Origin of the sequence: Bosea sp. F3-2, from assembly GCF_008253865.1 — a bacterium.
Lineage (GTDB): Bacteria > Pseudomonadota > Alphaproteobacteria > Rhizobiales > Beijerinckiaceae > Allobosea.
In genome coordinates, this window is the sequence record NZ_CP042331.1 from 4,479,179 (window position 1) to 4,592,497 (window position 113,319).

Below are 113,319 nucleotides of genomic sequence, written 5' to 3' on the forward strand. Positions count from 1 at the left end.
GCGCATGCCGCCGGAGAACTGGTGCGGATAGGCGGCGAGCGCCCCTTCCGGATCGCGCAGCCCGACGCGCTTGAGCATGTCGAGGATCAGCGCGCGGCGCGCGGGAGCGTCGAGCTTGCGATGCAGCGCCAGGCCCTCGTCGAGCTGGCGGCCGATCAGCATCGACGGGTTGAGCGAGGTCATCGGCTCCTGGAAGACCATGCCGACTTTGGCGCCGCGCATGGCGCGAAGGTCTTTGCCGCTCATCGCCATCACATCCTGCCCGTCGAAGCGGATCGTGCCGGAGGTGAGCGCGACGGCGGGCGGGATGAAGCCCATCACGGCGCGGGCGGCGAGGGTTTTGCCCGAGCCGGATTCGCCGACGATGCCGACGATCTCGCCGGGGAAGACCTGGAAGGAGACGTCGTGGACGACGCTGCGGCCGGTCGTGCCGATCCTGAGCGTCAGCCCGGCGACGTCGAGGAGAGGGGCGGCGCTCTTATTCGCCGCGTTTTCTTGACGCGAACCGGAGCCCACTTCGCTTGAAAACGCTTGGGTCATCGCGAACCCCTCATCCGCGGGTCGAGCTTGTCGCGCACGGCGTCGCCGAGCAGGTTGATGCCGAGCAGGGTCAGCGAGATGCACAAGCCCGGGAAGATGCCGAGCCAAACGGCCTGGCCGATATAGGGCCGGGAACCCGCGAGCATGTTGCCCCAGGTCGGGGCCGGCGGCGGCACGCCCAAGCCCAGGAAGGAGAGCGCGCTCTCGGCCAGCAGCACATAGCCGAACATCGAGGTCGCCAGCACGGTCAGCGGCGCGATGCAGTTCGGCAGGATGTGGCGGGCCATGGTGAAGCCCTCGGAGTTGCCCATCACGCGCGAGGCGGCAATGAACTCGCGCTCGCGCAGTGACAGCACCGTGCCGCGCACGACGCGGGCGACGGAGGGCGTATAGGCAATGCCGAGCGCGACGATGATGCCGTATTTGTTGGCGCCGACCACCGCGAGCAGGCCGAGCGCCAGCAGGATGCCGGGGAAGGCGAGCAGCGCGTCGTTGAAGGCCATGATGATGCGGTCGGTCCAGCCGCGCATATAGCCGGAGAACAGGCCGATCAGCGTGCCCAGCACCACCGCGAGCGTCACGGTCAGGATACTGATCCAGACCGAGGTCGCCGCGCCCGCCATCAGGCGCGAGAGCACGTCGCGGCCGAACTCGTCGGTGCCGAGCCAGTGGATGGCGCTGGGTGCGACGAGCTTTTCGCGGAAGGAGAGCTTGAGCGGATCGTAGGGCGTCCAGAGCGCGCCCGTGCCGGCGGCTGCGAGCAGGATACCGATCAGCGTGCCGCCGACGATCGCATTGGGGGCGGGGAGTTTCATGCGGCCGGCCCCCGTCATTGTGCGGTCACCCTTGGATCGAAGACCGGGTAGCAGAGGTCGATGACGAGGTTCACCAGCACATAGGTGAAGGCGACGAAGAGCATGCAGCCCTGGATCACGGGGTAGTCGCGCGCGAAGATCGCATCGACGAGCAGCCGCCCGAGGCCGGGGATGGTGAACACCGTCTCGACCACCGCGATGCCGCCGAGCAGGTTGCCGAGCACGAGGCCGATCAGCGTCCAGGTCGGGCCGAAGGCGTTCTTGAAGGCGTGGCGCCAGAGCACCGCCATCTCCGAGAGGCCCTTGGCGCGGGCATGGGTGATGTAGTCGAGCCGGAGCACCTCCAGCGTCGAGGCGCGCGCCATGCGCAGGATCACGCCGATCTCATGCAGGAACAGCGTCATGATCGGCATGACCAGATAGAGGATGCCGGCCCAGGGGTTCTCGGCGATCGAGACATAGCCGACGACCGGCAGCCATTCGAGCTTGAGGCCGAAGAACAGCAGGAGCAGCAGGCCGAGCCAGAAGGTCGGAATCGAGAGCAAGAGCGTCGCCGTGGCGACGAGGCCGAGATCGACCGGCGAATCCTGCTTCCAGGCGGCGATCACGCCGGCCGGCACCGCGACGAGGCTCGCCAGCAGCACCGCGACGAGCACGATCTGCGCGCTGATCCAGAAGCGTTGCAGAATGAGCGGCAGCACCGCCTGCTGCGACGAGATCGACTGGCCGAAATCGCCATGCAGCACATTGCTGAACCAGATGCCGAACTGCACCGGCAGGCTCTGGTCGAGACCGAGCCGGGCACGCAGGTCGGCGAGGCTCGCCGGCGTCGCCAGATCGCCCAGCATCAGCTGGGCCGGGTCGCCGGGAATCAGGCGGATCAGGACGAAGACCGAGATCGCCACGATCAGCAGCGTCGGCAACGCCATCGCGATCCGCGTCAGCGCAAAGCGAAACATCAAAGGCCCTCCCAAGCCTCGTTTCCGACCCCGCTCAGCGCGGGGCCGGGTGCGTCGCCTTACTTGGCGACGCTGACCTCCCAAAGCCGCAGCTGCGACGCCCACGGCGCCACGCCGGTCACGCGCTTGGAATGGGCGATGATGTCGAGATCGTTATGGGTGAAGATGGTCGGCACCTGCTCGATGAAGCGCTTGTGCAGTTCGTCGAAGATCTTCTGGCGCTCGGCGGTATCGGTCACCACCATCGACTTCTGGATCAGGGCGAGCGCCTCCGGGTCCTCCCAGATCTTGCGCGGCTGCTTGTCCTTCGGGCCGGCGATCTGCTCGAATCCGAGCGCAGGGTCGAAGCGGCTCGAATAGGAGAAGGCCTGCATCTGGTAGTTGCCCTTGTTGTAGCGGTCGAGCTGCGTCGCCCACTCCAGCACCTCGATCTCGGCATTGATGCCGGCCGCCTGCATCATCGCCTGGGCGATGACGGCGGTGTTGAAGCTCGGCACCGAAGAGCGCTTGTTGGCGAGGATCACGATCTTCTCGCCCTTGTAGCCGGCCTTCTGCAGCAGGGCCTTGGCGGCGGCGGGATCGTATTTGAAGCCCTGCTTCTCGAGATCGCCATAGTATTTCGAGGTCGTATAGACCGGCGAGTTGTTGGGCTTGCCCAGGCCGTTGCTGACATTGGCGACGAGCTCGGGGAAGTCGATCGCGGCGGCGATCGCCTGGCGCAGGGCCTGGTTCTTCATCACCGGGTCGCGCGTCTGGATGATCAGGCTGTGACGGACCGGGTTCGGGGCGATCGCGAGCGCGACATTGGGCGCGCTCTTGAGGTCGGGCACGTCCGATTCCGGCATCAACGCCATGTCGAGCGAGCCTGCGAGCAGGCCGGCCTTCACCGTCGCCGCGTCGGGGATGACCATGAAACGCGCTTCCTTCACCAGCGGCCGCTTCGAACCGATATAGCCGTCGCGCTTGTCGCCCTTCGGCGAGACGTACTGGTTGAAGGCGAGCAGCTGGACCGATTGGCTGCGCTTCCAGTCGCCGAGCATGAACGGCCCGGTGCCGATCGGCTTGTCCCAGCTGCCGTCGGCCTTCACCGAATCCTTGTGGATCACGGCCGTGCCGCCGCAATCCGCGCGGGCGAGAGAGTCGAGGAACAGGCCGTTCGCCTCGTTGATCTCCATGACGAAGGTGTCGGCATCGGGAGCCGTCGCCGAGACCACCTTGAGGCCGTTGCGGCCGTCGAAATCCGACAGGCAGCGCCAGTCGGTCTTCGGATCCGTGTAGCGGTTCCAGCTCCACAGCACGTCCGCCGAGGTCATCGTGGCGCCGTTGTGGAACTTCACACCCTTGCGCAGGCGGAAGGTGTAGGTCTTGCCGTCGGGTGAGATCTCGACCTTCTCGGCCAGCAGTGGGCCGACCGAGCCGTCCTCGGCATAGCCGACGAGACCCTCGACGAAGTGCAGCACGACGGCGTCGGTGTTGCCGTCCCGATTCACGCCGGGGTTGGTCGAGCGGATATCGGCGTTGAGCACGGCCGTCAGCGTCTGGGCCTGCAGGGCGCCGGCCGAGAGCGCCAGCGCGGCGGCGTAGACAAGGAGGCGCTTCATGATGGTTCCCCTGTTGTCGTTATGATCGTTCAGCCGGCCTTGCGGACGGCGCGGATCCGGCGGAGCTCGCCGGCGAAGAAGTCCTCGACGACCGGCACGACCTTCTGCCCGTCATGCGGGGTGTTCGGCACCAGATCGAAGCGCGCCGCGATGCCGTTCTCCGCGAAGGAGTCGCGCAGCTTCGCCAGGCGCTCGGGCCGCGTGGCGCCGGCATGGTTGGCGTCCGGCATCCAGTTGCGGCCGCCCGGCTTGTGGGTGATCTCCCAGGTCTCGAGATCGGCGGCGCCGACGACCATCTGCACAGCGACCTTCCGCATCGCGGGGATGTCGAGCTCCTGGCCGAAGAGCTCGGCGAAGTTGCGCGTGCCGACCCACCAGTCGCGGGTCGGATCGAGCAGGGTCACCGAACCCGGCGCGCCGATCGAGACGCCCCAGAGCTTGTTGGGCTGGAGCAGCAGGAAACGGTGGGCGAAGTGGCCGCCGCCGGAATAGCCGAACAGGCCGAAGCGCTCGAAGGCGATGCCGTAGCGCTCGGAAACCTCCGCGACGATGGCGAGCAGCACCTGGTCGTAACGGAGATTGCCCTCGCGCATGTATTTGAAGCCGTCGCGGTAGCCGTCGCCCATTACGCCGATCGGGAAGAGCGGCGCCAGGATGATGCAGTTGTTCCAGCGGGCGAAGGCCGAGAAGGCGTCGCGATAGCCGGTGAAGCCGCGGCCGGTGCCGTGCATCGCGACGATCAGTTCCGGCTTCTCGCCGTTCTCGCCGAGGTTCGGCGGCACATAGAGGCAATAGGGGAAGCGCGGATCGTGCTTCGAGGCGTAGATCGAGGTCGGGCCGTATTCGTAGAGCGCCTTGGCACGCGCTGCCGCTTCGATTTCCGGCTTGCCGGTCTGTTCTGCCACGGCACTCACGGCCTCTCTCCTCTGGCGAAATTATTGGCGCCAATTGTGTCGCATGTTATGGTTGGCTTCGCAACCAACTTCTGTCGCGCCGCGCGAATCCTGCTAGAGAGCCCTTCATGACGTCTGAGCGGAAACGCAGAAATACCGGCACGCGGCGGGCCATTCTCGCCAACGAGATCGCGCAGGCGATCCGGCTGCGTATGTTCAGGCCCGGCGAGTGGCTGCGCCAGATCGACCTCGAGGAGCGCTTCCAGGCGACGCGTTTCGACGTGCGCAGCGCCCTCGATGAGCTCGCCGTGCGCAAGACGATCGAGCATGTGCCGAACCGGGGCTATCGCGTCGCCGAGATCGACATGAAGACCTACAAGGAGATCCAGGCGACGCGGATCATCCTCGAGACGGCGGCGGCGGAAGGCATCGCCGCCCATATCGATGCGGCGGCGATCACCCGCCTGACCGAGGTCGCAGAGCGGTTCTCTGCCGTGGTCCTGACCGGCAGCCGCCCCGAGCAGAGCGAAATCAACCGCGCCTTTCATCAGCTGCTCTATTCCTTCTGCGGCAATGCCGTGCTGGAGGAGATGATCTGGGGGCTGCGCGACCGCGAGCGCGGCACGCAGATGACGGTCTGGAGCTCGCATGAGGCTCTGCTGCGCAGCGATCGTGAGCACTATGCGATGATCGAGGCCCTGAAGGCGGGCGATGCTCCGCGTCTCGCCAAGGTGATCGCAGAGCATATCGCGACGGGCGGCACGCGCGGGCCGGCCGCAATCGGGTTAGCCTGATCCGCGACTATCCAGAGGTCACTTGGCGACGCCGACCTCCCAGAGACGCGGCTTCGAGGCAACCCAGGGCGCGAAGCCCTGCAGACGCTTGGAAACCACGGCCGTATCGACCTGATTATAGAGGAAGACCAGCGGCGCGTCGGCCAGCATCATCACATGCAGCTGGTCGAAGATCTTCCTCCGTTCGGCTTCGTCATTGACCAGCGTCGCCTTCTCGATGAGGGCGTTGGCCTCCGCATTGTCCCAGACCTTCGAGGGCAGCTTGTCCTTCGGGCCGGAGAACTGGTTGTAGCTCTGGGCGGGGTCGATGCGGGCGGAATAGCTGAAGGACATCATCTGGTAGTTGCCCTTCGAGAACCGGTCGAGCTGCGTCGCCCATTCCAGGATCTCGATCTCGGCCTTGATGCCGGCGGCCTGCAGCATCGCCTGCGCCATGATCGCCACGGGATAGCTCGGCACGGTCGAGCGCTTGTTGGCGATCAGCTTGATCGTCTCGCCCTTGTAACCGGCCTCCGCGAGCAGCTTCTTCGTGCGAGCGGGATCGTGGGTGTAGCGCTTCTTCTGGACCTCGTCGTAGAAGGGCGAGGTGATGTAGACCGCCGAATTGTTGGTCTTGCCCAGGCCGTTCGAGACGGCGCCGACGATCTCGTCGAGATCGAGCGCGGAGGCGATGGCCTGGCGCATCTTTACATTCGACAGCAGCGGGTCGCGGGTCTGGAGCAGGATGGCGTGCTTGGTCGCGCTCGGTGCGGTCAGCACCTGCAGGCCGCTCTTCTTCATCTCCGGCACGTCCTCGTCCGGCACGTCGGCGACGTCAAGCGCGCCCGACATCAGGCCGGCCTTGACGGTCGCGCCATCGGCGATCGAGAGGAACTTGACCTCGGCGACCTGCGGGCGCTTGGAGCCGACATAGCCGTCACGCTTGTCGCCGGCGGGTGAAACGTAGGCATCGAAGCGCTTGAGCAGGATGAATTCGCCCCGGCGCCAGTCGGCGAGCTGGAACGGGCCGGTGCCGATCGGCTTGTCCCAGCTGCCGTCGGGCTTGACCGAGTCCTTGTGCAGGATCGCGACCATGGCGCAGTCGGTGCGGGCCATGGTGTCGAGGAAGAGCGCGCTCGGCTTATCGAGCTTCATGACGACGGTCGAGGCATCTGGAGCGGTGGCTTCGGTGACCTTCAGCCCGAGGCGGCCATCGAATTCCGGCTTGCAGCGCCAGTCGGTCGTCGCGTCCATGTAGCGGTTCCAGCTCCACAGCACGTCGGCCGAGGTCATCTCGGCGCCGTTATGGAACTTCACGCCCTTGCGCAGATGGAAGGTGTAGGTCAGCCCATCCGGCGCGATATCGATCTTCTCGGCGAGCAGCGGCGCGACGGCGCCGTTCTCACGGTAGCCGACGAGGCCCTCGACCATGTGCAGCACCACGGCATCGGTGTTGTCGTCGCGATTGACGCCCGGATTGGTGCTGCGGATGTCGGCATTGAGCGCGACGTTGATGGTCTGCGCCTGCGCCGTGCTGCCGATGAGCGCGAGCGCAAGGGCAGAAGCCGATACGCGGATCATTCCGTTCCCCTTCCTGTTCAGCCGTTCGGGCATGCCCTGGCCGGACATGCCGTGATAGTGCGGGAGAGCCCGAAGGCGAGGTGGCGAGGCCGCTATTCGACCGTGACTTCCCAGGCCCGCGGCAGCGAGCTGACGGTCGAGACATAGCCCTTGGTCTTGGCGCTCATCGCGCCGCCGACGATGCCGTTATAGAGCATCACCATCGGCACCTCGGTGAGGAAGCGCTTGTGCAGCCCGTCGAAGATCTTCTGGCGTTCGGCGCGGTCGGTCACCACCATCGCCTTGTCGAGCTCGGCCTGCACCTCGGGATTGTCCCAGAGCTTGCGCGGCTGCTTGTCCTTCGGGCCGGTCATCGACTCGTAGCTCAGCGCCGGGTCCATGCGGCCCGAATAGGGGAAGGCCTGGATCTGGTAGTTGCCCTTGCTGTAGCGGTCGAGCTGCGTTGCCCATTCCAGCACCTCGATCTCGACGTTGACGCCGACCGCCTGCAGCATCTGCTGGGCGACGACGGCGGCGTCGAAGCTCTCGGGATAGCGCTTGTTGGCGAGCATCACGATCTTCTCGCCCTTGTAGCCGGCTTCCGCGATCAGCTTCTTTGCCGCGGCCGGATCGTATTTCCAGCCTTCCTTCTGCACCGGGCCGTAATAGGCGGAGAGCGCCGGGACGATCGAGTTGTTGGGCGTGCCGATGCCGTCGCTGACGGCGGCGACCAGCTCCTTGGAGTCGATCGCGGCGGCGATCGCCTGGCGCAGCTTGACGTTCTGCAGCAGCGGGTCGCGCGTCTGGATGATCAGGCCGACCAGGCCCATGCTGGTGACGACGGAGGTCTTGACCTTGTCGTTCTTCTTGAGCTCGGCGATGTCGGTGTTGGCGATGTCGGGGACGATGTCGATGTCGCCGCGCAGCAGCGCCGCCTTGGCGGTCGCGTTGTCCGGGATGATGAGGAAACGCACCTCGTCGACCAGCGGCTTCTTGGCGCCGGTCAGCCCGTCGATCTTGCCCGGCAGCGAGGCGTAGTCCGCGAAGCGTTCCAGCTTGATGTATTCGCCGCGCTTCCATTCGCCGAGCTTGAACGGGCCGGTGCCGATCGGCTTGTCGAAGCTGCCATCGGCCTTGACCGAGTCCTTGTGGAGGATGCCGGTCATGGCGCAATCGGTGCGGGCGAGCGCGGAGAGGAAGAGCGCGCTCGGTTTCTCCAGCGCGAACACCACGGTCTTGTCGTCCGGCGCCGAGACCTTTTCAACCTTGACCTGGCCGCGCCCGTCGAACTCCGAGAGGCAGCGCCAGTCGGTCTTCGGATCCATGTAGCGGTTCCAGCTCCACAGCACATCAGCCGCGGTCAGCGAAGCGCCGTTGTGGAACTTGACGCCCTGGCGCAGCGTGAAGCTGTAGCTCTTGCCGTCCGGTGAGATCTCGACCTTCTCGGCCAGCAAAGGCTTGGGCAGCGCATCCTCGCCATAGGCGACGAGGCCCTCGACCATCTGGACGACGACGCCGTCGGTATTGGCGTCGCGGTTCACGCCCGGATTGATCGAGCGGATGTCGGCGCGCAGCTGGATCTTGAGCGCGCTCGCCTCGGCAATCTGGATCAGGCCGCCGCACATCAGCGCGGCGGCAAGAGCGGCGGTGGTGGTTCGGCGCATCATGTTCCCCTGTTGTTTTTTCGGTTGTGACGCGGGGCCGGAGCCTGCGCGCTTCTCCCGCGCGCGGGGGCTCCGGCATTGTTGACGCATTTTCTTCACGCGAACCGGTGTCCACTTCGCTCGAAAATGCTCTACGGCCGGGCTATTCGGCGGCTTCGGCGAGCAGGATCGGGTCCTCGGTCAGGCTGTAGCGAGTGAAGACGCGGTTCTGCGCCGGCAGCGGCGCGACCTCCATGATCCCCTTGGCCGGCTGCATGATCACCATCGCGACCGTGGCCGAGAGATTGCCGGCCTCGTTCGGGCGGGCCGGGCGGCAGACCGAATAGGGCGAGAGGAAATCGTCGAAGAAGGCCTGCTTGAGATCGTCGACCGTGAGCTTGCGCCCGGCCTCGTCGAGCAGCTTCTTCACCCGCCAGTCGCGGTAGAAGCTCTCCGGTACGCGCGGGATGCTGGTGTTCTTCACCTTGGTCAGCGCGATCTGGCCGACCCAGTGGTTGGCATGCACGATCATCCCGTCTTCCGGATAGATCGGGAAGGCCTCGTCCGGGGCGCATTCGAAATCGATGCCGAAGCCCTTCACGGTCGAGAGCATCATGTTGTTGGAGCAGGCCTTGGGCGTTGCCGCCACCGCCTTGATCGCGAAGGCGAGATGCTCCTGCTCCAGCACCTTGCGGCGGATCAGGGCGAGGGGCACGCCGGCCTGGGTGAAATCGCGCTCGCATTCGAGGTAGTTGGCGGTGATCGAGATGCCGGCCGCGTTCATGCCGCAGCGGGCGAGGCCGCCGGCCTCGACGAAGGTGAGGAAGTCGGGGCCGTCGTCGCGGCGCACGCGCAGCACGATCGCGGTCTCCGCGCATTCGGCGCGCCAGTCCCAATTCTGGCCGTGGATCAGCTCACCGGTGGCGCTGCGCTCCGGCAGGATGATGGCGCCGGTGCAGCCGTCATCGTGCTCGTCCGTTACTTCGACCGGCTTGTTCTTGATCATCCGCGCCTTGGCGATCACCTCGGTGCGGGCGTTGATCATGATGACGTCTTCGAGCGCGACGCCGGCGCCGTCGGCGATGCCGCGCATCTCCTCGATGTAATGAGCGCCGAAGGCCTCGATCTCGCTGGCGAACTCGCCGATCAGCGCGGATTTGGCCTTGGCGTCGTAGCCGAGGTCGCCGAGCTGGCCGCCATAGAGCTCGATCGAGCGCTTCACGCGCTGCGGCACGGCCGCGCCGTGCTGGCGGCCGCGTTCATAGGGCGAGCCCGAAACGTCGACGAAGGGGCAGGACTGGACCATGGCGCGCAACTTTCCGATATGCTGGCGTGACATTGATCTGTAATGTATTTCATTGCAAACTAAAACAAGCAAGGGCTTTCCGATGACCATGCCGACCCGGCTGCAGCAGGAGATCGCCGGGCGCATCCTGCAACTGGTGCGGGACGATGCGCTCGATGCCGGCGCCTGGCTGAACGAGAACGCGACGGCGCGCCGCCTTGGCGTGTCGCGTACGCCGGTGCGCGCGGCGCTCGACCATCTCGCCGAGCAGGGCATCGTCCGGCGCCATCTCAACAAGGGCATCGAGATCCTGAAGCTGCCCGCTGCGAGCGATAGCGCCCTGCCGCCCGAGGCGATCGATCTCGCCATGGTCCGGCTGGCGCATGAGCGCGAGAACGGGCTGCTGCCGGACGAGGTCTCGGAGCTCGAGGTGATGCGGCGCTATGAACTCGGCCGGCCGGAGGCGCAGAAGCTGCTCGCCCGCCTCGCCGATCTCGACATGGTCGAGCGCAAGCCGGGTTATGGCTGGCGCTTCCTGCACGAGCCGCGCGATAAGCGCCTTCGCGACGAGAGCTATCGTTTCCGGATGGTCATCGAGCCGATGTGCATGCTCGAACCGGGCTTTCATCTCGAACCCGGCTGGATCGCGGAAATGCGGGCGCGCCATATCGAGGCCCTGCAACGGCCCTGGCGCGAATCCTCCAGCATCGCCTTCTACGAAATGAATGCCGATTTCCACGAAGGCTTGGCCGCGGCCACAGGTAACCGCTACTTCCATTCGGCCGTGCGGCGCCAGAACCAGCTCAGGCGCCTCTCGAACTATGACTGGGGTCTCGGCTTCGAGCGTGTGCAGGTGAACTGCACGGAACATCTGGCCATGCTCGACCATCTGGAGGCGGGCGAGAACGAGGTCGCCTCGGCGCTGATGCGCAGCCACCTGCTGCGGGCGAGCAAGCTCAAGCTCGGCACGAGACAGGTTGAAACGACCGAGTGACCGCGCGCCGCCCGGTCACCGGATGGCTGCCCTGCCACCGGGACGGTTGACCCGGCGGCGATTTGGACGAGCAATGGCGGCAATCCCGAATCCAACAGGTCGAGTGCCATGACTGTTCATCAGCGTCCCCAAGCCATTGATGCCGCCAAGCTCGACAAGCTGGCCGAGGTCGCCATCCGTGTGGGCCTCAATCTGCAGCCGGGGCAGGACCTGTTCCTGACCGCGCCGGTCGCCGCGCTGCCGCTGGTCCGGCGCATTGCCGAGCACGCCTACAGGGCCGGCGCCGGCATCGTGACGCCGATGCTCGCCGACGAGGAAATTACCCTCGCGCGTTATCGCTACGCGCCGGATGCGAGCTTCGACAAGGCGCCGGGCTGGCTCTACGAAGGCGTCGCCAAAGCCTTCTCCGCCAACACCGCGCGACTTGCCGTGGTCGGCGACAATCCGATGCTGCTGGCGAACGAAGATCCGGCCAAGGTCGGCCGCGCCAGCAAGGCGAATTCCGTCGCCTATCAGCCGGCGCTGGAGAAGATCGCGGGCTTCGACATCAACTGGAACATCCTGGCCTATCCGAGCACGGCCTGGGCCAAGCAGGTCTTCCCGGACGATGCCGAAGAGGTGGCGGTTGGGAAGCTGGCCGAGGCGATCTTCGCCGCCTCCCGCATCAACGAGACCGATCCGGTCGCCGCATGGGCGGCGCATAACGCGGCGCTGCGCACACGCCGCGACTGGCTGAACGGCCAGCGCTTCACCTCGCTGCACTTCACCGGGCCGGGCACGGAGCTGACCGTCGGGCTTGCCGACGGCCATGACTGGCAGGGCGGCGCCTCGCCGGCCAAGAACGGCATTGTCTGCAATCCGAACATCCCGACCGAAGAGGTCTTCACCACGCCGCATGCGCGCCGGGTCGAAGGGCATGTCTCCAGCACCAAGCCGCTCTCCTATCAGGGCTCGCTGATCGACGGCATCCAGGTGCGCTTCGAGGGCGGCCGGATCGTCGAGGCCAAGGCTGCCCGCGGCGAGGCGGTGCTCAACAAGGTGCTCGACACCGACGAGGGCGCGCGCCGGCTCGGCGAAGTGGCGCTGGTGCCGCATTCCTCACCGATCTCGAAGAGCGGCATCCTGTTCTACAACACGCTCTTCGACGAGAACGCCTCCTGCCACATCGCGCTCGGCCAGTGCTATTCGAAGTGCTTTGTCGACGGCGCCAATCTGACGCCCGAGCAGATCGCTGCCCAAGGCGGCAACAAGAGCCTGATCCATATCGACTGGATGATTGGCTCCGGCGAGGTCGATATCGACGGCGTCCACGCCGACGGACGTCGCGTGCCGGTATTCCGCAAGGGCGAGTGGGCCTGAGCGACCAAGCCCGTCATGCTCGGGCTCGACCGGAGCATCTCAGGACCAGAGGGCGCCTTTTTCTGCGTGGGATTCTCGGGTCGACGCGCTGCGTCGCCCGAGAATGACGCGAAATCCTCGCCAGTCAGCCCGCGTTTGCCCGCAGCCAATCCCCGAGCGACGGGCGATGATGCCCGTCCCGTCCGGTCGTGGCAGGAGCGGTGACCATCGCGTTGAGCACGGCTTCCTGCGTCGCCTCGGCCGCGGCGCGAAAGAGCGTGTCGATCCGGCTCTCGTTCAGCGCGCGTAGCGCAACGAGGTCATTCGGTTGGTCATGGTCGATCGGATCGGCCGTGCTGAAGGCGACGGCGATATCGCCGCTGCCATTGCCCCAGAAGGCCCCGAGCCGGGCGAGGCCGGCACCGCCGCGCCGCGCGACCCGATGCAGCTGCCGCGATTCCAGCGGCACGTCGGTGGCGATGACGAGGATGACCGAACCGCGCTCGCCCTGTGGCGGTGCTCTCGGCGGGACGGGGCGGCGGCCGTCGGGCAGGACGAGATCGCCGGCATTGCCGAAATTCGCCAGCGCGAGCACGCCGAGAACGTGTCCAGTCCCGTCGAGATCGAAGCGCCGCGAGGCCGTGCCGATGCCGCCCTTGAAGCCGAAGGCGCTCATGCCGGTGCCGGCGCCGACTGCACCTTCCGCGACCGGCCCGGAGGCGGCGGCGTCGAGCGCGGCGAAGGCGTGCTCCTGCGTCAGCGGGCGGGCGCGAATGTCCGAAAGATAGCCGTCATTGCATTCGAGCACGATCGGGTTGACCGTCCCGGTCTGCCGGCCGATGTCGGGATTGGCGGCGAGCGCGCGGGTGACCAGCGCGTCGAAGCCGGTGCCGACCGACAAGGTGTTTCCCAGCAGCAGCGGCGTCTCGATCTGGCCGAGCTCGGCGAGCTGCATCAATCCCGCGCTTTTGCCGAAGCCGTTGATGACGTCGACCGCTGCGCGGACCTTGCGGCGGAAGAGGTTGCCGTCATGCGGCAGCAGTGCCGTGAAGCCGGTGAGGATATCACCGTCGTGCAGGGTATAATGACCGAGCTTCACCCCCGGCACGTCGGTGACGGCGTTGAGCGGGCCAGGCTCCATGATGCCGCAGGAGAGGCCGAAATCGCGCAAGCGCTGGGTCATGATGCCGGGTCTCGATGGGTCGTGCGGCGGGAATAGCATGGGCGAGCGCCGGCTCAAGCGCGTGCAGCGCTGGGCGGAGTGAACGGTAGGGCAGTCCGCGCGTTTGATATGGCGAAGCAGGGAGTGCGCCGATGTCCGATCCGTTCCATCTGCAGCGCTTTGTCGATGCGCAGGAATCGACCTGGGCCGCGGCGCTCGCGGAGGTGAAGGCGGGGCGCAAGCGCAGCCACTGGATCTGGTTCGTCTTCCCGCAGATGCGCGGGCTGGGCTTCTCGTCGACCTCGGAGTTCTACGGCATCGGCTCGCTCGAAGAGGCGCGGGCCTATCTGGCGCATCCGGTTCTCGGGCCGCGACTCGTCGCCATCACGGAAGCGGTGCTGACGCATGAGGGGCGCAGCGCAAACGCGATCTTCGGATCGCCCGACGACATGAAGCTGCGCTCTTCGATGACGCTGTTCGATGCCGCGAGCGGGGATGGCGCCAATCCCTATCGTGCCGTGCTGCGCCGCTTCTTCGGCGACATTCCCGATCCGCGCACCTTGGAGTTGCTCGGAAAGAGCTAGCCTCAGCGGGGCAGGACCGTGCCGAGCCCCTGTGCGCGGGCTTGCGCGACGGCGAGATGCGCCAGGGCCAGGTCGGCGAAGGCGACGCCGCGGAAGGCGAAGAGCGATCGCCCCGCGGCTGCCGTCGGATGTGGCGCTCCGGCCAACGCGATCAGGTCATGCTGGAAGGCGACGGTGCTGACGGGGTTGCCGTCGACGCCATAGGGCGCGCGCGACTGTTCGAGGCTGTCGGTGGCCAGCAGGTTGAAGGCCGGCAGCGTCTCCGGCTTCCAGCTCCGCCCCGTGTCGACCGCTACTGCCAAGGCGGTCGGCTTCAGACGCCGCGCATCGAGGAAGGGCGTCATGCCCGCCGCGCCCGGCACCATCGAGATCACGATATCGCTGCGGGCAAGCAGCGCGTCGGCATCATCGAGGATGTCCGCAGCAAGTCCGGCTGCGCCCGCCGCTTCGGCAAGGCGCTCGGCGGAGGAGCGGCTGCGGCTCAGCATCAGCGCGTTGGTCAGGCCGGGAAAGAGATCGCGGAAGGCGGCGAGATGGGCGTGAGCCTGCAAGCCGCAGCCGACGAAGCCGATGGTCCGGGGATTGGCCGATGCCAGGAGCGACGCCGCAGCGGCGCTGATCGCCGCGGTGCGGATCAGGGTGATCTCGTCGCCGTCCAGCACTGCCAGCGGCTGGCCGGTCTCGTAATCGCTGACGCAGATCAGCGCGCTCACGGCCGGCAGCGGCGAGCCGGCGGCGACGGGCGCCATCGCCACCCATTTCACCGTGGCGATCCCTTGCGCCGAGGAGGCCGCCGTCATCGCCTGGAAGCCATGGCCGGGGCCGAGCGTCAGGGTGCTCTTCGGCAGGCTGCGGGTCAGCCCGGTGGCATAGTCACGAAAGCCCTGGAGGACGGCCTCCCGTGCCGCAGCGGGCGGGATGGACAAGGCCCGGATGTCGTCGCGCGACAGATAGAGCAAGGCGTCTGTCATCCCGAGAACTCCCTGACGGCAAGGCATGGCGGCCCGCGAGAGCCGACTTCAAAGCGGAATACAGCCGCGCTTGGCCGGCGTCGAGACGGCGGCACGCGCACTAGCCCGATCTGAATCACAGCATTGACATCTTCATTAACCGGCGTATCGTTCCTTTTATTGCAACTCTAGTTCCATTTAGTGGAACTTTCAAGGTTGACCCCGATGTCCATCCTATCGTCGGCCGTGGATGTGCTTCGCTGCTTTTCCAGCACGCGTCACGACGTGACGGTGACCGATCTGGTTTCTCTGCTGGGCATGCCGAAGAGCAACGCCTCGCGCCTGCTGCGGGCGATGCGGGACGAGGGGCTGCTGGAAACCGTCGGCGACAGCAAGCGCTATCGCCCCTCGCTGCTGCTCAATCAGGTCGGCCATCTCTATCGTTTCGCCGCTTCGCTGATCGACCGCGCCGATGCGGTGGTCGGCAAGATCTCCGACCAGATTGGGCATACCGGCTATATCAGCGTCCGGCGCGGCAACGAGATCGTCGGCGTCACCGCCCATCCCGGGCGCCATGCGCTGCGCGTCGTCACCGCGATCGGCGACCGCATCCCCGCCTTCGCTTCCAGCACCGGCCGCGCTTTGCTCGCCAGGCTGTCGGACGACGAGGTCCGCGCGCTCTATCCGGAAGGCTTCACCGCGCCGTCCGAAACCGCGCCGCAGACCATGGATGAGCTGCTGGCTCGCCTGGCTGTCGTCCGCCGGGCCGGCTTCGCCGAATCCCATGACGAGGCGGTGCGCGGCGTGCGCGCCATCTCGGTCGCCGTTGGCGATCCCGCTACCGGCGATGAGGTTGCGATCTGCATCTCCTTCCCGGCGGCCACAGTCGAGCCGGCCGAGCGCCTCGCCATCGTCCGGTCTCTGGGAGAAGGCGCCGCCGAGATCGCGGCCCTGACCCAGGACAAGCGCTTCTATCCCCTGAACCTTTCCATCGCGGAGACCGCTCCATGAGCAATCGTTGGCGTATCGGCTTCGACATCGGCGGCACCTTCACCGATTTCATTCTCTATGACTCGCAGGAGCGCTCGGTCCGGCTGCACAAGCGCCTGACCACGCCGCACGATCCCTCGGAAGCCGCGCTGATCGGCCTCGGCGAACTCGTCGAGATGGCCGGGATCACGCTCGCCGATGTCGGCGACATCGTCCATGGCACGACGCTCGTCACCAACGCCGTGATCGAGCGCAAGGGTTCCAAGCTCGGGCTGATCACCACCAAGGGCTTCCGCGACATCCTCGAAATGGGGACGGAGCAGCGCTACGACATCTATGATCTCTTCCTGACCTTCCCTGACCCGCTGGTCTCGCGGGAACACCGCCTCGAAGTGGCCGAGCGTATCGACCGCGACGGCAAGGTCGTGACCGCGCTCGATGCGGAAGCCGTGCGCAATGCCGCGCGCGAGCTCGCCGCCGCCGGCTGCGAGGCGATCGCGGTCTGCTTCCTCAACAGCTATCGCAACCCGGCGCATGAGCAGGAAGCCGGCCGCATCGTCCGCGAGACCTGCCCGGAGCTCACCGTCTCGCTGTCGAGCGAGGTCGTGGCCGAAATCTGGGAGTACCAGCGCTTCGTCACCACGGCCGCCAACGCCTATGTTCAGCCGCTGATGCGCCGCTATCTGCAGCGGCTGGAGCGCGAGCTTGCGGCCCGCTGCTTCACCGGCGCGCTCCGGCTGATGCACTCGGCCGGTGGCCTCGTCTCGCCCGAGACAGCGCGCACCTTCCCGATCCGCCTGCTCGAAAGCGGCCCGGCCGGCGGCGGCCTCGCCACCGCGCTCTTCGGCGAGCTCGCCGGCCACAAGGACGTGATCTCCTTCGATATGGGCGGCACCACCGCCAAGGCCTGCATGATCGAGGACGGCCGCGCCGAGATCGCGCCGATGCTGGAGGCCGGCCGGGTCAACCGCTTCGCCAAGGGCTCCGGCCTGCCGATCAAGGCGCCGGTGATCGACATGATCGAGATCGGTGCCGGCGGCGGCTCGATCGCGGCGATCGACGAGGTCGGCCTGCTCAAGGTCGGCCCGCATTCGGCCGGCTCCGATCCCGGCCCCGCCTGCTACGGCATGGGCGGCACCAAGCCGACCGTGACCGACGCCAATCTCGTGCTCGGCTATTACGATCCCAACTTCTTCCTCGGCGGGCGCATGGCGCTCGATCTGGAGGCGGCCCGCAAGGCCGTCTCGACCGTCGCAGCCCCGCTCGGCCTCTCGGTCGAGGAGGCGGCCTGGGGTATCCACAAGGTGGTGGTCGAGAGCATGGGCGCTGCCGCCCGCGTCCATCTCGTCGAGAAGGGCAAGGATCCCCGCCATTATGCCATGGTCGGCTTCGGCGGCGCCGGTCCCGCCCATGCCGTCGACGTCGCCCGCGTGCTCGGCGTCAAGCAGGTCATCATTCCGCCGGCCTCCGGCGCGGCCTCGGCGCTCGGCTTCCTCGCCGCGCCGCTCTCCTTCGACATGGTGCGCTCGCTGCCGGTCGAGTTCTCCGAGGGCTTCGACGCGGCCGCGGTCAACGCCATGCTCAGGGATCTCGAAGCCGAGGGCCGCAAGCACCTGATCGAGGCCGGCGTGAAGCCGGAGGACGTCACGGTCGAGCGCTCGGCCGATATGCGCCTTGTCGGCCAGATGCACGATATCGCTGTGACGCTGCCGGCCGGCGCCATCGATGCCGCGAGCCTGGAGGCGATCCGCGCCGCCTTCAGCACCGCCTATTCCGCCCGCTATACCTCGGTCTATGAGGGCGCGCGGCTGGAGGCGATCAACTTCCGCGTCCGCTGCGCCGGCCCGGTGCCGACCCTGTCGCTCTCCGGCGCGGCCGGCGGCGGCGATGCGGCCGCCAAGGTCAAGGGCACGCGCTGCGCCTGGTTCGAGGGCGGCTGGAGCGAGGCGACGGTCTATGACCGCTATGCGCTGCGTTCGGGAGACAGGATCAGCGGCCCGGCCATCATCGAGGAGCGCGAGGCGACCACTATCGTCCCGCCCGGCGACAGCGTCGCCATCGACGACGTCCTGAACCTGATCGTCCATGTCGGCCAGGCCAATGCCGCCGAGACCTCGATCACCGCCGACATGCCGCTGGCCGAGGCGGCGCGCCGGATCGAGGCCGATCCGATCTCGCTCGAGATCATGTGGAGCCGGATGATCAACGTCGTCGAGGAGATGTGGCTGACGGTCTGCCGCACTGCCTTCTCGCTGGTGATCTCGGAAGCGCAGGATTTCGCCTGTGAGCTGCTCGACCCCGAAGGCGAGACGCTGGCGCACAGCCCGCGCGCCATGCCGGTGTTCAACCTGACGCTGCCGCGCGCGGTCAAGGCGCTGCTGGAGCGCTACCCGGCCGAGACGCTGAAGCCCGGCGACGTGCTGATCACCAACGATCCCTGGCTCTGCGCCGGCCATCTCTTCGACATCGCGGTGGTGACGCCGGTCTTCCTCGGTGACCGTGTCGTCGGCCTGATGGGCACGGTGGGCCATGTCTCCGACATCGGCGGCACCAAGGACAGCTTGCGGGCCCGCGAGATCTACGAGGAAGGTTTCCAGATCCCGCCGATGAAGCTGTTCGAGGCCGGGAAGATCAACGAGACGCTGGTGCGCCTGTTGGCTGAGAACGTGCGCAATTCCGAGCAGGTTCTCGGCGATCTGCACTCCTTCGTCGCGGCCAATGCCATCGGCGCCGAGCGGTTGCAGTCCTTCCTGACCGACTACGGCATGCAGGATCTGCGTGCGCTCGCCCATGTCGTGCAGAGCCGCTCTGAGAAGGCGATGCGCGAGGCGATCCGTGCGCTGCCGGACGGCACCTATCACGGCACCGTCTCGAACAATCCGCTGGGTACGCCGATGACCTATCCGCTGGCGCTGACGGTCAAGGGCGATGCGATCCATCTCGACTTCGCCGGTGCGCCGCCGCAGCTGCCGCAGGGCGGGCTGAACTGCACGCTCAATTACACGATGGCGCATGCGACCTATCCGCTGAAATGCATGCTGACGCCGAATGTGCGTGGCAATGCCGGCTGCTACCGCGCCTTCTCGATCGATGCGCCGAAGGGCTCGATCCTGAACTGCGACAAGCCGCTGGCGGTGAACCTGCGCACGCGCACCGGCTGGTATCTGGCGCCGAACATCTTCCGCGCCCTGTCGCAGGCGGCGCCCAGGCAGGTGCAGGCCTTCACCGGCCTCCCCGTTGCGGCGAGCGTCTATGGTCGCGACCCGGCCGGCGACACCTACTCCGACATGCTCTTTGTCGGCGGCGGCCAGGGCGGCTCGGCCCATGGCGACGGCAAGTCGGGCCTGCTCTATCCGACCTCGGCGGCCAACACCTCGATCGAGACCTTCGAGTCGCGTGTGCCGGTGCTGGTGGTCGAGAAGACCTACCTCACCGACTCCGGCGGCGCCGGCCAGCATCGCGGCGGCCTCGGCCAGCGCGTGCGGCTGCGCAAGCTCTCCGATGACGGGCTGCCGACGCTGGTCTCGCTCTATCCGGAAGGCGTCAACAACCCGATGCCGGGCCTGTTCGGCGGCAAGGCCGGCGGCGGCGCTTCCGGCCGGGTCATCGACGAGCAGGGCCATGTGCTGAAGGACGTCGGCACCGGCGAGCTCGTCCAGGTCAAGCAGCCGCATGAGATCGTCGAGCTCGTGCTTGCGGGTGGCGCCGGCTACGGCCCGGCCTCCGAGCGCTCGCGGGAGACGATCGCCCGCGACATCGCGCTCGGCCTGGTTTCACCGGATGCGGCCAAGCGCGACTACGGCATGCAGGGAGCGCATGCCACGCAGGATGTCGGCGAGGCCAAGGCCGGCATCCTGGTTGCCTGACGAGCGCAATCGAAACGCAAACAGCCCGCAAGGGGCGACTATGGGGACTGAGGCATGAACAATCCGACTAAAGGGGTGCCTCAGCGGCACCCCAGCCTATTTGAGCCGGCGACGCTGCTGCTCATTGCCGTGCTCTGCGTCTTCGGCGCGATCATCGGCATGCAGCTTCTGGTGTCGCTCGGCATTACCGCCAATACCTCGCTGATCGGCGCACTCGCTGCCATGGCCCTGGCGCGCGTGCCGCTCGCGGTTTTCGCCCGCTACCGCTCGATCCATGTGCAGAATCTGGCCCAGAGTGCGATCTCCTCGGCCACCTTCGGCGCGGCGAACAGCCTGCTCCTGCCGGTCGGCATTCCCTGGCTGCTTGGCCGGCCGGACCTCGTGCTGCCGATGCTGGCGGGCGCCTTCTTCGCGATGCTGCTCGACGCCTATCTGCTCTACCGGATGTTCGATTCCCGCGTCTTCCCGGCGACCGGCGCCTGGCCGCCGGGCGTCGCCGCCGCCGAGGCGATCAAGGCCGGCGACGAGGGCGGCCGCAAGGCGGTGCTGATGGGCATCGGCTTTGGCACCGGCGTCGTCGCCTCCTTCATCAAGATCCCGCTGGCCTGGATCGGCTTCGCCGGCTCGACTGCGGTCAGCGGCATTCCGATGTCGGCCTTCGGCGTCGCCTTCATCGGCAACATCTGGGCGCTGCTGATGTTCGGCATCGGCCTGCTGCTGCGCGGCTATTCCGGCCAGCTCTTCGGCGGGCCGGCCTTCGCGAACCTGATCCCGAAGGGCGACCTGATGGCCGCCTATATCCCTCACGGCTTCATGATCGGCGCCGGCCTCGTCGCGCTGCTGCAGGTTGCACTGCTGCTGTTCCGGCGCAGCGATGCCGCCAAGGCGGGCGAGCCCAAGGCTGGCGTCAGCGATGCGGAGGTGCGCCGCGCGCTCGGCCTCGGCACGGTCGGCTATCTCGTCATCGCGGTGTTCATCGCCGTGGTCGGCGGGCTGATGAGCGACATGTCGGTCGGCATGCTGATCCTGTTCGTGCTCTATGCCGCCTTCGCGGCCTATGTGCATGAGCTGATCGTCGGCCTCGCCGCGATGCATTCCGGCTGGTTCCCGGCCTTTGCGGTGGCGCTGATCACGCTGATCATCGGCATGCTGATCGGCTTCCCGATGCCGGCGCTGGCGCTGCTCGTCGGCTTCTCGGCCGCGACCGGACCCGCCTTCGCCGATATGGGCTATGACCTGAAGGCCGGCTATCTGCTGCGCGGCAATGGTGCCGATCCCGCCTTTGAGCTTGATGGTCGCCGCCAGCAGCTCTTTGCCGCGATGTTCGCCTTCGTGGTTGCCGGCGCCGTCGTGCTGTTCTCCTATCAGTCCTTCTTCGACCAGAACCTCGTCGCTCCGGTGAACAAGGTCTATGCCGCGACGATCAAGGCGGGTGTTGCGCCCGGCGTCGCCTGGCAGCTCTTCCTCTGGGCGATCCCCGGCGCGATCCTGCAGTTCATCGGCGGGCCGAAGCGGCAGATCGGCGTGCTCTTCGCCACCGGCCTCCTCATCAACTTCCCGATGGCGGGCTGGGCGGTGCTGGCCGGCATCCTCTGCCGGCTGATCTGGGAGAAGCTGCGCGGCAAGAGCGGCGAGGGCGACATGGAGGTCTTCGCCGCCGGTGTCATCGCCGGAGACGCGATCTTCTCCTTCTTCGACTCGGTCGCGAAGAACTTCAAGCGCTGAGCCCGATCAGGCCCGGACGGGAAACCGCCCGGGCCTTTTGCCTCTATACAGGGCGGGACCATGAGCAAGCTCGGAACCCTCACCATCGGCCAGGCGCCACGGGCCGACATCACGCCGATCCTCGACGCTGTGCTCGATGCGAGCCTGCCGCGGCGCCATGCCGGGGTGTTGGATGACCTCAGCCGCGCCGAGATTGAGCGCGACTTTGCGACGGAGCCGGGCCAGCCGGTGCTGATCACCAGGCTCCTCGACGGCAGCTCGGTCGTCATCGACCGCGCCCGCACCGAAAGAGCGGCGCAGCGCAAGCTCGCCTTGCTTGAGGCTGAGGACTGCAGCACCATCCTGATGCTCTGCACGGGGCATTTCGAGAGTCTGAGTACTGAGAAGGCGCGGCTCGTCGAACCCGATCGCATCCTGCCTGCGGCCGTGGCAGCGCTGACGCAGGGCGTGCAACTCGGGATCATCGTACCTCTCGCCGAGCAGATCTCCTCCGAGGCCGGAAAATGGGCGCCGCTCGGCCGTGCTTCGCTCTATGCCGCCGCTTCGCCCTATGGCGGCCCCGGCGCGTCGGTCGCAGAGGCTGCACGCGAGTTGGCCGGGCGCGGTGCCGAGATCCTGCTGATGGATTGCATGGGCTTCGTCGAGCGGCATCGCCGCGAGGCGGCGGAGGCCGGCCTGCCGGTCATCCTCTCCAACAGCCTGATCGCCAAGCTGGTGTCCGAGATCGTCTGACGGCGACGACAGGCCGTGAAATGCAGAAAGGCCGCCCGGAGTTATTCCCCCAGACTTGGGTACATAGTTTGGCGAAGAACAGGCCCTGGCGGTTTCCAAAGCTCCTCAGTGAGGGGCTTTTTGAACGCTGCAAAGCGTGAAGCTTACCCATAATCATACATCAGATGGCGCAGCTTGGCTTGAATCACTTTCGCGAACACAAGCATTCACAGTAGGTGGCGGCGCGGCGCAACTGGTCCGGATTGCGCAGCCGCGCAGCTGGGCCAGATTCTTGTCCGTGGCGATATCGGAGCGCGCCCGCAAGCGATGCCATTGTGCCGCCAGCAGCAGCAAGCGTTGCGATTACCGGGCTCCTCCGTTTGCCAAAGTCGGCAGCCTGTTAACCGGTGGTAGCATGCCGAGGAGATGCACTAGCTCGCGCTGATTGCCGGCGCCGGTCTTGCGCAGGACGCTGGCTATCTGCGTGCGCAGTGTGTTGTCCGAAACCCGATGCTCGGCGCCGAACTCGGCCAGCGAATGACCTGCAGCCACCGCGAGGGCAAGCCGAGTTTCTGCTGCTGTAAGCGGAAACAGTTGCTGCAGCACGGCGGCGTCGAGCGTCGTGCAAGCGTTCTCGGACCTGAAGGTGACGAACACACGTCCCGGCTGACCACCGAGCCGCATCGGCAGGGGCGTCGCCAGGACGAACACTCGTGCGCCGTCCGCAGTGGTCAGGATCATGGTCCCGCCGCTGCCACCAGCCGCGGTCTCGCTGATCAAGGTGATGAGCTGTCGCGACTCGACCGGGCTCGGCACGCCGATACCTTGCCGCAATGCGAGGTTGAGTGCGCCGCTCGCTTCCAGAGTTTCGGCAGCGCCGTTTGCAAACAGAACACGGCCCGCTCCGTCGCAAATCACACAGCCGAAAGCGAGAGATTCCAGGGCCGCGAATCCGATCATGCCATGCAGACCAGAGGCCAACCTCTGGCGCAGCTGCATCGCTCTTTGAAGATGCGGCACGAGACCTTGCAACCGGGCGACATCATCGTCGCTAAAATTCGGACTTCCCCGGGCTCGATGAACGCCGAGCTGGAGTACCTGGTTGGGGCCGATCGAAATGCCCGGCGCTCCCATAACCCGAACGGTATCGTGCACACACATGAAGTCCGTATAGAACTCCGTTCGCTCCAGCACCGGCTCCGGAAGGATATCCGTGAAGCGGGAGATGCGCGTCGGGCAGCGCGCCATCGCGATCGGGAGGCAGGGATTTAATCTGTGGTAGTAAGCGATATAGGCCTGCCTCACCTTGTCTGGAAGATTGTGGGTGACCGCCTCGTCGAAGGCATGTCCGCAGAGGATGCTCACCGCTGCGCTGCTCCCGTCGCCGACCGCCATCACGATTGCTGCCAACCCCTGGAGCCCCTGCGGATCGAGCGCCGCATCATAGATATCGGGGATGATTGCAGGCTGATGCGCCAATGATCTGCAGCTCGTCCGCTTTGCAGTTCCGGCCATTCTGAGGCCCTCCCCACCAAAATAGGACGCCAAGCCAGAATAACGGCCGTAAGGGTAACCGCATTTTGAATCTTTTGCATATCATTGATTCAAGTGATGGCGTGCGCCGATCATTAAGCTACCGTTGGGAAGCCGAACCCAGGAAATCTATCTATCTGCGTTTTCGGGAAGAAAATGCATGTTAACGCTATCTATCTTTGTTGCTTTTTCCCAGAAATAAACTCTATCAATAGAACAAACTTCACTTGAAATAATTGAATGTATAAAAATCAAGGTTAAAAGCAATGCAATGATTTCTCTGTCCGTTGCAAAGAATTAATCGGAGTTAGTACAGTGTCGTGCGAGGTATCGCTTAAAACTTGCCCCTGATCAGGTCCGCGCCGCTTCATTGATTGCTCTCTTTGAGTCGGAGCAACCACAGCGCGTCGAAAGCCATGATGGCCAGGTGGCCGGAGTCCTTGTCTGAGCGAAGCGGGCCAGGGTGGCCAGGCCTGCGCGTGGCCACCCTTCCTGCCTGAAGTCGCCGCCTCGCAAATCCGAAGACGGAATATGCTTATGGAAAGGTGGCGCGATCCGAATCCGGCCCCGTATTCCTCGACATCCGGACCTGGCGGCGTCGACGAGCTGCATTCCCCCCCGGAGCTTCGTTCGGCGTTGCGCGGCTGCGGCCGAGTCATGCTCGCAATAGGCGTCATTACCGCAACGCTGAACGTCTTGTATCTCACAAGCTCGATGTTCATGCTCGAGGTCTACGACCGCGTCGTCCCCAGTCGCAGCGTGCCGACGCTTGTCAGCCTTGCTCTGCTGGCTCTTGGGCTCTTCGCTCTTCACTGCTTGTTGGATGTCATCCGCATGCGCGTGCTGATCGATGTCGGCGGTTGGGTCGATCGGGCACTCAGCGATCGCGTTTACGACATGGTCGCTCGCCTGCCGCTGAGAACGCGGGTGGGCGGAGATGGTCTGCAGCCGCTGCGCGATCTCGAACAACTGCGGTCATACCTGTCGGGGCTCGGCCCAACGGCGCTGTTCGATCTTCCCTGGATGCCCTTCTACCTGGGGCTTTGCTATCTGTTCCATCCGCTCATTGGCCTCACGGCGCTCGCCGGCTCGATCGTGCTGGTCGTTTTGACGATCCTGACAGATGTCTTAACGCGGTCGCCCGTCCAGCAGGCCACCCGCGAATCCGCAAGCCGCAATGCCCTGATCGAGGCGAGTCGACGCAACGCGGAGGTGCTCGAGGCTATGGGAATGCGCCCGCGTGTCGCGACCCTCTGGGCGGGCACCAATGCCAGGTACCTTGGCAGTCAGCAACGCGCGGCCGCAATTGCCGGGACGCTGGGTTCGATTTCCAGGGTTCTGCGCCTCGTCCTGCAATCCGCCGTACTGGCGGTCGGCGCCTATCTCGTCATCAACCAGGAAGCGACCTCCGGCATCATCATCGCCGGCTCAATTCTGACGTCGCGCGCCCTGGCGCCCGTCGAACTGGCGATTGCGCATTGGAAAAACCTGGTCGCAGCTCGCCAGGGCTGGCATCGACTCCGGAAACTCGCGATGCAGCTTCCGCCCCCGTCGCTGCCAACCGCGCTCCCGGTCCCTCGGAAACATCTGACCGTCGAAACCGTCTCGGTTGCACTGCCCGGTGACCAACGGGTCGTCGTGCAGGACGTGTCTTTCGTACTGAAGTCCGGTCAAGGACTCGGCGTCGTAGGCCCAAGTGCCTCGGGCAAGTCGTCTCTGGTGCGGGCCATCGCCGGCGCTTGGGCGCCCGTGCGCGGCAAGGTAAGGCTCGATGGGGCCGCGCTCGATCAGTGGACCGCGGATGCGCGCGGCCGGCATGTCGGCTACCTCCCCCAGGACGTCGAGCTGTTCGCCGGCACCGTGGCGCAGAATATCTCCCGCTTTGAAGAGAAACCCGATGACAGTGCGATCGTGGCGGCGGCCGAAGCTGCCGGTGTCCATGCACTCGCGCTGCGGCTCCCGGATGGCTACGACACCCAGATTGGCGAGGGCGGGGCCGCTTTATCCGCCGGCCAGCGTCAGCGCATCGCGTTGGCTCGGGCACTGTATCGCGATCCGTTCGTCGTCATCCTGGACGAGCCGAATTCCAATCTCGACGCAGAAGGCGATCAGGCACTCACACATGCCATCATGGGAGTGCGCGCGCGGGGCGGAATCGTCGTCGTCGTGGCGCATCGCACCAGCGCCCTTGCAGGTGTCGACCAGGTGCTCGTGATGGTGGACGGGCACGCTCAGGCTCTCGGGCCCAAAGATCAGATTCTGAGGCAGGTCGGCCGGCCGCAGTTCAGGCCTCAGCCTGTCAGAATCGTGTCGGGAGGCGGCTAGCCATGGCCATCGGAGACGCCAGAGTTCCATCCTCGATACGCTGGAACCTGCGCGCCGGCGCGGCCGGTGTGCTCATCTTTTTTGGCGGCGTTGGCGGTTGGGCAGCGACGACGGACCTTGCCGGCGCCGTCATTGCGGCGGGCAGCCTTGTCGTGGATTCGGACGTCAAGAAGGTCCAGCACCCGACCGGTGGCATTGTCGGGCAGTTGTATGTGCGCGACGGCGATCAGGTGAAAGGCGGCGACATCGTCGTCCGCCTCGACGACACGACGACGCGGGCCAACGTCGCGGTGATGGAAAAGAGCCTTGACGAGCTCGGGGCGCGGGGTGCGCGACTCCAAGCCGAGCTGGACGACGCGCAGACGATCGGTTTTCCAGCTGATTTGCTGAGCCGATCATCCGACCCGGTTGCCTCGCGTGTCATGGCAGGGGAGCAAAGATTGTTTCAATCCCGGCGTGCCGCGCGCGCTGGTCAGAAAGCGCAGTTCGGACAGCGGATCAGCCAGCTTGAGAAGCAGGCTCAGGCCATCGAGGAGCAAGTCGCGGCCAAGCAACTCGAGATCGATCTGATCGGCCGAGAACTCAAAGGCGTTCGCACATTGTGGCAGCAGAACCTGATTCAAATCAGCCGCCTCACGATGGTTGAACGTGATGACGCGCGAATCCGCGGCGAGCGCGGCGCGTTGCTTTCTTCGATAGCCCAGGTGAAGGACAAGATCGTCGAAACGCAGCTTCAAATCATTCAAGTCGATCAGGACCTTCGCGCCGAAGCTGGAAAGGATCTGGCGGAGATTAGAGCCAAGACATCGGAGCTTGTTGAAAAGCACGTGGCTGCGGAAGACCAGTTGAAGCGCGTCGATATCCGAGCGCCTCAGGACGGCAAGGTGCATCAGCTCACCGTTCACACCATCGGGGGGGTGATCAACGCGGGCGAACCGATCATGCTTATCGTCCCTGAAGAACGTCTCGTTGTCGAGGTCAGGATTGAGCCGCGTGACATCGACCAGGTCAAGATTGGCCATGCAGCCGTGCTGCGATTTCCGGCGTTCAACCAGCGTACGACTCCCGAGCTGAACGGAGAGGTCGATCGGGTTTCGGCCGATGTCAGCCAGGATCAGAAAAGCGGCGCAAGATTTTATACCGTGCGGATTACCATTCTTGATAACGAACTTGCGCGACTGAAGGATTTTTCTTTGATACCAGGCATGCCTGTCGAAGCATTTCTTCAAACTGGCCGGCGAACCGTGATGTCATTTTTGATCAAACCGATCTCTGATCAGGTATCTAAAGCCTGGCGTGAGCGTTGAACATAGCGTTATGCTGGCATTGAATATATTTCCCATAAATTTTTAAGATGGATTTTATTGTTTATTTCTTCGAAATTGATCTCACCTTGGTTAAATTTAGTGTTTCGCTTTATCTGGATCAGGTTGGCGAGTTCTACGAGTGCCGACGAAGGACCCCTACAAGCCATTCCTGAGCATCCTCGCCAAGGAGCGCTCTCGCTGTGCCTGAGAGGATTGTTCGATGTCAGCGATCCGCCTTGCCGTGGCTGACGACAGGCCTGCAATCGAACGTATCGTCGATGCCGCCTATAGCGTTTATATCGAGCGCATGAGATCAATTATCCATATGATGATGCTAATTCATCGATCTTATCATGAAGTGCTGCAAGGCGTAGCGATGGGCGTCCCCAAGCAGGTGGAGGCCCAGAATGAAGAGATTCACGCATCCGGCGGTTTCACCCAGCGATGACGGCACTGTCGCCATCGCCTTCGGGAAGCATATTGTGCGCGTTCTCGCCGAAGACACCGGCGGCTCCTGCGGCATGCTCGAAGCGATCGTGCCGGCTGGCGAAGGCCCGCCGCTTCACGTGCACGAACGCGAGGACGAGTTCTTTCGCATCCTGACCGGCCGCTTCGGCTTCTGGTGCACCGGCGAATATGTGGAGCTTGGCGAAGGCGGCTGCATCGTGCTGCCGCGTGGCATCCCGCATTGCTTCCGGAATATCGGCCGTGAGGAAGGACGCCTGATGGTGCTCGTCACGCCAGGCGGGTTCGAGAGCTTCTTTCCGACGGTTGAGCGCTGCGAGCCCGTAAAACCGGCACAGATCTCCTCCGTCGCCAGGGATTTCGGCCTCAGCTTCCTGCTCGACGAAAATTGCAAGGTCGCTTGAACCTGCGGGCCGTCCCGAAACACTGTATCAAGAACCTCAACAACGGTCCCCTGAAGGAGACCGAAGGATAACGCGCATGCCTTCCAACGAAAACGGAATGACCCTGACGACCGGCCAGCTGGATGCCTATCTCGCAAGGATCGGGATCGACCGGCCGGTTTCTCTGGACCTTCAGAGCCTGTCGAGGCTTCACTACGCCCATCTCATGACCTTCACCTGGGAGGCGCTGGATGCCTTCATGGGATGGCCATCCTCGATCACCCCGGCCTCCGCCTTCGCCAAGATGGTCGAAGGCAGGCGCGGCGGCTGGTGCTACGAGATGAACGGCCTCTTCGGCGCAGCGCTCGATGCGCTCGGTTTCCGGGTGACCCGCCTATGCGGCGGCGTCAAGCGTGAAGAGTTGGGCGACGTCGCGATCGGCAATCACCTGACCCTGCGTGTCGATCTCGACCGCCCCTATCTCGCCGAGGTCGGCGTGGCCGACGCCATCATCGAACCCGTGCCGCTTGCTGTCGGACCGATTAGCCAGCGCGGCTTCGATTTTTCGATCGCTCCGGCGGAGGACGGCTGGCTGCGCTTCAACAACCACCCACATGGCATCGCACCGAGCTTCGATTTCCGGGCCGACCACAGCGACGAGGCCGCCATGGCCGCTACGCATGGCTGGCTGATGCAGGATCCCGGCTCGCCGTTCACAAATGCGCTGGCGGTCCTGCGTCATACCGCGGACGGCTATGTCGCCTTGCAGAACGATCGCTTGCGCAGCGTGACGCCGGGCAGCGTTCGCGAGCAGCGCATTACCAGCGCCGATCATCTCGCTGACACGTTCGAGACCGTTTTCGATCTCGATGTTCCCCAGTCCACACAGGTCTGGGACAGAATCCAGGTGGTTGGCCGCGACAAGGCGGCCTGAATAGCCCCCTTTCAACACAAGGTAGGGGACCCAACCAAACGATTGTCAAGATTGGGAGATTCGTTCCGAACAGGCTCGACCGCGACGCCATGCCTGTCGGCATGGCCAACTCGCTGCGATCACGCCGGCAGGCGGGCGTGCCTTGTCTTTCCGGTCACCCATCCGTGGACGATCTGCTCGAGGATCGTCAGCAGCCTTTCGGAGTTCTCGCCATCCTGGCGGAAGATGTAGAGTTCCTCCGCCGGGTCGATGCGCGGGGTGCCGCCGAAGCTGTAGCGGGTGGCCGACCGCGCCGTGGCCGACCGCGGTCACCGGCGAGAAGCGACCTTTTGCCGGCAGGAACCTGAAACAATTGAAACACAGCAGACGCCCGCGACGGGATCGAGCTGAAACAGAGAGGCGGGAGAAAAGGCCATCGCGCAACTGGAGCGCGGCCAAACAAGGAAAGGAACCCCGTCATGACCCGCATTCGCACCCTTGCCCTCGCCGCAGCCCTTTCCGCCATCGCCCTCGGTAGCGCGCAGGCCGGCAGAATGAGCGGAACTGGCGGCATGAACGGCATCAGCCTCAACGGCATGTCGATCAACGGGTGGGGCAACGGCCTCAACGCCAACGGCCTCAGCATCAACGGTCTGGACAGCCGCAACGGTCTTGGGTCCGACAATGGCCTCGGTTCCGAGAATGGCTTCGGTGCGATTAACGGCCTCCCGACCTTCAACGCCTTGGGAACCAACGGTATCCCCACCCTCAACGGCATGAGCATCAACGGCCTGCCGCTCACGAACGGCATCGATGCCTCGGCGAAGGCCGGGCACGCCATCCTTGAAATCCGCCTTGCCGACGGCACCGTCGCCCGTACCGGCCGCTGACGGCATCGGTCGATCGCGCCATTCCTGGGAGAAGCCACCATGTCCAAGTCGAGCCTGATGCTGGCCGCCGCCATCGCCATGTCCGTCGTCTCGCCGATCGCGCAGGCGGCCGAAACGCCGGCGCGGATCGTCGAGATCGCCGCCGAGCGGGGCGACCTCAGGGTGGCCTTCGCCGACGGCCGGATCCTGAGGGGCGAGGACCTGAAGGGCGCGACCATCTCGATTGCCGGCTTGAAGGATCTCAAGGTCGCCGACGTCCAGGTCGATCCGACGGACAAGCAGCATGAGATCCGGCTCTTCGAGTTGCTTCGGCAGGACGAGGCCGGCGAATGGCGGTCGATCTGCAACAAGGCCTATGACGGGCGCACCAGCGCGCTCGTCATGGGCGACCCCAGGGATCCCACCAGGATCACGATCACCTGCGCCGCCGGCAATTACGGCAAATGCGCCCGCTTCGGCTATGCGCCCTGGCGCCAGGCGCCGGACGGGCGGCCGATGGAGCTCTGGCACCAGGCCTGCCTGAAGATGCTGCCGGCCGAATATGGCGGCAACGGCGTGCCCCATACGGTCAACGGCATGAAGATCGACATTTTCGACTTCATCGGCATCAACACCCCGGATTCGGAGGACGAAATGCCGTTCGAGGCCGGATGGACGCCGAACGGAGCGGTCTGCGTGGCCCATGCCCGCGTGCCGAAGGTTGCGACGCTCGCCGATGTCGCCGCGGCCTTTCCCGCCTTGCCCACCGGCAGCGAGCACTGCACGCAGGAGGCCGCGCGCGCAGCCGGGGCGTTGGTGCTGAACCGCTCGCTGATCCAGTAGGCTCCCGGCACGATCAGGCAGGGCCCGCGGTTTCGCCGCGGGTTCTTCGCGTACGCGTCTCAGCGGTCCGGAACGTAGATGTAGCCGGCGCCGCGCACGGTGCGGATCACCAGCGGGTGAGCCGGGTCCTGCTCGATGCGCACGCGCAGCCGCGTGATGCGGATGTCGATGCTGCGCGGCGTGGCCGAGGCCTCCGATCCCGCGGTCTTCTCCAGCAGCGTTTCGCGCGACAGCACCTTGTTGGGATGCGCCGCGAAGACGCTGAGCAGCTGGAACTCGGCCGGCGTCATCGATTCCGGCGCGCCGTCACGATTGGTGAGGCGCGCCCCGTCGGGATTCAGCAGCAGTCGCCCGAATGAGACGGGTCTCGCCGCATCCGAGCCGCCGCCGCCACTTGCGGCCGGCGCGAGGGTGCGGCGGATCACGGAGCGGATCCGGGCCTTCAGCTCGCGCAGGTCGAAGGGCTTCGTGACGTAGTCGTCGGCGCCGACTTCCAGCCCGATGACGCGATCGACCACCTCTCCGGCGCCTGTGACCAGCACGATCGGCGTCGAGGTCGCCTTGCGCAGCCGGCGCGTGATCGAAAGCCCGTCCTCCCCCGGCATGCCCAGATCGAGCAGGATGAGGTCCGCCGGCTCCTGCGCCAGCGCGGCGTCGAGTTCCGCGCCGCCGGCGACGGTGCGGACCGCGAAACCCTGCCGGGTGAGATAGTCGGTGAGCAGATCCCGGATGTCGGCCTCGTCGTCCACGACGATCAGCCGTGCCCGGTCGGGCGCAGTCATACGCGGCGGTTCCCCAAGCGGCATTCTACCCTTACGTCATGGGCAACACTCAGGCGTTGTCAAGCGCACCCAGGACGAGCCGGTAGCCGAGGCTGCGGACGGCCTCGATCACCGGCTGGCCACCGCCTTCCAGCTTGCGGCGCAGCCGCGCGATGCGCCGGTCGACGGCCCGGTCGCTCGCCTCCTCGTCGCTGGCCGGTGCCCGGTCGAGCAGGGCGTCGCGGCTATGGATGCGGCGGGGATCGTCGAGAAAGCATTTCAGCAGGGCGAACTCGGCCGGCGACAGCCGGGTCTCCCGCCCCGCGGCGTCGATGACCGACTGCGCCGCGAGGTCGATGAAGGCGGCCCCCAGCCGCAGCAGGCGCCCGGTTCGGCCACAATCCCGGCCGATGCGCCGGAGCAGGCTGCGGACGCTCGCCAACAACTCACGGGGATTGATCGGCTTGTCGAGGAACTCGTCGCCATGGACCTCCAGCCCCATGATCCTGTCGAAAGGCGTCGCCGCGCCGCTGAGGAAGAGGATGCCAGGCATCCCCTCACTCGCCTCGCTCGCAAGCCAGTCCGCAAGGTCGATGCCGTTCTCCTGGCCCAGATGCAGGTCGAGCACGACGACGTCCGGCCGGAAGAGTCCGTAAGCCAGCTTCATTGCCGCCCCGTCGGTGGCGGTACGCACCGAGAAACCGCCGCGCAGCGAAAGATAGTCCGCCAGCGTAGCCGCGAGCTCGGCCTCGTCATCGACCAGCAGGATCTTCGGGGTTGCTGCCATGGCATGGGGCTCGGGCGGCTTGTCGTCGTTTGGGGAAATGCTAGACCTCGGAGGGCGAGCTAAGCCGCAGATGGCCGCCACGGCAATGGCGGAATTCCGCCGGCTGTCCGGCCGCGTCCGGGGGCGGGACTTTGGGGACAGAGCGGAAGGAGCCGGCGGTGCTGCTGGCGGGGGGCGGTGAACTGCTCGCGGCCATGGCCCCCCTGCTGCGGGCACGGGGCCTGCGGGCCGTCGAAATGGGCGGCGATGCCTCGCTGCGCCAGGCCGTCCGCGCCGCGAATCCCGGTGTCGTGGTGCTGGCGGCGGACGGCGCGGGCGAGCCAGTGCGGGCGCTTTGCGGCTGGTTGCGCTCCGTCTCGACTGCGGGGCTAATCGTGATCGCCGGATCGGGGCAGGCGGTGGATCGCGTCGTCGCACTGGAAAGCGGGGCCGACAGCGTACTCGAACCGCCCGTGGAGCCGCGCGAGCTCCTGGCCCGCATCCGCGCGCTGCTGCGCCGCCCGGCCGCCGGGTTGCTTGCTCCACCCGCCGAGCTGGCCGGACCGGGGGAACGGACCGTCGCGATCGGCGGCTGCCGTTTCGAATGCGAGGCGCAGCGGCTGTTCGATCGCACCGGGCAGGAAATCCGCCTCTCCGCGCGGGAGCTTGCGCTGCTGTCCATCTTCGTCGAACGGCCGCGACGCGTGCTGTCGCGCGGCCAGCTGGCGCAGATGATGGGCTGCGAGGCGGACGGGACCGAAAGCCGGGCGGTCGACGCTGCGATCAACCGCCTGCGCCGCAAGCTCGAGGCCGATCCGCTGCAACCCCTCCTGATCGTCACCGTCAAGGGCGAGGGCTATCGCTTCGAACCGGCTCACTCCGCCGACTGCCGCGGGTAGGATGTCGCGATCATGACGCCGGAAAGCAGGGCAAAGGCGGCGCTCCAGGCTTCCCGGACCTGCGCCGTGAAGCCCGCTCCGAGTCCTTTGGCCAGCGTGTCGAGCAGGGCCTGGCCGACCGTGGCGTAATGGCTCTCTTCCACGCCATAGGCCAGGTGCCGGACGGCGAGCGCCTCGACCTTGGGCAACAGTGTGCCGGGTCGCTCCAGCCCGGCGACCACCATTGCTAGCGCGCTCATGAGCTTCCGGCCCTGGCTGGCGAGGTCGGTGCCGGCGAAGAGCGGTTCGAGGGACGGGTCGAGTTCGAAGAGCCGCTCGTAGAAGAGCCGGGCGGCGGCGTCCCGGATCGGCAGGATTTCGGCGAAGCTCGTCTTCAGCAGGGAGATGTGATGCGGTTGCACGGTTGGTTCCTTCGTCGATGCGCATCCTGTCTCGCCATGGGGCCAGGCGCGCGGGACGGCATGGGCTGGCGGCCGCATCGTTGGGATGGCGGTCGCTGCGCCGAAGCCCGGAAAAGGGAGCCCCGCTGCCTGGTGAGCCGCGAGGCGGAGCCGGCAGGGCGTCGCTCAGGGCGCCGGGCGGGCGACCGTACCGTCTGCGAGGCGAATCTCGATGATGGCATGGCCCGCCTGCGCCGAAGCGACGATGCCGTTCGCCTGGCCGAGACCGTTGCCGCTGATCAGCCCGTTGATACCCATACCATTCGACTGGCCGACGCCGTTGATCGACAGGCCGTTCGGGTTGACGCCGTTCGAGCCCATCGACCCGCTGGGCCCTCCGGCCTCGGCGGCGCAGAAGGTGGCGGCGGAGAAGGCGGCGGCGAGGGCGAGGGTGATGATGCGGGTCATGATGGTGTCCTTCCTTGGGTTCAGCCGCGCCTCGTTGCGCGATGGCCCTTTCTCACCCGCGCCTGCTGCAAATTGATCCCGCCGCAGCGCCTGCAATGTTTCAATTGTTTCAGGCCGCTGCCGCTTGGAAAGGGTCTCGCGTTGCCGTAATCCTGCGCGGCGGGGGAAAAGAAGAATGTCGCGTCCGTTTGTGATGAACGAGCTGGAGACGTCCGGCGGGGCCGGCGAATTGCTTCCGGCCGCGGCCAGCGACCCGGAATTCCTGCACGCGCTGTTCGATTCCATTCCCTGCCGGGCCGTCGTGCTCGATCGCGACGCGGTGTTCCGCTACGCCAACCGCGAGTTCCTCGATTTCGCCGGGCAGGCCGGTGATACGGTGATCGGCCGCTCGCTCGGCGAGGTGCTGGGCGAGGCCGTGGCGCAATCCTATGCGACGCTGATGGAGCGGCTGCTCGCCGGCGAGCGGGTGCGCCGGGAGGGCTGGGCCGATTACGGGCCGCGCGGCCGGCGCTATGTGCAGGAGACGCTGACGCCCTGGCGCCATGGCGGTGGCCCGGTGGCCGGCGTCATCGCCATCGTGCGCGACATGACCGATCTCAAGGCCAATGAAGCGGCGCTGCAGGCGACCGAGGCCTACAACGCGGCCATCGTCAGCACGGCGCTCGACGGCATCGTCGTCATCGGCGACGAGGGCACGGTGGTCGACTACAACCCGGCTGCCGAGGCGATCTTCGGCTATCCGAAGGCGGAGGTGATCGGCCGGTCGATCTCCGATCTCATCATCCCGCCGGAATTCCGCGCGGCGCATGCCGAAGGCATGAAACGCTATCTGACGACGGGCGAAAGCCGCATCCTCGGCCGGCGGCTGCAACTCGAGGCCTTGCGCGCGGACAGCCGGCGCATTCCCATCGAGCTCGCCATCACCGATGTGACGCGCAATGGCAAGCCGCTCTTCGCCGCCCATATGCGCGACCTCACCTCCGAGCGCGAGGCGAGCGCCGAGATCGAACGCCAGCGCGAGGCGCTCTACCAGAAGGAAAAGCTCGCCGCACTCGGCTCGCTGCTCGCCGGTGTCGCCCATGAACTCAACAATCCGCTGGCCATCGTGCTCGGCCAGGCGACGTTGCTGCGCGAGATCCTGGAGGAGGACGATCCGGCGACGCTGGATGCCGCCGCGCTCGCCGAGCGCTGTGCCAAGATCGAGAACGCCGCCAATCGCTGCGGCCGGATCGTCAAGAGCTTCCTTGCCATGGCCCGCCAGCGCAAGGGCGAGCACCAGCGCGTGGACATTCCCGAACTGCTGGCCGATGTCGTCAACCTCGTCGGCTACAATCTCCGGAGCTCGGGCGTGGAGGTGGAGACCGAGATCGCTCCCGCCTTGCCGGTCCTGATCGCCGATCGGGACCAGCTCCACCAGGTCATCGTCAACCTTGTCGTCAACGCCCATCAGGCGCTGGACGAGAAGGGCGGAACCGACCGCCGCATCAGGCTGAAGGCCGCTTGCGTCACGGGCGGCGACGCGATCGAGATCAGTGTCTCCGACAACGGGCCGGGCATTCCGCCGGCCATCCGCTCGCGCATCTTCGAGCCGTTCTTCTCGACCAAGCCGCAGGGCTACGGCACGGGCATTGGGCTTGCCATCTCGCGTGGGCTGGTCGAGACGCATGGGGGCACGCTCGAACTCGGCGAAGGCGAGGCGCCGGGCGCGACCTTCCTGATCCGCCTGCCGATTGCCGGAATCGGGGAGAACGTCGGCGAACCTGCACCCGCAAAGGCGGCGCGCGGTAAGGCGCCGGCCCCTTCGCGCGGAACCGTGCTGGTCGTCGACGACGAAAAAGACATCGTCGAGCTGCTCACCGACATGCTGCGGCAGCTCGATTTCGAAGTCGTCAGCACGCAGAGCGGCAAGGCGGCCATCGCGATGCTCGGAGCCATGACGGCCCCGCCCGATGCGATCATCTGTGACATCCGCATGCCGGACGGCGACGGTCCGTTTTTCTATGGCTGGCTCGAAGCGAACCATCCGGAGCTCCTGTCCCGGATCGTCTTCCTGACCGGCGATTCGCTCGGCCCTTCGGCGAGCCGTTTCCTGGCGAGGAGCAAGAGCCCATCGTTGGAAAAGCCATTCTCTCGGGCTGATATCGCCACGATGCTGGAAGACATGATGGGCCGCAGCCGGATCGGTTAGAGCAGTTTGAAGTCGCACAGAAACGGCAGTACCGATTCCAGGGTGTCGGTTCGGCAACGAGGCCGTGATGACAGCGCCCCTGTCCCAGTATTTGTGCATTTGCTGGGCACGCGTTCTTCGCCGGGATGAAGAAGGGCGCTCTGTTCGTCAACACAGCACGGGGAGCGCTTGTCGACGACGAGGCCCTGATCGGCGCGCTCGCGAGTGGACATGTCGCTCATGCGGCGCTGGATGTCTTCACGACGGAACCGCTTCCTTCGACCAGCCCGTATCTGAAGCTCGCAAACGTCACGCTGAGCGCGCATGCCGCGTTCAAGACGAGACGCGCTTCCACTCGCCTTCTGCCGCGCGGGATGTCGCTCGCGGTTGAAGAGCTGTGCAAAGTCGGAGAAGTCGTGCCCGCTGGGGGCGCCATAGATTCGGCTGGCTGAATTTGGGGATTTGATCCGTTCGATAAGCAGTTCAGGATCATGTCGTGAGTTTCACGACACGCCCTCTGTGACCGTTAACCAGGTACGGCGCGGCCGTATTGATACCTCGTTGACGAGCCCGAAAACGATCGCGCGACAATGCCCGGTTTCGGGCAAAGTGCCGATGTCCGGAATTGGCGCAATCGAGATCAGCTCGGGAGGTTTAGCTCGGGCGAGTTCGCGCAAGACGGCAGGCGACGGCCGAGTTGCCGAATAGCGGGTCCCGATGGCTCTTGGAAAATGCTCCGCCATAAAATTTCACTATGGCGGCAGAATGCAGTTGTGGTTTCGCCATCGAGAGGTTGCGACCTAGTCTTTTCCTGCCGGATTACAGGTTCCGGCCAGGATCGAAGCGCATTGCCAGGTGAAGGCGCTTCCGATCCGAACAGCACCGCGACGTAATCGCGGGCCAAAAACGGGAACGGAGTCGGTCATGGCCAATAGTCTTCGCCGCCAATTCGTCTTGGCTCTCGCCGCCACGCCATTCATTGCCGGCTTCGACACGGCTGGGACGGCCTTCGCGCAGGACGGGACGATCAAGCTCGGCATCGTCGCGCCGATGAGCGGGCCGAATGCACGCTACGGCGCCTTCTCGCTGCGCGGCGCGCAGCTCGCGGCGAAGGAGATCAACGAAGCCGGCGGCATCGACGGCCGGAAGATCCAGGTCTTTTCCGCCGACAGCCAGGGCACGCCGGTCGAGGGCGTCTCGGCGACCCGCCGCCTGATCAGCCAGGACAAGGTCGATTTCCTGATCGGCGACGTCTCCTCCTCGGTGACGCTCGCCATGCAGCCGGTGGTCGAGGATGCCGGCGTCCTGTTGATCAACGCGGCCTCCTCCAATCCCAAGATCACCTACGCCGCCGGCGTCGGGGGCTTCCAATGGAGCTTCCGCAACTATCCGACCGATGAGAACCGCGCCCTGGTCGTGGCGCAATATGCGGCCGAGAAGCGCGGCTTCACCAAATTCGCGGTGCTCTCGGTCGATAGCGATTACGGCCGGGCCGCGATCGAGTTCACCAAGAAGTATCTGCCGCGCTTCAAGGGGCAGATCCTGACCGAGGACTATTACAAGGAAGGCGAGGTCGATTTCCGCAGCGTCCTCGCCAAGATCCGCGATTCCGGCGCGCAGGCGATCCTCATGTACGGCCTCGCCGACACCACGCCGATCGTGGCGCGCCAGATGATCGAGGTCGGTCTCGCCGGCAAGATGCCGCTGATCGGCAATGGCGAGTTCAACACCGAGAAGACGATCAAATCCGCCCCCAAGACGATGGAGGGCGCGGTCGAAGCTGCGGCCTGGCTCCCGGCCTATGACAGCGCCAGGAGCAAGGGCTTCGTCGCCAAGTTCACCAGCGAATACCGTGAGGCGCCGAACAATCACGCCTATGTCCATTGGGAGACGGTGCATCTGCTCGGCAAGGCGGTCGAGGCGGCCAAGAGCATCGACCGCGCCAAGGTCCGCGACGCGCTGAAGGCGATCAAATACGACAGCGCCGTCGGCGAGGTGACCTTCGACGACCACAACCAGGCCAGGCTGCCGATGATCCTCCTGCAGATCGAGGGCGGCAAACCCGTGGTCAAGGGCGCCTTCTACGCCGACATCGACTATCCGCGCTGATCCGGCCCGCGAACGACGAGGAGGGTGCCGTGCTGTTCCAGCTGTCCGAGCAGATCGTCAACGGCCTCGTTACCGGCTCGGTCTACGCCATCGTCGCCGTCGGCATGACGATGATCTTCGGCGTGCTCAGGGCGATCAACTTCGCGCATGGCGAATACTACATGCTCGGCACCTTCGGGGCCTGGATCGCGATCGAGTATTTCGATCTGCCCTATCCGCTCTCGGTGGCGGTCGGGGTCATCGCCACCGCGCTGATCGCCGTGGTCGTCGGACAGCTGGTGATGCGGCGCATGGTCGGCATGCCGGCCGAGGCCGGAGTGCTCGCCACGCTTGGCCTGGCGCTCATTCTGCAGAACACGGTGATCCTGCTCTTCGGCGGCGGCTACAAGTTCTTCGAGGGCGGCTATATCGAGCCGGTGACGATCTTCGGCATCTCGCTCGCCGAACAGCGCCTGCTCATCGTCGCGGTCTGTATCCTCGTCTTCATCGGCCTCGAGTTGATGGTGACCTACAGCCGCATCGGCAAGGCGATGCGTGCCGTTTCGCAGAACATCGACTGCTGTGCGGTGGTCGGCATCGATGTGCGCAAGGTCGTGCTCTCGACCTTCGTGCTCGGCGCGGCGCTGGCGGCGCTCTCCGGCGTCCTCACCGCGCCGGTCAATGTCAGCGTCTATGGCGGCATGGGCGAGCTCATCACCTTCAAGACGCTGCCGATCATCATCATGGGCGGCCTCGGCAATGTCCGCGGCACCTTCTTCGCCGCCATGATCCTCGGCATCGCCGAGAGCCTGGTGGCGACCTATGTCGGGCTGCAGTTCCGGGACACGGTCGGCTTCGCGACGCTGATGCTCGTCCTGATGTGGCGTCCCTACGGCTTGTTCTCCGCCCAGGCGCGCTACTGATCCACGCAACGCTCGAGGATTGCCGATGTTGCTCCAAGAGACTCCGCTGAAGGAAGAGACCCCGCTGAAGGCGTCCGGACGCGATCTGCGTCTGCCCTTCGGCCTCGCGCTGGCCGTGCTTGCCGCGTCGGCGCCGCTGCTGCTCGGCAGCTATGCGCTGCATGCCGTGATCATCTCGCTGATCTTCCTGCTGCCGGCGCATGGCTTGAACCTGCTGGCCGGCTACACCGGGCTGCTCTCGCTCGCTCAGGCCGCCTTCTTCGGCGTCGGCGCCTATGTCTCGGCGCTGATGGCGGTGCATTGGGGCACGCCCTTCTACGTCAACCTTCCGGCCGCCGGGCTCGCTGCCGGCGCGCTCGCTTTGCCGCTCGCCATCCCGGCGCTGCGCCTGCGCGCCACATCCTTCGTGATGTGCACGCTCGGCTTCGTCATCATCGGCCAGGCGATCGCCAAGAACTGGATCAGCGTAACGCGCGGCGACATGGGCCTCTCGGCGATCCCCAAGCCGCATTTCGCCCTGGGGCCGGCCTCCTTCACGGTGAGCGGCACGACCGCGTTCTACTATCTCGCGCTCGCGATCGCCGCGCTCGCCACGGCGATCGTCTGGATGATCGTGACCTCGCCGGCCGGGCGCAACATGGTCGCGATCCGGGAGAACGAGACGCTGGCCGAGTCGGTCGGCGTCCCGACCTGGCACTACAAGCTCGTGGTCTTCATGATCAGCGCCGCCTTCGCCGGCGTCGGCGGCAGCGTCTACGCGCATTACCTGACGGTCGTCAGCCCGCTCACCTTCCAGATGTCCTATTCGACGCTGATGCTGATCATCGTGCTCGGCGGCGGCCCCGGAACGATCTCCGGCGTCGTCTTCGGCAGCCTGCTATTCGTCGGCCTGTCGGAGGCGCTGCGCATCGCGCCAGAGCTCAGGATGATCGCCTACGGCTTCTGCCTGCTCGCGCTGGTCTTCTGGTTCCCGAAAGGCCTCACGCCGCTGATCGAGCGCCTCTCGACCGTCATCAGGGGGCGCTCATGACCGGCCTTCCGATCCTCGACATCGCCGGGCTGGTGAAGTCCTATGGTGCGATCAAGGCCGTCGGCGGAGTCGACCTCCAGGTCGAGCGCGGCGAGATCTGCGGGCTGATCGGCCCGAACGGCTCCGGAAAATCGACCTTCTTCGACGCAGTTCGGGGCTTGCGCGTCCGAACGCCGGCACGGTGAAGCTCGACGGGCAGGACATCACCGGCTGGTCGCTCAACCGGATCGCGCGCGAGGGGCGCATGCTGTGCTCCTTCCAGAAGACGGTGACTTTTGGGGCGCTGAACGTCGAGGAAAATCTCGTCATTGCCGGCCAGATGTTCACCTTCCCCTCGATCGCCTCGACCTTCGGCATCGGCGCGCGCTCACAGGCCCGCATCGAGGGCTTGCGCGAAAGGGCGCAGGAGCTGATCCGCATTTCGGGGCTCTGGGACGTCAGAAACCAGCCGGCCGGCAACCTCTCCGGCGGGCAGCAGAAGCTGATCCAGTTCGCCTCGATGCTGATGCCGGAGCCCAAGCTCATCCTGCTGGACGAACCGATGGCCGGGATCAATCCCAAGCTGATCGAGCGCGTCATCGACAGTATCCGCTACGCCAACGACCAGCTCGGCGTCAGTTTCCTGATCATCGAGCACAATATCGACGTGATCACCAGCCTGTGCCGGCGTGTCGTGGTGCTCGACCAAGGCCGCAAGCTTGCCGAGGGCACGCCCTCGGAGATCGTCAACAACCAGGCGGTTCGGGAGGCCTATCTCGGTGGCTGATGATCTCGACGCGACGCTCGCGATCAAGGAATTGCGTGCCGGCTATGGCTCGCTCGACATCCTCAACGGCGTCGAACTCTCCGTGCCGCAGGGCCAGTTCGTCGCGCTGATGGGCCCCAACGGCGCCGGCAAGTCGACGCTGCTCAAGACGCTCTACGGCATGACGACGATCAAGGGCGGTTCGATCTCCTGGGGTGGCAGGGAGCTCGCCGGGTTGTCCTCCCGCGCCATTCTGGGCCGGGGCATCTCCTTCGTACCGCAGGGGCGCTGCAACTTCCCGGTCATGTCTCGCCCCCCGGCAGCCATGCCGAGGTGCCGGAGAGCGAGCCGCTGCCGCTGTCGGCCCTGGCGGATGTCGCGCTTCTCCTGCCGAGCGGCGGGCATTTCCTGCGCCGGATGATCGATGGGGCTGGCGCGGGCGCGCGTGACGCCGCGTGTCGTCTCCGAGATCGAATCGGTCCCATCCCTCGGCGCCGCCATGCTCGACGGCCTCGGAGCCACCATCCTGCCGGGCTCCGTCGCCGGCAGCGTCGCGAGCTTCGGCGGCGCGGTCGTGCATCGGCTCATCCGCCCGGCCATGACCGCGACGGTCTCGCTCTGTGTCTCGGATCATCTGCCTCTGTCGGAGCCGGCGCTCGCCGCCCGTTCGGTGCTGCTTGACATCGTCGCCGGCATGGTCCGCGATGCCTCGCTTGGGCTGAAGCCGGTCGCTCGCTAGAGCCGGATCTGATCAGCTTGGAATAACCTGATCGGATCCGGCTCTAGAGCGGCGGACGCACCGATGGAATCGGTGCTGCCGCTCTAGCTCTTTGTTTTCGCATCGGATTTTTCCCGAAACCGGGTCCGCTTTCGGGTCCGATGCGCTAATGCGCGCCATTTTGGATATCCGTCAGCGAAAGGCATGAGCTCGCGAGCTTGTTCGATGCACGCTCGGCAATCATGCGCAACAATCGGTTATCCGCCGTCACGAACCTCGCCCCCATTTGGGCTGCAGCCGCCAGATAGGCGCAATCGTATGCTGGATGCGAAAGCTCGATTGCAAGGCTCGCTGACCGCTCCAGCAAACCCGCCATCGAGAGAAATTCGATCCCAGAGTGTTCGAGCAGCCTTGCGGCAAGGATGGCTTCTTCGCGCGTGAGTTCGCCGCGTTGTGTCTTCTTCCAGAGGATTTGGCGCATTCCGGAACGAGAAGTTCAGGCGACGCAAATCGGAACCGCGAGCGCAGATCGACGGCGGCCTGGGTGCCTTCTTCTTCCACGACCCATTTTATCGCGATGCTGGCATCGACAATCAGCGTCTCCATCAACGTTCGTCGCGGCCTTCGCGCAGGAGCGCCTCGGAGGGTGTCTGCTTACGTGAAGCGGTCAGCTTCCTCAGCTCGGCGGCCAGGCTGTCGAAGTCAGGCTCGGTTTCGTTTTGCAGTGCCTGACGCAGAATCTCTCGATGTTCGGCTTCCGCCGAGCGGCCGTGGCGGGCGGCGCGCATTTTCAGCTTCGCGATCAGGTCGTCTTCCAGATTGCGCACATGCAGATTTCCAGGCACCGCTATGCCTCCAATGATATCATTGAGATCAAAGATGCCAGTATTGGCGCAGCCACGCAAGGAGGCCAACGGTAGGTGCGGTTTCCGCGTGTCGAGCGTCCCGGCCGGACGCCGGCCCGGTCCATGCCTATGGCATTGCCCGCAAGCTCGGCATCAAGCGCATCATCTGCCCGACAGGCGCCGGCGTGACCTCCGCCATCGGCCTGATCATCGCGCCCGTCGCGGTCGATCTCTCGAGCAGCCTGCCGATGGCGCTGGCGAACTGGGACGAAGCCGAAGCGAGCCGCCTGCTCGGCGACCTGGCAGGGCAGGGGGCGGAGGTCGTGGCGGCGGCCGGCGTGCCGCGCGATGCGATCACCAACAGCTACACGGTCGACATGCGCTATGTCGGCCAGGGCCATGAGATCACCGTGCCGCTGCCGGATCTCGCCCTGCCGCGCGAAGCCTTCCTCTCGGAGCTGACGGCGAACTTCACCCGGCTCTATCGGGAGCTTTTTGGCCGCACGGTCAAGGCGGCCGTCGAGATCATCACCTGGCGCCTGCGCGCTTCCGGCGCCAAGGACAAGGTGGCGCGGCCGCGCAGCACCTGAGATCGGCACCGGCCACCTGCCGGACGTCACCATGATCACGCCGATCTTCAAGAACGGGAAAATCGTCGCCTATGCCGGCTCGATCGCGCATCTGCCGGATATCGGCGGCGCGCCGCTGCATTCCGAAGCGACCGACATCTACGAGGAAGGCATCCGCTTCCCGATCGTGAAGCTGCACCGCGCCGGCGTGCCGAATGCCGATGTGCTGGACATCATCGCCGCCTCGGTGCGCCTGCCGACCGAAGTGCGCGGCGACCTTGAATCCATGGTCGCGGCCAATGCGGTGATGGGCCGCGAGCTGGTGAAATTCATGGACGAGTACGGCCTCGACGAGCTCGACGGGCTGGCGGACGCGATCCATGCGCGCTCGGAAGCGAAAATGCGCCAGGCGATCCGCACCTGGCCGAACGGCCGCTACGAAGCGGAGGTGCTGCTCGACGGCTACGATACCGACGTGAAGCTCAAGGCCGCGGTGATCGTCGGCGACGATAGTGTCCACGTCGACTATGCCGGCTCCTCGAACCAGCTGCTGCATTCGATCAACTGCCGCACCAACTACCGCTATGCCCACTCGGTCTATGCGCTGAAATGCCTGCTCGACCCCGAGACGCCGAACAATGAGGGCTGCATCACGCCGGTGACCGACGAGGCGCCGCTCGGCTCCATCCTCAATCCGGAGGCCTGGACGGCGGGCAATTCGCGCAACCTGATCGGCCACGTCATTCCCTCGCTGATCTTCAAGGCGCTCGCAGGCATCGTGCCGGAGCGGGTGATGGGCGACAGCGGCGGCGCGCCGATCTGGGCGGCCAATTGCGTCGGACGCCGCAACGACGGCTCGCAATACGGCTCGGTCCAGAACTTTCATGGCGGCCAGGGCGCCCGCTCGGCGCTCGACGGGCTCGATACCTTGAGCTTCCCTTCGAACTGCAAGGTCACCGCGATCGAGATGTTCGAGATCGCCGTGCCGGTGCTGACCGAATGCAAGCAGCTGATCCCAGATTCGGGCGGCGCCGGGCGTCACCGCGGCGGGCTCGGCCAGCGCGTTGTGCTGCGCAACCGCGCCAAGGCGCCGATGAGCGTCTATCTCGCCACCGAACGGGTGCGCCACCCTTGCTTCGGCGTCGTCGAGGGGCAGTCGGGCACGCCCGGCCGGGTCACCAAGAACGGCAAGCCGCAATTTCCGAAGGGCAAGGTCGTGCTGAAGACCGGCGACAGGCTCGAGGTCGAGACGCCGGGCGGCGGCGGCTGGGGGCGCGCGAGCGAGCGCTCGGCTGCCGATCTCGCCAAGGATCTGGCGGAAGGGCTGGTGACGGGCGAGGCTGCGCGGCGGGTCTACGGCCGCTCGGAAGCGCTCGCGGCAGAATAGGACGAGATGATGGGTTTGCTCGACGGCAAGGTCGCTCTTGTCACCGGCGCGGGGTCCGGCATTGGCCGCGAAAGCGCGCTCCTGCTCGCCGCCGAAGGCGCGACCGTCGTCCTCGCGGGCCGCCGGCATGAGCCGCTCGCTGCCGTCGCTGCGACGATCGCCAGCCGCGGCGGAAAAGCGATCGCCAGGACGCTCGATATCGCCTCGCGCCAGGAGATCGTCGAGACGATCGCCGCGGTCGAGCGCGAGGTCGGAGCCGTCGATATCCTGGTCAACAATGCCGGCAGCGCCAGTAAGGTGCTGAATGCGCGCTTCCTCTCCGAGGAAGAGTGGAACGCGACGGTCAACGTCAATCTGACCGCCGTCTTCAATCTGACGCAGGCGGTGCTACCGGCGATGATCGCCCGCGGCGAGGGCACGATCATCACCATCGCGTCGCTCGCGGCGCTGAACCCCAACCTTCTCGGCGGGGCGGCCTATGGCGCGGCCAAGGCCGGCGTGCGCAACTTCATGGGCTTCCTGCACAACACCTATCGCAACCAGGGCATCCGCGCGACGACGATCCTGCCCGGCGAGACCGACACGCCGATCATGAACAACCGCGCCCGTCCGCCACTACTGGAGGAGCGCGCCGTGATGCTGAAAGCCCATGACGTGGCGCGGGCGGTGCTGCTCTGCGCCAGCCTGCGCGCCGGGGCGATGATTCCGGAACTGCAGATCTGCCCGACCCGCCAGCGCGACATCTCGGCCGATCTCGAAACCGCGCGCTGGATCGGCGCGCCCAATGATCTGCCTGATCGCCCGCGCTCGGCATAGAAGGACGACGACGATGAATGGAGCGCGATTGCGCGAGCGGCTGAATCGTGGCGAGTGCTTGAGCATGCTGACGGCGCATTACGCGTCGCCCGGCCATGCGGTGCGGCTGACCGAACTCGGCGCCGACGCGATCTTTCTCGATTGCGAGCACGGCACCTGGAGCTTCGAGGATATCCGCCTGACCGCTCAGGCGATCCGCGGGGCGGGCGGGACCGCGATCGTGCGGCCCGATTGCCATCAGCGTTCGCTTCTCATCCGCTATCTCAACGCGGGCGCCGACGCGCTGATGGTGCCGATGATGGAGACGGCAGCGGAAGCGCGCGCGATCGTCGACGCGGTCCGCTATGGCTGCCATGCCGATCACGGCGAGCGTCTGGTCATCGCGATGATCGAGACCGTTGCCGCAATCGATCGACTCGATGAGATGCTCGCGGTTGAAGGTGTCGACGTCTTCTTCGTCGGGCCAGGCGATCTTTCGCAGGACATGGGCTTTGCCCCGGCTCCCCCCTTCGGCGAGCCTCGGCCTCAGGTGGTTCGGGATAAGGTCGGCGAAGCGGTCGCGAAAATCTACGCCGCTGGCAAGGTGGCGGGCACGCTGGCGACGCTGGCGGAACTGCCGCATTGGTGGAAGCAAGGCGTGCAGTTCTTCTACGTCCACTCCGACCCATTCCTGCGCCGAGGTATGACGGAACTCGCAGACCTGCTCGCCGGATAATCGCCGCGTCAGCGACGGTGATGCCTGGATAGTCCGCTGCGGTGTTGCGAGAGTTCCGAATGCTCGTTGATGCCCCGCACGTCGCGCTCCGCACCCTTGCCCGCTAGTCCGCGCGACCTCGACAGGCACCGACAGCGGCCCCCGGCGACGGCCGCTTCCATCTCGCCATCTCGTATCGACTCACGGAGACCGGTCGCATCGTGGTCGGATCGCGTGTGGTCGCCAATGGCGCAGGCGCACAACATGAAGCGCAGCGACGGGCGTGCGTCGGCCGGCTTCCTGAGGGCGCCTTCTCCTCATGATGGACGCGACAGTCACCCGCGGGCCACGTCCAGGTCCCTTTGGCGTGAAATGGCAAGACGCAGAAGCCCGCAGGTCTGAAATGGCCAGTGCGCTGCCGACGTGGAGACGAGGCACCTGATGTGGGCAAACAACTGGCTTTTGGGTTTGCCACTTCTCGTCGCAACAGTCGTCATACACGTGACGGCATTCATGACCATGACGAAGGCTTTGATACCTGAGATCGGGCCTTCGGCCCGGACGATGCTCTCTTTCAACGTTTCCGTTGGGATCCTCGCTTTGTTCGCTGCTGTCCTCCATTCCTTTGAGGCGATCGCTTGGGCACTTCTGTACCTGCATGTCGGCGCCCTGCCTGATTTCTCCGAGGCAATTCTCTATTCGTTAGAAGCGATCACCAGCTATGGTCACGCACCGGAACTCCTCGCCCCTGACTGGCGACTCGTCGGAGCCATTGAGGCCGTAAACGGATCGATTCTGTTCGGCCTGACGACCGCATTCTTTTTTGCTGCGATCCAGAATGCTTGGCCGCGCAAGTCGAAACCGCAGTAGCTTCTTGGTCGCGTTCCTACGCGCCGAGATCGACTATCGCGCGATACTGAAGGCGATGAGCTGAGGTTCGTTCCCTGGGCGTTCCGCGAAGCAGGCGTCCGACTGCGGCAGGTCCAGGCAGAAGAAGTGGGTCTTCTGGCGCACTCTCCGCCCACCACTGCGATCGCGTTACCGAAGTCCGCCTCAGCGTGACCAGACGGATGCGCCAGCGGAACGAAGGGCATTGTCAGGGTAACTGGGAGCGTTCGGCGCAGCTCTATGTCGGAGGAGGTCTGGGATTTCGACGCCCGGATCCTGCGGCTAATGTGTGCCGATGAAGTCGATCTCATATAAGCGTCACCGCTTCCCACCGATCGTGATCCGCCACGCGGTCTGGCCGTATTTCCGGTTCACGCTCAGCTTCCGGGATGTCGAAGATCTGCTGGCGGAGCGCGGGATCGACGTCAGCTACGAGGCGATCCGGACCTGGACGCAAAAGTTCGGGCTGCAGTTCGCCCGGAACCTTCGGAACAGGCTCTGCACGAGCGCAGACCTGTGCGTCGCAGCGGGCTGGTCTTGACGCAAACCAGCATCTACTTCGCTCGGAAATGCGCTATGCGGCGGTGAGGCGGGGCCGGGTCAGTCCGGAGCGTCCGCCTTGAAGCGCTTGAGCCGCAGCGCATTGGTCAGGACGCTAACACTCGACAGCGCCATCGCCAGCCCCGCGAACATCGGCGACATCAGGATGCCGAACTGCGGGTAGAGCGCTCCTGCCGCGACGGGAATCAGCACAATATTGTAGCCGAAGGCCCAGCTCAGATTCTGACGAATGTTCGCGATCGTGGCCTGAGACAGCGCAATCGCCTTGGGGACGCCGTTCAGGTCGCCCGACATCAGCACGACATCCGCGCTCTCGATAGCGATATCCGTGCCGGTGCCGATGGCGAGGCCGACATCCGCCTGCGCCAAGGCCGGCGCGTCGTTGATTCCGTCGCCCACGAAGGCGACCTTGGCGCCGGCGGCCTGCAGTGATTTGACGACGTTTGCCTTGTCGGTGGGCAGGACCTCGGCGATAACCTCGGTGATGCCCAGGCGCTTCGCGATCGCCTGGGCGGTGCGGGCATTGTCGCCCGTCACCATGGCGATACGCAGGCCGAGCGCCTTGAGCGCGGCGAGAGCTTCCGGCGTGGTCTTCTTGATCGGGTCTGCCACGGCGATGATGCAGGCCAGCTTTCCGTCGATCGCTGCGTAGAGCGGCGTCTTGCCGGTGTCCGCCAGTTCGGCGGCCTCGCTGTCGAATGCGGACAGGTCGAGGCCCAGTCGCTGCATCAGGCGGCCGGCGCCGACCTCGACCTTGTGTCCCTCGACGGAGGCGCTGACCCCGAAGCCGGGTTCTCCGTTGAATTCGGTGACGGCGGCGAGGGCAAGCCCGCGCTCCCGCGCAGCCGCCACGATCGCCTCCGCGACCGGATGCTCCGAGAGCGTCTCGACCGAGGCGACGAGGCGCAGCACCTCCGCTTCGTCAAATCCCGCGACCACGGATAAATCGGTCAGCTCCGGCCGGCCCTTCGTCAGGGTGCCAGTCTTGTCCAGCGCGACGACCTGGGCATCCCGGAGCGACTGCAGCGCCTCGCCCTGACGGAACAGCACGCCAAGCTCGGCACCCTTGCCGGTTCCGACCATGATCGAGGTCGGCGTGGCCAGACCCATGGCGCAGGGGCAGGCGATGATCAGAACGGCCACGGCGTTGACCAGGGCAAAGGAAAGAGTCGGTGCGGGCCCGAAGGCTAGCCAGATGCCGAAAGTCACCAGCGCCATCGCCATGACCGCGGGCACGAACCACATCGTGACCTTGTCGACCATCGCCTGGATCGGCAGCTTCGAGCCTTGCGCCGCCTCGACCGTTCGCACGATCTGCGCGAGCAAAGTGTCGGCGCCGACCTTCCTGGCGGTGAATCGGAACGCGCCGGTGCCGTTGACCGTCCCGCCGGTCACGAGGCTGCCAACTTCCTTGCGGGCCGGAATGGGCTCTCCGGTGATCATCGATTCATCGACATGCGAGGCTCCGTCGATGACTTCACCATCGACTGGAATCCGCTCTCCGGGCCGCACCAGGACGATATCGCCCGGCCGCACCCCTTCGATGCCGACGTCGATCTCGACACCGTCCCTGACGACGCGCGCCGACTTGGCCTGCAGAGACATCAGGCGCTTGATAGCCTCGCTCGTGCGGCCCTTCGCTCGCGCCTCGAACCAGCGGCCGGTCAGGATCAGCGTGACGATGACGGCACCGGCCTCAAAATAAGTGAAATCGGTGCCCTCGGGCAGGATCTGCGGAGCAAAACTCGCAATCGTCGAATAGAGATATGCGGCGCTGGTGCCCAGCATAACCAGCGAGTTCATGTCGGGCGCGCCGCGCAGCAGCGCCGGCCATCCCTTCTGCAGGAAACGCAGGCCGGGCCCGAACTGGACGAAGCTTGCGAGCAGGAACGACAGGATCCTGATGTTGGACTCGCCAATTCGCGCGGCCAGAAGATGATGCAGCGGCTCGTAGAGATGTGTCCCCATCTCGAAAACGAGCAGGGGGAGCGTGGCGAGCCCTGAGACGATGACGGCGCGCTTGAGCCTTGCCTGCTCCGCGTCCCGCTCGCGTTGCTCGCGCTCCGCGGCATCGGCGCCCGTCACGACCGGCTCGACCTCGTAACCGGCCGCAACAACCGCCGCCGCGAGCCTTGCGCCCGTCTCGCCGCCGCCGAGGAAACGGACCGACGCACGCTCGGTCGCGAGGTTCACGGTGGCGTCGAGGACCCCCGGCACCGCTTTCAACGCTCGCTCGACGCGGCCGACGCAGGAGGCGCAGGTCATGCCCGTCACCTTGAGTTCGGCCGCCTCTTCCACCGTCTCGTAGCCGGCTTTGCGGATCGCTTCCACGATGGGGCCGAGATCCGCCCTGCTGTCGCCGAGCGTCACCCGTGCCCTCTCGGTGGCGAGATTGACGGACACGGCCTTGACGCCGTCGACGGCGGCGACCGCGCGCTCCACCCGCCCGACGCAGGAGGCGCAGCTCATGCTCAAGACGGAGATTTCCACCTCGGGCGAAACAGCTTCCAGTTTTCTAGCCACCGCGGCGGTCGACATAGCGTCTCTCCAGACTCCCGATGGCAGCTCCTATGCGGTTTCCCGCAATGGTAAGGTCAAGGGGCTTTTTTCGATTTCCGCGACCAGCCCGACCGGGCGAGCCTAGATCGCCGCGCGTCCTGTCGGACGCGGTGACGTCGATCTATGTATTTGTTATCGCATCTGATTTTTCCGAAAAGTGGATTCCACTTTTCGGTCCTATGCGATAGCGCTCGCCTATCGACTCAATCTGCCGGAAAGCCGGACCGACGCTTCGGACCGGCGAGCCGGTCCGCACCACGCCCGAGATCGCGGTCGCTCAGATCAGAGCGGCGCAGGATGCCAGCGTTTGCGAGGTGGCGGTGCTCCGCTCAGGCCCTTAGTCCCAGCTTTTCACGACGACGCTGGCAACGAAACACCGGGCAAATCCGCGCCCGCCTGGTCCGAAGCCGTGAAGAAGGCATCGGCATAGGCATGCGCCGGATCGAGGCCGCGGCTCGTCATCGCGGCCACGGCGAAATCGACCAGGCCCGGGGAGCCGGCGACATAGGCCGTCGCATTCTGCAGCCCGTCCAGCGCTTCGAGATGCGCGCCGAGCCCGTCGCCCAGCACGGGCTGGTAGACGAAATCGGGCAGCCCGCCGGCGAGTTCTGCGATCGCGTTCTCCCGGTACAGGCTCTCCACGCTGCGCGCCGCATTGTAGAGCCGGATCGGCTGCTGCAATTGCAGGCGCGCGGCGCTGTGGAGGATCGACAGGATCGGCGCGAGCCCGGTGCCGCCGGCCACCGCCACGATCGGGCCGGTCCGCCGCGCGCGCAGATGCGCCGTGCCCATCGGTCCGCGCAACAGCACGCCGTCGCCCTGCCTCAAGCCGCTCGCGACATGGCTGCTGGTCGCCCCGCCCTCGACATGCCTGATGTGGAATTCGAGCAGCGGCTCGCCCGGCTCGTTCGCCATCGAATAGTTCCGCGGCGGGCAGCCGGCGAAGCTGAGTTCGGCATATTGGCCGGCGGTGAAGGCGAGCGGCTCGCTCTCCAGCGCGATCTGCAGGATCGAGATGTCCGGCGTCGGGCGCTGCAGCGAGACGACCTGGCCGGAAACCTCGCGCAGGGGATGGCCGGCCGCATCGCTGCCGAGCCAGGCGATGCTGCAGTCGCTGCGCGGCTGCGCGCGGCAGGCAAGCACGAAACCGCGCTCGCGATCGGCCGCGGTCAGGGCGAAGGGCGTATGCGGCAGCAGCTCGACCTCGCCCGCCAGCAGCCGCGATTTGCAGGCGCCGCAGCGCCCGACCTGGCAGCCATAGGGATAGGGGTGCCCTGCGGCCTGGGCCGCCTTGAGGATCGTCGTATCCGCCGCGACCGTGAGGTCGGCCGCAAGATTCGCGATATGGACGCTGTAGCTCTCGGTCATCTGCCACCTCGGCTTATGAGGAACGGCAGAGTCGATGCGGCCTTCCATCCTGGGAAGGTCAAGGGGGTATTGCGTCGGCATGATGCGCTCGGGTTTTGGCCTCGGCCTTGAATTTGCCTCTTGAACCTCTCCTCGCTCCAGCTTGTACAGCTGTGTCCCGCAATGCCGTCAGGCGGAGACGGCCCCTGTCCAGCCCAGCCCAACTCCCGGTCATGGCCGAGACGCTGAGGCGGCGAAAAAACCCGCTTGACCTTGCCACATGGCAAGGACCGAAACTGATTTTCATTCACCCTATGAGGAGAAACGTCCCATGTGCCAAGCCCATCAGTCGCATGATCATGAAGTTGCTTCCGCCGCCGCCTCTGGCGTGTCCGTTCGTGTCGAGGACATGACCTGCGGCCATTGTGCGGGTACCATCAAGAGCGCCATCGAGAGCTCGATCCCCGGCGCCAAGGTCAACGCCAATCCCGAGGCTCGCCTGGTCTCGGTCGAGGGCGCGGATCTGGCGAAGGTTCGGGAGATCATCTCGCTGGCTGGCTACACGCCGGAGGCAGCTCCGGTGCATGGCTGAGGCCTGAAAGCGCGCCCGTCTCCCGCCGCCCGAGGGTGCTGATGGCGCCTGCGGCGGGAGAGCGGGTCCGCTTCCGGCGAGCGCGGCCCGGATCCGCGCGGTAACGGCTCCCATCGGCATCCAAGCTGCAGAAGACGGCTGATCCCGACGAGCCCTACCTGAATAGAGAGGAGGGGAAATGTGGACGATCGCTCTGAAACGGTTCGCGCTGCTCGTCGCGACCTGTCTCTTCATTTCCGTGCTCGCCTTCATCGTGCCCTATATGCATGGCGGCGACCCGGTGCGGACGATCCTGCAATCGCGTGTCGCCGATGTCGCGCTCGATGCCGAGGCCGTCGAGGCGCTGCGTATCAGCCTCGGCCTCGATCAGCCGCTCTTTCTCCAGTATCTGTCCTGGCTGAATGCGGCCTTGCACTGCGATTTCGGCTATTCCTTCGTCAGCCGTAGCCCGGTGGGACAGGAGGTTCTGCGCTCGCTCGGCGTCTCCTTCACTCTGGCGATGGCGGCGCTGGGGCTTGCCCTGCTCGTCTCCCTGCCGGCCGGGACGCTTGCGGCGCTGAAGCCGGGCGGGCGGTTCGATAACCTCGTCACCTTCGTCACGCAGTCCCTTGTCGCGATCCCCGAATACTGGTTCGCGCCGATCGCGGTGCTGATCTTCTCGCTCTATCTCGGCCTGCTGCCCTCCGCCGGCTGGCAGGGCCCGTCCTATGCGGTGCTGCCTGCTCTGGTGCTGTCGCTGCGGCCGATGGCCTATTTCACCCGCGTCACCCGCGCCGCAATGATCGACGTGCTGCAGGCGCCCTACATCACCGCCGCGCTCAGCCGGGGCTTGAGCATGCGCGAGACGGTGATGCGCCATGGCTTGCGCAACGGCTCGATGCCGGTCGTCACCCTGTTCGCGCTGTGGCTGGCCGGGCTGCTCGGCGGCTCGGTCGTGGTCGAGGTGATCTTCGCGATCCCCGGCATGGGCCGGCTGATCTATGAGAGCGTGATCAACAACGACGTGCCGGTGCTGCAGGCGAGCTTCATGTGCATCGTCGTCTTGTCGATCGTGATCAACACGATCGCCGACATTCTCTATATCCTGTTGAACCCGGTTGTGCGGATGGGCCATGTCCACTGAAGCCGCCATCTCCCCGATCTCGCTCGAGCCCCGTGCCGCCACGAGGCAGCCCTCGGCCCTTCGCCGCTTCCTGCGCTTCGCGCGCAGCCGGCACTGGACCTTCAAGGCCGGGCTCGTGCTGTTCGTGCTGATCTCCCTCATGCTGATCATTGGCCCCTGGATCGCGCCCTATAATCCCGCGGCCCAGAGCCTGCTGCGCCGGCTCTCCGCGCCGAGCGCCGCCCATTGGCTTGGCACCGATCATCTCGGCCGCGATCTCTTGAGCCGCATCTTGGTCGGCGGCCAGTTTTCAGTGCTGATCGCGATGATCACGCTGCTGCTCTGCGTCAGCATCGGCACCGTGATCGGCATCATCTCGGCGCGCTCGGGCGGCTGGGTCGACGAACTCATCATGCGCGCTGTCGATCTGCTGATCGCTTTTCCCGACGTGGTGGTCGCGATCTTCGCCATCGCCATCCTCGGGTCGGGCTACACCACGCTGATCATCTCGCTGACGATCATCGGCTGGACGCCCTTCGCCCGGCTGGCGCGCGGGCTGGCGCTGGTGATCAGCACCAAGGAATACATCAACGCCGCCGAGGTGCTTGGCTGCTCGCGCACCTTCATCATCGTCCGTCACATCATCCCCAACACCTTGCGGCCGATCGCGGCGATCACCTTCCTGCGCTTCGGCCACAAGCTGATCACGGTGGGCGGTCTCTCCTTCATCGGGCTGGGCGTGCAGCCGCCGCGCGCCGACTGGGCCCTGATGCTGGCCGAGGCGCAGCCCTTCGTCGAGCGGATGCCGCTGCTGGTGGTCGCGCCGGGCCTGGCGATCTTCCTGACGGCGCTTTCGGTCACCTGGATCGGCCAGGGCCTGGAACTGAAGGAGAAGGCATAAAGGTCGCGGGGATTTCGCGGATGCAATGCGACGGAGCTCAAAAACCGAAATCCGCATAAAGCGGAACGAAAACAACAAAAAAGCCAAAAACAGAGGGGTCATCGATGGATCAGTGCCTTCCCGATGCCGTCGGCGCAGCTGCCGCCGAGCCGCCCAGGGACGTGCTTCTCGACGTTCGCAACCTGCGCGTCCAGGCGCAGGGCAAGGGCACGTCGAAAACCATTATCGAGGATCTGAGCCTGCAGCTGCGGAGCGGCGAGATCGTCGCTCTGGTCGGCGAATCCGGCTCCGGCAAGAGCATGACGGCGCTCTCGCTGATGCGCCTGATGCCGCAGGAGGTCGGCATCACCGGCGGGCAGATCCTGTTCCGCGGCCACGATGTGCTGGGCATGAGCCAGGCCGAGCTCAACCATCTGCGCGGCGGCCATATCGCGATGATCTTCCAGCAGCCCCAGGCGATGCTCGATCCGACCGCGCGGGTCGGCGTGCAGGTGGCCGAAGCGCTGTGGAAGCATCGCCGCCCCGACCGTTCCTCGGTCAAGGAGCGCGTGATCAGGCTGCTCGCCGATGTCGGCATCCCGGCCCCAGCCACCCGCATCGACTGCTATGCGCATGAGCTCTCCGGCGGCATGGCGCAGCGCGTGATGATGGCCGCTGCGATGAGCGGAGAGCCGCAGATCCTGATCGCCGACGAACCGACCACCGCGCTCGACGTCACCGTGCAGGTGCAGATCCTCAAGCTGCTCGACGAGCAGCGCCGCAAGCGCAACCTCGCCATCCTGCTGATCACCCACGACCTCTCGATCGTCTCGGCGATCGCCGACCGCGTTGCCGTGATGTATGCCGGACGCATCGTCGAGGAGGGCCCGGCCCGCGACATCCTCAAGCAGCCGCGCCATCCCTATACGCGCGCGCTGGTGCAGTGCTCGCTGCTGAAGCCTGATGCCGACGGCCGGCTCTACTCCCTGCCGGCGGCACAGAGCGTGTTCAACGCCGGGCAAGGCTGCCGCTTCCTGCCGCGCTGCCCGACCGCCGCCGCCAACGGCATTCAGGCGCATTGCCGCGAACAGGAGCCTGAGCTCAGCTCCTATCACAGCGGTTGCACGGCCCGCTGCTGGGCCGTGCCCTGCAAGGATCATCCGGCGATGGCCAGCGGAGACTGCGCATGATCGCACCTCACACCGACACGGCGCAGCCGCGGCCGGCTCCGGCGGAACAGCCCTTCGTCGAAGTCACCGATCTCAAGAAATACTACCTGATGCGCGGCGGGCTCGCGCTGAAGGCGCTCGACGGAGTCTCCTTCTCCATCCGGGAGGGAGAGGTGATGGGCCTCGTCGGCGAGTCCGGCTGCGGCAAGAGCACCATCGCCCGCGTCCTGATGCGGCTGACGGACGCGACCGGCGGCGAGGCCAGGATCGACCGGCGCAACGTGCTCAGCCTACAGGGCCAGGAGCTGCGCCGCATGCGGCGGACGATGCAGCTCATCTTCCAGGATCCCTATGCGGCGCTCGATCCGCGCATGACGCTCGGCAACAGCATGATGCTGCCGATGCTCCAGAACGGCCTGGGCACGCGCGAGGCGCTGCGCGCCGAGGTGGTGAAGATGCTGGAAGAGGTCGGGCTCGACCCGTCCTTCGCCGAACGCTACCCGCGCGAGTGCTCCGGCGGCCAGTTGCAGCGCGTCGTCATCGGCCGCGCCTTGCTGCTGAAGCCCAGGTTCCTGGTCTGCGACGAACCGACCTCGGCGCTCGACGCCTCGATGCGGACGCAGATCCTCAATCTGCTGATGGAGCTGAAGCGGCGCTTCGGCCTGACGCTCCTGATGATCTCCCATGATCTGCGCGTCGTGAACTATATGTGCGACCGCATCGCGGTGATGTATCTCGGCCAGATCGTCGAGGTCGCCGAGCGCGACGAGCTGTTCACGCGCCCGCGCCATCCCTATACGCGCGCCCTGATCTCGGCCGCCATGGTCGACGAGACCGGGCTCGACGGCGCCGCCGGCTATCTGAAGGGCGATCTGCCGAGCCCGCTCGCCCCGCCGCCCGGCTGCAGGCTGCAGACGCGCTGCCGCTTCGCCACCGAGCGGTGCGTCAAGGAGATGCCGCAGCTCGGGCAGACGGAGCCGGGGCACCTCGTCCGCTGCCATCGCTGGGCCGAGCTCGACCTGTCATCGGCAGTCTATCGCGAGGCTGGGCCCGCCGCAGCCGCGCTGAGCCACGTGGCGGCGGAGTGACATCTTATCCGGCTGGGCGTCGAGAGGATGAAGTGCTCTGCGGTCAAGCCTACCGAAATCGGTACGAAATTCTCCGAGACGGGAAGATCATCTGAAGTTGCAAGCATAAGCAGAACGAAATGCGATTCACTTGGGCGGTCGATGCCGACGGCATCCACCAATAACAAAGGAACGGGGAACATGCGCATGAATGCTCTAGCCGTCACTATTTATGCGGCGATGCTGTCGACGGCGGCGTTCGCTCAGACTGCCGGCTCCAAGACGATCCGCGTGATCGACTATTGGAGCGTTCGAACCGGCTGGGAAATGGGTTCGGACGATTCCTATCTCGCCTCCCGCGCCGGCTGCTACGAAGGCCTGGCGCGCATCGACTACGACAACAAGCTGCAACCCTGGCTCGCGACGTCCTGGACGCAAACGTCCCCGACCACCTGGGAATTTACCCTGCGGGACAACGTGAAGTTTCAGGATGGCCAGCCGCTCAATGCTGCGGCCGCCAGCAACGCGCTCAACAATCTGCTGAAGGCCGCGGTCCCGGCCAAGGCGTTCTCGCCCAAGATGATCAAATCCGTCGAGGCGGTCGGCGACCAGGTGGTGAAGATCACGACCGTGGAGCCGTCGATGCTCCTGCCGCTGCAGATGGCCAGCCCCGCCACCTCGATCCTGTCTCCCGCAGCCTACAAGGACGGCAAAGTCAACCCGGTCAACACCTGCACCGGCCCCTTCATCATGACGGAGGTGGATCCGGCCCAGCGGATCATCGTCAAGCGCAACGATAGTTATTGGGGCGGCAAGCCGGTGCTGGCCGGCGCCGAGATCAGGTTCATCATCGATCCCAACAGCCGCGCCATGCAGATCCGGACGGGCGAGGCCGACCTCGTTCGCCTCATTCCGCCGTTGGTGGTCGGCCGGGTGAAGTCGACATCCGGCGTCAAGATCGAACAGCTGAACGCGCCGCGGACGACCATGCTGCTGTTGAACAACAAGAAGCCGCCGCTCGACAATATGAAGGTCCGTCAGGCGATCCAGGCGGCCATCGATACGGCCGGTCTGGCCGCCGCCGTCTACGAGGGCGCCGTGCAGCCCGCCGTCGGCCCCTTCGTCTCCACGGACCCCTGGGCGCTGAAGGGTGCCAAGCCGCCCTACGACCTGAAGAAGGCCCAGGCCCTGCTGGCTGAAGCCGGCATCAAGCCCGGAACGCTCAAGCTGAACCTCATCGCCTATACGAACCGGGCGGAGTTCAAGGACGTCGCGGCCGTCATCCAGGACCAGCTCAAGGCGATCGGCATCGAGGTCAATGTCAGGTCGGCGGAATATAACGCCGTCGAGCCCGACATGCTCTCCGGCAATTACGACATGGCCCTCATGTCCCGCGGCTATCTCACGGACGCGGCGGAACCCGCGAGCTACCTGAACGCGGACTACGCTTGTGGCGGCAACTACAACATCTCTCACTACTGCACGCCGGAGATGGATGAAAAGCTCAAGGGACTCTTCAAGATCCAGGAGCCGGCAGCGCGCATCGCCGCCTATCGCGACATCGCCCAGACGGTTCAGTCCCAGGCATTGACTGTCTTCCTTGTCAATGAGACGGCGTATGATGCCTATAACGCCAAGGTCAGCAACTATAAGACCCACCCGCTGAACTACTACACGCTGACCCCGACCCTTTCGATCAACTGATCGACCGGACAGCTTCAACATCGCGCATTTCTGCACGCCCGAGATGGATGCCGACATCAAGAAGATCTACGGCGTGCAGGGTCAGGCGGAGCGCTTCAAGCTCTATGCGACCCTCGCCGAGAAGATCCAGAAGGAGGCGATCAACGTCTTCCTGATCCACGAGACGAGCTACGACGCCGTCTCAACCAAGGTGAAGAACTATAAGCCGCATTTCATCAACTACTACACGGTGACGCCGGCGCTGGAGTAAGCCGGCCGCAACGCCTGAGCGGCGCGATAGGTTTCCGAGCGGGCGTGGAAGGTGCGCATCCAGCCGATCTGGTGGGCGCTGATGCCCTTGGACGCGCTGGCCATCCGTTTCGGACCGAGATTGGTTGCATCGGCCAAGACGCCCGGCCAGCATAGCGGAAACATTTCGTGGGGCATCGCCTGCGCGGACATGCGTGAAGTGATCGGCAAAGCCCGTCCACTCGTGGACTTCTCTCAGGAGATCAGGAACTTCGATCAACGGATACACCTCGCTGATCTCGGCGTTCAGTTCTTCGACTGCTGCGGGAACGTCACCGGCGGTCGGCGTGACGATCAGCACTCCGGCTTCAAGACGAACGCCTTCGAGCTTTCCAGATCGTGCCCGATAGGCCAGGCGCTTCAGATTGAAATCCAGCACCTGCCTTGCTTCGGAGAGCCAGGCGGCACCGTCACTGCCCACACCAAGTCCGAGCCGGTCCTCCTCTTTCATCGCGGTGAACGTCGTCCTCGGCATGAGGTGTTCATCGATCGGGCGGAAAAGACCGGCTGCCATCTACCCATATGTCCGCTGAACGAAGGCGCTCCCGCAACGCTGGCAAGGTCGCAATTTCATAGAGACGGCGATCGGGCCTCTGCTGCGCAAAGATCAATTTCCGATCAGTTGAACTGAGATGGCTGATCGGGAAGCGCGAGCGGAACGTAAATGTCATCAGGAACGCCGTCGCGTATTTGTGGGTGCGACTATACTGCTCGGCTGCCAAGACCAGTGGGGATGCCTCGTTGTCCTCGACCATGGCTGCAAGCTCCGGCTTCATCCGAAGCAATCTGTGCCAGCCGACTTCCCGGTCGAGCACCTCGATCGCGTCTTGGCCCTGATCGTTGGCGGACTGCAGCGCCGTTATCGCATCGAGGAACAGACGCAGGGCCTTGGAGTTGCCCGTCCGGTGGTCCATGTGCCGCCGTTTCTTGCGGCTCTGGGCCTGAGAGAACAGCCGGCCGATCAGCTTGATGAACATCGTCACGGCATCGTCGGTCAGCTTCTGACCGAGCGTGATGACCTGCGCGATGATCAGGGCGTGACGACGGCTGGCATTGAAGTCGGTGGCCAGCCACGCCGGCGTGGCATTGCCCTCACCGACCATCTGGTCCGCCTTGGTGTAGATTTGCGCGACGGCACACGGGCTGTTGCAATCAGGCTTCCGGCAGCGCCGCAGAGTAGGACCGCGCAAACTGCGGGCCGTTCTGCTCCGGAATGCGAGGCCTGGCTCCCCTTCGGGTGTCCGCGGCGAAACCCTGCCGCGCTGCGCTGTCTTCGCCTGTTCACCACCTCGCGGAAGGAAGCCTTCCGTTCATCCCTGAAAGCACGCCCGGCATTTTGCCCATCCCCTCAGAACCTGACGGCGAGGTTTCCTCGGACGGAGTTGTCCGTGGATCTGCCGGAGAACTGTCCGTTGTAGGTCACGCTGAGGCTGGCGTTGGGGCCGAGGGCCATGTTGAGCCCGGCTTCGGCGACGGCGGCGTTGCGCGCAATGGCGGCGCCGGCGACCGAGAAGGGCGCGCCGCCGGCCAGCGCGACGCTGGCGGCGGGAACGACCTCCCCGAAGGCGTGGCGCCAGCCGATGCCGGCATGCAGCGTCAGCGGCACCGCCCCCAACATCACGGTCGTCGAGCCACGCAGGCCCAGTGTCGAGAACGTCGTGTCGAGCCGTTCGCCGGAGCCCGTGAGAGCGGCCGCGCCGCCGATCTCGCGGAAAGCGTCGCTGCGCAGGCTGACATGGGCAAGGTTGACGTAGGGCTCGAAGCTCGCCGGGCCGTAATCGAGGCGATAGCCGAGCTCGCCGAAGACCTGCGCCGTGCCGGCGTCGTAGCCGGTCCGGGTCGCGTTGCCGAAGCTCCCGAAGGCGATGCTGCGCGACATCCGGATGTCGTGGAAGGTGTAGGCCGCGCCGAGGCGCAGGCCGAGCGGCCCCCACTGCGCGCCGCCGTAGAGGCCGAGATGGTAGTTGTCGCTGTCGCCGGAGGAGGCGCGGTCCCGGACCGAGAAGTCCGACCGGCTGTAGCCACCGAGCAGGCCGAGCCGCCAGCTTTCGGCGACCGGCGCGTCGACGCCGGCGAGGAAGCCGCCGACCGAACGGCGCAGCCTGCCGGCGTTGCCGTCCCGGTCGGTCTCGCCCCAGGAGCCGAAGCCCTGCCCCCACATCGCGAAGGAGGGCACAGGGGGAGGCGAGCCGCGCGACGGCGCGAGCGGCCCCTTGGTCGCCCCGGCATAGGCGGCCCGCGGCTCGCTCGCCGTCTCCGCGAAGGCCAGCGCCGCGATGGGGGTCGCGGTGGCGGCGCCGAAGCCCTGGCGCAGCCGGTTGACGGCGATGTCGCGCACGAACTGGCTGTCCTGCACGAGCGCAGTCCGGGCCGAGGCGTGAGCCTCGCCGGAAACCGCGTCGAAGGCCCGCCGCGGCGTGACGAGCTCCGTGCTCTTGGCGACGAGGTCGTAGAGCGCCGAGTGCGGTCCCAGCGACTCGAGACCCCCGGCCGCCGCCATCTGGTTGCGGCTCGCGCCGGCCGAGGCGAAGGAACGCGTCTGGTCGATGCTGAAATAGGCGTTGCGCGCATCGTAGCCGACATGCGGCGTCAGGAAGACGAAGGGGCTGGCGCCGGTCGTGAAAGAGCCCGAGACGCCGCCGGCCGCAGTCAGGATCGCGTATTTCCGCGAGACGGTGAAGTCGCCGAGCGTGGCCACCCTTGCACCAGCGATGGTGGCGGTTCCGGTCACCTTGGTGAGATCCGAGGCTGAACGGTCGAGCTCGACGAGGTAGGTCGAGCCCGCGGCCATGGCGAGGTCGCCCCGGATCGTCAGCGTCCCGATCGAGTTGCCCGGGGTGAGCAGGCCGCCGGCGTTGACGAGCGTGCTGCCGACGCTGCCGGTGCCGCCGAGCGCGCCACCGGCCTGGACCGAGACCAGCCGCGACGAGGCGATCGAGCCGTCGACGCCGAGCAGCCCGCCCGAGACGATGGTCTCTCCGGTGTAGCTCGATGTGCCCGTGAGCTTCTGGTAGCCGCCCGAGAGCGTCAGCCCGCCGCTGCCGGCGATGGCGCCGGAGAAGACATCCTGCGCGGCGGTGAGCGTGAGCGGCCTGTTGCCCAGCGCGACATTGCCCGCCCCGGTGAGGCTCCTGATCGAGGCTCCGGCGCTGGTCGCGGCGATGTCGAAGCTGGCGCCGGCCTCGGTGAGGACGCGGCTCGAGTTCGCGATCGAGCCCTGCCCGGCGAGCGTCAGCGTGCCGGCGGAGATCGCGGTCTCGCCGGTGTAGGTGTTGACGCCGGTCAGCGTCAGCGCGCCGGTGCCGAGCTTGGCGAGGCTGCCGGGGCCCGCGCCGTCGGAGATGGTGCCGGCGAGCGTCAGGCCGAAGCCTTGCGTGTCGAAGCGGCCTGTGCCGGTGATCGCGACCGGGTTGGCGAGGCTGAGTCCGTCGGCGGCGGCGAGCAGGGTCGTCCGGTCGGCCATGGCGAGGAGGCCGGTGCCGAGCGCGGTCGAGGAACCGACGCCGAGCGTGCCGCCGGTCAGGAAGGTCCCGCCGGAGTAGCTGTTCTTGCCGAACAGTGTCAGCGTGCCGTCGCCGGCCTTGACCAGGCTGCCGACATAGTCCGCGTCGGTCTTGGACGAGAGATGGTCGATCCGCGCTTGAGTGAGCACGAGTTCGTCGCCGGCCGCCTTGTTCGCCGCGATGATCGCCTTGTTCGCGGCGATGATCGGCTCGCGCGGGGCGTTGGCGATGCCCTCGGCGATCTGCGTATCGGTGCGCCCCGCGACGAAGGCGTCGAAATCGCCGCGCCGGCCGGCGGCCGCCTGCCAGTTGGGGTGCACGGCTTCGTACGCCGCCAGCAGCTGTCGCCCGACCGGATCGGCTTCGAGCGCAGCGATCGCCGCGGCGAATGACGCCGGGTCAAAGGTATCGGTATAGTTGAGGTCGATCGCCGCCCGCAGCAGCGCCCTTGCCTGCGGCATCCCCGAAATCAGCTCGGCCGGTGGCGCTACGGCCGGTGGAACCGGCGGAATCGGCTGGATCCGTGCTTCGATCGCGGCCTTGCCAGTGCTGGTCCAGGCGGCGACCTCGGCGCGCTCCTCGCCCTTGCGCGCCACCAGCGCGGCTTCCGAGATGTCGTTGCGCCAGGTGTCGGAGGTGCCGGCCGGAAGGCTCGCGACGAACCGCCCAAGCAACTGCCCGGGACCGTCCATCGCTTTTTGTAGATCCAACGCACCCCAACCGTAGATCGTGTTGGGAACATCTGCCGGGCCGGCACCCTGATGGCTGGCCGTCGTCAGAAGAATGGTGCGAACGGCCTCGTTGCCGAGATAGGGATAGCGCTCCATCGTGATGGCCAGCGCGCCCGCGACCGCAGGAGCGGCCATCGAGGTACCAGTCTTCTCGTCGTAACCGGCGGTTGCTGCATCGCCCTTTCCGTCGAAGACCGTGCTGTAGATCGACGATCCGAGGGCGGAAATGCAGTAATACTTCGTCATTCCGCAAATGCTCGATGACCAGGCAAGTCCATCTGCGGGGTTGGAACTCGCCAGATTGGCGACCGTTATCCATGACTTTTCGATATCCGGTCGAAAGTAGGGCAAGGCACCAAGCGCATCCGGCTCGGAACCGAACTTGTTTCCAGCCGACTTGACGTACAGAATGCCGGCACGACCTATTTCCGCCGCAGCATTCATGGTCCCGTCATTGGGCGCCGAAGCGTATTGTGCCAAGACGTCGGAAATGGTGGCCCTTCCGCCCATCGTGCCCAAGGAACCGAGAAAGCCGATTCCCCAGCTATTGTTGATGATGCGGACGTCACTGGCGGCCAGGGCTTTGAAGCCGGCCGTGTAGGCATTGGCGTCGTTGCCGGCGACCACGCCGTCTTCGGGGCCGGGATCGCTGTTGTGTGCCGCAACGAGCGAAGCGCCAAATGCCACCCCCATCATGCCCACACCGTCGCGATTGGCGGCAACAGTGCCTGCGACGTGCGTTCCATGATCGCTTGGGCTGACCAAGCCGACACCCTTTGTCGGGTTGGTGCCAGTCAATGAGAAGGGGTCCCCGGCCTTGTAGTAATTGGCGTAGGTATAAGCGTAGGTGCCTTGCGTAAGGAGTCCCGTCAGCTTGCCGGGGCCGGCGAACTCGGGATGCTTCCCGAAAACGCCCGTGTCGAAAATTCCGACTTTGACACCCCGGCCGGTGAAGCCCATCGCATAGGCATACTCAGCCTTGATCGAGCCGAGCTGGGTCCCGGCCTTGAACTCCGGATCGTCGCGCCAGCTCCGCGCGGCGGCGTTCAGGTCATTCGTCGAGGTGCCGTCGGCCTTGGTGTAGATCTGAGCCAGCGCAGTCGGACCCGCCGCGAGCAGGCCCGCGGCCGCAACGCCACCGAGAAGAACCTCGCGTAATTTCAGTGTCTTCCACGCCATATCCGGTTGCCCCTCCCTGTCGAATTCACTGGCCCCTGTGGGCAAAGCGGTCCCGTTCGGCGGGTTGGGGGGCCGCCGTCGGTCCGTCGTGTCGTTGCGTGTGGGGGCTGCGGGGCAGGTCTTGCGCCGCAGCCGTGTTTCACCAGCGGTAGCTGAGCGTGGCTTTTCCCGTGTAGCCGTTGGTTCTGTCGGAGAACTCGCTCTCGAAGGAGGCGCGAGGGTGAAGCCGTTGCGCCACGCGGCCTCGAGCGAGGCCCCGACGAGCGCGGCGTTGCGGGTCGGAGGCGCGCCGCCGACGCTGAAGCCGGCGCCGGGCAGGGCCAGGAATGGCGGGATCGTAATGCTCGCGACCGCGGATAAAGCGGCGCAAACTGGTTTTGCTCAGGCCAGTGGCGATCCAAACCGCTGGCACCGGTCGACAGACCGTCTCATGGGGACGCTCGTCAGTGACCGCGGCCTGGGCGCCATGCCAACCGAGTCCTGTGCTGTCTCTAAGGAAGGTAACGGCGTCGTTGTCGTCAAAAAAGCTTCGGCCGACGCTGTCCGACGAAAACCCCATCGGCGCCGACAACCGATCTAATTCGCAATCTTGGATGGCTACAGTATTCAGGACCATTCTGATCTGCCCCGATCGAGACCGGTAGACCAGATCGAGCCCATGTTGAGCAAGGCGCCGACTGTCGCTTGATTTCGCTCAGCCTCCGCCGTCCTCCGCATTTGTCATCCCATCCGATATTGCTTCGCCCAAAGAATTTTGCACTCCTGGCCATCCTAGAGCGCATCTATGTTTCCTATGTCGCCCCGCCCTATTCTCAAACGGTCATTTTGACTGACATCTGGTTATTTTGGAGGGCATTCGGTCATTTTGGTGGGTATCTGGCCATTTTGGAGGGCATTCTGCTGTAGGGGACTACCAACAGGCCTGGTCGGCACGGCCCGTCTTTGATGCAGCAATACTAGCCGCCTGCAGCATCATTGCGAATTCGAGCGAGGTCATGGTCTGGTGCAAACCACAGCCCGTATCGCCACCGGTTGGGCCTAGATTATCTGTGGCAGGGCAAGCTTGGAGCAGCGTGCGTGGATAATCCGTCCTATACTCACGCCAAAAAGCAAAGAAGCGCGGAAAATTCTGTAAGCCCTAATTATCCGCGTTTGATAGCTTACTAGGCCAAATTATCCGCGCTAATTTTCTTCCAAATGCATTTTTTCTCGCTATATCGGGCATATACTGATCGATAGAGTATCGACTCTACTTCCACCCCATCGTGTTGGGTCGCGACACGCCATTCTTCGCCGGCCCGCGGCCACCGCTCTGCCTTGTGGCCAGCGATCGAGTTGGCGAGGACGTGATTAGGTTGACGTACGTCCCTGCTTAATCGCGACGTACGATTTTCAACAGCTCTTGTTCTGACCCCACCCGGACCGAGCTTGGCGCGGTGTTCGGCAAGGAGGTCAGCCGCGACACGATCGGCCATCTGCGCAAGCTCGGCTTCGTCGCAGCCGGACTGCGCAGCCCGCAGCCCGGCGCGCCCTATACCTATGTCACGACGCCGGTGTTCTTGTCGCAGTTCGGGTTCGAGACACTGAGGGATCTGCCGGATTTCGAAAGGCTCGAGGATGCCGGACTGCTCAGCAAGGACCGGCTGCTCGCCGGCGACATCCCGGTCGCGGCAATCGACCCCGATCCATCGCCGCCAGATCACCTCGGCGACGGCGAGATATAGACCCTGATAACGGCGCTCAGGCTCGAAATTACAAAGCTTGCAGTTGCTCCGCTGAGCTCCGGCCGGAGCGCTTATCCTGAGCGAGCTCGTAGGAAACTTTCTGGCCATCGCGAAGTTCGCGCAGACCTGCTCGCTCAACGGCGCTGATATGGACAAAGACATCCTGCCCACCCTCGTCGGGCTGGATGAAGCCAAAGCCCTTTGTCGCGTTGAACCACTTGACGGTGCCGGTTGCCATCGATGCATCTCCCTGGAGGGCAGCCATCATCGCATGGTGGCCAGATTGGGCAATCCTTGAGTTGCCAGGGGGAGGCCGTGATCGCGTTCCGCTCAACGGGCCATTCTGGCCCGTTCCGGACCTCCAGGATGTCCGCATTCCAGCAATCAGCTTCGCGGGCTGGCGAGCAAATCTAACGGCAAAGGCGAAATCGGGGAGGGGTGTGTCGCCAGGCCCGACATGCCGCCCAACGCCGCGAATTCCTCGCGGCAGGCCTTCTCGATGCCTCAGAAGCGCATGTCGATCCTGCCCTTGAGAGCATGGTCTCTCGTCCGTTCGCCGAGGCTTGCGGCATAGGTCAGGCCGAGGGTGGTGGTCTGGGTGGCGCGCCAGTCGAGGCCGGCTTCGGCGGCAAAGCCGTCCCGATCGATCGGGGCGGCGAAGACGCGGGCCGGGGCGATGCCCGTGGCGAAGGCGGTCAGCGCCTGCGGCGTGAGGTCGCCGAAACCATGGCGCCAGCCGACCATGCCGCGCGCGAAGAGCGGCGTCTCCAGGATCTGCGCCTCGGCGCGCAGGCCCAGCGTGGTGAAGCCGGGATTCTGCTCGGAGGAGACCAGACGCAAGGCCGCCGCCCCGCCCTGCTCGAGCCCGGCCTCGGTCGAGACCCGGATCAGCGCTAGCTGGGCGAAGGGCTCCAGCGCGAGGCCTTGCCAGGTGAAGCCATAGCCGAGCTCGGCGAAGGCCTGCGCCGTCGATCCAGGCCGTTGCGACCGCAGCAGGTCACCGAATCCGCGGATCGCGACCTGGCGGCGGATGTCGCTCTCGCTCCAGCTAAGGCTGAGGCCGGCATCGAGGCGGAAGGCGCCGAAGCGAGACCCGGCATAAAGCGCGGCATGGCCGCTCTCGAGCCGGCCCGAGGACAGCCTGGCGTCGAGATCGAAGCGCGACTGGGTGTAGCCGCCCGCCACGCCGACGCGCAGGGAGCCGGGGCCACTGTTAAAGAGCAGCATGTCGGCACCGAGGATGGCACCGCCGGTGCGGCGCGACAGCCCGGCCGCATTGCCGTCGGCATTCGTGTTGGCCTGGCCGCCGAGCGCCTCGCCCCAGAGCGCATAGCGCGCCTCACGCCGCGGCGCCGGCATGACGGTCGCGCTCTTGCTGCCCGGCAGATCGGCGCTGAAGGCGGCGGCGATGCTCGCGCCTGGGGGCGTCAGCAGCGGGCCGCGCAGGTGGCCCAAAATCGCCTCGCGGACGAGCGCGCTTTCGCCGATCGCGACCGACACCGCCTGCGCATGTGCCTCGCCCGAGAGCAGGTCGAAGCCGGCGCGCGCTTCGGTCGCCGTCGTCGAGAGCAGCGCGTCATAGACTGGCTGGCCGACGCCCAGCCGCTCGGTCGCGTTCGCGGTGAAGCCCTGGTTGCGGGTGAGCGCCACGCCGGCGAACCCGGTCTGGTTGCGCGTCATGGTCAGCGTGACGTTGCTGCTGTCATTGCTCAGCGACGGCGTCAGAAAGGCGAGGTTCGAGGTGACATTGGCGAAGCGGCCGGTCACGCCGGCGCCGGCCGTCAAGATGGTATAGTTCGTCGCCGCCGCGTAGTTGCCGTTTTCGGCCAGCACCTGGACTGTGCCGCCCGAGATCGTCGCCATGCCTGACGCCACGATCCTGTCACTCTGCCCCGCCGCGTTGATCTCGACCTGATAGACCGACCCCGCCCCGAAGGCGACATTGCCCGCGACCGTCAGCGTGCCGATCGAGTTGCCGGGAGCCGCAAAGCCGCCGTTCTGAACGACGAGCCCGCCGATGGTGCCGTTGCCGCCCAACGTCGCGCCGTTCTGAACAGTGATGGTCGAGTTCGCCAGTGAGCCATTCACCGCAAGACGGCCAGCCTGAACCGAGGTCGGCCCGGTCAACGGGCTGTTCCCGGTGAGGTTCAGGCTGCCGGAGCCAACCTTGGTGAACGGATCGCTTCCTGCGAGCGGGGCGGACATGGTCTGGGTATTACCGTTGGTGTCGACGGTAAAGCCGCCTGGGCTGACGGTAATGGGGCGGTCGAGCGAGCCCGTATAATCGAACCGGAGGACACCGCCACCGAACGCGACAGGGCCGCTGCCGAGCGCATCGGGAGCGGCGATGACCAGGGTTCCGCCATTCACCTGGGTTCCACCCGTGTAGGTGTTGATACCGGCGAGCGTCAGAGCGCCGGCACCGTCTTTCTTGAGCGATCCGGACCCGCTGATGTTGCCTGAGAAGGTGCCGTCCACGGGCTGGTTGAACACCAGGACCGCATTGTTGAGAACCGGTCCTCTGAGACTGGTTGTATTGGCCACAAGGACGCCGTCCGAGATCGTCGTGCCGCCGGCATAGGTATTGGCGCCGGAAAGCGTCAGAGTTCCCGCGCCGAGCTTGGTCAGGCCGCCTGAGCCACCAAGCGCTGCTGAAATACCGATCGCGTGGCCGTTGCTGTCAATGAAGGCGCCGCCGGTGCCGATCACCACATCCCCAGCGGCAAAGCCAAAGCGATAATCGGCCTGAGCAGCGAGAAAACTGGCCCTGTCGGCGCTGGCGCGCAGGATACCGCCGTCGAGATTGAGCGTGGCATCGCCAGTCTGCCCATTGCCAAGCCCCTTAGCCAATAGGCCGGTCGTCAGTACGCCTCGATTCCCGGCTGTACCGCTCAGGGTCAATGTTCCCTGTGCTCCTGGAACCACTCCCATCCAGATGACGGGGGCACTGACAGCTCCGCCATTGTCGATAGTCACGGTGCCGTTGCCATACCAGCCAACAGCCAGTGTTTGGCTGTTGGCCCATTGCGAGCCGGAGCCGCTCACGGTCACGGTGCCGGTCCCGCCGGCGTTGACGCCGACCTCGGCGGTCGTGTTGCTGACGCTGCCTCCATTCAGGATATTCAGGAAACCAAAACCGGAACTGCCCACGCCGATGGAGATAGCGCCGGTGTTAGCCCATACCGAATTTGCGTCCCGTACCGTCACCGTACCCGTGACGTTGTCGGAACCGACACGGGCCGTGGTACCGTTGACCTGACCGCCGGATTCAATGATCAAGGTGCCACCGAGCGTATTACCAACCATGAGGTTGTTTGAGATGCTCCAGGGCGAGGACTGGGTACCCGGTACCGTAACGGGCACTCCTTCGACCACGGTATTGGGTGATTGGGCTTGAGCAACCCCCATCAGGAGGACCATCACCGCTGTCGCGGCTGCGACCAGCAAGACGGGATGCGAGGATGGTGCCTTGGGCCGCAATGTCTGCATCGAGCCGTTTAGACCCGGCTCAACGAGAATAGGCGTAGACTGGCGCATGATCCATCCCGGCGGCGTCGCGGCATACGTCAGGCGGCCTGAAGTGTCGGCCACCACAGATTAAGCGCATCACAATCCACCGGATCGACGGGCGCAGGCGATTTTCCTAACAGATGTGACTTTGCGACAACCGTGTATTGGAGCGGGTGCGACCCGCTCCGCCCCCGGCTTGCCAGATTGTGCTTTACGGGGCAGACGCGCCGATTCGAGCCGGCAGCCGGGAGCCATCAGGCGCTTGGTGGAAAAGTCCGAGCCGGCGCCGGAGCCCACAGCGTGACGAGGGCGGCAAACGGTATTGTTCATGCAGGCCCGTCGACTTCGGCCTCATCCAGCCACTACAGCTTGTAGCCGATCTTTCGCAGGAGGTCCTTCCGCCATGCGATGTCGGCATCGGCTTCGACACCCAGCGGTGAGGCGCCATCCACCACGCCGAGCACGCCGCGGCCCAGCTCCGTTTGCGCAACGATCACCTGTGTCGGGTTGGCCGTCGCGCAGTAGATGCGGCAGACCTCCGGCACCGCGCGCACCGCAGCCAGCACGTTGACGGGAAAGAATCCGTCGCCCAGGAAGATCAGGAACGTGTGGCCGGCGCCAATGGCCAATGCGTTGTCGCGTGCCAGGGCGAGCGCGGCCTCGTCATTACCCGACCAGCGCACCAGCCGCTTGCCGGAGGCCTCGCAGAAGGCCAGTCCGAAACGGATGCCGGGAACCGCGCCCACCAGCGCCTCGTGGAGGTCTTCCACGGTCTTGATGAAGTGCGACTGGCCGAAGATGAAGTTGGTGGCGTCCGGCTTGACGATGGGCACCACGGTGAGGTCCATGGCTGCGCTCCTTCAAGGTAGGCAGCGCAATGGTAGGCCAATGGAAGGCGATTTCAAGCCTCCGCAGGCGGCCGGTTCGCCCTCCGCGCTGCCCCCCAGATTCGCCACGGCCATCCGCAAGATTCTCGGCTCGGTAAGATCTTAAAAAATACAGGGAGGGCCGCGAGCGATGCCACGGCCCTCCGTAAAAACTATGTACTAGAATGTAAGCTTACATCGTAAGGCGCGCCTGAATAACCCATTGCTGTGATAGGCGATTTAGCCGCGCAATAACGAACTATGTACATATTCGGTGTCAGTCCGGTGGGGCGGCCTTTCCTTTGCGCCGTACGTCCTTTGCCTTACTTCGCCGCGAAGACGCCGAGGCTGCTGGCGGTGATGTCGAAGGAGAGCGTCGCGACGAAGGCGGCGCCGCACCAGTTCGAGCGGCCGGTGCCGAGACTGATGCCGCGCGGATCGGCGGTCAGCAGGAAGCACTCGCTCTTCGACAGCGTGGTATCGTGGTAGCGCAGATCGGCGGTGATGTTCTTCCAGGTGTAGGAGGCGCCGGCGTTCCAGTAGGTGTAGTCGGGCAGATTGGTCGGCGGCACGGTCGACCAGATCGCGAGATTGGTGGTGCCGAGCCAGTAATGGCCGAGCTCGCCGGACACCGACAGGCCTTCGAGGAAGGGGAGGTTGTACTTGGCCGTCAGCGAGGCGTAGGTGCCGCTCGCGCCGGTGCCGAGCCAGTCCCAGGCGTAGAAGACGTTGGCGCCGAGGGTCAGGCTCTCGGCGAAGGTGTAGGAGACCTTGCCGTAGACCTCGGTGTAGTCGGTGTTCTTCGGCGTCCAGAATACGCCGGCACCGTCGATCAGCTGCTTCTCGCCGGGGTAGTAGTACTGCCAGACGCCGAAATCGAAGGAGAGGTCGCCGAATTTCGGTCGGATGCCGCCATAGAAGTCGACCTCCGCGGTTGGGCTCGTCGCCAGATCGACATTTGAGCCATAGACGCCAAGATAGAACAGGTTGTTGTAGATCTGCAGTTCGGCGCCGCCCTGAATGGCCGGCTTGCGATCCGTCTGCGAAATGCCGCGGAAATTATAGTCGGTCATGCCCTTCACGCTGAAGGCGATGTCGAACCAGGTGATGGCCGGGGCGACGGGGGCGGGCGGCGGCCCTTTCTTGCTCGGCAGGTCGGAGGCCTCAGCCGCACCGATGGCGGCGGCCAGGCTCAGGCCCAGAATCGAGGAACGGAAGAGATCGGACATCTGCAGGAACCCCATCGCCGCGCATTGATTGCGCTGTCGTCCCATCAAGCGGGTGAGGCCGGGTTGCCGGCAAGGCGAGGTTTTGGGCGCTTCGCCCACGCAAAAAGCAAAAGGCCTCCGAAACGGAGGCCTTCGCGCCTGCGAAACAGGCAACTTCAATTATGGGGAGCGCTGTGCTGTTTTCGTCACAGCGCGTGACAGCAGCGTAATGCTCAGCGAGTCGTCGGCTGGCTTGCGTAGCCGGCCATCGACTGGTCGAGGCTCGAGGTCTTCAGACCGGTGGCCCGGCGCGGCGGCAGCGGGGCGCTCGTAGCCGTCGGTGTCGCCGGGACGACCGAGGCGATGGGCGCACTGCCCTGGTCAGCCGTGGCGCTGGAGCCGCCGCCGAAGACCGGCATGAAGCTGAGCGCGCGCTGCAGCAGGGGCTTTTCCTCGGCGGGGGCAGCCGGGGCGACCGGCGTCGAAGCTGCGCTCGCGAGCACCGGCGCCTGCACGGCGTTGCCGGGGGCGACCTTGGCGAGCTGCGTTGCGGCCGGAGCTGCCGCCGGGCGCGGCGCAGCGGTCGGCTTGGCATCAGGCTTGGCGGCTTCAGGCTTCGCAGCCTCTTCCGCCGGGGCGGCGGCGATGGCTGCGAGCACGGCGTCGTTGTCGGCCGAAGCGGCGCGGACGGTCGCCTTCGCCTTGCCCTTGTCGTCGAGCACGACGACGCGCGGGCCGATCGACAGGGCATCGGCGCGGCTGACGCCGACATCCTTCGAAGCCCAGGACGCCGAACGGTTGAGCGCATCGGAGCCGCCGGCCAGCAGCGTCTGCTTGAAGGACGAGTGCTGATCACCATCGTCATAGATCAGCTTGATCGCGGGCGTGCCCTTGGCGACGAGCGAGGCGACCTGGACCTCGTCCTGCTGGCGCTTCTCGGCGACGGCAGCCGGCGCCGAGCCACCGTTGAAGACATAGCGGCCGCCGGCCACGGAGACGGCGGGCTCGTCGCGGGTGACCTCGAAATAGTCCGTGCCTTCCTTCAGGTTCTTCCAGAAGGCGATGTTCGGGTCGAGGCGGTGCTTGGCCAGGTTCTCGGGCGTCATCCGGAAGGGCAGGGCCTGCATCTGCACGGCCTTCTGGCCGGCATTCTGCGCCTCGCGCACCAGCGCATAGATCTCGCCGATCTGGTCGTCGGTCATCGAGTAGCAGCCGGCCGAGGAGCAGGCGCCGTGGACCATCAGATGCGCGCCGGTGCGGCCATGCGCACGGTCATAGGCATTGGGATAGCCCATGTTGAACGAGACGTAATAGGACGAGTTCGGGTTCATCTGCTGGGGCGCGATGGCATAGAAGCCTTCGGGCGCCATGCGGTCGCCCTCGCGCACCTTCGGGCCGAGCTGGCCGGACCAGCGGCACATCGGGAAGGTCTTGAGCAGGGCGTACTGACCGTCGGCCTTGCGCTTCCAGACCTCGAGCTCCGACTCCTTCTTGTAGGAGCGGATCAGGATCGGCTGATCCTTGCTCATGCCCTTCTCGGACATGAGCGCGTAGGTCGCGGTCGGGATCGGGATGTTGTGGCGGGCGGAGCTGCGATAACGCTCCTCCTCACAGGCCGCCAGCGTCAATGCAACAAAAGCCACGAGCGCGAGTTGCTTGATTGCCACGTCGTCAATCCCATCGAACGGCAGGCCGGGGTGCGACCTGTGACTTCGCAAGACGGCCAAATTGTGCCCGTCGACTCGTTGTAGAAGCGTTAGCCTTGAGGGTTCCTTACCATAGGCCTGCCGAGTCTGGCCACATGGTCAACGGCCGGTAAAGAACCCCTGTCTTCGCGGTTGCGAGAGATCTCACTCCAAGATTGCTCAGAGATTGCGCCCGATCGCGAGGAACTTTTCGGCCCGTTTCGCGACGATATCCTCGCTGCTGAGGCCGGCTTGATCGCCGAGCGCAGCGGCGATGGCGTCGCCCGCGCGGCTGATCGCCGCGTGCGCATCGCGATGGGCGCCGCCCGTCGGCTCCTGCACGATCCGGTCGATGATTCCGAACTTCAGCAGGTCCTGCGCGGTGATCTTCATGCCAGTGGCGGCGTCCTGCGCGCGGGCCGTGTCGCGCCAGAGGATCGAGGCCGCGCCTTCCGGCGAGATCACCGAATAGATCGCATGCTCCAGCATCAGCACGCGGCTGGCGGCAGCGATGGCGATGGCGCCGCCCGAGCCGCCTTCGCCGATGACGAGCGCGACGCTGGGGCTGCGCAGCCCGAGCCAGGCTTCCGTCGAGCGGGCAATGGCCTCGGCCTGGCCGCGCTCCTCGGCCTCGATGCCGGGATAGGCGCCGGCGGTGTCGACGAAGCTCAGCACCGGCAGGCCGAAGCGGTCGGCCACCTCCGCGAGGCGCACGGCCTTGCGGTAGCCTTCGGGCTTGGGCATGCCGAAATTGTGCCGGATGCGGGTCTCGGTCGAATCGCCCTTTTCCTGGCCGATGACGCAGACCGGCTCGCCGCGGAAGCGGCCGAAGCCGCCGACGATGGCCTCGTCCTCGCCGAAGGCGCGGTCGCCGGCGAGCGGGGTGAATTCCTCGATCAGCCCGGCGCAGTAATCCTTGAAGTGCGGGCGCTGCGGATGGCGCGCCACCAGCGTCTTCTGCCAGGGCGTCAGCGCCGCATAGATGTCTTTCAGCGCCTGGTTCGCCTTGGCGTCGAGCTTGCCGATCTCTTCCGACAGGGAAATGCCGTCGCCGCGCGCCTCGAGGGCCCGCAATTCATCCGCCTTCGCCTCCAGTTCGGCGACCGGTTTCTCGAAATCCAGATAGCTACGCATCGTGATCCAGTTCAGAATCCGCGCGAAAATCGGGCGGAACAGCGGTTTATGGCACAACCGGCGCGAAAGGCGGCGGACCTTGGCCGTGACCCGGCGAAAATGTCAACCCGTTCGGCTTTCCGTCGGCGGGGCCGCAGCGCGCGGCGTGGGAGCCGGCTGCGGCAGCAGGACCGGACGCAGCGCGAAGCTGCGGCGCGTCGCGCGCAGGGGCGCGCGCCGGTAGAACTGCTTGGTCGCGTCGATGACATGGACGCCGGCGAAGGGCAGCGACAGGCCGGCGCCGATCTGCTCCCAGACCGGGGCCGAGCGCATCAGGAGCCGCCGCTGCAGTGGCGGGACATAGAGCGCCTCGGCCCAGTGCTCGGGCGAGAATTCGGCGGCGCGCATCAGCGCCGAGAGCTGGCGGCGGCTGAAGGGCCGGCCCTGGCCGAAGGGCGTTCCGTCCATCCGGGCCCAGAGACCGCGTCGGTTCGGCACGACGAGGATCATGCGCCCGCCGGGGTTGAGGACGCGCGAGACCTCGTCGAGCAGGTCGTCCGGGCTTTCGGTCTCTTCGAGCGCATGGACGAGGACGACCCGGTCGATCGAGGCGGTCGGCAGCGGCAATAGCGTCGGCTCGACCAGAGCCGAGGCGGAAAGGCCGGGCGCCGGCCAGTTCACCACGCCCTGCGCCGCCGGCATGAAGGCGATGGTGCGCTCGGCCTCAATGCCGAGCACGGAGAGATAGGGTGTCGAGAAGCCGAGGCCGAGGAGGCGCTGGCGCGAGCAGTCGGGCCAGAAGCGCAGCATCGTCCGGCCGATGAAGCGCCGGGCCACATGGCCGAGCGGGCTGGCATAGAAGGCGCGCAGGTCGACGACGTCGAGAGGCATGGCGCTTGAGATGGAACGCCCTGCGGCCGAACGCAAGGGCAGGGCGGCGGCACGCGATCGCGATGGCCGCGCGCGACTCCCCTCCCCCTTGTGGGGAGGGGATGGGGGTGGGGGTCGGAAAGCAAGAGCGATCGACGGGAAAGTCTTTTCGACGCTGCTGCACGGCACTGACCTGCAGCCGATCACCAAGCGGCACCACCCCCACCCCTATCCCCTCCCCACAAGGGGGAGGGGAAGAGCCTCGCGTCGTTACGTCTTGGCTTCGTCGCTATCGCGCCTCGCAATGACGGCTATCCCTCCAGCTTGGCCGAGGGGCGACCTCACGGCTTGATCGGCGGGCGGCCATGGCCCATGCAGGGTGCCGATCCGCTCTCGCAGGAGTCCGCCATGCCGCTCGACCTTCACGTCTTCCGCACGCTCAGCGACAATGCCGGCGCGCTGCTTCATGATCCCGCCACCGGCGCCTGCGCGGCCATCGATGTGCCGGACGCTCGCGACATGCTGGCCGCCGCCAGCGCGAAGGGCTGGACGATCAGCGACATCTTCATCACCCACGCCCATCACGACCACACGCAGGGCGTCGCGGAGGTGAAGCAGGCAACCGGCGCCACGGTCATCGGACCGGCCGACGCTCGTGCCGGCGCGCCGCTCGACAAGGTGGTCGGCGAGGGCGATGGCGTCTCGCTCGGCGGGGAGCGCTTCGAGATCTGGCATACGCCCGGCCATTCCGACGGCCATCTCAGCTATGTCGGGCGCGGCGCCAAGCTCGCGCTGGTCGGCGACGTCGTCTTCGTCATGGGCTGCGGGCGCGTCCAGCCGGGACAGATGGACCGGATGTGGACCTCGCTGTCGCGATTGATGGCGCTGCCGGGCGACACCCGTCTCCTCGGCGGCCATGACTATACCCTCGCCAATGCCCGCTTCGCCCGGTCGGTCGATCCGGCGAACGCGGCGCTCAAGACGCGCTTTGCCGAGGCCGAGAAAGCCAAGGCCGAGGGCCGCTTCTGGGCGCTGACCACGGTAGCGGAGGAGCTGGCGACCAATCCGTTCTTCCGGGCCGGCGAGGGCGCGCTCGCCGCGGCCGTCGGACTGGCGGGCGCCTCGGCCGACAAGGTCTTCGCCGCGCTGCGCGAAGCCAAGAACCGGTTTTGACCATGCCGATGCGGCTCGACGGGCTGACGGCGGCCGAAATCATCCGGCTGCTCGAACTCAAGCCCCACCCCGAGGGCGGCCATTACCGCGAGACCTTCCGCGATCCGGCCGGGCCGGAGGGCAGAGGCTTCTCGACCGCGATCTACTACCTGCTCGACACCGGCGAGACCTCGGAATGGCATCGCGTCGATGCCGCCGAGATCTGGCATCACTATGCCGGTGCGCCGCTGGTCATCACCGTCTCGCCGAACGGCCACGATGCCTCGGCCCATCACCTTGGCACCGAGCTTGCTGCCGGCCAGCGGCCGCAATTCGTGGTGCCCGCCGGCTGGTGGCAGAGCGCGACCTCGCTCGGCGCCTGGACGCTGGTCGGCTGCACGGTGGCACCGGGCTTTGAATTTGCAGGCTTCGAGATGGCGCCGCCGGGCTGGCGGCCGACACCGCGCAAGCCCTCTGGGGGATGAGATGCTGACGAAGACGGAAGACAGCGAATTCGTGCTCAGCTGCGAGCGGCGCATCATCAATGCCTGGCCGGCCCTGTCGACGCTCGTCGTCGGTGACTGGGTGCTGCGCTTCGCCAATGGCTATTCGGGGCGGGCCAATTCGGCGACGCCGCTGAGCTATGGCGCGGAACTCGACGCGACGATGCTGGATTTGATCGAGGAGCTCTATCGCGCCGACGGGCTTGTTCCCGCCATCCGCCTGACGCCGCTTGTGGCGGATTCAACCCGCGCGGCGGTGCTGGAGCGGGGCTATCGGGTCAAGGACCGATCCTTTGGCCAGATCGCGCCGCTCGCCGGCTTCGTGGCCTCGGAAGAGCCTGAGCTGCAGATCGAGGCGCGGCCGAGCCTGGAATGGACGGCCGGCGCCGCCGCCCTCCAGAGCGGCAACAAGACCCATGTCGCCAATCTCGCGGCCATCATCGAGAAGGTCAGGCTGCCCGCCGCCTTCGCGACCTGGCTGGTCGAGGGCGAGGCGGTCGCCTTCGGCATGAGCGTGGCCGAGCGCGGCATGGCCGAGATCGGCCTGATCTGCGTCCATCCCGATCATCGCGGCCATGGCTATGGCCGCAGGATCGTGCGGAGTTTGATGGGCTGGGCCGGGGCGATGGGCTGCCACAGCGCCTATCTGCAGGTCGAGCAGAGCAATGCCGTCGCGATCAATCTCTATGGCAGCCTCGGCTTCCGCCAGCTCTACGCCTACGAGACCCGAATACTGGATTAAAGCCGTCATTCTCGGGCTTGACCCGAGAATCTCAGGCCGGAAGGGACGCCAGTGCCTCCGCGTCAGGAGATGCTCGGGTCAAGCCCGAGCATGACGGCGGACGAGCTCAGCGGGTCAGCAGCGCCGTGCCGTAGAGCCCGATGGCGAAGATGGTGTGGCTGACGAAATTGAGCAGGCGGATCTGGCCGGCGTTCGGCCGCCGCGAGGCGGCGACGCCCATGCCCATGCCGGGCTGCAGGATGAACCAGCCGCAGCCGATCGTGGCCCAGCCGACGATCAGCGCCGGCAGAAAGGTCGGATTGCGAGCCCAGTCCGCGCCCCAGATCGCGAGAACGATGCCCGCGAAGGCGATGCCGACCAGATAGTGGCAGATCCAGCCGATCGCGAGCTCGCCCGGCACGGGCTCGGATTTGGCGATGTCGTCATGCCACATCCGCCCGCGCGGCAGATGGGCGAACCAGCGCCCCGGCATCGCCCAGTTCGGCTTGGGCAAACCGAAGAGCCGCAGGAACTGCGCCCAGAGATCGGAGAGCGCCGTCGCGCCTGCTCCGATGACGATCATGCGCAAAATCAGATCAGACACGCCTTATCCCCCCAAGCCACACGACATGGCCCGACCGGTTGGAGCGGTGATTGCAGCATCGGTCAACTGCGGCGCGGGCCCGGCCATGCAGGGGTGTGCTGCATGCGGCGCATCGCCCCGGCTTCGGAACCGTGTCCGACCTTGCCGGGTTGCCCCTGCGAATCCGCGCGCTGACTGAGGGGGCGATCATCCATGGCCACGGCGACCGCCGAGACATCACGCAACGGCGCGACCGGGCCGCATGGCGCGGCCGAACTGCCGTCGGTCGTGGTCACCAGCTACAATCTGGAGGTGCGGGACGATGACGGCTTCGTCGGCGACAAGGCGAGCCGGGGCGCGTTCATCGAGCATCTCGATGCGCTGCGCAGCCATCTGAAGCGCAACGGCGACGATCCGCTGAAAGGCAAGACCGCCGAGATCAGCAAGAAGGAGCTCGATGCGCTGCTCAAGGAGGGCGAAGCCGCCGAAGCCGCCCTGGTCCTGAGCGCCGTCGAGGGCTTCGCCCAATCGCTTGCCTTTGTCATCCGCCGCTTCGCACGCCTGAAGAGCTGGGCTTCGGTCGAGCGCATCGCGGTCGGCGGCGGCTTCCGCGAGAGTCGTGTCGGCGAACTCGCCATCGCACGCGCCGCCATCATCCTGCGCACCGACGGGCGCGCGCTTGATCTCGTGCCGATCAGCCATCATCCCGACGAGGCCGGCCTCGTCGGCAGCGCGCACCTCGCGCCGAAATGGATCTTCGAGGCCTTCGACAGCCTCGTCGCCGTCGATATCGGCGGCTCGAACATCCGCGTCGGCATCGTCGAGCTTCGGCAGCAGAAGGCGCCGGATCTGAGCAAGGCGCGGGTCTGGAAATCGGAGCTCTGGCGCCATGCCGACGAGGAACCGAGCCGCGACGAGGCGATCAAGCGCCTCGGCAAGATGTTGCGCGACCAGATCGAGAGTGCCGAAAGGGAGGGGCTGAGGGTGGCGCCCTTCATAGGCGTCGGCTGTCCCGGCCTGATCGAGCCGGACGGTGCGATCGGGCGCGGCGCGCAGAACCTGCCGGGGAATTGGGAAAGCAGTCGCTTCAACCTCGTCGACAGCATCCGCGAGCTCGTGCCCGCGATCGGCGAGCACGAGACGGAGGTCGTGATGCACAACGATGCCGTCATCCAGGGGCTGAGCGAGATGTCGGCGATGCAGGATGTCGAGAACTGGGCGGTTCTGACGATCGGGACCGGGCTCGGCAATGCCAGCTACCACAACCGCGGCAAGGCCAGGGCAGGCAAGAAGGACAAGCGGGAAAGCAAGCGCTGATCCCGGCAGGCCGCAGCGCCATGCCATCTTGAGGTCGTGTTTTGCGGCGATGAGCGGGCCGGAGCCGTTTCCGGCTCACCAGCCCCGCCCGCTATCCCAGGAGCATCAGCTTTGCTGGCCGCCGAATTCCGCTCTCCGTCTTGCCTTGCGGGCACGGCTGTGCCGAGGGTCGAGCCCGAGCCGAATCAATCCAAGGAGCAGGGCGGCACCACCATGGCAGCACGCGTGGCGCAAGCGCCGTTGCAAAACCTCATGCGGGTTCTGGCGACAGGCATGCTCTGGCTTGCACTGGCCATGGCGGCGGCTATGCCCGCCCTTGCCCAGACGACGGCGGCTCCGGGCGAACCCGGCAGCGCGCGGGCGCGGCTCGACGCGGTCCGCACCGAGCTTGCGCAGATCGAGACGACGCTCGCATCACCAGAGGCGAGCGATGCGGAGCTGCAGCGCCAGCGCATCCGCCTGCAGCCGTCACTCGACCAGCTGCGCGTCATCATCGACGAGCAGACGCCGCGCGTCGACCAGGCCAAGCTTCGCCTCGATCAGCTCGGCGCGAAGCCGGACGCCAACGCGCCGGCCGAGAGCGCCGAGATCACGCGCGACCGCGAGGCCCGCGCCAAGGCCTATGCCGATGCGGACGAGACCTTGAAGATCGCCAAGGCCTCGCTGCTGCAGGCAGAGCAGCTTCAGAGCGCGATCGGCGACAAGCGCCGCGAGATTTTCGCCAAGACGTTGTTCGCTGCCGGCCCTTCCGTCGCCAACCCGGAGGTCTGGGGCAATGCCATCGCGACGGCACCGGAGGATCTGCGGGCGTCCGGCTACATCTTCGGCGGCTGGCTGGAAGGGGTGAGGGACGCCTTTTCCGGCACGCGCGGCGGCGTGGTCGCACTCGCCTTGCTCGGCGCCATCCTGCTCTACGTTGCCCGGGCCCGCTATCTGCCGCGCTTCAAGGCGCGCTACAGCAACCTGCAGGATTCGGGGAGCCTGCACTGCCTCTATGTCGCGCTTGCCCATATCGTTGCAGGCGCGGCGCCGCCGGTGCTGGCGAGCTGGCTGATCTACAAGGCGCTGAGCACGACGGGGCTGCTGCCGCCGCGCATCCAGCCGGTGATCTGGGCCGTGGTCGTCGGCCTCGCCTTCTTTGCCTTCGTCCAGGCCCTGGCCGACGCCCTGTTCGCGCCGTCCAGCCCGCAGCGTCGTCTGGTCCGCGTGCTGGACCCGACAGCCCGCAGCGTCGTCTGGATCGCTTCCTCGCTCGCCCTCGTGATGGCGGTCGGCAAGGTCTTCGAGGCCTGGCTGCAGGCGATCGCGGCCGGCCTCGCGATCTCGATCATCGTCAAGGCGTTCTTCGCCATTCTCTTCGCCCTGACCCTGATCGCCGGGCTCTACCAGATCCGCGACGACGACGATGTCGAGCAGGAGGCCTGCCTCGGCCCCTATGTGCCGGTGGATGGGGCGAGCCTCGCCCCGGTCAGGATTCTCGGCTGGGTCATCGGCTTCCTGATTATCGCCTCGACGCTCAGCGGCTATGTCATCTTCGCCGCCTTTTTGGCCGAGCAGACGCTCTGGATCAGCATCGTCGCCTGCCTGTTCCTGCTGGCCTTCCAGTTCATCGATCTCGGCGTTCCGCGTCTCCTGACCGGCAAGGGCCGCTTTGCGCTGACGCTGAAGGCCGGCATGGGGCTGCGCAGCACCACGCTGGACAAGGTCGCGGTGATCGCTGTCGGCGCGCTGAAGCTGCTGCTGATCGCCGTCACGGTTCTCATGGTGCTCGCGCCCTGGGGGCTGGAATCGACCGATTTCCTGGTTTCGCTGCGCGCCGCCTTCTTCGGCTTCCAGGTCGGCGGCGTCACCATCTCGCTCTCGACCATCGTCGTCTTCGCCTTCGTCTTCGGCCTCGGCATCGCGGCGACGCGGGCCCTGCAGCGCTGGCTCGACCACCAGTTCCTGCCGACGACCGCGCTCGATCCCGGCTTGCGCAACTCGATCACGACGGCGGCGGGCTATGTCGGCTATATCGGCGCGGTGGCGATCGCGGTCTCGGCTGTGGGCCTGAGCCTCGAGCGCCTGACGCTCGTCGCTTCGGCCCTGTCCGTCGGTATCGGTTTCGGCCTGCAATCGGTGGTGTCGAACTTCGTCTCGGGCCTGATCCTGCTCTGGGAGCGGCCGATCCGCGTCGGCGATCAGGTGCTGGTCGGCGACATCGAAGGCATCGTCAAGCGCATCAACGTCCGCTCGACCGAGATCGCGACCTTCGACCGCTCGACGGTGATCGTCCCGAACTCGAACCTGATCTCCGGCGTGGTGCGCAACCGTGTCCGCAACGACCGCACCGGCCGCGTCCTGATCGCGCTCTCGGTCCCGCGCACGCTCGAGGCTGGGCAGGTTCGGGCCATGCTGTCGGAGGTGGCCACGAACCATGGCGACGTGATGCAGAAGCCGCCGCCGGTCGTGCAGTTCAAGAAGCTCGGCACCGCGACGATGGATTTCGAGCTGGTCTGTGTGGTCGGGGATGTCGAGATCGTCGGGCGCGTGACCAGCGATCTCAATTTCGCCATCCACAAGCGCCTCGCCGAGATGGAGCCGGTTGCCGAAACGCCGCAGTTGATCGTGCGCGGGCTGGAAGGCGTCGAGCTCTCCCTCGACGGCATCGCGACGGCCGTCGGGCGGGGTGATGCCGGTGGATGGGAGAAGCGGGCGGCCGCGAAGCCGGCCACGCCCGCCGCGGCGCGCCGCTCCCGCAAGCCGGTCGAGGCCGAGGAGACCGAGGAGACGGCCGAAGCGGCGAAGCCCGCGCCGCTCCCGGTGCTCGAGCCTGCCAAGGAAGACAGCAAGGAATGATCGGATGCCTAAAGCATTTTCGAGCGAAGTGGACGCCGGTTCGCGTAAAGAAAATGCGATCAAACAAAGACCTAGAGCACTTCCGCGATTCGAAGAAACGCGGAAGTGCTCTAGCTTTCTGCGCCGCGCCGCGGCTTCGCGCGCGATGACTTGCCCGGCCGCGCTGGTGGGCGCGCTCGCTCTTCTCGGCGTCGCCGGCTGCACCGAGCCGCAGCGTCAGGCGCAGCCCGCCTTCTATCGCGATCTCGGTTCGGCCTCGGCCCAGGTCGATGCGGAACAGGCGCGGGCGATGATCTCGGCCTATCGCCTCAATGCGGGGCTCGGCACGCTGACGCTCGACCCGGCGCTAGTCGAGGCCGCGCAGCGCGAGGCTGCGGCGATGGCAGCCTCCGATAAGCCGGTGCAGGCCGATGCGGTGAAGGCGAGGCTTGCCAAGGAAGGCCAGCTGGGGGCGGAGGCCAATCTCTCCGCCGGCTACCGCCGCCTCGCCGAGGCCTTCTCCGGCTGGCGGGATTCGCCCCAGCACGATCGCGTCATGAAGGATGCCAGGGCCAAGCGCATGGGCATCGCGACGGCCTATGCGCCGGGCTCGAAATATCAGGTCTACTGGGCGCTGATCGTCGCGCCGTGACGACAGAGCACTTCGGCGTTTCTTCGAAGCGCGGAAGTGCTCTATCTCTTTGTTTTATCGCATTTTCTTCACGCGAACCGGTGTCCACTTCGCTCGAAAATGCTCTAGCATCCAGGGCTCTCGCTCCCGCCACGGGCTGTCAGCGGCGACGCGGCGCGCCCCTTACGGCGTGGCGAGGACGAGGCTAGCCTGCGGATCATGCCTCCGCGACCCCGCAAGCCCCTCTCCCTGACGACCGAACAGGCCCGGCGCATCTGGCTCCGGGCCCAGCGTCTCGACACGCGCGAGCCCTTCGGGGCGGGGCCCGCCGCGGCGCGGGCTGCGGTCGAGCAGCTCGGCTATGTCCAGATCGACACGATCAACGTGATCGAGCGCTGCCACCACCACATCCTCTACGCCCGCATCCCCGGCTATCGCAGGGCCGACCTCGCCCATCTGCAATCGGTCGAGAAGAGCGTGTTTGAATACTGGACGCACGCGCTCTCATACGTTCCAACCCGCGACGTCCGCTATTTCCTGCCCGAGATGAAGGTGCATCGCGAGGAGCCGAAGCGCTGGTCGGCGGTCGGCGCCCGCGAGGAGACGCGCAAGCTCCTGCGCCGCATCCGCAGGGATGGGGCGCTGACCATCCGCGACATCGAAGAGGAGCTGATCGAGAAGGCGCATCTCTGGGCCAGCAAGAAGCCGTCCAAGGGCCTGCTGGAGCGCGCCTTCTACGATGGCGAGCTCGCGATCGCGGCGCGCGCCGGAATGCTCAAGACCTATGAGCTGTTCGACCGGCACTTCCAGTGGGAGAAGAAGCCGACGCCGGCAAGCGAGCGGCAGGTCACCGCCTACAAGCTCGACCGGGCGCTGCGGGCGCAGGGGCTGGTCAGCCTCGATTCCGCCTGTCATCTCGACGCGCCGAGCAAGAAGGCCGTGGCCGAGCTGATCGTTGCCCGCGTCAAGCGCAAGGAACTCGTCGAGGTCGCGGTGGCAGGCGCCGGCAAGACGCAGCATTGGGCCGAACCGGCGTCGCTGGAGCTGTCGGAAGCGCCTGAAGCGACGCTGATCCACATCCTCTCGCCCTTCGATCCGCTGATGATCCAGCGCAAGCGGGCGAAGCTCTTCTTCGACTACGCCCATGTCTTCGAGGCCTATCTGCCGAAGGAAAAGCGGGTCTATGGCTATTTCGGCCTGCCGGTGCTGGCGGGGGACCGCATCGTCGCCGTGCTCGACCTCAAGACCGACCGGGCCGCCGGCAAGCTCCTGATGCAGCAATGGAGCTGGCTCGATGGCCATGAGACGCCGGCGCTCAAGGCTGCGATCGAGGAGGAGCTGCAGCGCTTCGAGCGCTTCCAGCTCGGGCGCGACGAAGCCGAGCTGGAGCCGCTGCCCGAGATCACAAAAATGTCGGCTTGATCGGCGCTGTTGCGCCCGTCAGGGGCGAAAGGCGCGAAGCGAGCGGATGGCAGCGAAATTCCGGACCGGTGCCTTCGTGCCGCCGCGGGATGCGGCCTGAGCCATGCCGGCCGCGAGCCGCATGCGCTGGGCGATGCCCGATCCCGGCTTGCCGGTCGCGTCGCTCATCCATGCAGCGCTTCTGGCCTGGCTCGCTTTCGTCACCGTCCAGCAATTCGACGAGATGCCGGCCTTCGTCGAGCAGAGCGTTGATGTCGAGCTGCAGACGCCCGAGCAGTTCGAGGCGATGACACGCCCGCCACCACCCGCGCCGGCGACTGCGCCCGCTTCGGAGCCGGAGCCGGCTCCGTCGCCGTCCGTGCCATCAGTCCCGGCACCCTCAGAGCCGCCAGTCTCCGCCGAAACGGATGGGCTGGTCCGGCCGCGGCGCCTGCTTTCGCAGCAGGTCCTTGCCGATCCGCGCAGCCGGGACACGCTGGCGATGCTGCCGCGCCTGGCGCCGGACGAGCGCGTCGAGCAGCTTTGCGGGCTCGAGGCGATGGGCCAGATCCATGCCTGGCAGCACAGCTACGAGCCCGACCGGGTCAGCGCCTATGCCATGGCCGATACCCGTTACGCCGATCGCATTCTACGGGCGGAAGGAGCAGCCTTCCGCAGCAGGCGGCGCTGGTACGGGCTGCGCTTCGAATGCACGCTCTCCGCCGATCTCAAGCGGGTGACGGCCTTCGCCTTCCAGGTTGGCGATCCGATCCCGCAGGCACGCTGGCAGGCGCTTGGCCTGCCGGCCGTGCACTGAATTGGGCCGCTGTCAGGGGCCCAGGAGGTCGATCAGCGGCGGGATCAGCGGTTCGTCGGCCGGCGGCATGGCGAGATCGCGCAGCTTGCCGGGGCGGACCCATTTCAGCGCCTGCTCCTCGCGGGAGACGACGCTGCCCTCCCAGCGCCGGCAGATATAGAGCGGCATCAGCAGGTGAAACTCGGGATAGGCGTAGCTGGCGAAGGTCAGCGGCGCGAGGCAATCCTCCTTCACGGTGATGCCGAGTTCTTCATGGAGCTCGCGGATCAGCGCCGGCTCCGGCCGCTCGCCGGATTCGAGCTTGCCGCCGGGAAACTCCCAGAGGCCGGCGAGCGCCTTGCCTTCCGGGCGCTGGGTGACGAGGACGCGGTTGTCGGCATCGATCAGGGCGCAGGCGACGACGAGGAGGAGCTTCACGGAGACGGGACTCAGTTGCCGGAGAGGATGACTTGGACGGGCTCGGTTTCCTTGCCCGTCAGCGTGACGCTGTCATAGACCGAGCCACCCTCCCGCGAAAAGGCGTTCTCGTCGCCCCAGATCACCTGGGTGGTGATGAAATAGCTGCCGGGCGCGACCTTGTCGAAGGCGAAGCGACCATTGGCCTCGGCCTTGGTCGTGCGGGTGTATTCGGCATAGGCGGGGTCGACCGCGTCATCGGCCGGATAGGCGCGGTGCGGAACGTATTTGCCCTTGCCGTAGAGATTGGCGAAGCGCTCGCGGGCGAAGCCCGTGGCCGGGATGAGGCGCACGACCTGGCCGGCGGCATTGACCACCACGCCGCTCGGCTTGGTGCGGAAGGCATGGCCGGTGATGACGCCGTTTCCCGGCTTCCTGATGACGGCAGCCTCCTCCGTGGAGAAGGCCACCGTTGCCGGCTGGCGCTCGACACAACCAGCCATGACGGCGCCAGCCCATACGACCGCCGCGATAGTCCCGATCCTCATGAGGCCCCCACTCTGCGCGGCGCCATCGTGACGAGGAAGACGCCGGCCAGGATGATGCAACCGCCGAGGATCTGACGCAACTCTAGGTTCTCATGCAGGACGACGACGCCGAGGATCACGGCGACCGTCGGCACGAGATAACCGGTCATCGCCGCCCGCGTGGGGCCGGCGGCCCGGATCAGCCGCATGAAGACGGTGACCGGGATCGCCGTGGCGAAGATGCCAAGCGCCAGCATCGCGGGCAGATGGCCGCCAAGCGGCACGAACGCCGCAGGGCCGAGCACGGCGAGCGTCAGCGCGGTGGCGATGGTGCCCGAGAACATCTGCTGGCCCAGTGCCAGCCGGGCAGGATCGCCCGTCGCGGCAGGGACCGTCCGGACATAGAGGTTGGCGACCGTATAGCTCAGCGTCGCGCCGATCATGGCGAGCACGCTGAGCGCGGTGCCGCCGCCCTCGAACAGGCGCGGGCCGATCAGCAGGGCGACGCCGGCCATGCCGAGCAGGATGCCGCCGAGCCGGCGCCGGCTCAGCCGCTCCTCCGAGAAGACGAGATGGGCGACGAGCGCGGTGACGAGCGGCCCCGCCGCCTGGATCATCGCCGCGGGGCCGCTGGCGAGCTGAACCAGCGCATAGCCGACGAGCACGTTCGGCAGCCAGCCATTGGTGGTGCCGAGCATGATCCATGGCAGGATCTCGGCGCGCCGCGGCAGCGGGCTGCGCCGGCGGCCGAGGCTCCAGAGCGACAGCACGGCAGCGCCGAGCAGGCCGCGGCTGGCGGCGATCGCCAACGCCGAAACCTCCCCGCTCATCAGCTTGATGAACAGGTAGCTCGACCCCCAGAGCAGGGAGCAGATCGCGAGGTTGACGGCGATGAAGCTGCGGCTGGGGTCGGCCGAAAGCGGCCGCTCAGGAGCGGTAATCGCCATTGATCTCGACATAGGCCTTGGTCAGGTCGCAGGTCCAGACCGTGGCCTTGCCGCGTCCGATGCCGAGATCGGCGGTGATGACGATGCTGTCGCCCTTCATATACTCGGATACCGCGTTCTCATCGTAGGAAGGCGCGCGGGCGCCCTGCTTCGCCACGACGATGTCGCCGAAGCCGATGTCGAGCCGGTCGCGATCGGCCGGCTCGCCGGCCTTACCGACCGCCATGACGACGCGGCCCCAATTGGCGTCCTCGCCGGCGATGGCGGTCTTGACCAGCGGCGAATTGGCGATCGAGAGCGCGACGCGCTTGGCCGAACGGGCGGAAGCGGCGCCGGTGACACGCACCTCGACGAATTTGCGGGCGCCTTCGCCGTCCTTGCAGACGAGATGGGCGAGTTCGAGCAGGATCGCATTCAGCGCGCGCTTGAAGCCGGAGAGCCGGGCATCGTTGACCTCGGTGATCTCGGGAACACCCCTCGCGTGCGCCTTGCCGGTGGCGAAGAGCATCAGCGTGTCCGAGGTCGAGGTGTCGCTATCGACGGTGACCGCGTTGAACGAGCCCTTCACGCCCTTGGAGAGCAGGGCCTGCAGCACGGGTGCGGCGATCGGCGCGTCGGTGAAGACGAAGGAGAGCATCGTCGCCATGTCCGGCGCGATCATGCCGGCGCCCTTGGCGATGCCGGCGATGACCACTTCCTTGCCGTCGATCTTGGCCTTGCGGGTCAGTGCCTTCGGGAAGGTGTCGGTGGTCATGATCGCCTTGGCGGCGTCGATCCAGGGGCCGTCGGCGGCGCGCTTGGCGCAGTCGTCGAGCACGCCCTTGAACTTGCTCGCGTCGAGCGGCTCGCCGATCACGCCGGTGGAGGCGACGAAGACTTCCTCGGGCTTGCAGCCAGCGGCCTTGGCGGCGATCTCGGCAGTGAGCTTGACCGCGTCACGGCCTTTGAGCCCGGTGAAGGCGTTGGCGTTGCCGGAATTGACGACGACGGCGCGGGCCGAACCCTGCTTCAGGTTCTCGCGGCACCAGTCGACCGGGGCGGAGGGGCATTTCGAGCGGGTGAAGACGCCGGCCACCTGCGTGCCCTGGTCGAGCAGCGCGAACCAGACATCGGTGCGGCCCTTGTAGCGGATGCCGGCCTCGGCGGTGGCGAAGCGCACGCCCGGGATCGGCGGAACCTTGGGCTGGCGCTTCGGCGCGAGCGGGGAAACGGGGACATCCTTGCCGGCCATCGGGGCTCCTCCTGCGGAACACGGCTCGAAAGGCCGGCGAATCGTTCGCCCGCCGGTCCGTGCGCCTTATCCAGCAGCCTCTGCCGCAGGCCGATGACGAAAACAAGAAGGGCGGCCGCAAGGGCCGCCCTACAAAATGGAGGTTTGCGTCATACTCGGGGCGCGGATCCCGCCGCCACTCCCTCCTCCCCTTGCGGGAGAAGGTGGCCCGAAGGGCCGGATGAGGGGTCGCACGGATCGGAATCGTCTTTGCTGTCCCAGAAGCGGGATCGTGGCGCGACCCCTCACCCTAACCCTCTCCCGCAGGGGGAGAGGGGACAGGTCGCGCCTGCCTCTGCCACTCAGTTCTTCTTCGGCTCGGCCGGCTTGGCGGCATCCGGCTTGGCCGCGGGGGCCTGGGCCGGCTTGTCGAGACGCTCGACCTTGGCCTTCTCGCGCAGCGCCAGAACGAGGTCCTGCTGGGCCTTGCGCTCGAGATACTGGTCGATCTGCGGCTTCACCGCGGCGAAATCCGGCAATGGCTTGGTGCGCTTTTCCTCGAGCTTGATGATGTGCCAGCCGAACTGGCTCTTCACCGGCTCCGAGACCTCGCCCTTCTTCAGCTTGAACGCGGCCTCGGCGAACTCCGGCACCATGCGGTCCTTGGTGAACCAGCCGAGATCGCCGCCCTCCTTGCCGGAGCCGGGATCCTTCGAGACGTCGGTCGCGACCTTGGCGAAGTCCTCGCCCTTCTTCAGCCGCTCGACCACGGCCTTGGCCTGGGCCTCGTCCTCGACGAGGATGTGGCGGGCATGGGCCTCTTCCTCGGGCGCCATCGCCTTGGTGGTCTCGTCATAGAGCTTCTTGGCGGCGTCGGCGGTGACGGCCTTCTTGCCCTCGCGGGTCAGGTATTCGTCGAGCAGAACCTTCTCGCGGTAATAGGCGAGGCGGGCGGCGAAGTCCGGCGAATCCGTGATCTTGGCATCGGCGGCCGCCTTGGCGCCGAGCTTGAGGTCGATGAGGTAGTTGACGACCTCGTCGCGCTTGCGGTCCTCGGGGAGCTGGGCAAGACGCTCGCCGAGATCCTCGGTGGCGAGCTGGATGTCCTTCTCGGTGATGGCGATGCCGTCGACCTTGGCGACGACCTTGTCGGCCTGGGCGAAGGCCGGGCCCGCCAGCAGCGCGAAGCCGAGGACGGCGATGAAACGGGCTGAGTTCATGAGTGACGGCCTTTCGTCGGAAAACCCGAGACGCTTTGGCGGCTGCACTGCCAGTTGAACGCGGCAAAGGCAAGGCGGTTCAAGCGATTGCGGTCGCCGATCACGCAGCTTTGCATCGTCCAGGGGCGGGCATGGTGCCGCAACGTCGCACGATCTCAAGCTTCCGCCCTTGGAAGCAGCCGGGAAAACACCCACATCCACAGCCGAATTCACTTGCCGTTTCGCTGCCGATTGGACGAAACGCACGCTGGACCCTGCCCGCGCACGCGTCTAAACACGCGGTCGCATTTCGAGAATACCGGGCTTCCGACCCGCGCGCGAAAGAGGATTCCGCGCCGGCCGGGGGCTCAAGCATCACCTGAAAGGCCCAACATGCTTGGCGCGCTCGCAAAGAAACTCTTCGGCTCGTCGAATGACCGCCGCGTCAAGGGCTACCAGCCCCGCGTCGCTGCGATCAATGCCCTCGAGAATGAGCTCTCGGCGCTGAGCGACGACGCGCTGAAAGCGCGCACCGAGGAGTTCAGGCAGCAGCTCGCCGCCGGCAAGAAGCTCGACGACATTCTGGTTCCCGCTTTCGCCACGGTGCGCGAGGCCGCCAAGCGCGTGCTCGGCCAGCGCCCCTACGACGTCCAGCTCGTCGGCGGCATGGTGCTGCATGAGGGCGCGATCGCCGAGATGAAGACCGGCGAAGGCAAGACGCTGGTCGCGACCTTGCCGAGCTATCTCAATGCGCTCGAAGGCAAGGGCGTTCACGTCGTCACCGTCAACGACTACCTCGCCCGGCGCGACGCCGAGTGGATGTCGAAGCTCTACAACTTCCTCGGCCTGACCGTCGGCATCATCGTGCACGGCCTCGACGACGAGGAACGCCAGCGCGCCTATGCCTGCGACATCACCTATGGCACCAACAACGAGTTCGGCTTCGACTATCTGCGCGACAACATGAAGTACGATGTCGCGCAGATGAGCCAGCGCGGCCACCACTTCGCCATCGTCGACGAGGTCGACTCGATCCTGGTCGACGAAGCCCGCACGCCGCTGATCATCTCCGGCCCACTCGACGACAAATCCGATCTCTATGTCGCGATCGACAAGGTGCTGCCGGGGCTCGTCGCCAGCGATTACGAAGTCGACGAGAAGCAGCGCACGGTGGCGCTGACCGAGGCCGGCAACGAGCATATCGAGGAGCTGCTGCGCGAGGCGGGGCGGCTGACCGAGGGCGACCTCTACGACGCCCACAACGTCACGCTCGTCCACCACGTCAACCAGGCGCTGCGCGCCCACACGCTCTTCACGCGCGACAAGGACTACATCGTCCGCAACGACGAGGTCGTCATCATCGACGAGTTCACCGGCCGCATGATGCCGGGCCGGCGCTATTCGGAAGGCCTGCACCAGGCGCTGGAGGCGAAGGAAAACGTCACCGTCCAGCCCGAGAACGCGACGCTGGCCTCGATCACCTTCCAGAACTATTTCCGCCTCTATGGCAAGCTCGCCGGCATGACCGGCACGGCGGCGACCGAGGCCGACGAGTTCTTCCAGATCTACAAGCTCGAGGTCATCGAGATCCCGACCAACGTCCCGGTCGCCCGCAAGGACGAGGACGACGAGGTCTACCGCACCTTCGAGGAGAAGGTCCGCGCCATCATCCGCGAAATCCAGACGGCGCAGGCCAACGGCCAGCCGATCCTGGTCGGCACCACCTCGATCGAGCGCTCCGAGCTCGTCGCCGAGATGCTGGAGAAGGCGGGCTACAAGCTGCTCGATTTCACCAACCCGACAGCGCTGGAGCCGGTCTACCAGGCGGCGCGCGAGGGCAAGACGACCAAGGCCTTCGCCGTGCTGAACGCCCGCTTCCACGAGCAGGAGGCCTATATCGTCGCCCAGGCCGGCGTGCCCGGCGCAATCACCATCGCCACCAACATGGCCGGCCGCGGCACCGACATCCAGCTCGGCGGCAATGCCGAGATGCGGATCAGGCACGATCTCGCCGGCATGGAAGAGGGGCCGGAGCGCGAGGCGAAGGCCACCGCCATCCGTGCCGAGGTCGCCGAATTCAAGCAGCGCGTGCTCGCCGCCGGCGGCCTCTACATCGTCGGCACCGAGCGCCATGAGAGCCGGCGCATCGACAACCAGCTGCGCGGCCGCGCCGGCCGCCAGGGCGATCCCGGCCGCTCGAAGTTCTTCCTGTCGCTGCAGGACGACCTGATGCGCATCTTCGGCTCCGACCGGATGGACGGCATGCTGACGAAGCTCGGCCTCAAGGAGGACGAGGCGATCGTCCACCCCTGGATCAACAAGGCGGTCGAGAAGGCGCAGGGCAAGGTCGAGGCGCGCAACTTCGACATCCGCAAGAACATCCTGAAGTACGACGACGTCATGAACGACCAGCGCAAGGTCGTCTTCGAGCAGCGCCGCGACTTCATGAGGCAGGCGAGCGTGCGCGAGACGATCGACGACATGCGCCACGGCGTGGTCGAGGACGTCGTCGCCCGTCACATCCCGGAGGAGGCCTATCCCGAGCAGTGGGATACCGCCGGCCTCAAGCAGGAGGTGCTCCAGTCCCTCAACCTCGACCTGCCGGTCGAGGACTGGGCCAAGGAAGAGGGCATCGCCGACAGCGAGATCCGCGAGCGCATCCGCAAGATCGCCGACGAAGACTATGCCGGCCGCATCGAGCGCAACACCGACGAGGTCATGACCTATGTCGAGAAGCAGGTGCTGCTGCAGTCGCTCGACCATCTCTGGCGCGAGCATCTCGTGACGCTCGACCATCTCAGACAGGTCATCGGCTGGCGCGGCCTTGCCCAGCGCGACCCGCTGCAGGAGTACAAGCAGGAGGCCTTCGAGCTGTTCGACGGGCTGATCGGCCAGCTGCGCCAGCAGGTCACCGGCCATCTCTCGCGCGTCGAGGTCCGTTTCGAGCAGCCGGAAGACCAGCAGGCGCCGCAGTTTGCGCAGGACGGCGCCGGCTCGGGCTTCGGCAACGGGGGCGACTATGGCGGCGGCAGTGTCCAGTTCGCTGCACTCGATGCCGATACGGAGGTGCTGGACCGAAACCCGGCCGATCCCGCGAGCTGGGGCAAGGTCGGCCGCAACGAGCCCTGCCCCTGCGGCTCGGGCAAGAAGTTCAAGCACTGCCACGGCCAGTTCGTCTGAGGCAGCTGTACGACGCCTTCCTTCTCCCACCCATCTCGGGCTTGCCCGAGATGGGCAGCCTTGAGTGCCAAAGTCGGCAACAGCCGACTTTGATGCGGGAGAAGGTGGCAGCGCGAAGCGCTGACGGATGAGGGGTCTCGCGACCTTTCAAAGCGGAAGCGCTGCACGGGACGAAATTGATCGAGGACAGAGCGACCCCTCACCCCAACCCTCTCCCGCAAGGGGAGAGGGGGCATGTCGCGACTCCCGCGCTCCGGAAAAGCGCCCCTCAGAGCGACGAGCCGACCTCCTGCTGCCCGACCGCGCGCGGCCGCAGGCTGAGCCAGGCCGGCCGCGCGAAGAGGAAGGCGAGGGGCGTACCCTTGACCAGCCGGTGCAGCAGCAGCGGAACGGCGACGGAGATCGCGGTCAGCAGCAGGGCGGCGACGCCGGGATCGAGCGGAAACCCCAAGCGCAGCAGGACGATCCGCCCGATCACCATCGGCAGGAAGAAGGCGAGATAGATCGGCAGGGAGTTGCGTCCGCAATAATCGAGCCAGGGCAGGCGGCCGGCCAGCAGCACCGAGCTCAGCAGGATGCCGGCGACGCCGGCGATGCCGAGCAGCAGATGCACGCCCGGCGCCGCGGTCTGGACGTCATGGCCGAGGAAGGGCGTTGCGAGCACGCTGAGCGCGAACCAGCCGCCCCAGAGCAGGAGCGTCTTGTTCCGGTTGGCCGCGGCCCGCTCGGCGGCGGCGCGGATCTCGGCCGAGAACACGGCGCCGGCGAGGAAGAAGACGAAATAGGCGGTGAACTGGTCAGGCACCATCCAGCCGGTGCTCAGCGGCGCGAGCGCCAGCAGCGCAGAGACGATCAGCGCCGCATGGCGCCAGCGCCACACCGCCTTGGCAACGACGAAGAAGACGGTGAGCAGATAAATGAACCAGAGCACGCCGAAGGGATCGACGAGGCCGAGCGCATAATTCTGCACGAAGCCGGAAAGGCCGGCCTCGCCCCAGGGCGGGAAGCGCATCAGCGCGTTGATGGCGAACCAGAGCAGGTAAAAATAGGCGAGCGGCACGATCTTGCGGTCGAGGAAGGCGCCCCAGCTGAGGCCGACGAGGCGCGTCACGAACAGCCCCGAGAGCAGGAACAGGCCGGGCATGCGGAACTGCTTCGCCCAGGCGATCATCGGGTCGATCCAGCTCTCCTGGCCGATGGCGGCTTCGAGCCCGCCGGCGACATGCATCAGCACGACCAGGATGATGCAGATGCCCTTGCCCGTATCGACCCAGCCGATGCGGCCGCCGGCGGGGCGCTGGGGCAATGCAGTCGTTTCAGCCATGATGCCGGTTCCTCCAACCGGAACCTCGCACGGCCGGCTTAGCGGGGGGTTAGGATCGCTGCCGGATAGGATCGGATGCCGTTAAGCTTTCCGCAAGGGAGGGAGGCGTGGTGCCCGGGCTTGTACCGAGCATCCACGCTTTGCGCGGCTGGCGACCTCGACGCGTCGATGCGGGGTCGAAGAACGGGTGAGCGCTGGAGACGACCTCGGAAGTCTGCAGTGGGCAGGTTGCGGACTCATGCACCGCAGCAAAAATGGGGCTCTATTCGATCACCTCGTGGGTGCCCGCGAGCACAATTCATTCGGGCAATCCCGCCTTCCGAAGACCTTCGATCAACAGCTTCGCGTTTGGGCACCCGCCCCGGGCGATCATCGCAGATATTGTAAAGGCGGGATCGAGCTGTCGCAGGAGCGCCGCCGCCTCACGCGCCTCAGCGTCGCGTCCGAGATGAGCCAAAGCGGATGCGAGACAGCGATATGCCAGCGAATAGGAGGGGTTCTGACGTCGGCTTTTATTCCCCGCGACGATGGCCTCGTCAAAGCGGCGAAGCTCAATAAAGGCCATCCCCATCCCAACAAACGTTATGGGCAGCCGCGGGTCTACCGGGCTCAAGCGGATGGCGCGTTCAAAGCTCCGGACCGCTTCCTCCGGAAGCCCCGCAATTCTGTAGACACTGCCTCTGGCGGTCCATGCGCGAAATGAATTTGGGTTAAGCGCGACCGCCCGGTCAGCTATTTCGATCTCACTTTCACTATCGCCGACCATGTACGCCGAGGTCAGGCAAACCCATGCTAACGTTTCCGCGTCATCATCATCGATGCTCAATGCCAAGCGAAGAAGCCGAACCGCTTCCTTGCGGTCGAATTGAGGATCGATAGCATGCCCCCAAAGGACGTTCTGCATGTGAGAGAGAGCTGCCAGAGCAGCGACAAAGCCGAACCGAGGGTCAAGCTCCAGAGCACGATGTGCCAGCCTGATCGTCTCGGCCAACCCTTCGCGGGTCATTAGGTACTGCTGCTGCATAGCCCGGAGATAGAAATCATAGGCGGTGAGGTTCTCCGGTCGCCGTGCCGACAGGCCAATTTCTATTTGAAGCAATTTTGGTTGAATGGCCGAGACAACGGCGACGGTCACCTCGTCTTGGAGTGCAAATATGTCCGTCAGGTCGCGCTCGAATCTGTCTGCCCAGATGTGCGCTCCAGTAACCGCATCGATCAACTGCCCGGTGATGCGAACTTTCCCCGCCGCCTGGCGCACAGATCCCTCAAGGACATAACGGACGCCAAGCCTGCGCCCGACCTCCTTGATATCGACGGCTCGGCCCTTGAAGGTGAAACTTGAATTTCGCGCGATCACGAACAGCGATTTGAAGCGGGACAGCGCCGTGATGATCTCCTCGACCATTCCGTCCGCGAAGTATTCCTGCTCGGGGTCGCCGCTCATGTTCTCGAACGGCAGCACGGCGATCGACGGCTTGTCGGGAAGCGCCAGAGTTCGCGTGCTTTCGACCGGCGGCTCTATCGGCGCGGCCGCGGAACCGCCCGCATTTATCCTCAACCGCCACGCGCGCATCGGCTCAGCAATGTTTTTCAGGTTCTGCGAGCCCATGTCCTCGAACGCAGTATCGACCTTGCCGCGGATTTGACGTTGCGCGTCGTCCGAGATGCAGACCCCGCCGGGCTCCGCAATCCCTTCAAGGCGGGCGGCGATATTGACGCTATCTCCAAAGATATCGTTTCCATCGACTATGATGTCACCGACGTGGATGCCGATGCGAAATTCGATCCGCTTGATCTGTGGCACCGTGGCATTTTGCTGAGCCATACCGCGCTGGACCTCAATGGCGCAGCGCACCGCATCCACAACACTGCCGAACTCAGCAAGCACGCCGTCGCCCGTGTGCTTGACGACCTTGCCACAGTGTTCGCTGATCTTGGGATCAGCGAGTCCACGCAGACGCTCCATCAGCCGGGCGTGTGTCCCTTCCTCGTCCAAGCCGGTCAGGCGACTATATCCAGCCACATCAGCCGCAAGGATAGCTGCAAGCCGCCGTTCAACGCGATTGTCGGTCAAAACGGCCTCCCGAGATCGGTAGATCCGTCGAACATATAAAAGCATAGGGCGTTGCCGTTGGGCTAGGGGCCAATGTCCGAGGCGGGATCCAAGCAGCCTCCTCAATGTGCGAGCATAACGCTGGCGCTCGGCAGAAAACTTATCCCCGCCCGTTCAAGCCATGCCTATGCTCGGCCCGCCTTATCCCCGAGGGGCGGCCATCCGGAGGTATGCCAGTGGCGGGAGGAGGTTCGGCGCCTGCGGCTGGTCTTACAAGCCAGACTCGGGAGGCTTCGGGGCACCGCCCTGGGGGTACTACGGCCCCTGCGCGAGGAGCATCGCTAGGAGGCTCGAAGGGAAAGGTCTTGTGATCCGAGACGCGACAAGGTGAAGAACCGAACTGGCGTCGAGGTGAGTGGGACCGGAACCGGAGAACCATAGAAGCGCGGCCCGGAGTCTAGACAAGAACGTCGATGAGCGGAGCGCCACGGGGCGTGCGGAAGGTGGCTCAATCCTTCCGCGCCGCATCCTGGCTCAACGGAAGCGGCCCGATACCCCCGCGCCTCGCGGCGCTCCGCTGCCCCTCATGACGAACGCCCGCGCGGAAGCGCGGGTGGGGGAAGACGCCTGCGTCATTCTCGGGCGACCGCAGGGAGACCCGAGAATCTCAGGCCGGAGGAGGCTCCGGAACGTCCTTGTCCGGAGATGCTTGGGTCAAGCGGGAGCATGACGCGGGAAGCGGATAGCCGATCGACGTGCGCAAGACTTGGATGCTCGCCACAAGGGCGAGCAAGACGCCGGACTGCGGTCCCCGCGCCAAACCTTCCGCGAGGCGCGCGCATGCCCGGCGACGCCACCCATGCTTGCATCCGCTCGCTGCAACCGCCAGTTTGTGCGCCGTCGGAGACTGGGCCGGCGCCGCTCGGGCGCCGCGAGGGGGTGGGATGGATCTGTCCGGGTTCAACGTCGTCGTCATCGGCCTCGTGATCGTGATCGTGCTGGCGATCGCGCTCGGCGTCCGCACCGTTCCGCAGGGCTACAACTACACCGTCGAGCGTTTCGGCCGCTATTCGCGCACCTTGGGTGCGGGACTTGGCCTGATCTGGCCCTGGATCGACCGTATCGGGCACAAGGTGAACGTCATGGAGCAGGTGCTCGACATTCCCTCGCAGGAGGCGATCACCAAGGACAATGCCGGCGTGCGCATCGACGCCGCCGCCTTCTTTCAGGTGCTCGACGCGGCCAAGGCCTGCTACGAGGTCGCCTCGCTCAGCGATGCGCTGATGGTCCTGACCATGACCAATATCCGCACCGTGGTCGGCTCGATGGATCTCGACCAGCTGCTCTCCCATCGCGACGAGATCAACGAGCGGCTGCTGCGCGTGATGGACGCCGCCGCCTCGCCCTGGGGCGTCAAGGTCACGCGCATCGAGATCCGCGACATCCTGCCGCCGGCCGATATTGCCGGCGCGATGAACCGCCAGATGAAGGCCGAGCGCGAGAAGCGCGCCGCCGTGCTCGAAGCCGAGGGACAGAGGCAGGCCGAAATCCTCAAGGCAGAGGGCCAGAAGCAGGCGCAGATCCTTGCCGCCGAGGGCCGCAAGGAAGCAGCGCTGCGCGACGCCGAGGCCCGCGAAAGGCTGGCCCAGGCCGAGGCCAACGCCACCGCCATGGTCTCGGAGGCGATCAGCCGCGGCGACATCCAGGCCGCCAACTTCCTGATCGCGGAGCGCTACACCGATGCGCTGAAGGCGATCGCCAGCAGCCATAACAGCAAGGTGGTGATCGTGCCGATCGAGGCCGCGTCGCTGGCCGGCACGGTCGGCGGCATCGCCCAGCTCACCAAGGCCGTTTTCGGGGAAGAGGCGGTAGCGCAGCGCCGCGGTTCGAGTTCGGTGCCGGCCTCGGGCCGGACGAGCGTCTGAGGCGGCCATGCCGGAATGGCTGATGAATCATAGCGGCTGGCTCTGGGCGATCCTCGGCCTGCTGCTGATCGGCGGCGAGATGCTGGCGCCCGGCGTCTTCCTGATCTGGCTCGGCCTCGCCGCACTCGTCACCGGCGCGATCGTCGGCCTCATCGGGGTGGGTTGGCAGGCGGCGATGCTGGTCTTCGCCGTTCTCGCCGTCGTCTGCGTCATTATCGGGCGTCTGCTGACCCGCCGCCGGAGCGAGGAGCCAGACGCCGCGACCGGCCTCAACGACCGTGGCCGCCAGCTGATCGGCAAGGTATTCCGGCTCGAGGCGACGATGAACGGCGGCGAGGGCCGCATCCGTGTCGGCGATTCCTCCTGGCGTGTGATCGGGCCGGAGCTGCTTGCTGGCACGGAGATCAAGGTGGTGCGGGTCGAGGGCGCGACGCTGGTGGTCGAGAAGGCGTGACACCGCGACGCGTTTTCGCGGCGGAGCTGCACTGAAAGCGTTTCCCTCGCGCGCCATGAGGACTATAGCAACCGCTCCTCCAAGAGCGCAGCCACCATGACCAGCCTCAGCGAACGCCTTTCCCTTCCAAAGGACCGCATCAAGGTCCTGCTGCTGGAGGGTATCAACGATTCCGCCGTCGAGCTCTTGCAGCAGGCCGGCTACTCCAATCTGGAGCGGCTGCCCAAGGCGCTGGACCGCGAGGCGCTGCTCAAGGCGATCCACGGCGTGCATGTGCTCGGCATCCGCTCGCGCACGCATCTGACCCCGGAGATATTTGCCGCCGCCGACCGGCTCTTCGCCGTCGGCTGCTTCTCGGTCGGCACCAACCAGGTCGATCTCGAGGCGGCACGCCACCAGGGCGTGCCGGTCTTCAACGCGCCGTTCTCCAACACGCGCAGCGTCGCGGAACTCACCATCGGCGAGATCGTGATGCTGCTCCGGCGCATTCCGGACCGCTCGCGCTCGGCCCATGACGGCGGCTGGGACAAGTCGGCCAACGGCTCCTTCGAGGTGCGCGGCAAGACGCTCGGCATCGTCGGCTACGGCAATATCGGCAGCCAGCTCTCGACGCTGGCCGAGGCGATGGGCATGCGCGTGATCTATCACGATCACACCGACCGGCTGCGCCACGGCAACACCGAGCCGACGAAGAGCCTGAACGCCCTGCTCGGCGCCGCCGACATCGTCTCGCTGCATGTGCCGGAGACGCCGCAGACCGCGGGCATGATCGGCGCCGCCCAGATCGCCAAGATGAAGAAGGGCGCCTATCTCATCAACAATTCGCGCGGCACCGTTGTCGATCTCGACGCCGTCGCGGCGGCGCTGAAGAACGGCCATCTCGCGGGTGCGGCGGTCGATGTCTTTCCGGTCGAACCCGCCTCCAACGCGGAGCGCTTCGTCTCGCCGCTGCAGGGCTGCGCCAACGTCATCCTGACGCCGCATATCGGCGGCTCCACCGAGGAGGCGCAGGAGCGCATCGGCGCGGAGGTCGCGCGCAAGCTTGTCGACTATTCCGATGTCGGCTCGACAGTCGGCGCGGTGAACTTTCCGCAGGTGCAGATTCCGGCGCGCGCCGTGGGCACACGCTTCATCCACGTCCAGCGCAATGTGCCGGGCATGCTGCGGCGCCTCAACGACGTCTTCGCGAACCGGCAGGTCAACATCGCGGCGCAGAACTACCATACCGACGGCGAGGTCGGTTATGTGGTCATCGAAGCCGACAAGGTCTCGAGCGCCGAGGCGCGCGACATCCTCCGCGAAATCCGCGCCCTCGACGGCACGATTCGCGCTCGCCTGCTCTACCAGCGCGACTGAGCGGGCTTAGAGGCTGTTTGGGAACTCAAGCCGTCATCCTGAGGAGCCGCGAAGCGGCGTCTCGAAGGATGGTCGATGAGGTTCCGGAACCATCGGGAGCATCCTTCGAGACGCCATTTCTGGCGAAATGGCTCCTCAGGATGAGGGCTGGAGTTCCAAACAGAGAGGGCTCTCAGGCCCTCTTGTTCTTGCCGCCCGTCTTGGTCGGCGTTTCCATCGCGACAGGATCGCTGGCAGGGAAGGTGTCCTTCAGCGCCCGGTTGAGGTCGGCGTCCTTGCCGTGCTCGCGCTCGGCCTTGCGCTGTTCCTTCTGCTCCTTGCGCAGGCTTTCCCTGGCCGGATTGGCAGTCCTGGTCATGGTCGCTCCTTCGGCGTGGATGGCTTTTGCAGATCAACGCGGCAGGGCAAGGGCCGTTCCGCCAGAGCATCGGACCGAAAAGTGGAATCCACTTTTCGGAGAAATCCGATGCTCAAACAAAGAGATAGATCGCCACTTCGCGTCCGATAGGACGCGCGGCGATCTAGAACGCCAGCGCAGGCGCGCCATGACGAAGCGGGCCAGCCTCTGGATCGGAGCACCCAGCCTTCCCATCTGGTGAAGCTACGTCTTCCCGCCGGCCCTTCGTCCGGCACCAGCCAGCAGGGCCGCCATGGTCGCGATCTCCGTCCTCGATCTCGTTCCCGTCGTCGAAGGGGAGGGGCCACGCCAGGCGCTGCTCAAGTCGATCGATCTGGCGCGCCATGCCGAGAAACTCGGCTACACCCGCTACTGGGTGGCGGAGCATCACAATATGGTCGGCATCGCCAGCGCGGCGACCTCGGTCGTGATTGGTCAACTCGCGGCGGCGACGAGCACGATGCGGATCGGCGCCGGCGGCATCATGCTGCCGAACCACGCCCCGCTGGTCATCGCCGAGCAGTTCGGCACGCTGGAAGCGCTCTTCCCCGGCCGCATCGACCTCGGGCTCGGCCGCGCGCCCGGCACCGACCAGCTCACGCTCAGGGCGTTGCGCCGCAGCCCGATGTCCTCCGACAGCTTCCCGCAGGACGTGCTGGAGTTGCAGGCGCTGTTCGCGCCGGCCGGCCCCAACCAGGCGATCCGCGCCGTGCCGGGGGAAGGGCTTAACGTTCCGCTCTGGATCTTGGGATCGAGCCTGTTCGGCGCGCAGCTCGCGGCAGAGCTCGGCCTGCCCTACAGCTTCGCCTCGCATTTCGCGCCGGATGCGCTGCTGCAGGCGCTCGCCGTCTATCGCGAGCGCTTCAAGCCGTCGGAGCAGCTCGCGGCGCCCTATGCGATGCCGGGCATCAACGTCGTCGCCGCGGAGACCGATGAGGAGGCGCACTATCTCGCGACCTCGCTGCAGCAGCGCTTCGTCGGCATGGTCCGTGGAGCACGCGGCAAGCTGCAGCCGCCGATCGACGATATCGAGCAGTACTGGTCACCGGCAGAGAAAGCGCACGTCTCGCAGATGCTGCGCTATGCCTTCATCGGCTCGCCGGAGACGCTGAAGCGCTCGCTCGGTGCCTTCATCCGTGAGACCGGCGCCGATGAGATCATGATCACCGCGCCGATCTTCGAGCATGAGAAGCGCAAGCGCTCCTTCGAGTTGGTGGCCGGAATTGCGGAGGAACTGGCGCGGAGTCGCGCCTCCTGACGGCTCATGCCGGCTGCACCGCACTCCGCGCACGCCGTGCCGCGCGCCGGAGGTTGAAGACCAGGGCCGCAGCGAAGAGGATCGCCTGGACGACAACGATGCAGGGACCGCTTGCGGCGTCGATGTGGTAGCTCAGAATTGTCCCGGCCAGGCTCGATATAAGCGCGGCGGCGACGGCGATGGCGAGCATGCGGTCGAAGCGCCGCGTCGTCAGGAAGCCGATGGCGCCGGGCGCGATCAGCATCGCCACGACGAGGATGATGCCGACCGCCTTGAGCGCGACGACGATGGTCAGCGCCAGCAGGGACAGCAGGCTGAAATGCAGCAGGCCGACCGGCAGGCCGATGGCGCGGGCATGGCCGGGGTCGAAGGCCTGCAGCAGCAGGTCGCGGCGCTTCGCCAGCAGGATCGCGATGGTCGGGACTGCGATCGCGGCCGTCTCGGCGATGTCCGACCAGCGCACACCGAGCATGTCGCCGAACAGGATGTGCAGGAGGTGCTGGTCGCTGTCGACCTTGACGAAGAGAACGAGGCCGAGCGCGAACATGCCGGAGAAGACGATGCCCATCACCGTATCCTCCTTTACCCGGCTGTTCTGCTTGAGATAGCCGATGCCGAGCGCGCAGCTCAGCCCGGCGGCGAAAGCGCCGACAGCGAGCGGCAGGCTGGCGACATGGGCCAGCACGATGCCCGGCAGCACGGCATGCGAGACCGCATCGCCCATCAGCGACCAGCCCTTGAGTACGAGGAAGCAGGACAGAATGGCGCAGACGCCGCCGACCAGCAGGGCGACGATGAGGGCGCGCTGCATGAACTCATGCGCCAGCGGCGCCAGCAGCCAGGTTTCGACGAGGCTCATGGCGTGGCCTCTGGCAGTGACCGGCGCGCGGCCCGCCTCGCGGCGAGGCGGCCATGCTTGGGCGCGAAGACGAAGGCGAGCAGGAACAGCAGTGTCTGGAAGACGACGATCAGCCCGCCGGTCGAGCCGTCGAGGAAATAGCTGAGATAGGCGCCGATGGCGCTGGTTGTGACGCCCATCGTCACGGCCAGGACGATGAGCCGGCCGAAGCGGTCGGTCAGCAGATAGGCGGTGGCGCCGGGCGTCACCACCATGGCGATGACGAGGCAGGCGCCAACCGTCTGCAGCGCCGCGACGGTGCAGGCGCTGAGCAGCACGAAGAACAGGATCTTCAACCGCGTCGGGTCGAGCCCGACGACACGCGCCTGGTTCTCGTCGAAGAAGACGAGCATCAGGTCCTTCCAGCGTGCCAGCAGGACGAGCAGCGACACGCCGGCGATGATCGCGACCTGGACCACGTCTTCCGGCGCGATGCCGAGGATATTGCCGAGCACGATCGACTGGACGTTTACCGAGGTCGGGTTGATCGAGACGACCAGCAGGCCGACGGCGAAGAAGGTGGTGAAGACGATGCCGATGACGACGTCCTCGCGCAGTTGCGTCCGCACCCTCACCAGTGCCATCGCCACCGCCGCCAGCAGGCCGGAGAGGAAGGCGCCGGCGGCATAGGGCAGCTTGAGGAGATAGGCGAGGGCGACGCCGGGCACGATGGCGTGCGCCAGGGCATCGCCCATCAGCGACCAGCCCTTGAGCATCAGATAGCAGGAGAGGAAGGCGCAGACGCCGCCGACCAGCGCGGAGACCCAGATGGCGCGCAGCATGTATTCGTAGCCGAAGGGCTCGAGCAGCAGGTCGATCATCGCCCGCTGCTCCGCTCGCGCAGCTTGTCCTCGGTCGGGAGCTCCGTGGCCTCGCCCTCGCCGTAGAGCACCAGAGGGCGCTCGTCGTCGGTGATGACGGTGACTTGGCGCGTATCGGCATCGGCGTGGAGCGCGGCGCCGCCGAGCTGGACATGGCGCAGCGCCCCGCCGAAGGCGCGCTGGAGATGAGCCGGTGTGAAGGTGGTCGCGGTCGGTCCGGCGGCGAGGACGGTGCGATTGATGATCACGACTTGATCGCAGAATTCCGGGATCGAGCCGAGATTATGGGTCGAGACCAGCATCAGCCGTCCTTCGGCGCGCAATTCGCGCATCAGCGCGACGATCTGGTCCTCGGTTTTCACGTCGACGCCGGTGAAGGGCTCGTCGAGCAGGATCACCTGCCCGCCCTGAGCGAGCGCCCGGGCCAGGAAGACGCGCTTGCGCTGGCCGCCTGACAACTCGCCGATCTGCCGCCGCCGGAAGGGGAGCATGTTGACGCGGGCCAGCGCCTCATCGACCGCCTCCCGGTCGGCCTGCCGGGGGATGCGCAGCAGGCTCATATGGCCGTAGCGGCCCATCATCACGACATCGTCGACTAAGACGGGGAAGTTCCAGTCGACCTCCTCGGCCTGCGGGACATAGGCGACGAGGCCGCGCTTCAGCGCCTGGCGCACCTCCAGCCCGGCGATGGCGATGCGGCCCGCCGCCGGGCGGACGAACCCCATCAGCGACTTGAACAGGGTCGACTTGCCCGAGCCATTGATGCCGACCAACGCGCAGATCGTGCCTGCGCCGAGATTGAAGGAGGCGTTGTCAACGGCGGTGACGCCGTTGTTGTAACGTACGGTTACGCCCTCGACGGTGATCGAGGGCGAGATGCGCTGCGCGGCGGCGGGGCGCGTCGTCACTGGCCGAAGCCTTTGGCGATGGTGTCCACCGTGACCTCCATCAGCTTGAGATAGTTCGGCACCGCGCCGTTTGCGGCCGAGAGCGAGTCGACATAGAGCACGCCGCCGTATTTCGCGCCGGTCTCGCGGGCGACCTGCTTCGCCGCCCGGTCGGAGATGGTGCTCTCGCTGAAGACGGCGGGGATGCGGTTCTTGCGTACCAGGTCGATCAGCTTGCGCACCTGCTGCGGCGTGCCCTGCTCGTCGGCATTGATCGGCCAGAGATAGGCTTCGCGCCAGCCATAGTCGCGGATGAGATAGCTGAAGGCGCCCTCGCTGGAGACGAGCCAGCGCTTCTCCGCCGGCACCTTTTCGAGGCGGGCGCGCAACGGCGCATCCATCGCGCGGATGGAGTCGGCATAGGCCTTGGCGTTGGCGGCATAGGTCGCGGCCTGGGTCGGGTCGGCGACGCTCAGCGCCTTGCGGATATTCTCGACATAGATCAGCGCATTGGCCGTCGACATCCAGGCATGCGGATTGGGCTTGTCCAGATAAGGGCCGTCCTTGATCCCCATCGGCTCGATGCCGTCGGTGACGACGGCGCTCGGCACGTTCTTGACGTTGTCGAAGAAGCGCTCAAACCAGCGCTCGAGATTGAGGCCGTTCCAGAGCACGAGATCGGCGGACTGGGCCTTCACCACGTCGAGCGGGGTCGGCTGGTAGTCATGGATCTCGGCGCCGGGCTTGGTAATGGACTCGACAATCGCCGCCGTGCCCGCGACGTTCTGGGCGATGTCCTGAATCACCGTGAAGGTCGTGACCACGCGCAGCGGCTTGGCGGGTGCTGTCTGCGCAAGGGCTCCTCCGGCTGGAAACGAAACGGCTAGGGCAAGCGCGGCGGCGACCCATCCCAGAAATACTCGACGCTGCATGCTGACCCTCGCTGTTGCGGATGCAATCAGACGCTATTGCAAACTAATTGCAACTGTCAACGCTGATGCGACCTATTAGCGATAACTGCCTTTTGCAAATGCCTCTCAGCATTGCTATTGCCTAGTCATGACCGAAACTGACCGGCGCATTGCCGTTTTCGAGAGCCAGCTCAAGGGGGCCGGGCTGCGGATGACGCAGCAGCGGCGGCTGATCCTGCGTGTGCTGGCGGAAGCGGACGACCATCCCGACGCGAAGGGCATCTTCACCCGTGCCTTCGTGCACGATCCGACGCTGTCGCTCTCGACCGTCTACCGTACGATGAAGGTGCTGGAGTCACGAGGGGCGATCGAACGCCACGCCTTCGAAGACGGCGTCTCGCGCTACGAGCACGCCCATCAACAACACCACGACCATCTGATCGACATCGATTCCGGCGCGGTGATCGAATTCTCCTCGGATGCGATCGAGGAACTGCAACGGCGCATCGCCGCCGAGCTCGGCTATGAGCTCGTCCGGCATCGGTTGGAGCTTTATGGTCGCAAGAAGCAGCCGGCCAAGACGCCAGCGGTGCGCAAGAGCCGCAAGCAGAGCTGAAGCGCTACGGCTTGGGCCGAGGCCTCAGCCGTCGATGATGTCGTCGTATTCGCGATGCTTCGCGATCCAGCCCTTGAGGAATTCGCAGCGGACCACGGCCTTGCGTCCGCTCGCCCGGATCAGCTCGAAGACGCCCTTCGCCAGCCGCGACCCGACGCCCTGCCCAGCGAATTCCTCCGGCACCTCGGTATGGATCAGCACCACCCGATTGCCATCAGGCCTGTAGGCGACGATTGCGGTGCCGCCGTCGAGCGCCAGTTCGAAACGGTTCTGTTCGGGATTCTCGACGACGTTCATGGTCGACTCCTCACCCTTGCGCTTCTGAACGCCAGGGGTAGCTCCAGGTTTCGGTCAGTGTCTTGCCGCCGCTCTTGAGGAAAGCGCGCATCTCGGCGAGCTGGCCAGGTTCGACCACGACGTCGATGAAGGCGCGGAAGCCCTCGGTCTTCCGGTTCGGCACGATGAAGGCGCGGTCGATCCGGCCATAGGCGATCGAGGGCACGATCTCGACCTTTTCCGGCTGCTTGACGTGATAATCGAGGTCGCCGCCGGCAAAGTCGACGATGAAGCGGCGCGCACCCTCCGTCACCGGCTCGCCCGAGCCCAGTGCCTTGGGCTTGGCCTGGTAGGTATTGATCACCCGCCCGCCCGGATGCAGATCGCTGGAATCGAGCATGGCGGTGAGCTTGTAGGCGAAGGAGAATTCACGGCCGGGTTCGAGCGGTGTCTTCGGCGACCAAAGCGCAACGATGTTGTCGTTGGTCTCATCTGTCGTCGGCATCTCGATCAGCTCGACGACGCCCTCGCCCCAGTCGCCTTGCGGCTCGATCCAATAGGACGGGCGCAGCTCGTAGGCCAGGTCGAGGTCCTGATAATGCTCGAAGGTGCGGTCGCGCTGCATCAGGCCGAAGCCGCGGACGTTGCGCTCGACGAAGGAGGAGACGGCCTGCTGCCGCGGATTGCGCAGCGGGCGCCAGATCCATTCACCGCTGGCGGAATGGATCATCAGCCCGTCTGAATCGTGCAGTTCGCTGCGGAAGTCGTCGAAGGAGCGGCGGTCGTTCTCTCCCGTGAAGAACATCGAGGTCAGCGGCGCGAGCCCGAGCTTCTCGATGGGGACCCGCGGATAGAGCGTCGCCGCGACATCGACCACCGTGTCGTGGTCGGGATAGAGGGTGAAGCGGAAGGCGCCGGTCACCGAGGGAGAGTCGAGCAGCGTGTGGATAATGACGCGCTCGGCATCGGCCGCGGGCTGCTCGATCCAGAATTCGCGGAAGACAGGGAATTCCTCGCTCGCGGTACCAGCCCCGATCGAGAGCCCGCGCGCCGAGAGGCCGTAGCGCTGGCCGCGGCCGAGCACGCGGAAATAGCTCGCGCCGATGAAGGAGATCAGCTCGTCGAAGACGCGGGGGTCGTTGAGAGGAAAGTGCAGCCGGAAGCCGGCGAAGCCGAGATTGACCGGCAGCGGCTTGTCGAATTTGACCTTGCCGTAATCAAACAGGTTGGCGGCATAGGGCACAGGGGTCGGCACGCCGTCGCGGACGACGTTCACTGTGACCGGCCGGGTGAACAGGAAGCCCGGATGGAACATCTGCATGCGGAAGGGCGAGCCGTTCTGCGCCAGCAGCGCCCGCTCGGGGCGGAAGCGGATGTCACGCCAGGAATCGTAGTCGAGCTTCGCCAGCGCCTCGGGCAGGCTCGCGCTCGGCTCATAGGCGACGGCGGCGATCTCGCGCGCCCGGCGCTGCACGTCCTCGAAGCTGAAGCGCGGCTGCGGCGCCGCGTTCTGAGGCGGCGTCTGCGGCTGGCCTTGCGGCGGGGTCTGTGGCCGCGGCTGCTGCGCCAGAAGGACGGAAGGCGCTGCCGAGAGGCAGAGCGCGGCGGAGAGTCCGCCCAGAACCCGGCGGCGGTCTGTCGTGGTCATGCGTGGTCCGTGTTCCCGTCGCGTCGGCTTCGCGAAATGAGGCGGCAGTTGAGACTTAAGGCCATCAAATAGGGCCGGTCTAGGGCATCCGTCATTGACAGGAGATGAAGATATCGCAACCTTCGCGGCCGGCCGGATGCGGCCAGCCGCTCGCGCCCCAAAGGCAAGGTGAACGCATCCAGATGAAGTCCCTGTCCTGATCCCGATCGACTCGTGGACGGATATCGGCAAGGCGAGCCCCGATCCCACCGTCTGCAGCGAGAAGGATCACCACGATGCGTAGCTTCCGCGATGCGAAGCTGATGGCGAAGAGCCTGCGCGAGACCATGACCGCCAGGCAGGTGCTGCTCTCCCACTCCGAAACCCTGGAAATCGTGGCGCGCCAGTTCGGCTATGACGACTGGAATGTGCTGGCGGCGAAGATCGGCGAAGCGGCTTCCGATATGCCGGCTGCGGCAAATGATGAAGCCGTGCGCCTGCAGATGGGGATTCCGATCCTGCGGATTTTCGACGAGGCCAAGGCGAAGGAGTTCTATCTCGACTTCCTTGGCTTCACGATGGACTGGGACCATCGCTTCGCGCTGAACATGCCGCTCTATATGCAGGTGTCGCGCTCCGGGCTTAAGCTCCATCTCTCCGAGCATCACGGCGATGCGAGTCCCGGCTCGACCGTCTTCGTCTGGATGGAAGGCATCGATGCCCTCCACGCCGAACTGATCGGCAAGCGCTATTCCTATTCGCGGCCGGGCATCGAGGAGGACGGACCGGGCGGACGCACCCTGCAGGTGCCCGATCCCTTCGGCAACCGCATCCGCTTCTGCGAGAAGCGCGGCTAACCCATAGCCGGCGCAGCACTTTCCGCCGTTAACCCGTTCCCGAAAGAACACGGGTCGGCTCTGCAAAAAAATGCGGCTCCGGGCTCACAAAACACTTGTGGTCCGGAGTCGCGGTCCGTATATCGGCCTCACCCAATTCGCACGTGCCTGTGGCCGCGTGCCGGTCGGTGGGCATCCGGACAAGAGGCCGGACAGCCGCCAGGGGTCGGAAGACGGATGGAGGGGATGGACATCCCTCAAATCACGCTTCCCAGTCTCCGCAAGGAGATTGCTCCCCGACACAGACCGGCAGCCGGAGGCAAAACCGGCGAACCCCGAATCTCCACGGGGGACGCAGCTTAAAGCAACGACGGAGCGGGCTTTTTTGGTCTCGTTGGCTTTCCACAGGTCAACACCGAAGAGGCTTGTCCTTCATTGCCGGCCGTGCGGGGTCTTCCCCAATCGAACGGTGTTTCGGGTCCGGACGGCTCGTCCGCTGTAGCAGGCGTCTCCAAAGCGCCTCGCGACCGCGACGAATCTTCCGGCGATACATCGCATCGACGCCGCTTGCGTCGTAGGGGAGTCGCGTCTCATGACCGACCGCATCCGTGAGTTTCTTCGCACCCGACGTGAGGACGGGCCCTGTGTCGTCATCGACACCGATGTCGTTCGCGAGAACTATCACGCCTTCGCCCGCGCGCTGCCCGATACCCGCGTCTTCTACGCGGTGAAGGCGAATCCGGCGCCGGAGGTGCTTGCCCTGCTGGCCAAGCTCGGCTCCTGCTTCGATTGCGCCTCGGTCGTCGAGATCGAGCTCGCGCTCGCGGCTGGCGCCACCGCCGATCGCATCTCCTTCGGCAATACCATCAAGAAGGAGCGCGACGTCGTGCGCGCCATGGAGCTCGGCGTGCGCCTCTTTGCCGTCGACTGCACGGCTGAGGTCGAGAAGGTCGCCCGTTCCGCCGAGAAGACCGGCACGAAGGACGCGCGCATCTTCTGCCGCATCCTCTGCGACGGCGCCGGTGCCGACTGGCCGCTCTCGCGCAAGTTCGGCTGCGTGCCGGAGATGGCGGCGGATGTGCTCGAGCACGGCCATCGCCTGGGCCTGCTGGCCTATGGCATCTCGTTCCACGTCGGCTCGCAGCAGGCCAACGTGAACGCCTGGGATTCCGCCCTGGCCTCGGCCTCGGCGATCTTCAAGGAGTGCGCCACTCGCGGCATCTCGCTGTCGATGGTCAACCTCGGCGGCGGCTTCCCGGCGCGCTACCTGAAGCCGATTCCGGGCGTGCCGTCCTATGGCGACGCGATCTTCCGGGCGCTGTCGAAGCATTTCGGCAACCAGCTGCCCGAGACGATCATCGAGCCGGGCCGCGGCATGGTCGGCGAAGCCGGCCTGATCGAGGCCGAGGTCGTGCTGATCTCGAAGAAGGCCGAGAGCGACGAGGTGCGCTGGGTCTATCTCGACATCGGCAAGTTCAACGGTCTCGCCGAGACCATGGACGAGGCGATCCGCTATCCGATCCGCACCACCCGCGACGGCGATGCGACGGTGCCCTGCGTGCTCGCCGGCCCGACCTGCGACTCGGTCGACGTCATGTACGAGAGGACCCCTTACATGCTGCCCTTCTCGCTGGAGATCGGCGACAAGGTGCTGATCGAGGGCACGGGCGCCTATACGACGACCTATTCGGCCGTCGCCTTCAACGGCTTCCCGCCGCTGAAGCAGTACGTCATCTGACGCTGGAAGGAGCGAGAGCTCCTTCCTAAACCCATCGGGTCCGGCGAAGCGCCCTGTCCTGCGGCAGGCTGCCCGGCGAAATCCGGGCGGAGCGTCCGCGTCTCCAAGAATGGAGCGCGCGGGCGTGGCTCCCGCCGGACCCCCTTCCACACAATCCATCCGCTTGTGGCCGCGTCCTCGCGGCGCCGGGAAGGTCTGCCAGTTTCTTGCGCGAATTCTGATCGCCGGCCGTTCCGGTCGACGGAAAGCGCGTCGAGGCAGGCGCTCCGGCAGGAGGTACGTCATGATCACGATCCGCGACGAGATCGCCGCCGACATTCCCGCCCGCGAGGCGCTGCTCGACCGTTGCCTGGGCGAGCGCCGCACCGCCAAGTCCAGCGAGCGCCTGCGCGAGGGCCGGCTGCCGGCCGAAGGGCTGGCGCTGAGCGCCGAGCGCGACGGCGAGCTGCTGGCGACCGTGCGCCTCTGGCATGTGGAGGCCAATGGCGTGCGCGCGCTGCTGCTCGGCCCGCTCGCGGTCAAGCCCGAATTGCAGGGCGAGGGGCTCGGCAAGGCGATGATGCGCGAGGCGCTCTGGCGCGCGGCCTGCCGCGGGCATGGCGCGGTCATCCTCGTGGGTGACGCGCCCTACTACGCGCGCTTCGGCTTCGATCCGGCTCTGACGCGGGGCCTCGCCATGCCCGGCCCGGTCGAGCGCGAGCGCTTCCTCGCCATCGAGCTGCGCGATGGTGCGCTCGACGGTGCCTGCGGCGTGCTGGTCGCCACCGGCGCACCGGCTGAGACCGCGGCTGAGGCGCAGGAGTTCGCGCAGGCCGCCTGATCCACTCACCCCGTCATCGCGCCGTCATCGCCCGGCGCTTTCCATGCATGGACCGCGTGGAAGGCGCTGCCGCGATTGACGGCGCGATTTTGCGCCCATACGAGTTTTTCGACCCGTTTTTGTCCCCGGAACCCAGGAGTTTGGAAGAATGACGAATTGGCCCGTCTACGGCGAGATCACCGGCCCGATCGTGATGATCGGCTTCGGCTCGATCGGCCGCGGTACGCTGCCGCTGCTCGAACGGCACTTCAAGTTCGACAAGAGCCGCTTCGTCGTCATTGCTCCCGATGATTCCAACCGCCACCTGCTCGACGAGCGCGGCATCCGCTTCATCCAGGAAGCGCTGACGCCGGCTAACTACAAGGAAATCCTGGAGCCGCTCCTGACTGCTGGCGGCGGGCAGGGTTTCTGCGTGAACCTGTCCTGCGACACCGGCTCGCGCGACCTGATGGAATTCGCCTCCAGCCTCGGCGCACTCTACATCGACACGGTCAACGAGCCCTGGCTCGGCTTCTATTTCGACGACAGCAAGGGTCCGGGCGAGCGCTCGAACTACGCGCTGCGCGAGATGACGCTGGCCGCCAAGCGCGCCCGTCAGCCTGGCTCGCCGACCGCCGTTTCCTGCTGCGGCGCCAACCCCGGCATGGCCTCCTGGCTGGTGAAGCGGGCGCTGACGAACCTTGCCGCCGACATGCGCCTCAACGCGACGCAGCCGACCACCCGCGAGGAATGGGCGGCGCTGATGCAGCGCGTCGGCATCAAGGGCATCCACATCGCCGAGCGCGACACGCAGCGCTCGCGCAACCCGAAGCCGCCGGGCGTCTTCGTCAACACCTGGTCGGTCGAGGGCTTCATCGCCGAGGGCGTGCAGCCGGCCGAGCTCGGCTGGGGTACCCATGAGAAGTGGATGCCGGAGAACGCCCACACCCATGAGACCGGCTCGCAGGCCGCGATCTACCTGATGCAGGCCGGCGCCGAGACCAAGGTGCGCAGCTGGTGCCCGACGCCGGGCCCGCAATACGGCTTCCTGGTGACGCATAACGAGTCGATCTCGATCGCCGACTACTTCAGCGTGCGCGACGAGGCTGGCCGGGCCGTCTATCGGCCGACTTGCCACTACGCCTATCACCCACCGAACGATGCTGTGCTCTCGCTGCACGAGATGTTCGGCAATGCCGGCCGGCCGCAAGAGGAGCACCACATCCTAGAGGAGAGCGAGATCGTCGATGGCGTCGACGAGCTTGGCGTGCTGCTCTACGGCCATGAGAAGGGCGCTTACTGGTTTGGTTCGCAGCTCTCGATCGAGGAAGCCCGCCAGCTCGCGCCCTATCAGAGCGCGACGGGTCTGCAGGTGACCTCGGCGGTCCTCGCCGGCATGGTCTGGGCGCTGGAAAACCCGCGTGCCGGCATCGTCGAAGTCGAGGAGATGGACGTCAATCGCTGCCTCGAGATCCAGCGGCCCTATCTCGGCCCGGTGAATGGCTACTACACCGACTGGACGCCGCTCGATGGCCGTCCGGGGCTGTTCCCGGAGGATATCGACACAAGCGATCCCTGGCAGTTCAGGAACATCCTGGTTCGCTGAAGGGTGTCATCCCGTGCGCGCTGCGGCATGCAATGCCGCGGCGCAGACACGGGACCGTCATCAGATAGAGGCACCTTCTCGTCATGCGATCCCGCATCTGCGCAGCAGCACTTACGTGCTGCGGCGCGCGCGGGATGACACGCTATGCCCGGCGAACCTTCACGCCCGCTAGCAACGCCGCGCCTGTCAGGAAGAAGACGATCAGCACGGCCAGCCCGGCCCGCTGGCTGGCGAAGATCGTCGTCGCCAGCGCGACCAGCGTTGGGCCCATGAAGGACGTGACTTTGCCCGACAGGGCGAAAAGCCCGAAGAACTCGCCGATGCGGCCGGGCGGCGCGAGCCGCGCCATCAGGCTGCGGGAGGCGGCCTGCAAGGGGCCGGCGACGAGGCCGATCAGCAGGCCCAAGCCCAGATAGACCCGCTCGGGCAGCGATGCGTAGAGCCCGCCGCCTGGCGCGGGCGGGGCGGCCGGGATCACGAACAGGATATGGTCGGCGCTCAACGAGAGGATGCCGAGGCAGGCAAAGAGCAGACAGGCGATCGAACCGAGCACCACCGGCTTGCCGCCGATGGCATCGTCGAGCTTGCCGCCGAGCCAGGCGCCGAGCGTGCCGGTGACGGTGAGCAGGATGCCGAAGATGCCGAGCTCGATGGTCTGCCAACCGAAGACGCCGGCCGCATAGATGCCGCCGAAGGCGAAGAGCGCGACCAGCGCATCCTGGTAGATCATGTTGGCGAGCAGGAAGCGGCCGAGCGAGGGCAGTTTCGGCAGCTCGGCCAGCGTGGCCTTCAGCCGCCCGACGCCACCGCTGGCCGCCTCAGCGAGGCTTAAGCCCGTCTTGCTCGAATCCGGCGTGAACAGGAACATCGGCGTGACGAAGACGACGAACCAAAGTGCCGTCAGCGGGCCGGAGAAGCGGTCGCCCTCGCGAGCCGCGGCATCGAGCCCGAGGATCGGCGCGATGCCTGCCAGCGTCTTGCCGGTCTGGGGATCGGCCGCGAGCAGGCCGAGCGTGATCGCGAGCGACAACAGTCCGCCGAGATAGCCGATCGCCCAGCCCGTGCCGGAGAGCCAGCCGAGCCGCTCCGGCGGCACCAGCCGCGTCATCATCGCGTTGTTGAAGGTGGTGGCGAACTCGGCGCCGACCGTCGCGACGACGAAACCGGCAAGCGCGATCGGCACCGCTAGGGCTGAGCCCGGCACTGCGAACCAGAGCATGGCCGAACCCATGACGAGCAAGGAGCCGAAGGCTGCGATCCAGGGCTTGCGCGGTCCCGTCCGGTCGGCGATGCCGCCGAGCAGCGGC

The 113,319-nt window shown here is 66.0% G+C and carries 93 protein-coding genes and 9 pseudogenes (2 of these 102 only partly in view); 58 read left to right on the forward strand and 44 right to left on the reverse strand.

All coding sequences use genetic code 11. The features are described from left to right. The 5 genes in view from FQV39_RS20675 to FQV39_RS20695 are tightly spaced (at most 59 nt apart) and all read right to left on the reverse strand, a layout consistent with a single transcriptional unit that may run on beyond the window. Positions 1-540, reverse strand: partial view of an ABC transporter ATP-binding protein gene (locus FQV39_RS20675; protein WP_149132003.1) — the 5' portion only. Its footprint begins 1,188 nt before the window's first position; the window shows 540 of its 1,728 coding nt (coding positions 1-540); its start codon is at positions 538-540; the stop codon falls past the left edge of the window. Then, positions 537-1,355 (reverse strand): ABC transporter permease, encoded by an 819-nt coding sequence (locus FQV39_RS20680; RefSeq protein WP_149132004.1) that lies wholly within the window; start codon positions 1,353-1,355, stop codon positions 537-539. Before FQV39_RS20680 ends, FQV39_RS20675 begins: the two co-directional genes overlap by 4 nt. Before the next feature lie 14 nt (positions 1,356-1,369). Beyond that, positions 1,370-2,314, reverse strand: a complete 945-nt coding sequence (locus FQV39_RS20685; RefSeq protein WP_149132005.1) for an ABC transporter permease — start codon at positions 2,312-2,314, stop codon at positions 1,370-1,372. A 59-nt stretch (positions 2,315-2,373) separates the two neighbouring features. Then, entirely contained in the window at positions 2,374-3,915 is a 1,542-nt protein-coding gene (locus tag FQV39_RS20690) for an ABC transporter substrate-binding protein (RefSeq protein WP_149132006.1), read from the reverse strand. Positions 3,916-3,944: 29 nt separating this feature from the next. Continuing rightward, complete coding sequence (locus tag FQV39_RS20695; protein ID WP_248313092.1) at positions 3,945-4,829, reverse strand: alpha/beta hydrolase family protein; 885 nt, start codon at positions 4,827-4,829, stop codon at positions 3,945-3,947. 107 nt (positions 4,830-4,936) lie between these two features. Between FQV39_RS20695 and FQV39_RS20700 the strand changes: the two genes are divergently transcribed. Continuing rightward, positions 4,937-5,602: a GntR family transcriptional regulator gene (locus FQV39_RS20700; RefSeq protein WP_149132007.1), complete on the forward strand. Its 666-nt coding sequence runs from the start codon at positions 4,937-4,939 to the stop codon at positions 5,600-5,602. A gap of 18 nt (positions 5,603-5,620) precedes the next feature. Here FQV39_RS20700 and FQV39_RS20705 read toward each other — a convergent pair whose 3' ends face one another. The 3 genes from FQV39_RS20705 to FQV39_RS20715 all read right to left on the reverse strand — a co-directional run bounded on the left by FQV39_RS20705 (position 5,621) and on the right by FQV39_RS20715 (position 10,090). Further along, on the reverse strand, positions 5,621-7,162 hold the full coding sequence (locus FQV39_RS20705; RefSeq protein ID WP_149132008.1) for an ABC transporter substrate-binding protein: 1,542 nt from the start codon (positions 7,160-7,162) through the stop codon (positions 5,621-5,623). Positions 7,163-7,254: 92 nt separating this feature from the next. After that, positions 7,255-8,808 (reverse strand): ABC transporter substrate-binding protein, encoded by a 1,554-nt coding sequence (locus tag FQV39_RS20710; protein ID WP_149132009.1) that lies wholly within the window; start codon positions 8,806-8,808, stop codon positions 7,255-7,257. Between the two features lie 139 nt (positions 8,809-8,947). After that, entirely contained in the window at positions 8,948-10,090 is a 1,143-nt protein-coding gene (locus FQV39_RS20715) for a C45 family autoproteolytic acyltransferase/hydolase (protein WP_149132010.1), read from the reverse strand. A gap of 82 nt (positions 10,091-10,172) precedes the next feature. Between FQV39_RS20715 and FQV39_RS20720 the strand changes: the two genes are divergently transcribed. Then, positions 10,173-11,063 carry a GntR family transcriptional regulator gene (locus FQV39_RS20720; protein WP_149132011.1) on the forward strand — a complete coding sequence of 297 codons (891 nt, stop codon included), beginning with the start codon at positions 10,173-10,175 and terminating at the stop codon, positions 11,061-11,063. A gap of 108 nt (positions 11,064-11,171) precedes the next feature. Beyond that, positions 11,172-12,422: an aminopeptidase gene (locus tag FQV39_RS20725; RefSeq protein WP_149132012.1), complete on the forward strand. Its 1,251-nt coding sequence runs from the start codon at positions 11,172-11,174 to the stop codon at positions 12,420-12,422. 124 nt (positions 12,423-12,546) lie between these two features. On the opposite strand, the gene FQV39_RS20730 is transcribed toward FQV39_RS20725, so the two are convergent. Next, entirely contained in the window at positions 12,547-13,584 is a 1,038-nt protein-coding gene (locus FQV39_RS20730; RefSeq protein WP_149132013.1) for a DmpA family aminopeptidase, read from the reverse strand. Positions 13,585-13,715: 131 nt separating this feature from the next. Here FQV39_RS20730 and FQV39_RS20735 point away from each other — a divergent pair, with 131 nt between their 5' ends. Then, the gene (locus tag FQV39_RS20735; protein ID WP_149132014.1) at positions 13,716-14,147 is read left to right on the forward strand and encodes a DUF1810 domain-containing protein; all 432 of its coding nucleotides are present in this window, start codon (positions 13,716-13,718) and stop codon (positions 14,145-14,147) included. A 2-nt stretch (positions 14,148-14,149) separates the two neighbouring features. Here FQV39_RS20735 and FQV39_RS20740 read toward each other — a convergent pair whose 3' ends face one another. Then, the gene (locus FQV39_RS20740) at positions 14,150-15,118 is read right to left on the reverse strand and encodes an ornithine cyclodeaminase family protein (protein ID WP_187640003.1); all 969 of its coding nucleotides are present in this window, start codon (positions 15,116-15,118) and stop codon (positions 14,150-14,152) included. Positions 15,119-15,322: 204 nt separating this feature from the next. Between FQV39_RS20740 and FQV39_RS20745 the strand changes: the two genes are divergently transcribed. Genes FQV39_RS20745 through FQV39_RS20760 form a run of 4 tightly spaced genes read left to right on the forward strand, consistent with a single transcriptional unit; the run spans position 15,323 to position 22,410 of the window. Continuing rightward, positions 15,323-16,108: an IclR family transcriptional regulator gene (locus FQV39_RS20745; RefSeq protein ID WP_149132016.1), complete on the forward strand. Its 786-nt coding sequence runs from the start codon at positions 15,323-15,325 to the stop codon at positions 16,106-16,108. After that, on the forward strand, positions 16,105-19,953 hold the full coding sequence (locus tag FQV39_RS20750; protein ID WP_149132017.1) for a hydantoinase B/oxoprolinase family protein: 3,849 nt from the start codon (positions 16,105-16,107) through the stop codon (positions 19,951-19,953). The genes FQV39_RS20745 and FQV39_RS20750 overlap by 4 nt, the downstream gene beginning before the upstream one ends. 54 nt (positions 19,954-20,007) lie before the next feature. Continuing rightward, positions 20,008-21,678, forward strand: coding sequence for an OPT/YSL family transporter (locus tag FQV39_RS20755; protein ID WP_149132018.1), 1,671 nt, complete (start codon positions 20,008-20,010; stop codon positions 21,676-21,678). 60 nt (positions 21,679-21,738) lie between these two features. After that, positions 21,739-22,410 carry an AroM family protein gene (locus tag FQV39_RS20760; protein WP_149132019.1) on the forward strand — a complete coding sequence of 224 codons (672 nt, stop codon included), beginning with the start codon at positions 21,739-21,741 and terminating at the stop codon, positions 22,408-22,410. A 342-nt stretch (positions 22,411-22,752) separates the two neighbouring features. Here the strand turns inward: FQV39_RS20760 and FQV39_RS20765 are convergent, their stop codons facing one another. Continuing rightward, the gene (locus FQV39_RS20765) at positions 22,753-23,904 is read right to left on the reverse strand and encodes a helix-turn-helix transcriptional regulator (RefSeq protein WP_149132020.1); all 1,152 of its coding nucleotides are present in this window, start codon (positions 23,902-23,904) and stop codon (positions 22,753-22,755) included. A 555-nt stretch (positions 23,905-24,459) separates the two neighbouring features. Between FQV39_RS20765 and FQV39_RS20770 the strand changes: the two genes are divergently transcribed. The 7 genes from FQV39_RS20770 (at position 24,460) to FQV39_RS20800 (ending at position 31,027) form a co-directional block, all read left to right on the forward strand. Continuing rightward, positions 24,460-26,247 (forward strand): type I secretion system permease/ATPase, encoded by a 1,788-nt coding sequence (locus tag FQV39_RS20770; protein ID WP_149132021.1) that lies wholly within the window; start codon positions 24,460-24,462, stop codon positions 26,245-26,247. A 2-nt stretch (positions 26,248-26,249) separates the two neighbouring features. Further along, positions 26,250-27,554, forward strand: coding sequence for an HlyD family type I secretion periplasmic adaptor subunit (locus FQV39_RS20775; RefSeq protein WP_149132022.1), 1,305 nt, complete (start codon positions 26,250-26,252; stop codon positions 27,552-27,554). A 220-nt stretch (positions 27,555-27,774) separates the two neighbouring features. Then, the gene (locus FQV39_RS20780; RefSeq protein ID WP_149132023.1) at positions 27,775-28,002 is read left to right on the forward strand and encodes a hypothetical protein; all 228 of its coding nucleotides are present in this window, start codon (positions 27,775-27,777) and stop codon (positions 28,000-28,002) included. Then, the gene (locus tag FQV39_RS20785) at positions 27,962-28,423 is read left to right on the forward strand and encodes a cupin domain-containing protein (protein WP_149132024.1); all 462 of its coding nucleotides are present in this window, start codon (positions 27,962-27,964) and stop codon (positions 28,421-28,423) included. The genes FQV39_RS20780 and FQV39_RS20785 overlap by 41 nt, the downstream gene beginning before the upstream one ends. Before the next feature lie 76 nt (positions 28,424-28,499). Continuing rightward, a complete protein-coding gene (locus FQV39_RS20790) occupies positions 28,500-29,336 on the forward strand; it encodes an arylamine N-acetyltransferase family protein (RefSeq protein WP_472840603.1) in 837 nt (278 codons plus the stop codon). Between the two features lie 458 nt (positions 29,337-29,794). Then, a complete protein-coding gene (locus FQV39_RS20795) occupies positions 29,795-30,205 on the forward strand; it encodes a hypothetical protein (protein ID WP_149132026.1) in 411 nt (136 codons plus the stop codon). Positions 30,206-30,244: 39 nt separating this feature from the next. Then, entirely contained in the window at positions 30,245-31,027 is a 783-nt protein-coding gene (locus tag FQV39_RS20800; protein WP_149132027.1) for an ADYC domain-containing protein, read from the forward strand. A gap of 59 nt (positions 31,028-31,086) precedes the next feature. Here the strand turns inward: FQV39_RS20800 and FQV39_RS20805 are convergent, their stop codons facing one another. Together FQV39_RS20805 and FQV39_RS20810 are read right to left on the reverse strand one after the other, a co-directional pair. Beyond that, a complete protein-coding gene (locus FQV39_RS20805; protein WP_149132028.1) occupies positions 31,087-31,809 on the reverse strand; it encodes a response regulator in 723 nt (240 codons plus the stop codon). A gap of 49 nt (positions 31,810-31,858) precedes the next feature. After that, the gene (locus tag FQV39_RS20810; protein WP_149132029.1) at positions 31,859-32,575 is read right to left on the reverse strand and encodes a response regulator transcription factor; all 717 of its coding nucleotides are present in this window, start codon (positions 32,573-32,575) and stop codon (positions 31,859-31,861) included. Between the two features lie 158 nt (positions 32,576-32,733). Here FQV39_RS20810 and FQV39_RS20815 point away from each other — a divergent pair, with 158 nt between their 5' ends. After that, positions 32,734-33,453 (forward strand): response regulator transcription factor, encoded by a 720-nt coding sequence (locus FQV39_RS20815; RefSeq protein ID WP_149132030.1) that lies wholly within the window; start codon positions 32,734-32,736, stop codon positions 33,451-33,453. Here FQV39_RS20815 and FQV39_RS20820 read toward each other — a convergent pair. Continuing rightward, entirely contained in the window at positions 33,429-33,854 is a 426-nt protein-coding gene (locus tag FQV39_RS20820) for a globin family protein (RefSeq protein ID WP_149132031.1), read from the reverse strand. The two genes, FQV39_RS20815 and FQV39_RS20820, sit on opposite strands and share 25 nt — an antisense overlap. 165 nt (positions 33,855-34,019) lie before the next feature. Next, positions 34,020-34,301 (reverse strand): hypothetical protein, encoded by a 282-nt coding sequence (locus FQV39_RS20825; RefSeq protein WP_149132032.1) that lies wholly within the window; start codon positions 34,299-34,301, stop codon positions 34,020-34,022. A gap of 175 nt (positions 34,302-34,476) precedes the next feature. Here FQV39_RS20825 and FQV39_RS20830 point away from each other — a divergent pair, with 175 nt between their 5' ends. The 8 genes and pseudogenes from FQV39_RS20830 to FQV39_RS20865 form a co-directional block, all read left to right on the forward strand. Further along, positions 34,477-36,489, forward strand: a complete 2,013-nt coding sequence (locus FQV39_RS20830; RefSeq protein ID WP_248313093.1) for a hybrid sensor histidine kinase/response regulator — start codon at positions 34,477-34,479, stop codon at positions 36,487-36,489. A gap of 89 nt (positions 36,490-36,578) precedes the next feature. Beyond that, entirely contained in the window at positions 36,579-36,920 is a 342-nt protein-coding gene (locus FQV39_RS20835) for an NAD(P)-dependent oxidoreductase (RefSeq protein ID WP_472840657.1), read from the forward strand. A 472-nt stretch (positions 36,921-37,392) separates the two neighbouring features. Next, positions 37,393-38,577, forward strand: coding sequence for an ABC transporter substrate-binding protein (locus FQV39_RS20840; RefSeq protein ID WP_149132034.1), 1,185 nt, complete (start codon positions 37,393-37,395; stop codon positions 38,575-38,577). 29 nt (positions 38,578-38,606) lie between these two features. After that, complete coding sequence (locus FQV39_RS20845) at positions 38,607-39,479, forward strand: branched-chain amino acid ABC transporter permease (protein WP_149132035.1); 873 nt, start codon at positions 38,607-38,609, stop codon at positions 39,477-39,479. Between the two features lie 25 nt (positions 39,480-39,504). Then, on the forward strand, positions 39,505-40,509 hold the full coding sequence (locus FQV39_RS20850) for a branched-chain amino acid ABC transporter permease (RefSeq protein ID WP_149132036.1): 1,005 nt from the start codon (positions 39,505-39,507) through the stop codon (positions 40,507-40,509). Next, a pseudogene (locus FQV39_RS20855) lies at positions 40,506-41,275 on the forward strand (ABC transporter ATP-binding protein). The gene FQV39_RS20850 and the pseudogene FQV39_RS20855 overlap by 4 nt, the downstream one beginning before the upstream one ends. Then, positions 41,268-41,564, forward strand: a pseudogene (locus FQV39_RS20860) (ATP-binding cassette domain-containing protein); the annotation flags it as partial. The pseudogenes FQV39_RS20855 and FQV39_RS20860, both read left to right, overlap by 8 nt. Further along, positions 41,561-41,993, forward strand: a pseudogene (locus FQV39_RS20865) (LysR substrate-binding domain-containing protein); the annotation flags it as partial. The pseudogenes FQV39_RS20860 and FQV39_RS20865, both read left to right, overlap by 4 nt. A 145-nt stretch (positions 41,994-42,138) precedes the next feature. On the opposite strand, the gene FQV39_RS20870 reads toward FQV39_RS20865, so the two are convergent. Together FQV39_RS20870 and FQV39_RS20875 are read right to left on the reverse strand one after the other, a co-directional pair. Continuing rightward, positions 42,139-42,453, reverse strand: coding sequence for a type II toxin-antitoxin system VapC family toxin (locus FQV39_RS20870; RefSeq protein WP_248313094.1), 315 nt, complete (start codon positions 42,451-42,453; stop codon positions 42,139-42,141). 124 nt (positions 42,454-42,577) lie between these two features. Further along, on the reverse strand, positions 42,578-42,817 hold the full coding sequence (locus FQV39_RS20875) for a FitA-like ribbon-helix-helix domain-containing protein (protein ID WP_149132037.1): 240 nt from the start codon (positions 42,815-42,817) through the stop codon (positions 42,578-42,580). Between the two features lie 110 nt (positions 42,818-42,927). Here FQV39_RS20875 and FQV39_RS20880 point away from each other — a divergent pair. The 6 genes and pseudogenes from FQV39_RS20880 to FQV39_RS20905 all read left to right on the forward strand — a co-directional run. Further along, a pseudogene (locus FQV39_RS20880) lies at positions 42,928-43,404 on the forward strand (hydantoinase/oxoprolinase family protein); the annotation flags it as partial. Beyond that, positions 43,403-44,773: pseudogene (locus FQV39_RS20885) on the forward strand (hydantoinase B/oxoprolinase family protein); the annotation flags it as partial. The pseudogenes FQV39_RS20880 and FQV39_RS20885, both read left to right, overlap by 2 nt. A 9-nt stretch (positions 44,774-44,782) precedes the next feature. Further along, positions 44,783-45,589, forward strand: coding sequence for an SDR family oxidoreductase (locus tag FQV39_RS20890; RefSeq protein WP_149133958.1), 807 nt, complete (start codon positions 44,783-44,785; stop codon positions 45,587-45,589). A gap of 13 nt (positions 45,590-45,602) precedes the next feature. Further along, a complete protein-coding gene (locus FQV39_RS20895; protein ID WP_149132039.1) occupies positions 45,603-46,304 on the forward strand; it encodes an HpcH/HpaI aldolase family protein in 702 nt (233 codons plus the stop codon). 420 nt (positions 46,305-46,724) lie between these two features. Next, a complete protein-coding gene (locus FQV39_RS20900; protein ID WP_149132040.1) occupies positions 46,725-47,153 on the forward strand; it encodes a hypothetical protein in 429 nt (142 codons plus the stop codon). A 313-nt stretch (positions 47,154-47,466) separates the two neighbouring features. Continuing rightward, a pseudogene (locus FQV39_RS20905) lies at positions 47,467-47,667 on the forward strand (IS6 family transposase); the annotation flags it as partial. A 104-nt stretch (positions 47,668-47,771) separates the two neighbouring features. On the opposite strand, the gene FQV39_RS20910 reads toward FQV39_RS20905, so the two are convergent. Then, positions 47,772-50,270, reverse strand: coding sequence for a heavy metal translocating P-type ATPase (locus tag FQV39_RS20910; protein ID WP_149132041.1), 2,499 nt, complete (start codon positions 50,268-50,270; stop codon positions 47,772-47,774). On the opposite strand from FQV39_RS20910, the gene FQV39_RS33255 reads away from it, so the two are divergent. Then, positions 50,200-50,376 (forward strand): hypothetical protein, encoded by a 177-nt coding sequence (locus FQV39_RS33255; protein WP_187640350.1) that lies wholly within the window; start codon positions 50,200-50,202, stop codon positions 50,374-50,376. The two genes, FQV39_RS20910 and FQV39_RS33255, sit on opposite strands and share 71 nt — an antisense overlap. 266 nt (positions 50,377-50,642) lie before the next feature. Here the strand turns inward: FQV39_RS33255 and FQV39_RS20915 are convergent, their stop codons facing one another. After that, entirely contained in the window at positions 50,643-51,659 is a 1,017-nt protein-coding gene (locus tag FQV39_RS20915) for a 2Fe-2S iron-sulfur cluster-binding protein (protein ID WP_149132042.1), read from the reverse strand. A 310-nt stretch (positions 51,660-51,969) separates the two neighbouring features. Here FQV39_RS20915 and FQV39_RS20920 point away from each other — a divergent pair, with 310 nt between their 5' ends. From FQV39_RS20920 to FQV39_RS20950, 7 genes are all read left to right on the forward strand, one after another. Beyond that, a complete protein-coding gene (locus FQV39_RS20920) occupies positions 51,970-52,230 on the forward strand; it encodes a heavy-metal-associated domain-containing protein (protein ID WP_149132043.1) in 261 nt (86 codons plus the stop codon). A gap of 178 nt (positions 52,231-52,408) precedes the next feature. Further along, on the forward strand, positions 52,409-53,353 hold the full coding sequence (locus tag FQV39_RS20925; protein ID WP_149132044.1) for an ABC transporter permease: 945 nt from the start codon (positions 52,409-52,411) through the stop codon (positions 53,351-53,353). Further along, positions 53,343-54,233, forward strand: coding sequence for an ABC transporter permease (locus tag FQV39_RS20930; protein ID WP_149132045.1), 891 nt, complete (start codon positions 53,343-53,345; stop codon positions 54,231-54,233). Before FQV39_RS20925 ends, FQV39_RS20930 begins: the two co-directional genes overlap by 11 nt. A gap of 104 nt (positions 54,234-54,337) precedes the next feature. Then, positions 54,338-55,402 carry an ABC transporter ATP-binding protein gene (locus FQV39_RS20935; RefSeq protein WP_149132046.1) on the forward strand — a complete coding sequence of 355 codons (1,065 nt, stop codon included), beginning with the start codon at positions 54,338-54,340 and terminating at the stop codon, positions 55,400-55,402. Beyond that, a complete protein-coding gene (locus tag FQV39_RS20940) occupies positions 55,399-56,469 on the forward strand; it encodes an ABC transporter ATP-binding protein (protein ID WP_149132047.1) in 1,071 nt (356 codons plus the stop codon). The genes FQV39_RS20935 and FQV39_RS20940 overlap by 4 nt, the downstream gene beginning before the upstream one ends. A gap of 180 nt (positions 56,470-56,649) precedes the next feature. Further along, entirely contained in the window at positions 56,650-58,152 is a 1,503-nt protein-coding gene (locus FQV39_RS20945; RefSeq protein ID WP_149132048.1) for an ABC transporter substrate-binding protein, read from the forward strand. A gap of 43 nt (positions 58,153-58,195) precedes the next feature. Next, positions 58,196-58,402, forward strand: a complete 207-nt coding sequence (locus FQV39_RS20950) for a hypothetical protein (RefSeq protein ID WP_149132049.1) — start codon at positions 58,196-58,198, stop codon at positions 58,400-58,402. An 11-nt stretch (positions 58,403-58,413) separates the two neighbouring features. Here FQV39_RS20950 and FQV39_RS20955 read toward each other — a convergent pair. Beyond that, positions 58,414-59,549, reverse strand: a pseudogene (locus FQV39_RS20955) (Tn3 family transposase); the annotation flags it as partial. A 239-nt stretch (positions 59,550-59,788) separates the two neighbouring features. Next, entirely contained in the window at positions 59,789-63,853 is a 4,065-nt protein-coding gene (locus tag FQV39_RS20960; RefSeq protein ID WP_149132050.1) for an autotransporter serine protease, read from the reverse strand. Between the two features lie 1,238 nt (positions 63,854-65,091). On the opposite strand from FQV39_RS20960, the pseudogene FQV39_RS33800 reads away from it, so the two are divergent. Together FQV39_RS33800 and FQV39_RS20970 are read left to right on the forward strand one after the other, a co-directional pair. Continuing rightward, positions 65,092-65,229 (forward strand): annotated as a pseudogene (locus FQV39_RS33800) (dihydrofolate reductase family protein); the annotation flags it as partial. 39 nt (positions 65,230-65,268) lie between these two features. Further along, positions 65,269-65,577 (forward strand): annotated as a pseudogene (locus FQV39_RS20970) (SMC-Scp complex subunit ScpB); the annotation flags it as partial. 28 nt (positions 65,578-65,605) lie between these two features. Here the strand turns inward: FQV39_RS20970 and FQV39_RS20975 are convergent. From FQV39_RS20975 to FQV39_RS21005, 7 genes are all read right to left on the reverse strand, one after another. Further along, positions 65,606-65,815 carry a cold-shock protein gene (locus FQV39_RS20975; protein WP_149132051.1) on the reverse strand — a complete coding sequence of 70 codons (210 nt, stop codon included), beginning with the start codon at positions 65,813-65,815 and terminating at the stop codon, positions 65,606-65,608. 266 nt (positions 65,816-66,081) lie between these two features. Then, on the reverse strand, positions 66,082-69,114 hold the full coding sequence (locus FQV39_RS20980; protein WP_149132052.1) for an autotransporter outer membrane beta-barrel domain-containing protein: 3,033 nt from the start codon (positions 69,112-69,114) through the stop codon (positions 66,082-66,084). Positions 69,115-69,449: 335 nt separating this feature from the next. Further along, a complete protein-coding gene (locus FQV39_RS20985) occupies positions 69,450-69,935 on the reverse strand; it encodes an adenosine-specific kinase (protein WP_149132053.1) in 486 nt (161 codons plus the stop codon). A 341-nt stretch (positions 69,936-70,276) separates the two neighbouring features. Then, the gene (locus FQV39_RS20990; RefSeq protein ID WP_149132054.1) at positions 70,277-71,182 is read right to left on the reverse strand and encodes a TorF family putative porin; all 906 of its coding nucleotides are present in this window, start codon (positions 71,180-71,182) and stop codon (positions 70,277-70,279) included. Between the two features lie 212 nt (positions 71,183-71,394). Then, positions 71,395-72,828, reverse strand: coding sequence for a L,D-transpeptidase family protein (locus FQV39_RS20995; RefSeq protein ID WP_149132055.1), 1,434 nt, complete (start codon positions 72,826-72,828; stop codon positions 71,395-71,397). Positions 72,829-73,026: 198 nt separating this feature from the next. After that, a complete protein-coding gene (locus tag FQV39_RS21000) occupies positions 73,027-73,980 on the reverse strand; it encodes an acetyl-CoA carboxylase carboxyltransferase subunit alpha (protein ID WP_149132056.1) in 954 nt (317 codons plus the stop codon). Positions 73,981-74,082: 102 nt separating this feature from the next. Next, a complete protein-coding gene (locus tag FQV39_RS21005; RefSeq protein ID WP_149132057.1) occupies positions 74,083-74,850 on the reverse strand; it encodes a class I SAM-dependent methyltransferase in 768 nt (255 codons plus the stop codon). Positions 74,851-75,237: 387 nt separating this feature from the next. Here FQV39_RS21005 and gloB point away from each other — a divergent pair, with 387 nt between their 5' ends. Genes gloB through FQV39_RS21020 form a run of 3 tightly spaced genes read left to right on the forward strand, consistent with a single transcriptional unit; the run spans position 75,238 to position 77,226 of the window. Continuing rightward, positions 75,238-76,002, forward strand: a complete 765-nt coding sequence (gloB, locus tag FQV39_RS21010) for a hydroxyacylglutathione hydrolase (protein ID WP_149132058.1) — start codon at positions 75,238-75,240, stop codon at positions 76,000-76,002. A gap of 8 nt (positions 76,003-76,010) precedes the next feature. Next, on the forward strand, positions 76,011-76,466 hold the full coding sequence (locus tag FQV39_RS21015; protein ID WP_149133959.1) for a cupin domain-containing protein: 456 nt from the start codon (positions 76,011-76,013) through the stop codon (positions 76,464-76,466). Between the two features lies 1 nt (position 76,467). Then, on the forward strand, positions 76,468-77,226 hold the full coding sequence (locus FQV39_RS21020; RefSeq protein ID WP_149132059.1) for a GNAT family N-acetyltransferase: 759 nt from the start codon (positions 76,468-76,470) through the stop codon (positions 77,224-77,226). A gap of 106 nt (positions 77,227-77,332) precedes the next feature. Here FQV39_RS21020 and FQV39_RS21025 read toward each other — a convergent pair whose 3' ends face one another. Beyond that, positions 77,333-77,788, reverse strand: coding sequence for a DUF2938 domain-containing protein (locus tag FQV39_RS21025; protein ID WP_472840658.1), 456 nt, complete (start codon positions 77,786-77,788; stop codon positions 77,333-77,335). A gap of 213 nt (positions 77,789-78,001) precedes the next feature. Between FQV39_RS21025 and FQV39_RS21030 the strand changes: the two genes are divergently transcribed. The 5 genes from FQV39_RS21030 (at position 78,002) to FQV39_RS33805 (ending at position 84,771) form a co-directional block, all read left to right on the forward strand. Next, positions 78,002-79,105: an ROK family protein gene (locus FQV39_RS21030; RefSeq protein WP_149132061.1), complete on the forward strand. Its 1,104-nt coding sequence runs from the start codon at positions 78,002-78,004 to the stop codon at positions 79,103-79,105. A gap of 273 nt (positions 79,106-79,378) precedes the next feature. Continuing rightward, positions 79,379-81,943 carry a DUF3772 domain-containing protein gene (locus tag FQV39_RS21035; RefSeq protein ID WP_187640004.1) on the forward strand — a complete coding sequence of 855 codons (2,565 nt, stop codon included), beginning with the start codon at positions 79,379-79,381 and terminating at the stop codon, positions 81,941-81,943. Positions 81,944-82,088: 145 nt separating this feature from the next. Beyond that, a complete protein-coding gene (locus FQV39_RS21040) occupies positions 82,089-82,574 on the forward strand; it encodes a CAP domain-containing protein (protein WP_149132063.1) in 486 nt (161 codons plus the stop codon). Between the two features lie 198 nt (positions 82,575-82,772). Beyond that, on the forward strand, positions 82,773-83,975 hold the full coding sequence (locus FQV39_RS21045; RefSeq protein WP_149132064.1) for a winged helix-turn-helix domain-containing protein: 1,203 nt from the start codon (positions 82,773-82,775) through the stop codon (positions 83,973-83,975). 103 nt (positions 83,976-84,078) lie between these two features. Then, the gene (locus FQV39_RS33805; protein WP_248313095.1) at positions 84,079-84,771 is read left to right on the forward strand and encodes a DUF930 domain-containing protein; all 693 of its coding nucleotides are present in this window, start codon (positions 84,079-84,081) and stop codon (positions 84,769-84,771) included. Between the two features lie 12 nt (positions 84,772-84,783). Here the strand turns inward: FQV39_RS33805 and FQV39_RS21055 are convergent, their stop codons facing one another. From FQV39_RS21055 to FQV39_RS21075, 5 genes are all read right to left on the reverse strand, one after another. Further along, positions 84,784-85,188, reverse strand: coding sequence for a (deoxy)nucleoside triphosphate pyrophosphohydrolase (locus FQV39_RS21055; protein ID WP_187640005.1), 405 nt, complete (start codon positions 85,186-85,188; stop codon positions 84,784-84,786). A gap of 11 nt (positions 85,189-85,199) precedes the next feature. Next, positions 85,200-85,715, reverse strand: coding sequence for a peptidase associated/transthyretin-like domain-containing protein (locus FQV39_RS21060; RefSeq protein WP_149132066.1), 516 nt, complete (start codon positions 85,713-85,715; stop codon positions 85,200-85,202). Next, positions 85,712-86,641 (reverse strand): DMT family transporter, encoded by a 930-nt coding sequence (locus FQV39_RS21065; RefSeq protein WP_187640006.1) that lies wholly within the window; start codon positions 86,639-86,641, stop codon positions 85,712-85,714. Before FQV39_RS21065 ends, FQV39_RS21060 begins: the two co-directional genes overlap by 4 nt. Continuing rightward, positions 86,622-87,872, reverse strand: coding sequence for a bifunctional glutamate N-acetyltransferase/amino-acid acetyltransferase ArgJ (gene argJ / locus FQV39_RS21070; RefSeq protein WP_149132068.1), 1,251 nt, complete (start codon positions 87,870-87,872; stop codon positions 86,622-86,624). The genes FQV39_RS21065 and argJ overlap by 20 nt, the downstream gene beginning before the upstream one ends. Positions 87,873-88,213: 341 nt before the next feature. Next, a complete protein-coding gene (locus tag FQV39_RS21075) occupies positions 88,214-89,071 on the reverse strand; it encodes a peptidylprolyl isomerase (protein ID WP_149132069.1) in 858 nt (285 codons plus the stop codon). A gap of 372 nt (positions 89,072-89,443) precedes the next feature. Here FQV39_RS21075 and secA point away from each other — a divergent pair, with 372 nt between their 5' ends. Further along, on the forward strand, positions 89,444-92,230 hold the full coding sequence (gene secA / locus FQV39_RS21080) for a preprotein translocase subunit SecA (RefSeq protein WP_149132070.1): 2,787 nt from the start codon (positions 89,444-89,446) through the stop codon (positions 92,228-92,230). A gap of 268 nt (positions 92,231-92,498) precedes the next feature. Here secA and FQV39_RS21085 read toward each other — a convergent pair whose 3' ends face one another. Beyond that, entirely contained in the window at positions 92,499-93,554 is a 1,056-nt protein-coding gene (locus FQV39_RS21085) for an acyltransferase family protein (RefSeq protein ID WP_149132071.1), read from the reverse strand. Positions 93,555-93,852: 298 nt separating this feature from the next. Then, a complete protein-coding gene (locus FQV39_RS21090; RefSeq protein ID WP_248313096.1) occupies positions 93,853-95,628 on the reverse strand; it encodes an adenylate/guanylate cyclase domain-containing protein in 1,776 nt (591 codons plus the stop codon). Between the two features lie 923 nt (positions 95,629-96,551). On the opposite strand from FQV39_RS21090, the gene FQV39_RS21095 reads away from it, so the two are divergent. The 3 genes from FQV39_RS21095 to serA all read left to right on the forward strand — a co-directional run bounded on the left by FQV39_RS21095 (position 96,552) and on the right by serA (position 99,342). After that, entirely contained in the window at positions 96,552-97,532 is a 981-nt protein-coding gene (locus FQV39_RS21095) for an SPFH domain-containing protein (RefSeq protein WP_149132073.1), read from the forward strand. A 22-nt stretch (positions 97,533-97,554) separates the two neighbouring features. After that, complete coding sequence (locus tag FQV39_RS21100; RefSeq protein WP_248313097.1) at positions 97,555-97,986, forward strand: NfeD family protein; 432 nt, start codon at positions 97,555-97,557, stop codon at positions 97,984-97,986. Between the two features lie 96 nt (positions 97,987-98,082). Then, positions 98,083-99,342 carry a phosphoglycerate dehydrogenase gene (serA, locus tag FQV39_RS21105; protein ID WP_149132075.1) on the forward strand — a complete coding sequence of 420 codons (1,260 nt, stop codon included), beginning with the start codon at positions 98,083-98,085 and terminating at the stop codon, positions 99,340-99,342. A gap of 172 nt (positions 99,343-99,514) precedes the next feature. Here the strand turns inward: serA and FQV39_RS21110 are convergent, their stop codons facing one another. Beyond that, positions 99,515-99,700: a hypothetical protein gene (locus FQV39_RS21110; protein ID WP_149132076.1), complete on the reverse strand. Its 186-nt coding sequence runs from the start codon at positions 99,698-99,700 to the stop codon at positions 99,515-99,517. Positions 99,701-99,992: 292 nt separating this feature from the next. On the opposite strand from FQV39_RS21110, the gene FQV39_RS21115 reads away from it, so the two are divergent. Beyond that, positions 99,993-100,997 (forward strand): LLM class flavin-dependent oxidoreductase, encoded by a 1,005-nt coding sequence (locus FQV39_RS21115; RefSeq protein WP_149132077.1) that lies wholly within the window; start codon positions 99,993-99,995, stop codon positions 100,995-100,997. A 4-nt stretch (positions 100,998-101,001) separates the two neighbouring features. Here the strand turns inward: FQV39_RS21115 and FQV39_RS21120 are convergent, their stop codons facing one another. Genes FQV39_RS21120 through FQV39_RS21135 form a run of 4 tightly spaced genes read right to left on the reverse strand, consistent with a single transcriptional unit; the run spans position 101,002 to position 104,535 of the window. Continuing rightward, positions 101,002-101,856, reverse strand: a complete 855-nt coding sequence (locus FQV39_RS21120; protein WP_149132078.1) for a metal ABC transporter permease — start codon at positions 101,854-101,856, stop codon at positions 101,002-101,004. Beyond that, positions 101,853-102,716 (reverse strand): metal ABC transporter permease, encoded by an 864-nt coding sequence (locus FQV39_RS21125; protein ID WP_149132079.1) that lies wholly within the window; start codon positions 102,714-102,716, stop codon positions 101,853-101,855. Before FQV39_RS21125 ends, FQV39_RS21120 begins: the two co-directional genes overlap by 4 nt. After that, positions 102,713-103,624, reverse strand: a complete 912-nt coding sequence (locus FQV39_RS21130) for a manganese/iron ABC transporter ATP-binding protein (protein WP_282570090.1) — start codon at positions 103,622-103,624, stop codon at positions 102,713-102,715. The genes FQV39_RS21125 and FQV39_RS21130 overlap by 4 nt, the downstream gene beginning before the upstream one ends. Further along, on the reverse strand, positions 103,621-104,535 hold the full coding sequence (locus FQV39_RS21135) for a metal ABC transporter substrate-binding protein (protein ID WP_149132080.1): 915 nt from the start codon (positions 104,533-104,535) through the stop codon (positions 103,621-103,623). Before FQV39_RS21135 ends, FQV39_RS21130 begins: the two co-directional genes overlap by 4 nt. A 127-nt stretch (positions 104,536-104,662) precedes the next feature. On the opposite strand from FQV39_RS21135, the gene FQV39_RS21140 reads away from it, so the two are divergent. After that, positions 104,663-105,130 (forward strand): Fur family transcriptional regulator, encoded by a 468-nt coding sequence (locus FQV39_RS21140; protein WP_149132081.1) that lies wholly within the window; start codon positions 104,663-104,665, stop codon positions 105,128-105,130. Positions 105,131-105,154: 24 nt separating this feature from the next. Here FQV39_RS21140 and FQV39_RS21145 read toward each other — a convergent pair whose 3' ends face one another. Together FQV39_RS21145 and FQV39_RS21150 are read right to left on the reverse strand one after the other, a co-directional pair. Then, positions 105,155-105,427, reverse strand: a complete 273-nt coding sequence (locus FQV39_RS21145) for a GNAT family N-acetyltransferase (RefSeq protein ID WP_149132082.1) — start codon at positions 105,425-105,427, stop codon at positions 105,155-105,157. A 10-nt stretch (positions 105,428-105,437) separates the two neighbouring features. Further along, positions 105,438-107,054, reverse strand: a complete 1,617-nt coding sequence (locus FQV39_RS21150) for an OpgD/OpgG family glucan biosynthesis protein (RefSeq protein WP_149132083.1) — start codon at positions 107,052-107,054, stop codon at positions 105,438-105,440. Between the two features lie 275 nt (positions 107,055-107,329). On the opposite strand from FQV39_RS21150, the gene FQV39_RS21155 reads away from it, so the two are divergent. The 4 genes from FQV39_RS21155 (at position 107,330) to FQV39_RS21170 (ending at position 112,012) form a co-directional block, all read left to right on the forward strand. Then, on the forward strand, positions 107,330-107,890 hold the full coding sequence (locus FQV39_RS21155) for a glyoxalase superfamily protein (RefSeq protein ID WP_149132084.1): 561 nt from the start codon (positions 107,330-107,332) through the stop codon (positions 107,888-107,890). Positions 107,891-108,461: 571 nt separating this feature from the next. Beyond that, positions 108,462-109,607 carry a type III PLP-dependent enzyme gene (locus tag FQV39_RS21160; protein WP_149132085.1) on the forward strand — a complete coding sequence of 382 codons (1,146 nt, stop codon included), beginning with the start codon at positions 108,462-108,464 and terminating at the stop codon, positions 109,605-109,607. 283 nt (positions 109,608-109,890) lie between these two features. Then, complete coding sequence (locus FQV39_RS21165) at positions 109,891-110,427, forward strand: GNAT family N-acetyltransferase (RefSeq protein WP_149132086.1); 537 nt, start codon at positions 109,891-109,893, stop codon at positions 110,425-110,427. A 148-nt stretch (positions 110,428-110,575) separates the two neighbouring features. After that, on the forward strand, positions 110,576-112,012 hold the full coding sequence (locus FQV39_RS21170; protein ID WP_149132087.1) for a homospermidine synthase: 1,437 nt from the start codon (positions 110,576-110,578) through the stop codon (positions 112,010-112,012). Positions 112,013-112,154: 142 nt separating this feature from the next. Here FQV39_RS21170 and FQV39_RS21175 read toward each other — a convergent pair whose 3' ends face one another. Next, positions 112,155-113,319: the 3' portion of an MFS transporter gene (locus FQV39_RS21175; RefSeq protein WP_149132088.1), read on the reverse strand. Its footprint extends 230 nt past the window's final position; only the last 1,165 of its 1,395 coding nucleotides appear in the window; its start codon lies off the right edge, out of view; its stop codon occupies positions 112,155-112,157.

Excerpts from the sequence above, each read along its gene's own strand:
- FQV39_RS20680 (WP_149132004.1), bottom strand. The coding sequence starts at position 1,355 with ATGAAACTCCCCGCCCCCAATGCGATCGTCGGCGGCACGCTGATCGGT.
- FQV39_RS20685 (WP_149132005.1), bottom strand. The coding sequence starts at position 2,314 with ATGTTTCGCTTTGCGCTGACGCGGATCGCGATGGCGTTGCCGACGCTG.
- FQV39_RS20690 (WP_149132006.1), bottom strand. The coding sequence starts at position 3,915 with ATGAAGCGCCTCCTTGTCTACGCCGCCGCGCTGGCGCTCTCGGCCGGC.
- FQV39_RS20700 (WP_149132007.1), top strand. The coding sequence starts at position 4,937 with ATGACGTCTGAGCGGAAACGCAGAAATACCGGCACGCGGCGGGCCATT.
- FQV39_RS20705 (WP_149132008.1), bottom strand. The coding sequence starts at position 7,162 with ATGATCCGCGTATCGGCTTCTGCCCTTGCGCTCGCGCTCATCGGCAGC.
- FQV39_RS20710 (WP_149132009.1), bottom strand. The coding sequence starts at position 8,808 with ATGATGCGCCGAACCACCACCGCCGCTCTTGCCGCCGCGCTGATGTGC.
- FQV39_RS20715 (WP_149132010.1), bottom strand. The coding sequence starts at position 10,090 with ATGGTCCAGTCCTGCCCCTTCGTCGACGTTTCGGGCTCGCCCTATGAA.
- FQV39_RS20720 (WP_149132011.1), top strand. The coding sequence starts at position 10,173 with ATGACCATGCCGACCCGGCTGCAGCAGGAGATCGCCGGGCGCATCCTG.
- FQV39_RS20725 (WP_149132012.1), top strand. The coding sequence starts at position 11,172 with ATGACTGTTCATCAGCGTCCCCAAGCCATTGATGCCGCCAAGCTCGAC.
- FQV39_RS20730 (WP_149132013.1), bottom strand. The coding sequence starts at position 13,584 with ATGACCCAGCGCTTGCGCGATTTCGGCCTCTCCTGCGGCATCATGGAG.
- FQV39_RS20735 (WP_149132014.1), top strand. The coding sequence starts at position 13,716 with ATGTCCGATCCGTTCCATCTGCAGCGCTTTGTCGATGCGCAGGAATCG.
- FQV39_RS20740 (WP_187640003.1), bottom strand. The coding sequence starts at position 15,118 with ATGACAGACGCCTTGCTCTATCTGTCGCGCGACGACATCCGGGCCTTG.
- FQV39_RS20745 (WP_149132016.1), top strand. The coding sequence starts at position 15,323 with ATGTCCATCCTATCGTCGGCCGTGGATGTGCTTCGCTGCTTTTCCAGC.
- FQV39_RS20750 (WP_149132017.1), top strand. The coding sequence starts at position 16,105 with ATGAGCAATCGTTGGCGTATCGGCTTCGACATCGGCGGCACCTTCACC.
- FQV39_RS20755 (WP_149132018.1), top strand. The coding sequence starts at position 20,008 with ATGAACAATCCGACTAAAGGGGTGCCTCAGCGGCACCCCAGCCTATTT.
- FQV39_RS20760 (WP_149132019.1), top strand. The coding sequence starts at position 21,739 with ATGAGCAAGCTCGGAACCCTCACCATCGGCCAGGCGCCACGGGCCGAC.
- FQV39_RS20765 (WP_149132020.1), bottom strand. The coding sequence starts at position 23,904 with ATGGCCGGAACTGCAAAGCGGACGAGCTGCAGATCATTGGCGCATCAG.
- FQV39_RS20770 (WP_149132021.1), top strand. The coding sequence starts at position 24,460 with ATGGAAAGGTGGCGCGATCCGAATCCGGCCCCGTATTCCTCGACATCC.
- FQV39_RS20775 (WP_149132022.1), top strand. The coding sequence starts at position 26,250 with ATGGCCATCGGAGACGCCAGAGTTCCATCCTCGATACGCTGGAACCTG.
- FQV39_RS20780 (WP_149132023.1), top strand. The coding sequence starts at position 27,775 with ATGTCAGCGATCCGCCTTGCCGTGGCTGACGACAGGCCTGCAATCGAA.
- FQV39_RS20785 (WP_149132024.1), top strand. The coding sequence starts at position 27,962 with ATGAAGAGATTCACGCATCCGGCGGTTTCACCCAGCGATGACGGCACT.
- FQV39_RS20790 (WP_472840603.1), top strand. The coding sequence starts at position 28,500 with ATGCCTTCCAACGAAAACGGAATGACCCTGACGACCGGCCAGCTGGAT.
- FQV39_RS20795 (WP_149132026.1), top strand. The coding sequence starts at position 29,795 with ATGACCCGCATTCGCACCCTTGCCCTCGCCGCAGCCCTTTCCGCCATC.
- FQV39_RS20800 (WP_149132027.1), top strand. The coding sequence starts at position 30,245 with ATGTCCAAGTCGAGCCTGATGCTGGCCGCCGCCATCGCCATGTCCGTC.
- FQV39_RS20805 (WP_149132028.1), bottom strand. The coding sequence starts at position 31,809 with ATGACTGCGCCCGACCGGGCACGGCTGATCGTCGTGGACGACGAGGCC.
- FQV39_RS20810 (WP_149132029.1), bottom strand. The coding sequence starts at position 32,575 with ATGGCAGCAACCCCGAAGATCCTGCTGGTCGATGACGAGGCCGAGCTC.
- FQV39_RS20825 (WP_149132032.1), bottom strand. The coding sequence starts at position 34,301 with ATGACCCGCATCATCACCCTCGCCCTCGCCGCCGCCTTCTCCGCCGCC.
- FQV39_RS20830 (WP_248313093.1), top strand. The coding sequence starts at position 34,477 with ATGTCGCGTCCGTTTGTGATGAACGAGCTGGAGACGTCCGGCGGGGCC.
- FQV39_RS20840 (WP_149132034.1), top strand. The coding sequence starts at position 37,393 with ATGGCCAATAGTCTTCGCCGCCAATTCGTCTTGGCTCTCGCCGCCACG.
- FQV39_RS20850 (WP_149132036.1), top strand. The coding sequence starts at position 39,505 with ATGTTGCTCCAAGAGACTCCGCTGAAGGAAGAGACCCCGCTGAAGGCG.
- FQV39_RS20870 (WP_248313094.1), bottom strand. The coding sequence starts at position 42,453 with ATGCGCCAAATCCTCTGGAAGAAGACACAACGCGGCGAACTCACGCGC.
- FQV39_RS20890 (WP_149133958.1), top strand. The coding sequence starts at position 44,783 with ATGGGTTTGCTCGACGGCAAGGTCGCTCTTGTCACCGGCGCGGGGTCC.
- FQV39_RS20895 (WP_149132039.1), top strand. The coding sequence starts at position 45,603 with ATGAATGGAGCGCGATTGCGCGAGCGGCTGAATCGTGGCGAGTGCTTG.
- FQV39_RS20900 (WP_149132040.1), top strand. The coding sequence starts at position 46,725 with ATGTGGGCAAACAACTGGCTTTTGGGTTTGCCACTTCTCGTCGCAACA.
- FQV39_RS33255 (WP_187640350.1), top strand. The coding sequence starts at position 50,200 with ATGCTCAAGACGGAGATTTCCACCTCGGGCGAAACAGCTTCCAGTTTT.
- FQV39_RS20910 (WP_149132041.1), bottom strand. The coding sequence starts at position 50,270 with ATGTCGACCGCCGCGGTGGCTAGAAAACTGGAAGCTGTTTCGCCCGAG.
- FQV39_RS20915 (WP_149132042.1), bottom strand. The coding sequence starts at position 51,659 with ATGACCGAGAGCTACAGCGTCCATATCGCGAATCTTGCGGCCGACCTC.
- FQV39_RS20920 (WP_149132043.1), top strand. The coding sequence starts at position 51,970 with ATGTGCCAAGCCCATCAGTCGCATGATCATGAAGTTGCTTCCGCCGCC.
- FQV39_RS20925 (WP_149132044.1), top strand. The coding sequence starts at position 52,409 with ATGTGGACGATCGCTCTGAAACGGTTCGCGCTGCTCGTCGCGACCTGT.
- FQV39_RS20930 (WP_149132045.1), top strand. The coding sequence starts at position 53,343 with ATGTCCACTGAAGCCGCCATCTCCCCGATCTCGCTCGAGCCCCGTGCC.
- FQV39_RS20935 (WP_149132046.1), top strand. The coding sequence starts at position 54,338 with ATGGATCAGTGCCTTCCCGATGCCGTCGGCGCAGCTGCCGCCGAGCCG.
- FQV39_RS20940 (WP_149132047.1), top strand. The coding sequence starts at position 55,399 with ATGATCGCACCTCACACCGACACGGCGCAGCCGCGGCCGGCTCCGGCG.
- FQV39_RS20945 (WP_149132048.1), top strand. The coding sequence starts at position 56,650 with ATGCGCATGAATGCTCTAGCCGTCACTATTTATGCGGCGATGCTGTCG.
- FQV39_RS20950 (WP_149132049.1), top strand. The coding sequence starts at position 58,196 with ATGGATGCCGACATCAAGAAGATCTACGGCGTGCAGGGTCAGGCGGAG.
- FQV39_RS20960 (WP_149132050.1), bottom strand. The coding sequence starts at position 63,853 with ATGGCGTGGAAGACACTGAAATTACGCGAGGTTCTTCTCGGTGGCGTT.
- FQV39_RS20975 (WP_149132051.1), bottom strand. The coding sequence starts at position 65,815 with ATGGCAACCGGCACCGTCAAGTGGTTCAACGCGACAAAGGGCTTTGGC.
- FQV39_RS20980 (WP_149132052.1), bottom strand. The coding sequence starts at position 69,114 with ATGCGCCAGTCTACGCCTATTCTCGTTGAGCCGGGTCTAAACGGCTCG.
- FQV39_RS20985 (WP_149132053.1), bottom strand. The coding sequence starts at position 69,935 with ATGGACCTCACCGTGGTGCCCATCGTCAAGCCGGACGCCACCAACTTC.
- FQV39_RS20990 (WP_149132054.1), bottom strand. The coding sequence starts at position 71,182 with ATGTCCGATCTCTTCCGTTCCTCGATTCTGGGCCTGAGCCTGGCCGCC.
- FQV39_RS21000 (WP_149132056.1), bottom strand. The coding sequence starts at position 73,980 with ATGCGTAGCTATCTGGATTTCGAGAAACCGGTCGCCGAACTGGAGGCG.
- FQV39_RS21005 (WP_149132057.1), bottom strand. The coding sequence starts at position 74,850 with ATGCCTCTCGACGTCGTCGACCTGCGCGCCTTCTATGCCAGCCCGCTC.
- gloB (WP_149132058.1), top strand. The coding sequence starts at position 75,238 with ATGCCGCTCGACCTTCACGTCTTCCGCACGCTCAGCGACAATGCCGGC.
- FQV39_RS21015 (WP_149133959.1), top strand. The coding sequence starts at position 76,011 with ATGCGGCTCGACGGGCTGACGGCGGCCGAAATCATCCGGCTGCTCGAA.
- FQV39_RS21020 (WP_149132059.1), top strand. The coding sequence starts at position 76,468 with ATGCTGACGAAGACGGAAGACAGCGAATTCGTGCTCAGCTGCGAGCGG.
- FQV39_RS21025 (WP_472840658.1), bottom strand. The coding sequence starts at position 77,788 with ATGATCGTCATCGGAGCAGGCGCGACGGCGCTCTCCGATCTCTGGGCG.
- FQV39_RS21030 (WP_149132061.1), top strand. The coding sequence starts at position 78,002 with ATGGCCACGGCGACCGCCGAGACATCACGCAACGGCGCGACCGGGCCG.
- FQV39_RS21035 (WP_187640004.1), top strand. The coding sequence starts at position 79,379 with ATGCTCTGGCTTGCACTGGCCATGGCGGCGGCTATGCCCGCCCTTGCC.
- FQV39_RS21040 (WP_149132063.1), top strand. The coding sequence starts at position 82,089 with ATGACTTGCCCGGCCGCGCTGGTGGGCGCGCTCGCTCTTCTCGGCGTC.
- FQV39_RS21045 (WP_149132064.1), top strand. The coding sequence starts at position 82,773 with ATGCCTCCGCGACCCCGCAAGCCCCTCTCCCTGACGACCGAACAGGCC.
- FQV39_RS33805 (WP_248313095.1), top strand. The coding sequence starts at position 84,079 with ATGCCGGCCGCGAGCCGCATGCGCTGGGCGATGCCCGATCCCGGCTTG.
- FQV39_RS21060 (WP_149132066.1), bottom strand. The coding sequence starts at position 85,715 with ATGAGGATCGGGACTATCGCGGCGGTCGTATGGGCTGGCGCCGTCATG.
- FQV39_RS21065 (WP_187640006.1), bottom strand. The coding sequence starts at position 86,641 with ATGGCGATTACCGCTCCTGAGCGGCCGCTTTCGGCCGACCCCAGCCGC.
- argJ (WP_149132068.1), bottom strand. The coding sequence starts at position 87,872 with ATGGCCGGCAAGGATGTCCCCGTTTCCCCGCTCGCGCCGAAGCGCCAG.
- FQV39_RS21075 (WP_149132069.1), bottom strand. The coding sequence starts at position 89,071 with ATGAACTCAGCCCGTTTCATCGCCGTCCTCGGCTTCGCGCTGCTGGCG.
- secA (WP_149132070.1), top strand. The coding sequence starts at position 89,444 with ATGCTTGGCGCGCTCGCAAAGAAACTCTTCGGCTCGTCGAATGACCGC.
- FQV39_RS21085 (WP_149132071.1), bottom strand. The coding sequence starts at position 93,554 with ATGGCTGAAACGACTGCATTGCCCCAGCGCCCCGCCGGCGGCCGCATC.
- FQV39_RS21095 (WP_149132073.1), top strand. The coding sequence starts at position 96,552 with ATGGATCTGTCCGGGTTCAACGTCGTCGTCATCGGCCTCGTGATCGTG.
- FQV39_RS21100 (WP_248313097.1), top strand. The coding sequence starts at position 97,555 with ATGAATCATAGCGGCTGGCTCTGGGCGATCCTCGGCCTGCTGCTGATC.
- serA (WP_149132075.1), top strand. The coding sequence starts at position 98,083 with ATGACCAGCCTCAGCGAACGCCTTTCCCTTCCAAAGGACCGCATCAAG.
- FQV39_RS21110 (WP_149132076.1), bottom strand. The coding sequence starts at position 99,700 with ATGACCAGGACTGCCAATCCGGCCAGGGAAAGCCTGCGCAAGGAGCAG.
- FQV39_RS21115 (WP_149132077.1), top strand. The coding sequence starts at position 99,993 with ATGGTCGCGATCTCCGTCCTCGATCTCGTTCCCGTCGTCGAAGGGGAG.
- FQV39_RS21120 (WP_149132078.1), bottom strand. The coding sequence starts at position 101,856 with ATGAGCCTCGTCGAAACCTGGCTGCTGGCGCCGCTGGCGCATGAGTTC.
- FQV39_RS21125 (WP_149132079.1), bottom strand. The coding sequence starts at position 102,716 with ATGATCGACCTGCTGCTCGAGCCCTTCGGCTACGAATACATGCTGCGC.
- FQV39_RS21135 (WP_149132080.1), bottom strand. The coding sequence starts at position 104,535 with ATGCAGCGTCGAGTATTTCTGGGATGGGTCGCCGCCGCGCTTGCCCTA.
- FQV39_RS21140 (WP_149132081.1), top strand. The coding sequence starts at position 104,663 with ATGACCGAAACTGACCGGCGCATTGCCGTTTTCGAGAGCCAGCTCAAG.
- FQV39_RS21145 (WP_149132082.1), bottom strand. The coding sequence starts at position 105,427 with ATGAACGTCGTCGAGAATCCCGAACAGAACCGTTTCGAACTGGCGCTC.
- FQV39_RS21150 (WP_149132083.1), bottom strand. The coding sequence starts at position 107,054 with ATGACCACGACAGACCGCCGCCGGGTTCTGGGCGGACTCTCCGCCGCG.
- FQV39_RS21155 (WP_149132084.1), top strand. The coding sequence starts at position 107,330 with ATGCGTAGCTTCCGCGATGCGAAGCTGATGGCGAAGAGCCTGCGCGAG.
- FQV39_RS21160 (WP_149132085.1), top strand. The coding sequence starts at position 108,462 with ATGACCGACCGCATCCGTGAGTTTCTTCGCACCCGACGTGAGGACGGG.
- FQV39_RS21165 (WP_149132086.1), top strand. The coding sequence starts at position 109,891 with ATGATCACGATCCGCGACGAGATCGCCGCCGACATTCCCGCCCGCGAG.
- FQV39_RS21170 (WP_149132087.1), top strand. The coding sequence starts at position 110,576 with ATGACGAATTGGCCCGTCTACGGCGAGATCACCGGCCCGATCGTGATG.